This is a genomic window from Amycolatopsis sp. NPDC004368, assembly GCF_053602515.1.
The window spans coordinates 72,776-180,791 of record NZ_JBSGDT010000005.1 but is presented as its reverse complement, the minus strand read 5'-3'; the positions used below and the strand labels follow the sequence as shown (position 1 = coordinate 180,791).

The 108,016-nt window shown below is 69.8% G+C and carries 128 protein-coding genes and 2 pseudogenes (1 of these 130 only partly in view); 23 read left to right on the top strand and 107 right to left on the bottom strand.

Features of this window, described 5'->3' with window-relative positions; genetic code table 11:
* From ACWEOE_RS10920 to ACWEOE_RS10645, 56 genes are all read right to left on the bottom strand, one after another.
* Window positions 1–314 carry the 5' end (the start) of a hypothetical protein gene (locus ACWEOE_RS10920; RefSeq protein WP_452006981.1) on the bottom strand. The gene continues 613 nt to the left of window position 1, outside the view, so 314 of the gene's 927 nt are visible here — the first part of the coding sequence; its start codon is at window positions 312–314; its stop codon lies beyond the left edge, outside the window.
* Window positions 315–370: 56 nt separating this feature from the next.
* Window positions 371–955, bottom strand: a complete 585-nt coding sequence (locus ACWEOE_RS10915; RefSeq protein ID WP_452007240.1) for an aggregation-promoting factor C-terminal-like domain-containing protein — start codon at window positions 953–955, stop codon at window positions 371–373.
* Window positions 956–5,177: 4,222 nt separating this feature from the next.
* Window positions 5,178–5,813, bottom strand: a complete 636-nt coding sequence (locus ACWEOE_RS10910; RefSeq protein WP_452006979.1) for a hypothetical protein — start codon at window positions 5,811–5,813, stop codon at window positions 5,178–5,180.
* Window positions 5,814–5,826: 13 nt separating this feature from the next.
* Entirely contained in the window at window positions 5,827–6,129 is a 303-nt protein-coding gene (locus tag ACWEOE_RS10905; protein WP_452006977.1) for a hypothetical protein, read from the bottom strand.
* Window positions 6,130–6,221: 92 nt separating this feature from the next.
* Complete coding sequence (locus tag ACWEOE_RS10900; protein ID WP_452006975.1) at window positions 6,222–6,467, bottom strand: hypothetical protein; 246 nt, start codon at window positions 6,465–6,467, stop codon at window positions 6,222–6,224.
* Between the two features lie 89 nt (window positions 6,468–6,556).
* Window positions 6,557–7,216 carry a hypothetical protein gene (locus tag ACWEOE_RS10895; protein WP_452006973.1) on the bottom strand — a complete coding sequence of 220 codons (660 nt, stop codon included), beginning with the start codon at window positions 7,214–7,216 and terminating at the stop codon, window positions 6,557–6,559.
* Window positions 7,217–7,286: 70 nt separating this feature from the next.
* Window positions 7,287–7,712, bottom strand: a complete 426-nt coding sequence (locus ACWEOE_RS10890; protein ID WP_452006971.1) for a hypothetical protein — start codon at window positions 7,710–7,712, stop codon at window positions 7,287–7,289.
* Window positions 7,709–8,002: a hypothetical protein gene (locus ACWEOE_RS10885; RefSeq protein WP_452006969.1), complete on the bottom strand. Its 294-nt coding sequence runs from the start codon at window positions 8,000–8,002 to the stop codon at window positions 7,709–7,711. The genes ACWEOE_RS10890 and ACWEOE_RS10885 overlap by 4 nt, the downstream gene beginning before the upstream one ends.
* Window positions 8,003–8,347 carry a hypothetical protein gene (locus tag ACWEOE_RS10880; protein ID WP_452006967.1) on the bottom strand — a complete coding sequence of 115 codons (345 nt, stop codon included), beginning with the start codon at window positions 8,345–8,347 and terminating at the stop codon, window positions 8,003–8,005.
* A 4-nt stretch (window positions 8,348–8,351) separates the two neighbouring features.
* A complete protein-coding gene (locus tag ACWEOE_RS10875; protein WP_452006965.1) occupies window positions 8,352–8,831 on the bottom strand; it encodes a hypothetical protein in 480 nt (159 codons plus the stop codon).
* Between the two features lie 21 nt (window positions 8,832–8,852).
* Entirely contained in the window at window positions 8,853–9,785 is a 933-nt protein-coding gene (locus ACWEOE_RS10870) for a hypothetical protein (RefSeq protein WP_452006963.1), read from the bottom strand.
* A gap of 102 nt (window positions 9,786–9,887) precedes the next feature.
* Window positions 9,888–10,466, bottom strand: coding sequence for a hypothetical protein (locus tag ACWEOE_RS10865; protein ID WP_452006961.1), 579 nt, complete (start codon window positions 10,464–10,466; stop codon window positions 9,888–9,890).
* A 57-nt stretch (window positions 10,467–10,523) separates the two neighbouring features.
* Window positions 10,524–11,306: a VG15 protein gene (locus tag ACWEOE_RS10860; RefSeq protein WP_452006959.1), complete on the bottom strand. Its 783-nt coding sequence runs from the start codon at window positions 11,304–11,306 to the stop codon at window positions 10,524–10,526.
* Window positions 11,296–12,672 (bottom strand): phage portal protein, encoded by a 1,377-nt coding sequence (locus ACWEOE_RS10855; RefSeq protein WP_452006957.1) that lies wholly within the window; start codon window positions 12,670–12,672, stop codon window positions 11,296–11,298. Before ACWEOE_RS10855 ends, ACWEOE_RS10860 begins: the two co-directional genes overlap by 11 nt.
* A gap of 12 nt (window positions 12,673–12,684) precedes the next feature.
* Window positions 12,685–14,439 (bottom strand): hypothetical protein, encoded by a 1,755-nt coding sequence (locus ACWEOE_RS10850; RefSeq protein ID WP_452006955.1) that lies wholly within the window; start codon window positions 14,437–14,439, stop codon window positions 12,685–12,687.
* Window positions 14,440–14,442: 3 nt separating this feature from the next.
* Window positions 14,443–14,718 (bottom strand): hypothetical protein, encoded by a 276-nt coding sequence (locus tag ACWEOE_RS10845; RefSeq protein ID WP_452006954.1) that lies wholly within the window; start codon window positions 14,716–14,718, stop codon window positions 14,443–14,445.
* 149 nt (window positions 14,719–14,867) lie between these two features.
* Window positions 14,868–15,113, bottom strand: a complete 246-nt coding sequence (locus ACWEOE_RS10840; RefSeq protein ID WP_452006952.1) for a hypothetical protein — start codon at window positions 15,111–15,113, stop codon at window positions 14,868–14,870.
* Entirely contained in the window at window positions 15,110–15,547 is a 438-nt protein-coding gene (locus tag ACWEOE_RS10835; protein WP_452006950.1) for a phage terminase small subunit, read from the bottom strand. The genes ACWEOE_RS10840 and ACWEOE_RS10835 overlap by 4 nt, the downstream gene beginning before the upstream one ends.
* 212 nt (window positions 15,548–15,759) lie before the next feature.
* Window positions 15,760–16,221 carry an SAP domain-containing protein gene (locus ACWEOE_RS10830; RefSeq protein ID WP_452006948.1) on the bottom strand — a complete coding sequence of 154 codons (462 nt, stop codon included), beginning with the start codon at window positions 16,219–16,221 and terminating at the stop codon, window positions 15,760–15,762.
* Window positions 16,222–16,223: 2 nt separating this feature from the next.
* Window positions 16,224–16,571 (bottom strand): HNH endonuclease, encoded by a 348-nt coding sequence (locus tag ACWEOE_RS10825; protein WP_452006947.1) that lies wholly within the window; start codon window positions 16,569–16,571, stop codon window positions 16,224–16,226.
* Window positions 16,571–17,281 (bottom strand): hypothetical protein, encoded by a 711-nt coding sequence (locus tag ACWEOE_RS10820; protein WP_452006945.1) that lies wholly within the window; start codon window positions 17,279–17,281, stop codon window positions 16,571–16,573. Before ACWEOE_RS10820 ends, ACWEOE_RS10825 begins: the two co-directional genes overlap by 1 nt.
* Window positions 17,282–17,545: 264 nt before the next feature.
* Entirely contained in the window at window positions 17,546–17,794 is a 249-nt protein-coding gene (locus ACWEOE_RS10815) for a hypothetical protein (protein WP_452006943.1), read from the bottom strand.
* Window positions 17,791–18,210, bottom strand: coding sequence for a DUF6221 family protein (locus ACWEOE_RS10810; RefSeq protein WP_452006941.1), 420 nt, complete (start codon window positions 18,208–18,210; stop codon window positions 17,791–17,793). The genes ACWEOE_RS10815 and ACWEOE_RS10810 overlap by 4 nt, the downstream gene beginning before the upstream one ends.
* Window positions 18,211–18,215: 5 nt before the next feature.
* Complete coding sequence (locus ACWEOE_RS10805; protein WP_452006939.1) at window positions 18,216–19,103, bottom strand: hypothetical protein; 888 nt, start codon at window positions 19,101–19,103, stop codon at window positions 18,216–18,218.
* Window positions 19,100–19,240: a hypothetical protein gene (locus ACWEOE_RS10800; RefSeq protein ID WP_452006937.1), complete on the bottom strand. Its 141-nt coding sequence runs from the start codon at window positions 19,238–19,240 to the stop codon at window positions 19,100–19,102. Before ACWEOE_RS10800 ends, ACWEOE_RS10805 begins: the two co-directional genes overlap by 4 nt.
* Before the next feature lie 78 nt (window positions 19,241–19,318).
* Window positions 19,319–19,594, bottom strand: coding sequence for a hypothetical protein (locus ACWEOE_RS10795; RefSeq protein WP_452006936.1), 276 nt, complete (start codon window positions 19,592–19,594; stop codon window positions 19,319–19,321).
* A complete protein-coding gene (locus ACWEOE_RS10790; protein ID WP_452006934.1) occupies window positions 19,591–19,836 on the bottom strand; it encodes a hypothetical protein in 246 nt (81 codons plus the stop codon). Before ACWEOE_RS10790 ends, ACWEOE_RS10795 begins: the two co-directional genes overlap by 4 nt.
* Complete coding sequence (locus tag ACWEOE_RS10785) at window positions 19,829–21,376, bottom strand: hypothetical protein (protein WP_452006932.1); 1,548 nt, start codon at window positions 21,374–21,376, stop codon at window positions 19,829–19,831. The genes ACWEOE_RS10790 and ACWEOE_RS10785 overlap by 8 nt, the downstream gene beginning before the upstream one ends.
* The gene (locus tag ACWEOE_RS10780) at window positions 21,373–21,603 is read right to left on the bottom strand and encodes a hypothetical protein (RefSeq protein ID WP_452006931.1); all 231 of its coding nucleotides are present in this window, start codon (window positions 21,601–21,603) and stop codon (window positions 21,373–21,375) included. Before ACWEOE_RS10780 ends, ACWEOE_RS10785 begins: the two co-directional genes overlap by 4 nt.
* A gap of 133 nt (window positions 21,604–21,736) precedes the next feature.
* Window positions 21,737–22,072, bottom strand: coding sequence for a hypothetical protein (locus ACWEOE_RS10775; protein WP_452006929.1), 336 nt, complete (start codon window positions 22,070–22,072; stop codon window positions 21,737–21,739).
* Window positions 22,065–22,964, bottom strand: coding sequence for a hypothetical protein (locus tag ACWEOE_RS10770; RefSeq protein ID WP_452006927.1), 900 nt, complete (start codon window positions 22,962–22,964; stop codon window positions 22,065–22,067). The genes ACWEOE_RS10775 and ACWEOE_RS10770 overlap by 8 nt, the downstream gene beginning before the upstream one ends.
* Window positions 22,957–23,505, bottom strand: a complete 549-nt coding sequence (locus tag ACWEOE_RS10765; protein ID WP_452006925.1) for a hypothetical protein — start codon at window positions 23,503–23,505, stop codon at window positions 22,957–22,959. Before ACWEOE_RS10765 ends, ACWEOE_RS10770 begins: the two co-directional genes overlap by 8 nt.
* Window positions 23,505–24,302: a hypothetical protein gene (locus ACWEOE_RS10760; protein ID WP_452006923.1), complete on the bottom strand. Its 798-nt coding sequence runs from the start codon at window positions 24,300–24,302 to the stop codon at window positions 23,505–23,507. Before ACWEOE_RS10760 ends, ACWEOE_RS10765 begins: the two co-directional genes overlap by 1 nt.
* On the bottom strand, window positions 24,302–24,676 hold the full coding sequence (locus ACWEOE_RS10755) for a hypothetical protein (protein ID WP_452006921.1): 375 nt from the start codon (window positions 24,674–24,676) through the stop codon (window positions 24,302–24,304). The genes ACWEOE_RS10760 and ACWEOE_RS10755 overlap by 1 nt, the downstream gene beginning before the upstream one ends.
* A 76-nt stretch (window positions 24,677–24,752) precedes the next feature.
* Window positions 24,753–25,196, bottom strand: coding sequence for a hypothetical protein (locus ACWEOE_RS10750; RefSeq protein ID WP_452006919.1), 444 nt, complete (start codon window positions 25,194–25,196; stop codon window positions 24,753–24,755).
* 1 nt (window position 25,197) lies between these two features.
* Window positions 25,198–25,419, bottom strand: a complete 222-nt coding sequence (locus tag ACWEOE_RS10745; RefSeq protein WP_452006917.1) for a DUF6011 domain-containing protein — start codon at window positions 25,417–25,419, stop codon at window positions 25,198–25,200.
* On the bottom strand, window positions 25,416–25,736 hold the full coding sequence (locus ACWEOE_RS10740) for a hypothetical protein (RefSeq protein ID WP_452006915.1): 321 nt from the start codon (window positions 25,734–25,736) through the stop codon (window positions 25,416–25,418). The genes ACWEOE_RS10745 and ACWEOE_RS10740 overlap by 4 nt, the downstream gene beginning before the upstream one ends.
* The gene (locus ACWEOE_RS10735; RefSeq protein WP_452006913.1) at window positions 25,733–25,963 is read right to left on the bottom strand and encodes a WhiB family transcriptional regulator; all 231 of its coding nucleotides are present in this window, start codon (window positions 25,961–25,963) and stop codon (window positions 25,733–25,735) included. Before ACWEOE_RS10735 ends, ACWEOE_RS10740 begins: the two co-directional genes overlap by 4 nt.
* Window positions 25,960–26,232, bottom strand: a complete 273-nt coding sequence (locus ACWEOE_RS10730; RefSeq protein ID WP_452006911.1) for a hypothetical protein — start codon at window positions 26,230–26,232, stop codon at window positions 25,960–25,962. Before ACWEOE_RS10730 ends, ACWEOE_RS10735 begins: the two co-directional genes overlap by 4 nt.
* The gene (locus tag ACWEOE_RS10725; RefSeq protein WP_452006909.1) at window positions 26,229–26,477 is read right to left on the bottom strand and encodes a hypothetical protein; all 249 of its coding nucleotides are present in this window, start codon (window positions 26,475–26,477) and stop codon (window positions 26,229–26,231) included. Before ACWEOE_RS10725 ends, ACWEOE_RS10730 begins: the two co-directional genes overlap by 4 nt.
* The gene (locus tag ACWEOE_RS10720) at window positions 26,474–27,469 is read right to left on the bottom strand and encodes an HNH endonuclease (protein WP_452006908.1); all 996 of its coding nucleotides are present in this window, start codon (window positions 27,467–27,469) and stop codon (window positions 26,474–26,476) included. The genes ACWEOE_RS10725 and ACWEOE_RS10720 overlap by 4 nt, the downstream gene beginning before the upstream one ends.
* A 10-nt stretch (window positions 27,470–27,479) precedes the next feature.
* Window positions 27,480–28,169: a hypothetical protein gene (locus ACWEOE_RS10715; RefSeq protein WP_452006906.1), complete on the bottom strand. Its 690-nt coding sequence runs from the start codon at window positions 28,167–28,169 to the stop codon at window positions 27,480–27,482.
* On the bottom strand, window positions 28,166–28,732 hold the full coding sequence (locus ACWEOE_RS10710; RefSeq protein WP_452006904.1) for a hypothetical protein: 567 nt from the start codon (window positions 28,730–28,732) through the stop codon (window positions 28,166–28,168). Before ACWEOE_RS10710 ends, ACWEOE_RS10715 begins: the two co-directional genes overlap by 4 nt.
* Window positions 28,729–29,043, bottom strand: a complete 315-nt coding sequence (locus ACWEOE_RS10705) for a hypothetical protein (RefSeq protein ID WP_452006902.1) — start codon at window positions 29,041–29,043, stop codon at window positions 28,729–28,731. The genes ACWEOE_RS10710 and ACWEOE_RS10705 overlap by 4 nt, the downstream gene beginning before the upstream one ends.
* Window positions 29,040–29,291 carry a hypothetical protein gene (locus ACWEOE_RS10700; protein ID WP_452006900.1) on the bottom strand — a complete coding sequence of 84 codons (252 nt, stop codon included), beginning with the start codon at window positions 29,289–29,291 and terminating at the stop codon, window positions 29,040–29,042. The genes ACWEOE_RS10705 and ACWEOE_RS10700 overlap by 4 nt, the downstream gene beginning before the upstream one ends.
* The gene (locus ACWEOE_RS10695) at window positions 29,288–29,701 is read right to left on the bottom strand and encodes a hypothetical protein (protein ID WP_452006897.1); all 414 of its coding nucleotides are present in this window, start codon (window positions 29,699–29,701) and stop codon (window positions 29,288–29,290) included. The genes ACWEOE_RS10700 and ACWEOE_RS10695 overlap by 4 nt, the downstream gene beginning before the upstream one ends.
* On the bottom strand, window positions 29,698–29,880 hold the full coding sequence (locus ACWEOE_RS10690) for a hypothetical protein (RefSeq protein WP_452006894.1): 183 nt from the start codon (window positions 29,878–29,880) through the stop codon (window positions 29,698–29,700). Before ACWEOE_RS10690 ends, ACWEOE_RS10695 begins: the two co-directional genes overlap by 4 nt.
* Window positions 29,880–30,551, bottom strand: coding sequence for a hypothetical protein (locus tag ACWEOE_RS10685; protein WP_452006891.1), 672 nt, complete (start codon window positions 30,549–30,551; stop codon window positions 29,880–29,882). Before ACWEOE_RS10685 ends, ACWEOE_RS10690 begins: the two co-directional genes overlap by 1 nt.
* Window positions 30,551–30,874 (bottom strand): hypothetical protein, encoded by a 324-nt coding sequence (locus tag ACWEOE_RS10680; protein WP_452006889.1) that lies wholly within the window; start codon window positions 30,872–30,874, stop codon window positions 30,551–30,553. Before ACWEOE_RS10680 ends, ACWEOE_RS10685 begins: the two co-directional genes overlap by 1 nt.
* On the bottom strand, window positions 30,871–31,095 hold the full coding sequence (locus ACWEOE_RS10675) for a hypothetical protein (protein ID WP_452006886.1): 225 nt from the start codon (window positions 31,093–31,095) through the stop codon (window positions 30,871–30,873). Before ACWEOE_RS10675 ends, ACWEOE_RS10680 begins: the two co-directional genes overlap by 4 nt.
* Entirely contained in the window at window positions 31,095–31,457 is a 363-nt protein-coding gene (locus tag ACWEOE_RS10670; RefSeq protein WP_452006884.1) for a hypothetical protein, read from the bottom strand. The genes ACWEOE_RS10675 and ACWEOE_RS10670 overlap by 1 nt, the downstream gene beginning before the upstream one ends.
* A complete protein-coding gene (locus ACWEOE_RS10665) occupies window positions 31,454–31,711 on the bottom strand; it encodes a hypothetical protein (protein WP_452006881.1) in 258 nt (85 codons plus the stop codon). The genes ACWEOE_RS10670 and ACWEOE_RS10665 overlap by 4 nt, the downstream gene beginning before the upstream one ends.
* 47 nt (window positions 31,712–31,758) lie before the next feature.
* Window positions 31,759–32,475 (bottom strand): hypothetical protein, encoded by a 717-nt coding sequence (locus ACWEOE_RS10660; protein ID WP_452006879.1) that lies wholly within the window; start codon window positions 32,473–32,475, stop codon window positions 31,759–31,761.
* A 32-nt stretch (window positions 32,476–32,507) separates the two neighbouring features.
* Window positions 32,508–32,696, bottom strand: a complete 189-nt coding sequence (locus ACWEOE_RS10655; protein WP_452006876.1) for a hypothetical protein — start codon at window positions 32,694–32,696, stop codon at window positions 32,508–32,510.
* Between the two features lie 30 nt (window positions 32,697–32,726).
* Window positions 32,727–32,876, bottom strand: a complete 150-nt coding sequence (locus ACWEOE_RS10650; RefSeq protein ID WP_452006873.1) for a hypothetical protein — start codon at window positions 32,874–32,876, stop codon at window positions 32,727–32,729.
* Window positions 32,873–33,199 carry a helix-turn-helix domain-containing protein gene (locus tag ACWEOE_RS10645; protein ID WP_452006871.1) on the bottom strand — a complete coding sequence of 109 codons (327 nt, stop codon included), beginning with the start codon at window positions 33,197–33,199 and terminating at the stop codon, window positions 32,873–32,875. Before ACWEOE_RS10645 ends, ACWEOE_RS10650 begins: the two co-directional genes overlap by 4 nt.
* A gap of 180 nt (window positions 33,200–33,379) precedes the next feature.
* On the opposite strand from ACWEOE_RS10645, the gene ACWEOE_RS10640 reads away from it, so the two are divergent.
* Together ACWEOE_RS10640 and ACWEOE_RS10635 are read left to right on the top strand one after the other, a co-directional pair.
* Window positions 33,380–33,838: a hypothetical protein gene (locus tag ACWEOE_RS10640; protein WP_452006868.1), complete on the top strand. Its 459-nt coding sequence runs from the start codon at window positions 33,380–33,382 to the stop codon at window positions 33,836–33,838.
* Between the two features lie 150 nt (window positions 33,839–33,988).
* Window positions 33,989–34,249, top strand: coding sequence for a hypothetical protein (locus ACWEOE_RS10635; RefSeq protein WP_452006865.1), 261 nt, complete (start codon window positions 33,989–33,991; stop codon window positions 34,247–34,249).
* Between the two features lie 51 nt (window positions 34,250–34,300).
* On the opposite strand, the gene ACWEOE_RS10630 is transcribed toward ACWEOE_RS10635, so the two are convergent.
* The 13 genes from ACWEOE_RS10630 to ffh form a co-directional block, all read right to left on the bottom strand.
* Entirely contained in the window at window positions 34,301–35,713 is a 1,413-nt protein-coding gene (locus tag ACWEOE_RS10630; RefSeq protein WP_452006862.1) for a recombinase family protein, read from the bottom strand.
* Window positions 35,714–35,774: 61 nt separating this feature from the next.
* Window positions 35,775–36,155: a YraN family protein gene (locus tag ACWEOE_RS10625; protein ID WP_452006860.1), complete on the bottom strand. Its 381-nt coding sequence runs from the start codon at window positions 36,153–36,155 to the stop codon at window positions 35,775–35,777.
* 261 nt (window positions 36,156–36,416) lie between these two features.
* Window positions 36,417–36,740 (bottom strand): DUF2469 domain-containing protein, encoded by a 324-nt coding sequence (locus tag ACWEOE_RS10620; RefSeq protein WP_003096226.1) that lies wholly within the window; start codon window positions 36,738–36,740, stop codon window positions 36,417–36,419.
* Window positions 36,737–37,585 carry a ribonuclease HII gene (locus ACWEOE_RS10615; protein ID WP_452006857.1) on the bottom strand — a complete coding sequence of 283 codons (849 nt, stop codon included), beginning with the start codon at window positions 37,583–37,585 and terminating at the stop codon, window positions 36,737–36,739. The genes ACWEOE_RS10620 and ACWEOE_RS10615 overlap by 4 nt, the downstream gene beginning before the upstream one ends.
* A 12-nt stretch (window positions 37,586–37,597) precedes the next feature.
* Window positions 37,598–38,509, bottom strand: a complete 912-nt coding sequence (gene lepB, locus ACWEOE_RS10610; protein WP_452006854.1) for a signal peptidase I — start codon at window positions 38,507–38,509, stop codon at window positions 37,598–37,600.
* A 31-nt stretch (window positions 38,510–38,540) separates the two neighbouring features.
* Window positions 38,541–38,909, bottom strand: coding sequence for a 50S ribosomal protein L19 (rplS, locus tag ACWEOE_RS10605; protein ID WP_326569341.1), 369 nt, complete (start codon window positions 38,907–38,909; stop codon window positions 38,541–38,543).
* A 169-nt stretch (window positions 38,910–39,078) separates the two neighbouring features.
* Window positions 39,079–39,825, bottom strand: a complete 747-nt coding sequence (trmD, locus tag ACWEOE_RS10600; protein ID WP_452006851.1) for a tRNA (guanosine(37)-N1)-methyltransferase TrmD — start codon at window positions 39,823–39,825, stop codon at window positions 39,079–39,081.
* Entirely contained in the window at window positions 39,826–40,338 is a 513-nt protein-coding gene (gene rimM, locus ACWEOE_RS10595; RefSeq protein WP_452006848.1) for a ribosome maturation factor RimM, read from the bottom strand.
* Between the two features lie 24 nt (window positions 40,339–40,362).
* Entirely contained in the window at window positions 40,363–40,602 is a 240-nt protein-coding gene (locus ACWEOE_RS10590; protein WP_003103110.1) for an RNA-binding protein, read from the bottom strand.
* Entirely contained in the window at window positions 40,599–41,042 is a 444-nt protein-coding gene (rpsP, locus tag ACWEOE_RS10585; RefSeq protein ID WP_452006846.1) for a 30S ribosomal protein S16, read from the bottom strand. Before rpsP ends, ACWEOE_RS10590 begins: the two co-directional genes overlap by 4 nt.
* A gap of 166 nt (window positions 41,043–41,208) precedes the next feature.
* Window positions 41,209–42,006 carry a CPBP family intramembrane glutamic endopeptidase gene (locus tag ACWEOE_RS10580; RefSeq protein WP_452006843.1) on the bottom strand — a complete coding sequence of 266 codons (798 nt, stop codon included), beginning with the start codon at window positions 42,004–42,006 and terminating at the stop codon, window positions 41,209–41,211.
* 186 nt (window positions 42,007–42,192) lie between these two features.
* Window positions 42,193–43,263, bottom strand: a complete 1,071-nt coding sequence (locus ACWEOE_RS10575) for an amidohydrolase family protein (protein WP_452006840.1) — start codon at window positions 43,261–43,263, stop codon at window positions 42,193–42,195.
* Entirely contained in the window at window positions 43,260–44,804 is a 1,545-nt protein-coding gene (gene ffh, locus ACWEOE_RS10570) for a signal recognition particle protein (protein WP_452006837.1), read from the bottom strand. The genes ACWEOE_RS10575 and ffh overlap by 4 nt, the downstream gene beginning before the upstream one ends.
* 218 nt (window positions 44,805–45,022) lie before the next feature.
* On the opposite strand from ffh, the gene ACWEOE_RS10565 reads away from it, so the two are divergent.
* Window positions 45,023–46,816: an ABC transporter ATP-binding protein gene (locus ACWEOE_RS10565; RefSeq protein ID WP_452006835.1), complete on the top strand. Its 1,794-nt coding sequence runs from the start codon at window positions 45,023–45,025 to the stop codon at window positions 46,814–46,816.
* 123 nt (window positions 46,817–46,939) lie between these two features.
* On the opposite strand, the gene ACWEOE_RS10560 is transcribed toward ACWEOE_RS10565, so the two are convergent.
* Window positions 46,940–47,557 (bottom strand): helix-turn-helix domain-containing protein, encoded by a 618-nt coding sequence (locus tag ACWEOE_RS10560; RefSeq protein WP_452006832.1) that lies wholly within the window; start codon window positions 47,555–47,557, stop codon window positions 46,940–46,942.
* 117 nt (window positions 47,558–47,674) lie between these two features.
* Here ACWEOE_RS10560 and ACWEOE_RS10555 point away from each other — a divergent pair, with 117 nt between their 5' ends.
* The 3 genes from ACWEOE_RS10555 (at window position 47,675) to ACWEOE_RS10545 (ending at window position 49,243) form a co-directional block, all read left to right on the top strand.
* The gene (locus ACWEOE_RS10555) at window positions 47,675–48,538 is read left to right on the top strand and encodes a helix-turn-helix domain-containing protein (protein ID WP_452006829.1); all 864 of its coding nucleotides are present in this window, start codon (window positions 47,675–47,677) and stop codon (window positions 48,536–48,538) included.
* Entirely contained in the window at window positions 48,528–48,719 is a 192-nt protein-coding gene (locus tag ACWEOE_RS10550; RefSeq protein ID WP_452006827.1) for a DUF397 domain-containing protein, read from the top strand. The genes ACWEOE_RS10555 and ACWEOE_RS10550 overlap by 11 nt, the downstream gene beginning before the upstream one ends.
* Window positions 48,720–48,790: 71 nt before the next feature.
* Window positions 48,791–49,243: a MarR family winged helix-turn-helix transcriptional regulator gene (locus tag ACWEOE_RS10545; RefSeq protein WP_452006824.1), complete on the top strand. Its 453-nt coding sequence runs from the start codon at window positions 48,791–48,793 to the stop codon at window positions 49,241–49,243.
* Window positions 49,244–49,565: 322 nt separating this feature from the next.
* On the opposite strand, the gene ACWEOE_RS10540 is transcribed toward ACWEOE_RS10545, so the two are convergent.
* From ACWEOE_RS10540 to ACWEOE_RS10520, 5 genes are all read right to left on the bottom strand, one after another.
* Complete coding sequence (locus tag ACWEOE_RS10540) at window positions 49,566–49,946, bottom strand: hypothetical protein (RefSeq protein ID WP_452006821.1); 381 nt, start codon at window positions 49,944–49,946, stop codon at window positions 49,566–49,568.
* 543 nt (window positions 49,947–50,489) lie between these two features.
* Window positions 50,490–50,981 (bottom strand): HAD domain-containing protein, encoded by a 492-nt coding sequence (locus tag ACWEOE_RS10535; RefSeq protein WP_452006818.1) that lies wholly within the window; start codon window positions 50,979–50,981, stop codon window positions 50,490–50,492.
* Window positions 50,982–51,012: 31 nt separating this feature from the next.
* Complete coding sequence (locus ACWEOE_RS10530) at window positions 51,013–53,310, bottom strand: [protein-PII] uridylyltransferase (RefSeq protein ID WP_452006815.1); 2,298 nt, start codon at window positions 53,308–53,310, stop codon at window positions 51,013–51,015.
* Entirely contained in the window at window positions 53,311–53,649 is a 339-nt protein-coding gene (locus ACWEOE_RS10525; protein WP_452006812.1) for a P-II family nitrogen regulator, read from the bottom strand.
* Window positions 53,646–55,034 (bottom strand): ammonium transporter, encoded by a 1,389-nt coding sequence (locus ACWEOE_RS10520; protein ID WP_452006809.1) that lies wholly within the window; start codon window positions 55,032–55,034, stop codon window positions 53,646–53,648. Before ACWEOE_RS10520 ends, ACWEOE_RS10525 begins: the two co-directional genes overlap by 4 nt.
* Before the next feature lie 203 nt (window positions 55,035–55,237).
* On the opposite strand from ACWEOE_RS10520, the gene ACWEOE_RS10515 reads away from it, so the two are divergent.
* A complete protein-coding gene (locus ACWEOE_RS10515) occupies window positions 55,238–56,059 on the top strand; it encodes a putative RNA methyltransferase (protein WP_452007238.1) in 822 nt (273 codons plus the stop codon).
* Complete coding sequence (locus tag ACWEOE_RS10510; RefSeq protein WP_452006807.1) at window positions 56,041–56,652, top strand: (2Fe-2S)-binding protein; 612 nt, start codon at window positions 56,041–56,043, stop codon at window positions 56,650–56,652. Before ACWEOE_RS10515 ends, ACWEOE_RS10510 begins: the two co-directional genes overlap by 19 nt.
* Before the next feature lie 198 nt (window positions 56,653–56,850).
* On the opposite strand, the pseudogene ACWEOE_RS10505 reads toward ACWEOE_RS10510, so the two are convergent.
* Together ACWEOE_RS10505 and ACWEOE_RS10500 are read right to left on the bottom strand one after the other, a co-directional pair.
* Window positions 56,851–57,135 (bottom strand): annotated as a pseudogene (locus ACWEOE_RS10505) (hypothetical protein); the annotation flags it as partial.
* Between the two features lie 5 nt (window positions 57,136–57,140).
* Window positions 57,141–57,971: pseudogene (locus ACWEOE_RS10500) on the bottom strand (carboxylesterase family protein); the annotation flags it as partial.
* Between the two features lie 182 nt (window positions 57,972–58,153).
* Between ACWEOE_RS10500 and ACWEOE_RS10495 the strand changes: the two are divergent.
* Both ACWEOE_RS10495 and ACWEOE_RS10490 read left to right on the top strand, forming a co-directional pair.
* Window positions 58,154–59,440 (top strand): O-acetylhomoserine aminocarboxypropyltransferase/cysteine synthase family protein, encoded by a 1,287-nt coding sequence (locus ACWEOE_RS10495; protein WP_452006804.1) that lies wholly within the window; start codon window positions 58,154–58,156, stop codon window positions 59,438–59,440.
* 8 nt (window positions 59,441–59,448) lie between these two features.
* Window positions 59,449–59,925 carry a CoA-binding protein gene (locus ACWEOE_RS10490; RefSeq protein WP_452007236.1) on the top strand — a complete coding sequence of 159 codons (477 nt, stop codon included), beginning with the start codon at window positions 59,449–59,451 and terminating at the stop codon, window positions 59,923–59,925.
* On the opposite strand, the gene ACWEOE_RS10485 is transcribed toward ACWEOE_RS10490, so the two are convergent.
* From ACWEOE_RS10485 to ACWEOE_RS10470, 4 genes are read right to left on the bottom strand one after another with little or no spacing between them, the layout of a single operon-like run.
* Window positions 59,922–61,007, bottom strand: coding sequence for a DUF1648 domain-containing protein (locus ACWEOE_RS10485; RefSeq protein WP_452006802.1), 1,086 nt, complete (start codon window positions 61,005–61,007; stop codon window positions 59,922–59,924). The two genes, ACWEOE_RS10490 and ACWEOE_RS10485, sit on opposite strands and share 4 nt — an antisense overlap.
* On the bottom strand, window positions 61,004–61,375 hold the full coding sequence (locus ACWEOE_RS10480) for a GntR family transcriptional regulator (protein WP_452006799.1): 372 nt from the start codon (window positions 61,373–61,375) through the stop codon (window positions 61,004–61,006). The genes ACWEOE_RS10485 and ACWEOE_RS10480 overlap by 4 nt, the downstream gene beginning before the upstream one ends.
* A complete protein-coding gene (locus ACWEOE_RS10475; protein WP_452006797.1) occupies window positions 61,372–62,334 on the bottom strand; it encodes an alpha/beta fold hydrolase in 963 nt (320 codons plus the stop codon). The genes ACWEOE_RS10480 and ACWEOE_RS10475 overlap by 4 nt, the downstream gene beginning before the upstream one ends.
* A 37-nt stretch (window positions 62,335–62,371) precedes the next feature.
* Window positions 62,372–63,025, bottom strand: coding sequence for a DNA alkylation repair protein (locus tag ACWEOE_RS10470; RefSeq protein ID WP_452006794.1), 654 nt, complete (start codon window positions 63,023–63,025; stop codon window positions 62,372–62,374).
* Window positions 63,026–63,105: 80 nt separating this feature from the next.
* On the opposite strand from ACWEOE_RS10470, the gene ACWEOE_RS10465 reads away from it, so the two are divergent.
* Window positions 63,106–63,282, top strand: coding sequence for a hypothetical protein (locus ACWEOE_RS10465; RefSeq protein WP_452006792.1), 177 nt, complete (start codon window positions 63,106–63,108; stop codon window positions 63,280–63,282).
* A gap of 23 nt (window positions 63,283–63,305) precedes the next feature.
* Here ACWEOE_RS10465 and alc read toward each other — a convergent pair whose 3' ends face one another.
* Together alc and allB are read right to left on the bottom strand one after the other, a co-directional pair.
* Window positions 63,306–64,325 (bottom strand): allantoicase, encoded by a 1,020-nt coding sequence (alc, locus tag ACWEOE_RS10460; protein ID WP_452006789.1) that lies wholly within the window; start codon window positions 64,323–64,325, stop codon window positions 63,306–63,308.
* A 2-nt stretch (window positions 64,326–64,327) separates the two neighbouring features.
* Complete coding sequence (gene allB / locus ACWEOE_RS10455) at window positions 64,328–65,656, bottom strand: allantoinase AllB (RefSeq protein ID WP_452006786.1); 1,329 nt, start codon at window positions 65,654–65,656, stop codon at window positions 64,328–64,330.
* A gap of 135 nt (window positions 65,657–65,791) precedes the next feature.
* Between allB and ACWEOE_RS10450 the strand changes: the two genes are divergently transcribed.
* The 6 genes from ACWEOE_RS10450 to ACWEOE_RS10425 all read left to right on the top strand — a co-directional run bounded on the left by ACWEOE_RS10450 (window position 65,792) and on the right by ACWEOE_RS10425 (window position 70,006).
* Window positions 65,792–66,268 carry a helix-turn-helix domain-containing protein gene (locus tag ACWEOE_RS10450; protein ID WP_452006783.1) on the top strand — a complete coding sequence of 159 codons (477 nt, stop codon included), beginning with the start codon at window positions 65,792–65,794 and terminating at the stop codon, window positions 66,266–66,268.
* Window positions 66,269–66,353: 85 nt separating this feature from the next.
* A complete protein-coding gene (gene uraD, locus ACWEOE_RS10445) occupies window positions 66,354–66,839 on the top strand; it encodes a 2-oxo-4-hydroxy-4-carboxy-5-ureidoimidazoline decarboxylase (RefSeq protein ID WP_452006780.1) in 486 nt (161 codons plus the stop codon).
* On the top strand, window positions 66,836–67,153 hold the full coding sequence (uraH, locus tag ACWEOE_RS10440; protein ID WP_452006778.1) for a hydroxyisourate hydrolase: 318 nt from the start codon (window positions 66,836–66,838) through the stop codon (window positions 67,151–67,153). The genes uraD and uraH overlap by 4 nt, the downstream gene beginning before the upstream one ends.
* Before the next feature lies 1 nt (window position 67,154).
* The gene (gene pucL, locus ACWEOE_RS10435) at window positions 67,155–68,054 is read left to right on the top strand and encodes a factor-independent urate hydroxylase (protein WP_452006775.1); all 900 of its coding nucleotides are present in this window, start codon (window positions 67,155–67,157) and stop codon (window positions 68,052–68,054) included.
* Between the two features lie 24 nt (window positions 68,055–68,078).
* The gene (locus tag ACWEOE_RS10430; protein ID WP_452006772.1) at window positions 68,079–69,413 is read left to right on the top strand and encodes a nucleobase:cation symporter-2 family protein; all 1,335 of its coding nucleotides are present in this window, start codon (window positions 68,079–68,081) and stop codon (window positions 69,411–69,413) included.
* Window positions 69,410–70,006 carry a TetR/AcrR family transcriptional regulator gene (locus ACWEOE_RS10425; protein ID WP_452006770.1) on the top strand — a complete coding sequence of 199 codons (597 nt, stop codon included), beginning with the start codon at window positions 69,410–69,412 and terminating at the stop codon, window positions 70,004–70,006. The genes ACWEOE_RS10430 and ACWEOE_RS10425 overlap by 4 nt, the downstream gene beginning before the upstream one ends.
* Before the next feature lie 53 nt (window positions 70,007–70,059).
* On the opposite strand, the gene ACWEOE_RS10420 is transcribed toward ACWEOE_RS10425, so the two are convergent.
* From ACWEOE_RS10420 to ACWEOE_RS10400, 5 genes are all read right to left on the bottom strand, one after another.
* Window positions 70,060–71,682: an NAD-dependent malic enzyme gene (locus tag ACWEOE_RS10420; RefSeq protein WP_452006767.1), complete on the bottom strand. Its 1,623-nt coding sequence runs from the start codon at window positions 71,680–71,682 to the stop codon at window positions 70,060–70,062.
* Between the two features lie 108 nt (window positions 71,683–71,790).
* Window positions 71,791–74,073: a xanthine dehydrogenase subunit D gene (gene pucD, locus ACWEOE_RS10415; RefSeq protein WP_452006765.1), complete on the bottom strand. Its 2,283-nt coding sequence runs from the start codon at window positions 74,071–74,073 to the stop codon at window positions 71,791–71,793.
* On the bottom strand, window positions 74,070–75,410 hold the full coding sequence (locus tag ACWEOE_RS10410) for an 8-oxoguanine deaminase (protein ID WP_452006762.1): 1,341 nt from the start codon (window positions 75,408–75,410) through the stop codon (window positions 74,070–74,072). Before ACWEOE_RS10410 ends, pucD begins: the two co-directional genes overlap by 4 nt.
* Window positions 75,407–75,880, bottom strand: coding sequence for a (2Fe-2S)-binding protein (locus ACWEOE_RS10405; protein WP_452006759.1), 474 nt, complete (start codon window positions 75,878–75,880; stop codon window positions 75,407–75,409). The genes ACWEOE_RS10410 and ACWEOE_RS10405 overlap by 4 nt, the downstream gene beginning before the upstream one ends.
* Entirely contained in the window at window positions 75,871–76,740 is an 870-nt protein-coding gene (locus ACWEOE_RS10400; protein ID WP_452006756.1) for an FAD binding domain-containing protein, read from the bottom strand. The genes ACWEOE_RS10405 and ACWEOE_RS10400 overlap by 10 nt, the downstream gene beginning before the upstream one ends.
* Window positions 76,741–76,865: 125 nt before the next feature.
* On the opposite strand from ACWEOE_RS10400, the gene ACWEOE_RS10395 reads away from it, so the two are divergent.
* On the top strand, window positions 76,866–78,260 hold the full coding sequence (locus tag ACWEOE_RS10395; RefSeq protein WP_452006754.1) for a helix-turn-helix domain-containing protein: 1,395 nt from the start codon (window positions 76,866–76,868) through the stop codon (window positions 78,258–78,260).
* Window positions 78,261–78,481: 221 nt separating this feature from the next.
* On the opposite strand, the gene htpG is transcribed toward ACWEOE_RS10395, so the two are convergent.
* The 3 genes from htpG to aceB form a co-directional block, all read right to left on the bottom strand.
* The gene (htpG, locus tag ACWEOE_RS10390; RefSeq protein WP_452006751.1) at window positions 78,482–80,389 is read right to left on the bottom strand and encodes a molecular chaperone HtpG; all 1,908 of its coding nucleotides are present in this window, start codon (window positions 80,387–80,389) and stop codon (window positions 78,482–78,484) included.
* Between the two features lie 681 nt (window positions 80,390–81,070).
* Window positions 81,071–82,267, bottom strand: a complete 1,197-nt coding sequence (locus tag ACWEOE_RS10385) for a DUF6986 family protein (protein ID WP_452006748.1) — start codon at window positions 82,265–82,267, stop codon at window positions 81,071–81,073.
* Window positions 82,267–83,841 carry a malate synthase A gene (aceB, locus tag ACWEOE_RS10380; protein ID WP_452006745.1) on the bottom strand — a complete coding sequence of 525 codons (1,575 nt, stop codon included), beginning with the start codon at window positions 83,839–83,841 and terminating at the stop codon, window positions 82,267–82,269. The genes ACWEOE_RS10385 and aceB overlap by 1 nt, the downstream gene beginning before the upstream one ends.
* A gap of 107 nt (window positions 83,842–83,948) precedes the next feature.
* Between aceB and ACWEOE_RS10375 the strand changes: the two genes are divergently transcribed.
* On the top strand, window positions 83,949–84,713 hold the full coding sequence (locus tag ACWEOE_RS10375; protein WP_452006742.1) for an IclR family transcriptional regulator: 765 nt from the start codon (window positions 83,949–83,951) through the stop codon (window positions 84,711–84,713).
* Here ACWEOE_RS10375 and ACWEOE_RS10370 read toward each other — a convergent pair.
* The 8 genes from ACWEOE_RS10370 to ftsY all read right to left on the bottom strand — a co-directional run bounded on the left by ACWEOE_RS10370 (window position 84,706) and on the right by ftsY (window position 90,864).
* Window positions 84,706–85,203 carry a GNAT family N-acetyltransferase gene (locus tag ACWEOE_RS10370; RefSeq protein ID WP_452006739.1) on the bottom strand — a complete coding sequence of 166 codons (498 nt, stop codon included), beginning with the start codon at window positions 85,201–85,203 and terminating at the stop codon, window positions 84,706–84,708. The two genes, ACWEOE_RS10375 and ACWEOE_RS10370, sit on opposite strands and share 8 nt — an antisense overlap.
* A 109-nt stretch (window positions 85,204–85,312) precedes the next feature.
* Entirely contained in the window at window positions 85,313–85,627 is a 315-nt protein-coding gene (locus ACWEOE_RS10365; RefSeq protein WP_452006737.1) for a DUF4333 domain-containing protein, read from the bottom strand.
* 12 nt (window positions 85,628–85,639) lie between these two features.
* Complete coding sequence (locus ACWEOE_RS10360) at window positions 85,640–86,380, bottom strand: hypothetical protein (RefSeq protein WP_452006735.1); 741 nt, start codon at window positions 86,378–86,380, stop codon at window positions 85,640–85,642.
* The gene (locus tag ACWEOE_RS10355; RefSeq protein ID WP_452006732.1) at window positions 86,377–86,862 is read right to left on the bottom strand and encodes a YbaB/EbfC family nucleoid-associated protein; all 486 of its coding nucleotides are present in this window, start codon (window positions 86,860–86,862) and stop codon (window positions 86,377–86,379) included. Before ACWEOE_RS10355 ends, ACWEOE_RS10360 begins: the two co-directional genes overlap by 4 nt.
* On the bottom strand, window positions 86,859–87,359 hold the full coding sequence (locus tag ACWEOE_RS10350; protein ID WP_452006730.1) for a hypothetical protein: 501 nt from the start codon (window positions 87,357–87,359) through the stop codon (window positions 86,859–86,861). The genes ACWEOE_RS10355 and ACWEOE_RS10350 overlap by 4 nt, the downstream gene beginning before the upstream one ends.
* A gap of 32 nt (window positions 87,360–87,391) precedes the next feature.
* On the bottom strand, window positions 87,392–88,819 hold the full coding sequence (locus ACWEOE_RS10345) for a putative T7SS-secreted protein (RefSeq protein WP_452006728.1): 1,428 nt from the start codon (window positions 88,817–88,819) through the stop codon (window positions 87,392–87,394).
* Entirely contained in the window at window positions 88,819–89,379 is a 561-nt protein-coding gene (locus ACWEOE_RS10340; protein ID WP_452006726.1) for a hypothetical protein, read from the bottom strand. Before ACWEOE_RS10340 ends, ACWEOE_RS10345 begins: the two co-directional genes overlap by 1 nt.
* Window positions 89,380–89,487: 108 nt before the next feature.
* Entirely contained in the window at window positions 89,488–90,864 is a 1,377-nt protein-coding gene (ftsY, locus tag ACWEOE_RS10335) for a signal recognition particle-docking protein FtsY (RefSeq protein WP_452006723.1), read from the bottom strand.
* A gap of 150 nt (window positions 90,865–91,014) precedes the next feature.
* Here ftsY and ACWEOE_RS10330 point away from each other — a divergent pair, with 150 nt between their 5' ends.
* From ACWEOE_RS10330 to ACWEOE_RS10320, 3 genes are all read left to right on the top strand, one after another.
* Window positions 91,015–92,220 (top strand): anhydro-N-acetylmuramic acid kinase, encoded by a 1,206-nt coding sequence (locus ACWEOE_RS10330; protein WP_452006720.1) that lies wholly within the window; start codon window positions 91,015–91,017, stop codon window positions 92,218–92,220.
* Window positions 92,221–92,230: 10 nt separating this feature from the next.
* Window positions 92,231–93,799, top strand: a complete 1,569-nt coding sequence (locus ACWEOE_RS10325; protein ID WP_452006718.1) for a sodium:solute symporter — start codon at window positions 92,231–92,233, stop codon at window positions 93,797–93,799.
* Window positions 93,800–93,908: 109 nt separating this feature from the next.
* Window positions 93,909–94,541 (top strand): DUF3455 domain-containing protein, encoded by a 633-nt coding sequence (locus ACWEOE_RS10320; RefSeq protein ID WP_452006715.1) that lies wholly within the window; start codon window positions 93,909–93,911, stop codon window positions 94,539–94,541.
* A 67-nt stretch (window positions 94,542–94,608) separates the two neighbouring features.
* On the opposite strand, the gene smc is transcribed toward ACWEOE_RS10320, so the two are convergent.
* Together smc and ACWEOE_RS10310 are read right to left on the bottom strand one after the other, a co-directional pair.
* A complete protein-coding gene (gene smc / locus ACWEOE_RS10315; protein WP_452006713.1) occupies window positions 94,609–98,226 on the bottom strand; it encodes a chromosome segregation protein SMC in 3,618 nt (1,205 codons plus the stop codon).
* Window positions 98,227–98,403: 177 nt separating this feature from the next.
* Window positions 98,404–98,709, bottom strand: a complete 306-nt coding sequence (locus ACWEOE_RS10310) for an acylphosphatase (RefSeq protein WP_452006710.1) — start codon at window positions 98,707–98,709, stop codon at window positions 98,404–98,406.
* Window positions 98,710–99,023: 314 nt separating this feature from the next.
* Here ACWEOE_RS10310 and ACWEOE_RS10305 point away from each other — a divergent pair, with 314 nt between their 5' ends.
* Window positions 99,024–99,695: a hypothetical protein gene (locus tag ACWEOE_RS10305; RefSeq protein WP_452006707.1), complete on the top strand. Its 672-nt coding sequence runs from the start codon at window positions 99,024–99,026 to the stop codon at window positions 99,693–99,695.
* A gap of 41 nt (window positions 99,696–99,736) precedes the next feature.
* Here ACWEOE_RS10305 and ACWEOE_RS10300 read toward each other — a convergent pair whose 3' ends face one another.
* The 6 genes from ACWEOE_RS10300 to kdpF are packed head-to-tail and all read right to left on the bottom strand — an operon-like array spanning window position 99,737 to window position 107,491.
* The gene (locus ACWEOE_RS10300) at window positions 99,737–100,435 is read right to left on the bottom strand and encodes a response regulator (RefSeq protein WP_452006706.1); all 699 of its coding nucleotides are present in this window, start codon (window positions 100,433–100,435) and stop codon (window positions 99,737–99,739) included.
* Window positions 100,432–103,014, bottom strand: a complete 2,583-nt coding sequence (locus ACWEOE_RS10295) for a DUF4118 domain-containing protein (RefSeq protein ID WP_452006705.1) — start codon at window positions 103,012–103,014, stop codon at window positions 100,432–100,434. Before ACWEOE_RS10295 ends, ACWEOE_RS10300 begins: the two co-directional genes overlap by 4 nt.
* A 4-nt stretch (window positions 103,015–103,018) precedes the next feature.
* The gene (locus tag ACWEOE_RS10290; protein ID WP_452006703.1) at window positions 103,019–103,630 is read right to left on the bottom strand and encodes a potassium-transporting ATPase subunit C; all 612 of its coding nucleotides are present in this window, start codon (window positions 103,628–103,630) and stop codon (window positions 103,019–103,021) included.
* Window positions 103,631–103,635: 5 nt separating this feature from the next.
* Window positions 103,636–105,732 (bottom strand): potassium-transporting ATPase subunit KdpB, encoded by a 2,097-nt coding sequence (kdpB, locus tag ACWEOE_RS10285; RefSeq protein WP_452006701.1) that lies wholly within the window; start codon window positions 105,730–105,732, stop codon window positions 103,636–103,638.
* Window positions 105,729–107,390 (bottom strand): potassium-transporting ATPase subunit KdpA, encoded by a 1,662-nt coding sequence (gene kdpA / locus ACWEOE_RS10280; protein ID WP_452006699.1) that lies wholly within the window; start codon window positions 107,388–107,390, stop codon window positions 105,729–105,731. The genes kdpB and kdpA overlap by 4 nt, the downstream gene beginning before the upstream one ends.
* On the bottom strand, window positions 107,390–107,491 hold the full coding sequence (gene kdpF / locus ACWEOE_RS10275; RefSeq protein ID WP_452006696.1) for a K(+)-transporting ATPase subunit F: 102 nt from the start codon (window positions 107,489–107,491) through the stop codon (window positions 107,390–107,392). Before kdpF ends, kdpA begins: the two co-directional genes overlap by 1 nt.
* Window positions 107,492–108,016: the final 525 nt, after the last annotated feature.

Below are 108,016 nucleotides of genomic sequence, written 5' to 3'. Positions count from 1 at the left end.
ACCTTGGTGGCGTCCGACAGCAGCGCCATCGCCCGCAGCATCGCCCGGGTTTTCCCCGCCCAGTCACCGTGTTGGGCGTAGCCGCGGATGACGAGGGTGCCGCCGGTTTTCTTCTGCTGACCAGGGATCCAGTTCGAGCCGATCCGCTGGAACTTGTCGACGTACTGGTTGGTGTTCTCCGCCGAGGTGATCGGGTCCGAATCAGGGGTGAGGATCCACTGGATACCTTCGCTGTCCCGGATCCCGCCGGTGTCGGTGGCGGAGTTGAGGGTCAGGCCGTCGAGCTCCCACGTGGGGGGCAGGTGACCGGCCACGGGCCCGCCTCCCTTCAGGTCGGGCCCGCACCCCACGCTGGGTGGGGTGCGGGCGGTCAGATCTTGCGGAGCGAATGCACGACGAACCGGCCGGCGGCGCGGCCAACGTCGGTTTCGTCCATCCCCGGCGACGGGTTGATGGTCTGGTGCACCACCGTCGGAGCCGTGGTGCCGTCCAGGTCGGCCCGTTCGTAGCCGGTGCGCCCGATTCGCGCCATCGCCGCCTCGAACGCCCTCGTCTGGGGCGGGGAGAGGACCCGCTCCGGTTCGATCACGTTCTTCGGCATCAACCCGACCCCGTTGGCCAGCCCGCCGGCGTCGTACCAGTGCGGGTTGCGCGACTGCCACGCCGACCACGCCGCCAGCGGGGTGCCGTAGCGGCCAGCGATGTAGTTCAGGCCCCACTGGGTTTGGCCCTGGATCGTGGGTTCGATCGGGCCGTTGACACTGGTGAGCTTCTGGAACAAGCCCCGCGCCGAACTGGTGGGGTTGGCGGCGTTGGGGTTGAACCCGGATTCGTGGCTCACCAGCTGCTGCAGCGCATCCCACTGCGCCCCGTCGCCCCATCCGAAGGTGCGGGCGACCGCGCGCACCGCGGCGATGACCTCGGGGCTGCCGGCCACCCCGGATGTGAACAGCATCGAGGTGAGCTGGTCCGTCCCGATCTTCGTGAGCGACGCGATGGACTGGCGCATCATGCCCTCCGCGGCCGCGGCGGCGTGGTTGCCTGGCCACATGTCGGCGATGGTGTCGACCTGCTGCAGCGTCTGCGCGAACGCCGACGCCAGAATCGACGCCGGATCCGCCCCCGGCCCACCGCCGGGCACGAACCGCCCGCCCACGATCGGCAGCGACGCGGTCCCAGTGAACTGGGCACTGTCGGCCCCCGAGGCCCGGGGGCCGACGAGCACCGGCACCCCGAAGGTCTGCGCCTCACCGTTCAGTCCACCGAGGGTGAGCGCGGTGTGGTGGCCGTTGAACCCGGTGGCGAAGCTCGAGGAGAGGCCGCGCACGAACCCCGCCCACGGCTGCGACGCCGCGACACCCAACCGCCGGTACGGGGTGGACTCGCCGCGCAGCACGTTCGCGACCGCCGACACCAGCCCAGAGCAGTCGTAGCCGTCCGGGCCGACACCACCCCACACGTAGGGCTTGCCGGCCTGGGCGCGCAGGAACTGCTGACCCCGCAGCACGGTCGCGTTGAGCCCCGAGCCGGTGTCCGCGACGACGGCGCCGCCGGTGGCGTACCGGCGGACACCCGCGGCCTCGAGCGCCTCACCCTGCCCGCTGTTGAGCGCCTCGAGGAACGGGCGGGTCCGTCGCGCGATGTCCTCCCGGATGACGAACTCGCCGTTGGACAGCCGGGCGAGGATGTCGTCCGACGTCCCGGTACCGGGGCCCCACACCGACCCGCCGGCGGCGAACGCGAGCGGGATCGGCGCGACCGGCTTCCCCAACGCGAAGTCGGTGTTGAGCTGGTTCCACGCGGTGATCAGGCCCTGGTTGAACGGGAACTGCAGCACCCAGCGGATCGGGTCCGCCGCCGCCGCCGACACGCGTCCGAACTGGGTGACGGCCCAGTCGGCGGTGTTCGACATCGCCGACCTCAGCTGACCCAGCCCGGTCATCAGGTTGGTGATCGCCGCGATCTGCCCAGTGGTCGATGCCCACACCGCCGTTTGCATCGTGGCCCAGCTGTAGACGGTCTGCTGCTGCAGCAGGGTCTGCCGGGCCGAGATCGCGTTGTCCGCCGTCGTGATCGAGGAGACCAGCTGCAGCCAGTACCCGGCCGTGTCCGCCACCAAGGTGGCGAGTTCGGCGTTGAGCTCAGCGACGAGCTCGGTCACCGTCTCGGCTACGTCTCCGAGGTTGGCGAGCGCACCGACATCGATCGTGAGCGACGTCGCCCCGCCGGCCACAGTGGACGCGGTGCCGCCGCCGATGACCCCACCGTTGGCGAACTTCCCGGCGTTGATCCATTCCAGCAGGCCACGGTTCGCCGACGTTGCTGCGGCGTTTACCACGAACTCGCCGTTGGACGCCCAGATGGGCACGGAGTCCGACCGCGGGCCGCCCGGACCAACGACCGGTCCGCCGTCGGCGCGGCCCATCGGGTTCGCGAACCCGGGAAGGAACAGGTACGGGTTGGTGATCGCCGGGTGGCTCTCCCCGAACAGGCCGGACAAGAACTTCCCGACCGGGCTGTCGCGGATGGCCTTGCCGATCGCCCCGAGTGTGTTGTTCAGGCCGGCCAGGATCGCCTTCGTGATCACGTCCCAGTTGAGGTGGAACATGCCCTCCAGCAGGGACTTGACTGGGGCCGGGATGATCGAGCTGAAGATCGTGGTCAGGATCTGGCCGGTGCCGCTGCGGAACTTGTCCCAGATCGCGCTCCAGTCGACATCGAAAAGCTTGTCGAACAGGCCGAAGATGCCGCCGCCGAAGATCGCGGTCTTGATGGCCTCCATGATGCTGCCGACACCAGAACCGTACTTCGTCGACAGGTCACCGAAGTCCAGATTGAAGATGTCCTTCACGACGTCGAAGGTTTGCTGCAGTGTCTTGACGAAATCGATCACAACCCCGAGCGCCCCGGTGATCATGCTGGCCATGATCCCGATCGCGAGACCGATCTCGTAGAAGAACTCCTGGCCCTCCTTCGAGTTGGTGAAGTCGATGAACTTCTGCAGCGTGTCGCCCAGGGTGTCGAAGAACCCCGACTGCTTCACGCCGGCCGACAGTGACCCGATGATGTGCACGAACGCGTCCCCGAGCTTGAACGCCCAGCCCACCATGTCCCGGATGACCCCGACCGCGCCGGACATCCACGTCTTCAGGTCGCCGGAGTCCTTCATCCCCTTGACCCACTTGGCGAACCCGTCAGCCGTCTCCTGGATCGCCGGCAGCACGTCTTCCTCGAAGACCTCGGCGCCAACCTCAGACAGGTCGAGGAACGCGTTGATAAGCGGCGAAACCACTTTCCCGATCTGTCGGACAATGTCCTCTGTGGTCTTGAGAACGTCGTTTACCTGCCCCGCATGCCCAGGGTCCGTGAGTAGGTCGACGATGTCGATCGCGGCATCGTGCGCGGCGTCCGAGATCCCCGTGAGACGGGTGTGTAGGAGCGGCAGGTAGGTGCCAGACAGCTTGATGATCTGGTCGTCCATGCCGGCGAACAGGGCATCCTGGACCGACGTTTTCACGGCGTCCCAAGCGGGTTTGAGAGCCCACACGGTGTCGACGAACTTCTGCGCGTTCGGCGACAGCGCGCCCATCGCGTCGGCCACGGCCTGCTCGGAGCTGGACAGCTCTGACAGGGTGTCGGCGGCGTTCTGGTGAGCCTGCTCGAGCGAACGTTCGGCATCCGCGATCGACCGGGCGGCCTGGATCGCGGCCTGGTCCCGCGACCGCTCGGCATCAGCCACGGCCTCGACCGCGTCCTGCACCCGCTGAGCACTCTGCTCGCGCGTGTAGTCGGCCTGCTCGCGCGCATCGGACAGCTGCTGCTCCGCCCGCTGCACCGCTTCCGTCGCTGAGGCCACCGCGTCGTTCGCGGCGACACCCTTTTTGGCGTAGTCGTCCTGCTGCTCGGTGAGGTCTTTGTTGGACGCTGTGGTCTCGTCGACCCGCAGTTTCGCCCGTTCGTAGGCGATCTGCAGCCGCGCGAGGTCTTCGCCGGCAACACCCTGCTTCTGGGCGTCGTTCAGCTCGGTCTGCGCGTCGGCGAGGTCCAGGGCGGCTTCCTGCGCGTCCAGGGCGCCGCCGCGCAGCTGCAGGTTCAGATCACGCTGAGCCTTGACCGCATCCTCAGTGGCGCGTGTGAGGTCATCGCGAGCTTGATTCAGCGACTTTTCCGCGTCAAGCACGGCGCGGTCGGCCTGCACGATGTCGCGTGCGGCGTCGACCTCGGCGCGGCGTTCCTGCTTGACCGCGTCCGCGACCTGCCGGGCTGAGTTCTCCCGCGAGGTAGCCGCGTCGGCCTGCGCCCGCGACAAACTCAGCTCAGCGGATTCGACCTGGTCGGCCGCGCTCCGCTGTGCCTTCGCCGACGCCTGGGCGTCCTTGGCGCTGTTCTGCTGCGCCTTGCCGAGCGCGTCGAACGCGTCCGACAGGCCCATGGTTCCAATGAACAGGGTCCCGATCCCCGCTCCGGCGATCGACAGCCCCGCGGGGATGAGGAACAGCGCACCGGAAGCGGTGACCGCGGCATCGGCGACACCGATCAGGCTTGCGGCGGCGACGGTGCCGACGGTGCCGATGATCGCGATGGTCGCGCCTGCCGCCGCCAACGCGACGATCGGGCCACCGGCGGACTCCGCGGCACCGGCCATATTCCCGAGCGCTGAGGCGCCCTGGCTGGCGCCTTTCGCGACCGAGCCGCCGGCGTCGCTGCCGATCTCGGCCAGCGACGCGATGTTCTTGATCACGCCGCCGATTTCGTCGGCCATGCTGGACAGGAACTTGATGGCCGTGCCGGCGTCGGCGGCGAAACCACCGCCATTGGAGCCGTTCCCGCCGCCGATGCCAAAGAACCCCGGCTGGTTGGTTTTCTGCCGTGCTGCGGAGAGTTTCGCTTCGGCGTTGCGGACGTCGTTTACCGCCGCTGCCGACGCACGGTGAGCCTGGGACAGCTTCAGCTCGGCCGCGGCTGCTTTCGAACTGTTCGCGCCCGACTTCGTGCGGGTCTCGGCCAGGGCCTTTTCGGCGATCTCGACGCGCTTGCCCGCGTCCTCGGAGTTGCCGCGGGCGTTGGTCAACGCCTCCTCGGCCTGCGCCACCTCCCGCAGCGCACGTTCGGCCGCGGCCTTGTCGGCTTTGACCTGGACCTGCACCGTCGGGGACTGCCGGCCCACAGCGGCGATGTCACGGATGGCCTGGCGGGTGTTGGCCGTGACCCCGATCTCCGCCGGGCCGATCGTCTTGATGTCCGCCGCGATCTTGCGGTGGAAGTCCCGCATCGACGGGACGACGTCGAGCGTCGCGGTTCCCGCGGTGTACGTCGAGCCCATCGAGCCTCACCACCTGTTCCCCGTGCTCGCGCAGGTTGCGCTCGAATTCCTCGTTGGACACGAACTTGAACGACGCCTCGAGCCGCTGGAACGACTCCCGTGTGTTCTTCCTGATCCACTTGTCGCGGGCTGTTTCCGGCCGCGGCATCCGCCGGACCTTCGCCGCGCCCTTGCGTTTCGTGAGCAGGTGGATAACAACCTGGTTCTGCTCGATGAGCGTCTTCAGCGCGGACAGCTCCGGGCTTTCCTCAACCTGCTCCGGCGGCGCCGGTGGCCTCTCCGGTTCGTCGGCGTGCTGCTCGTAGAGCTCGACGTCGGCGATCATCGCCGCAGCGGTGCGAGAGGTGCTGTAGAGGCGGAACCCCTCGACGAGGTTCAGCAGCGTTTCCCACGACTCCTCACCACCGATGAACATGGAGAGCCGGTAGGTGGTCCTGGTCGCCACGTCGAACTCGATCTCGTCGCCGTAGCGATCCAGGTACCACCGCAACCGGCCGCGGGCTTCAGCTCGTGCGCGACTCGTGCTGCTCGCGAAAGTGGTCCTTGACCTCGTTCAGCAGCTTCCCGACCTGCTCACCGGGCAGCTTCCCGAGCACCGACCACGCGCGCTTGAACTCGTCGTCGTCGCCGATGTACTGCTTCACCGCGGCGCTGAACCGGTTGTTGTCCTGCAGGTCTTCCGCGTCTTCGGCAGCCCAGGTGAACTGGCTGTGCCGGAACAGGACCGGGTTTCCGCCGTCTTCGAGGTCGAGCTCCCAGGGTTCGTAGTCCTCGTCGGTCTTGACGAAATCGCTGAGCTTGCGCATGAGGTGGTGCTCCTTGCTGTGTTTCCGGGTTGGGCCTGCGGTTCGGTGCAGACTGGTGACCGCCCGGATGTCCACTCCGGACGGTCAACGGCTCACGCCGGCTCGGTGCTCGTGTCCTGCTTCTCGTTCTTCTTCGCCACGCGCGGTTTCGCGCTGGCCGGCTTCGTCTCCTCCGGCTGAGGCTGCACCTCGACGACCGTGGGCGGCACGGCGGGCGGTTCGGGCTCCGGCTCGCGGAACCCCTTCGCCTTGAGCCGGGCGGCCTCGGCTGGGTTTCCCACGACGAGGGTCTGCCCGGTTTCGGGGCTGACGAGTTCCTGCCGGTAGTTGTTGTCCATGATGGACCTTCCTGGTTTCCGGGTGGGGTGAAAGCCAGCGGGCGAGGTCGCCACCCGGAAACGAAAGCGACCCCGGCCCGCTGACGGATTCAGGACTCGACGGTGTAGCCCATGTCCTCGGCGTACTTCAGGGCTCCGGGGCCGAAGATGAAGTTCGTGCCCAGCGTGCCGGTGACGTCGTCGGGGACCGCGTTGAGCGTGATCTGCCGGGTGATGGGGTCGTCGCCGTTGGCCTCGACCAGGTCGCCGGTCTCGCCGACGACGGCCTTGTGGTAGACGGTGGCCAGGTAGATCAGGTCGTCGCCGTCGTTGTCCGAGACGATTTCCACCGCGCGCCAGTACATGACCGCGGGGCGGTCGGGGATGTCGTACTTGAGCTCGCCGTCGGCCGACATCGTGACGCCGGACAGGTCGATGCCTTCGTACATCTCCCGAACGACGCGGCGGTCTTCGATCGCGGAGAACTGCAGCGACTTCTCGTCGGCGGTGATGTCCTGCCGGAGAACGCTGGTGGAGCCCCAGCCGTTGATCGCGGACAGGGTGCGGTTCTGGCTCTTCGTGGCGCCGTCGGTGGACAGCCAGCCGGCCGACTCGTAGGTCGCGGGCAGCTCGATCTGACCACCGGTGGCGACCAGGCTGGTGATGAGCGGTGCGACGTCGTACTTGCCGGCGAGCACGGCGCCCTTGATCCCCTTGCGGATGAGCTGCTGCTTGCGGTCAGCGATGCTCTCGAACGTGGCGGGGGCCATGATTTCCTCCACTTGATGGATGGGTCCCCGAACCGGGGAACAGGTGATGCCGCGACCGTCAACGGACGGTTCACGATTCGGTGTCGAGGTCCTGCTGCCGTGACGTGAGCGCCCAGGTGGACACGTCACGACGGACGTCTTCCTGCGCGTACGGGACTTCGTTGGGCAGTTGCGCTACCCGTACCTGGTCGAAGTAGCCGGCCGCGGTGCGGACCCCTTCAGGGCGGGTAAGGACAGCCTCGACGTCGCGCGCGAGCTGCTTCGCGGTGACGCGGGTCTTGGAGAACTGCTGGACCTCGACAACCTCGGTGCGTTCCCAGCCCTGATCGTTGCCGGCGCCGTCGAGGCGGCGGATCACCACGAACGGCACGTGCGCCTCGTACTGGGCTTCGTCGGTGATGCTGAAGTCCGGGGTCCGGAAGTACAGCTCGAGCCCCTGGATCTGCTCGAGCAGCGCAGCTACACCGTCTTCGCCGTCGGGGAAACCACGGCTCATTCGATCATCGCCCGGGTCATGAACCGGTCCGGCTGGACGCGGGCGTTACCGAACTGGCGCTCGACCGCGGCGCCGCTGAACTGGATGGAAACGCCCATGCGGTCGCGTCGGCCGCCGGCGCGCTGCTGGTGCACCAGGCGCCCGGTGGCGGCTGTCTCGCCGCTGTCCTTGTGCGCGAGGACCCGCATTCGGGCCAGTTTCGCCGCCGAGGCGCGGGTGAGCGCGAACCGCAGCGTGGAGCTGGTGCGCAGGAATCTCGCGGTCTCGCGGCTGTTGCGCTGGTACCGCATCTACCCCACCACCTTCTTCAAACGCTGCTCGTATCCGGCGATGTCGCCGTCGAGGGCCTGCCAGATCGCGGGCCGGCCGTCGCATTCCCAGGTTTCGCCGAGGATCTTGATCCGGTCGCCGGCCTGCGGAACCGGGCTGCTGGGTGGGGCGTAGAGGGTTCCTTGGCTGATGACCTGGTCCGTGGCCCCGGCCGCACCAACCGAGGACTGGGCGCCGCCGACTCCGCTGGACGGGGTGAACACGCAGTTCTCGATGACCGCGACCGTGCCGGTAACAAGGTCCTGGTCCCGGCCAACGCGTTGCGTGCGGATGATCTCGACCCGGTCGGGTCCGTCTTCGATCACGGCTCTACTCCGGGAACAGCTCGTAGGAACCGGGCTCGTCGGCGTACGGGATCCGCATGATCGAACCGGTGTAGCCGTCGCCCATGTAGATCACGTCGCGGGCGACGACGTCGGGCCGGGTCACCTCGACGGACTGGAGCCCGCCGCGGCCGGGCGCAACGTACGGGGCGAGCTGGGCGACCTCGGCTGTGGTGAGCGCCAGCCCCGCGGCCTGCTCGCGGGTCATCGACTCCGCGAGCGGGCCGACGTTGCGGGACAACCGGCCCTTGGGGTTGTCGAACTTCCGGCCGGCGACCTCGTAGATGATCGTCTGGGCGACCCGCGGCAGATCCTCGGGTTCGGTCCAGTCGTCCTCGTGGTTGGCGGCCGACAGCACGAGCCCTTCGGCACTGTTGAGCGCGTACTCGGCCCGCTTGTAGTCGGTGGTGCCCGGTTCGAAGACGCGGCCGATCGAGTCCCCGAACACGTCGATGTTGACCAGCACGGCCGCGCCTCCTTCCCGTGATCAGCTGGTGGCGAGCGTGCCGCGCGCGGCGCGGCGCATCGACTTCGCGCCCGAGCGCGACAGGTCGGTGATCGCGTAGTCCGTGATGCTGGTGGACCCGGTGTAGACGTTCACGATCGACCGGTCACGCTGGAAGTCCGCGTCGTAGTCCATGATCCAGCGCATCGCCAGGCCCTGGTAGGACTGCGACGAGCCGAACGAGGCACCACGCGGCACCTTCGGCGCGTGCATCGAGAACGCGTACGCCGTGCGGTGGAACCAGAACACGTTGTCGCCCGGGATGGCGTAGGACTCGGTGATGTTCCAGCCCGCGAGCCGGCCGAGCTGCGCCTCCCGGAACGCGGTCTCGGCGTTGGCGCCGGACTCGTCGTAGCGCTTGAAGTGGTCCGACTTCAGGATCCACGTCGCCACCTCGGACCCGACCACGCAGAACCGATCCGTGAGCGGGATGTGCTCGTCGTTCAGCGCCTGCTTGGCGTCGACGAACACGTCGTACGGGTCGTACGAGGTGTCGAAGGTGAAGTCGTGCAGGTAGGTGGTCGCGACCATGTTCGCGGCGACACCGTCCTCCAGCCCCTCGGCGATCGCGCGAGTCTGCGGGTCGAGGATCTGCACGGAGAAGTCCGTGACGTCGAGTTCCATCTGCTCGTCGTCGATCGACGTGCCATGGTAGACGTCCGTGGTGAGCTGCAGCGGCACGCTGCCCTCGGCCAGGTCGTCCATCACGATCTGCCGACCGGAGCCCTGCACGCGCAGCGCCTTCGTGCGGGCCTTTGCGACCGCCGGCACCCGGATGTTCACGGTGTCGTTGACCGCGCCCGCGAAGTTGTCGACGGCGTCGCGCCACACGAGGTTCGGCAGGATGATGTCGCGCTGCAGCAGCCCCAGGGCCGTGGCCGCGATCTTGGTTGCCTTGACGGCGGTGAATGCCATGGTGGCGTTTTCCCTTCACTCAGAACGGGTGTGCTGTACCGGGCGGCACGGCCTGCCCGTCGATTTGCCGGTGTTAGGAGCCCGCCACACGGCAAGCGGGGGTCAGCGGACGTACATGCGGCCGGAGCGCTCGCGCACCTTCGCGGCCAGCTTCGCCGGGTCGATCGCGCCCTCGTCGTCCTCGGGGGCGCCGCCGCCGCGCAGCGCTTCCGGCTTCTTCTTGATCCGGTCGGCCGCGGTGGAGAACGTCTCGCGCAGGTCGTCTGCGTCGGCCTCGAGCTCCTCGCGGGTGTTGCCGACCAGTCGCAGCGCCTGCTTCTTGGTGAGGCCCTTGTCGAGTGCGACCTCGAGCTGCAGCACCGTGCGCTCGGCGACGGTGAGCTTTTCCTTCGTCTCGCCGAAGTCCTTGCTCAGCTTGTCCTCCTTGGACAGCTTCGCGTCTTCGATCTCCTGCAGCTTCTTCTTCAGGGACTCGTTCTCGTCCTTCACGCGGCGCAGCGCGCGCTCGCCCTCCGGGCGCAGAGGCTTGTCGGCGTCGTCCTTGCCGGACTCCGGGGCGTTGCCACCCGTCTCGGCGCCGCCATCCCCGCCCTCATCGGTCGGCGCTCCGCCGCCGCCGGCGGCGGGCTCCTCCGGGTCGACGTCGCGAGCGGCGCGGATCCAGCGGTTCTTCCTGTACATTTCCAGCTCCCCACGGGGGTGTTGGTCGGCCTGCCACGGGCTGGCCTGGTTTCCGGGTTAGTGCTCCGCGCCCACGTAGGCGCGGAAGGCTGCGAGGGCTTCCTTGCCGGACAGCCCTGACGTGCTGGCGGCCCACGCGTCGGCCATCTGCTGGTTCAGCTCCGGCAGGCCTTGGTCACCGCTGAACACCGGCACGGCGAAGCACCGGCAGTCCGGGTGGTAGGTGTTGCCGAGGTCCTGGGGGCCGCGCGGGCGGCCGCGTTGACCGCCGGTGACCTTCGTGGCGTCCGCTTCGGAGTGGTACACCGCGCCTCGGCTGGCCAGCGCGAGACACCAGCCGCATGCCTTCGGTCGCGTCACCCGCGCCCAGCCCACAGCCTCGGAGTCATCGCGGGTGGCCTGCTCGACCGCGTCACGGCCGGCGTCGAGGGTCTGCTTCGTGACCACACCGGACAGCAGCGGGAACGCGTCCCGGTGGGCCTGCTCAGGCGCGTAGCCCTGCTTCAACAGCTGCCGCATCCGCCCGGGCCCGGTCGCAAGCACCGAGGAGAGCATCCCCGCGTCCGGGGTGTAGGCGACGTCCGGCAGCGCGTAGGTGACGAGCTGGCTCGTCTGCTGCCGGCGCAGCTCGTTGTACCCGGCCTGCGCGGTCTGCACCGACAGCCGCCGGGTGCGGTCGATCAGCCGCGCCATCTGCTGCAGCCACGCAAGGAACTGGTCGAACGGGGTCAGCGGGTTGACCAGGTCCCACAGGTCCTTCGCCTCGAGCACCGCCTGCGCCGCCACGGCCAGCTGCGCGTGCCGCATCGATTGCGCCGCGGCGGCGCCGCTAGCCGGCATTGGGCAGCGCCCGCGGCCCGGTCAGGCCACGCGCGGTCTCGTCGAGCCGCTGCAGGGCCTGCTGCATCGGGTCCTGCTCGGCCTGCTTCTTCTGCAGGAGCTGCGCGTAGTTGGTGTCCTGCTTCGTCCACCCGGGGATCCGGCTCCACAGCGCCTCGCCGGGGATCTTCAGGTCGTTGTCCTCCGCCAGTTTGGTCAGCGCATCGGCTGCCTGCGCGAGCGAGCGGGATCCGACGTCGGCCCAGATCACCTGCGACTGTTCGTCGCTACCGCCGACCGGCGCGGTGCCGGCGATCGCGTCCGCGAGGCGCAGGTGCTGTTCGGCCTGCTCGCCGAAGCTGTGCTGGTAGGACAGCTTCTTGCCCTGCTCGCCGGACTCGGCCGCGGTGATCGCATCGGCGGCGAGGTTGACCATGTTCACCACGAGGTGGTGCGGCGCGGTGCGCGTCGTCATCGCGAATTCCTGGATGGCGTCGCGCTTGGAGGCGAGGTATCCGTCGAGCGGTGTCGGGTCGAACTGCCAGCCCTTCATGTCCGTCTCCGGCGACGTGAGCAGCCGGTTGGCGGCGAGCTCGACGGCCTTCGGCTTGCCGGTCGTCGGGTCCTTCGGCTGCTCGATACCGGCGATGCCGCGCACGATGAACGCGCCGTAGGTCTGCGCGATCAGCAGGTCGAACGCAGTCTGGTTGATCCGGTCCTGCAGGCGCCGCGCCGGCCACACGTCGCCGAAGGTGTAGCCGTCGAGGTCCATGTGCGGGAAGTACCGCACCACCGGGCACAGCCCGGCGCCGTGCTCGACGTAGTTGAGGATGGACAGCTGCGTCTCACCCTTCTTCACGCCGAGCGTGTACTCGCCCATGTCGTCGAGCAGACCGACGACGTCGCCGCTTCGATCCAGCCGCAGTGCGACCACCGGCCACTCATCCTCGACGGGGTCCTCGTAGAGGGCGAACATCCGCCGAGCCGACACCCCGCGCATCAGCACGGTGCCGCGCTGCTTGCCGGGCAGCGCAGTGCCGTAGGCGAGACCGTCCCGGACCGCGCTGTAGAAGATCTGGCCCTGCCGGCTGTCGAACTTGTTGTCCTGCCAGTAGGTCCACGCGCGGGCGCTCTCGGTGGCGTCCTTCGCGCGGTAATCCTCGATGTAGAGCAAGTCCGTGATGGACTGCAGCATCATCCGCATGACGTTCGTCTCGGACCGCTCCATCAGCAGCTTGTACTCTTCGGTCACCTTGTCCGGCTTGTACGGGCCCGGCTGCGGGCCCTTTTCATACGTGCGGACCTCGTCGAGGCGTTCCCGCTGCTCACCACGCGCGGACTCGGTCTGCCGGATGAATCCCTTGATCGTCGCGATGTCGAGCGTCACGTTTCACCTCGCTCACTGGACGAACACCACACCAGACCGCTTCTTCTTGATCTTTCCGCTCCGGATCGCGTCCGTGCGGGCCAAACGAGCCATCACCATCGCCACCGCCAGGTCCACCAGGTCCTTCGAGTCGCGGGTGCGCTTGCCGAGGGAGAACCCGAACTGGTTCGTCCTCCGGTGCGCGCGCAACACGTGCATCTGCAGCGCCGGGTCGCCATCGTGCGTCAGCGATTGGTCCTCGTCGACCGCCTGCACCGTCGCCATCGCTTCTTCCGTGAAGCGCCGGATCCGGTCCAGACCGCCGGGGGTGGAGAGCCGCATGTCGAACTCGCACGCGTTGCGCGAGCTCGCCTTGACCGCGTAGTCCTCGGCGAAGTCCCGATGCCACGCATCGAAGTAGGCCTTCCAGTACGACTTCTCGGTCTCGTCCTCGCGCACCGGCGACGGGTCGCCGTAGAACGCGACCACGTCGAAGTTCTGGTGCGCCCACCGCACCTTCGCGTCCACCTCGGCCCGGTTCACCGACCACCGGCGGGCGTTGGGGCCCTTCGTCGGCCAGCCGATCGGGCGCGCCCACACGCCGAGCGTGATCACGTGCCCGTCGCTGATCCGCACCGCCACGAGAGCGGTCGCGTCCTCGTTCTTCGAGCAGTCCAGCGCGAGCGCGATCTGCGTCCCGAACTCCACGACGTCCATCGGCCGCGCGCACGTGCGCCACGCGTTCGGATCGACCCAGCCGGTTTCGTTCGCCGCCGTGGCGTTGAAGTAGTACCGGATGGCGTCCGCCATCGTGGTGTCGGTGTCGTAGATGTCAGCCTCGATTCGCTCGGGGTCGATCCACGGCGCGTCCGCGTACGCCGCGCGGATCCCCGCGCGCACCTCTTCCGGCTCGTGCAGCGACAGGTAGGCCGGGGCCTCGCACGAGTCGTACAGGATGTCCTGCGCCGGCGCGTTGCCCATCACCTGGTTCTGCCAGGAGTTGAACGTGTCCTCCGCGACCGAGTCGCCGGCTTCCTCGTGCGCGTTCGTGAACTCGCAGATCCGCGCCTGCCCGCCGGGGCTCTTGGCCACGTTACGGCGGCACACCGCCGCCATCGCCTTACCGCCCGAGCTGGTGGTGGCGTGGTGCGGTTCGTCGAACACGATCGCGGTCGCCGGGTCACCCTCGGCCGACTTCACTGACTGCGTCAGGATCTGCAGCCGGCCGCCGGACTTCGCCGCGGACCCGTTCTTTCCGGCGTCGAAACCGACCGCGGCCTTGAGCCGCTTGCTCACCATCGCATTCGCGACCGCGAGCACGTCCTTGGCCTGGTTCTCCGAGTTCGCCGCGATCTGCACCAGCGGCCACCGGTGCGGCTTCCCGATCGGGTTGCCCAGCTCGTCGAAGTGGTCGAACACCACCGGGCCGAACATCTCGATCAGGCACACCGCGGCCGCGAGCGGGCTCTTTCCGTTGCCCTTCGCGCGCCGGTTCACACCGCGCCGGTACAGCCACTTCCCGTCCGGCCGCACGGCGTACCAGAGGACGAGAAAACGCTTCTGCGCCTTGGTGAACCGCCACGGCTCGCCGGTGATGTGGTGTACGAGCCACTGCTCGGCCCACTCGATGATGTCCCAGCCAAGTGACGGCGGAAGGTCCTCGAGGTCGTCGGGCCAGGGCAGTGAGCGCCACGCCCCGCAGGTGAAGTCCCGCCAATATCCGGCCGGTGGTGCGGTAGCGAAGAACCGGGGGTCGAGCCCGCGCGGCTTCGCCGGGCTCGACAGCACGGGTCAGCCCTGTGACTGCTCGATCAGGAACTCACCCAGCGCGCGCGCGTCGTCCGCGGACAGTCTCACTACGCCGCGGTAAGCAGGCTTTCCGTCACCTGCCGAACCGAGGTCGCCGATGGCCAGCGCTGCGGCCATTTCCTGGTCTGGCTCTTGCGAGTTGAGCGCGCCGACGAACCAACGGCCTTGCACGTCCGGGAAGTTGATCTGAACTTCATGCTCCACCGGACCTACCCGGATGGGCTCGCGGAACTTGATCGGTTCTCCGGTGATGGCCACGGGCCGTCTCCTCAGGGTTTGGCCCCGGCACGGCCGGGGCGGGAAAAGCGAACCGGCCGGTGGCCGGGGGAACTCCACAGGGGAGAGGAGCGCGCACCCACCGGCCGGCCCCGTCCCCACGGCGGTCGGGCGAGCAACTCCGTGGGGGGTCAGTTTTCGAGCGAAGGTTGCGCGTCGGCCGTGACCACAACCATGTCGGCATATCGGCCGTTCGGGTCGATAGCCACCGTCGGCGGCTTCTCGGTCAGCAGCGTCAGCGTGACCGTGTAGAGGCCTTCCTCGAGACGGTCGATAGTGATCGGCTGCACTGCGACCCACAGCGGCAGGTGCTCGCCGTCGACGAACACCCCGCGGTCGTTGATCTCGACCTGGCGATCCAGGCTTCGGCCGGTCACAGCGCGGCCGCTCTCGCGCGGTCGAGCGGAGCCACCGCGGCCAACGGCGCGACGGTCTCCTCATTGCGCTGCACCTCGATCTTCAGCCGCCGGCGCGCCGACTCCAGCACCATCAGGTCGCCGAGCGCGGCACGCATCTCCGCGGCCTTCATCGACGACAGCTCGCCGTTGTTCTTCAGCATCGACCGGATGTTGCCGTCGATCACCATCATCTGCGTGATCGCGGCCTCCCAGTCCGCCTGCGTGTAGTACTCGTGGAACCCGCTGACAGCCATCGACTCCCACAGCCGCTGCACCGGCGCCGTCGGCACCCACGGGGAACCATCAGCGAACTCCGGGAACCTCAGCTCCGGCTGCTCCACCGGACCCGCCGACGGCTTGTCGACGTTATCCGGATGATCCGGGCTGTCCTTGCCGACCGTCGGCCGGCCCAACTTCTGATCACTGCGCTTGCGGTTCGATCCGCCAGAGCGACCGGGAACACCAGGCACGGCCTGATCCCTCCATCGAAGACCGTCACGGACGGTCATTTCCTAAGCACGGTCTCAGGCCCTATGCACACCGACAGTGATCAGATTCGCGAGGGGGTACCCCCCACCCCTACCAGGTCGGAGCGCGGAGATCAATGGGCCGTTCGGAGTATCTTTCAGTCCTCTGTGGACTGCTCGTCGGCGCTTACGATGCGCGCCTTCAGGTCGTCCTTCGTGCCGGAGGTCGCGAGACCCTTGGCCTCGGCGAGGCTGCGGAGCTCCCGCGCGCTGAGGCCATCGAGGTCTTCACCCTGCTCGGCTTCGGTCTCGTCCTCGTCGGGCACGATGTCGCCGCGTTTCGCGATGTGCACGGGCTCGACATCGTCGGGCAGCGCAGTGCTGCCCATGCCCGAGTGGCGGTCGGCCCTGGCCTCACGGTCCACGGTGGTGGTACGACCATCGGGTCCGAAGGTGATGGCCGTGTCCTCGTCGGCCGGCTCCTCGTCGGGTGTGGTGTCCTCGCCGGTGTCCTCGACCACGTAGCCCTGATCGATGAGGCGCAGCGCGTCGCGGTCGCGCATCTCGTCGACGTCGCCCACAGTGTGGCCGCCGATGGCGTGCAGGTAGCGCACTCGCATGGTCAGAAGTCCTCTCGGTTGCGTAGGCCCGGGTGTCTGGTGGTGGGGCGGCGAGCCATGGACCTTCGGAGTGCTCTGCCGTGTGTCGCCTCGGCTGTGGTCTTGGCCTTGTGGTGCGGGGTGCAGATGTCCTGCAGGTTGTCCAGGGCGTCCGTGCCGCCCTGGGACTGGGGGTGGATGTGGTCGCAGGAGGTGGCTGGTTGAGTGCAGCGGGCGCCGTGACGTTCCGCGGGGAGTGCGGTGGGGTTGTCGCCGTGGACCTCGCAGATCCCACCTGAGCGCCGGCGCACGAGCACGCGGTTGCGGTGGAACTCGCGGGAGTACTCGCGTCGGCCGGCCCAGCCGGGCATCAGGCCTTCTCGAACCGGCAGGGCTCGGGGAACTGGGCGCGCAGCCACTTGCCGATGTGGCCGCGGAGGAAGCTGTTGTCCGAGGTGGACAGGAACGTCGAGTCCTTCATCCACGGCTGCACGGTCTCGTAGGTGGAGTACACCTTGACGTCGCGGTCGTAACGTTCCCCGCCCAACCCGTACACGTTGCCATAGATCGTGGAGTGCTGGATCCAGCAGTCGGTGCGGTTGTAGGCGTCCATCGCCTCGAGGTACGGCTGCTTGTGCGTCACCAGCGGGGTGTGCAGCGCGTAGCTGATGGGCTTGTCGAAGCCCTGGGTGTGGAGGTAGTCGCGGGTCGCGACCATCGAGCGGTGGTAGCTCGAGCCCAGTCGGGTGCGGCCCTCGCGCTTGAGGACGTCGTCGACGTAGCCCCAGTTCGTTACCGGCACGTCGTCGAGGGGCTTCATGACGAAGAAGTCGTCGTTGAAGAACGCGAACGGGTCCGACAGCTCTGTGCAGGCGAGGGCGGCGCGCTGGTTGCGGATGCTGTTCGGGTGCTTCTGGCTCGGCAGCTGCTTCACGTCGATGTGGTCAACGTTCGTGACCCATGAGGGCTTGTAGCCGGCGATCCACACGCGCGCGCCCGGGAGGTTGCGGGCGACGGAGCGCAGCGAGTGACGCAGCTCCTCGTTCCGTTCCTCGGCTTTGAGCACGTAGCAGATGTCCATCAGCCCCCCATGATCGTTCTTACCCGTCGGTGGAGGACGGAGACTTTCCGCAGGTCACAGCGTTGAGTTAGATGGGCGTCTTGCGAGGTGTTCCGTTTGGCCTCACTCCGGTTCTGACGGGCGCCGCGCCAGCTTTTGGTGGGGTGCAGACAGCCCCCGGGAGCGGGGCTCACCGGGGGCTGCATGGGTCTGTCCGTTGGGGACACTGCACCAACATGATCGAAGATACGTTCGGTGCAGGTCAGGGTCAAACCCGGGGGTGGGTTACGGCGTGTCGGGGTACCAGGACGCGGTGGACACCTCGAGCTCCAGCATGTCGGGGTGCCGCTGCAGCTCGTCGAACGCCGCCGACGCAACCTGTTGAGCCGCCCGGAAGAAGCTCCGCATGGAGACCGTGGCCTCGACCATCGCCGCGCTGAGGCTCAGCATCGCAGCAGCGTGACGCATGTGCATGGCGTTGATGCGGTCCTGCATGTCGCGGAGCTCTTCAGGCGTTGGCTGGTGGTCGCTCACGGCCGCCACTCCTCTCGGTAGTCCGGGTGATCGGCGAACGGGAGGGCGAGCCAGTCGAGCACATCCGACAGGGCCTGAGCACGGGCGTACTCGCCAGCGGTCTGCAGCGCAGCGTCACCAGCCTCGTCCGCGCGAACGGCTGCGTCGATGATCTGCCGCTTGGCGGCCACCTCGGCGAGCACGCGGGCCGGGTCGTGTCGGGCGATGTGACGCCGGTAGGCGTCGCCCTGCGGCGAGACGTCGGCGCTCACGACGAACCCCAAGTGGCCGTACGCGAGCGTGTTCTCACGGATGGCCGCTGGGTCGACGTGCACGCTGCCGGGCACGGGGGTTACCCACCGGACGCCGGCTGAATCTCGCGCAGCCTGTTCGTCCTCGTCGAGGCGGGCGCGGAGGAACGCGATCAGGTCGTCCATGGTGGTCATCCTGCCTGTTCGAGGGTTGCGTTCGGGCGGCGGCGGGCGAGCGAGGCGAGCGCGTCCGCGCGCGCGATGAGCGGGCGGCCGGGCCGGTTGGTGCGCTGCCAGCTGTCCTCGTGTGCCCACCGGCGCAGCGTGCCCACCGGAACGCCAAGGTCGGCCGAGAGGCTGGCGTAGTCGGTCCACGGGTCGCCGAGCTCGTGCCAGCGGTCGCGGGGCCAGGTGGTGCCGCAGTTGCGGCAGCGGACCTCGGTGTCGCCGGCGCGGACCTTCAGGGTGGCGCCGCAGTCGAGGGTGACCGCGTCGCCGTCGGGCAGGTCGAGGCCGATGAGGGCGGTGGGGCACTTCCCGATCCGCAGGGCGGGCGCGAACTCGCGGCGCACCGAGCGGAGCGCGTCGAGGACGCGGCGGAGCTCGGCAGCGAAGTCGTCGACCCACGGCTGCGCCATGATCCAGTCCCAGTTGAATCGGAGCGTGGCGCACTCGCGGCGCATCGTGATCCGCCCGGCCGGGACGGTCGCACGCAGCTGTTCGCGTGGGACGTCGATGCTGCGGTCCTCGCGCACCGTGCGGGCGAACTCGGCCATCGAGGCCAGCGCCGCCGGCGACTCGTGCACGCCGGTCACGGAGCGGGGGTCGCGGTGGACGAGCAGCGCGTCGACCGCGGGCGAGCGCGACCCGGCGACCTGCCGCACGCCGGCGCCGTCCGGTGAGCCGTGCGGGGTGAGCTCGTCGACGTCGTCGAGGGCGTAGAACGTGCGCTCGAGGTCGTCGAGGACGCCGCGGAGTTTCTCGCTGCAGGCAGGGCAGACGAGCAGGCCCGGGGCGGCGCGGAACGGTACGCCGTCGCGGTCGCGGCAGCCGAGGACGCATGAGCGGGGCTGGTTCACGGCGCGGCTCCTTCGCGGTTGGGGAATCCGATGTAGACGTAGGCGCCGATGGCGTCGCAGTAGCGCAGGATCGTGGAGATGCGGAGGTCTTTGCCCTGGTTCTCCAGGTGGTTCACCAAGGAGGGGACAGCGTTCATGCGTTCGGGCGACCTCGCGTTGGGTGAGGCCGGTCTGCTCGCGCAGGGACCGGAGGTGCCGGCCGATCGCCGCGGTGGTCACGACAGCACCCACTGCACTGCGCGAGCCAGCCAACCGGCAGGCGCGACCGGTGGTGGCGTGTAGGCGCGGGCGGGTCGGGCCGCGGGGATGGACTCGATGCCGGCCACATCCGAGGGGTCGGGGTGTGGGGCGGGGCACTGGTCGTGGCCGTCCAGCCCGCCGAGCTGGACGCGTGCGCCGCGTTCGGTGTGGCGCAGACAGGTCTCCACCCCAGCCAGAGGGGTGTACGGGCACGGGCCGTCCTCGACGGAGGAACAGGTGGGGTGGATCACCGCTGCACCCCCTGGACGGAGGCGATCTCGCCGAGCGCGATCGTCACGGGCTCCCGGCCAGTTGAGTAAGGCGGCTGATCGTGGTCCACGACGGTGACGAGCATGTCCGTGTCGCCGAGCTTCTTGACGACGTTGCCCCGATAGGCGTCGCCCGACTTCAGGAGGACCCTGACCCGCTGGCTGTGGTCCCAGGCGTCGTTCAGCACCGGCACCCAAGCGCGAATGGTCGAGATGTCAGGCATCGCCCGTCTCCTTGGCCACAGGGGAGGCAGACACGGCGTCGTCGCGTGCGTTGCGGGCCCGATCCACGATGGCGTCGAACTCGTCGGGAGACGGGCGCAGCAGCTCGACTGAGATGTGCGTCGCACGCCACGGCCAGCCTGCTTCGTGCATCACGAACACGTGGCGTCCCTCGCCGTCCATGCGCTCGCCTACAACGGCCGTCGCAACCTCGGCGGGCACGGTGTCGCCGGGGAAGAACACGCGCGGTTCGCTGTCCTGTGCCGGCTGGTGCTCCACCACGTGGCCGTGAGCGAGGCGGCGCTGAACCTCGACGGCGCTGACGACGGGGTAGTGGTTCATGAGGTCGTTGGGCATGCGCTGTAGCCCCGCCTCGTGGTTGACGGCAACCCAGGGATGCGTCTCGTCGAGGTCTAACGGCGGCGCCCACTTCACGAAGTAGCGGTTCACGTGGGCCAGCGGGTTCGACTCATCGAAGGTCGAAGCGTTTCCGGTGTCGCGGAATGTGCCAACCGGATCGGTGGCTGCGGAGAACGCGACCGCTTTGGGTCGCGTGAGCGCGGCCAGCTCCTCGTCCGTCTCCTCGGATTCGTCTCGGCACGGGCCGCCGCAGGTGTCGCAGTGGCTCGGGTCCGGCTCGTGCTCCACCACGTGACCGGCGAGCAGCGCGTCGTTCGCTGCGATGTGCGCTTCCGGGTCGGCCTCGAACTCGGCTTCCGGCCCGCAGACGGCGCAGCCGCCGAAGCTGGTGCACCCGTCGGCGCCGCAGCCCTCGTCCTCGCGGTGCTCCACCACGTGGCCGTGAGCCCGGAGCCAGATGCCGAGGCGTTCCGAGTCCTCCGGGGTAGCGACCCCTACGACCAGGCCCGGATAGCCGATCTCGTCGTGACTGGCGTGGCGGCAGATGACGCTGCCGTTCGGGTACGTGTCCACGTGATCCGGGATTTCCCAGCCGAGCAGCTCGCGCACCGGCTCCTCGCGGCCCGGCTCGCCCAGGGTCCGCAGCCTGAACTGGATGGTGTGCCGCGCACCCTCCGCGTCGGTGAAGATGCCCTCTCGCCACTCGCTCGTCTGGCTCTCGCGGCTCTGCTCCTGAACCACGCCCGGCCAGTAGTACTTCCCCCGGCACGAGTCGCACACCGAGTAACCCTTGGCACAGGTGCACGCCGACTCCTCGCGGCCCGGCTCGCGGTCGAGGAGATCTTCCACTTGCTGCAAGATCTGGACGAGGATCTGTCGGCGGATCATCGGAACCTGCCGCCACTTCGCCAGCACGGCGCGGATGTCCGCGCGCAGGGCGTCACGCTCGGCCTCAGCATCCCGGGCGCAGGCGTACTCACGCGCCAGACAGCCACGAACCTCTTCCAGCTCCGCGCGCAGGGCCTCGACGTCTCCGAGCTCCACGGCGTCGGCGGGCAGCGCGTGCAGCGCGGTGTCCTGCATCCGGATGTAGTGGGGGGCGGCTCCCTCACGATCGACGTAAACGGAGCAGCCCTCCGGGCTCCACCACAGTGGTACGCGCAGGGCGTCAGCACCGGTCATTGCGAATCGTCCTCTCGGGGGAAGTGCCGGAACGTGTGGGCGACGGATTCGAAGTCTTCCCAACCGGATTCGTCTTCGGGGTCCTCGACCATCGCGAACTTCAGACGACGGTCTTCGTCGTCAATCTCGGTCACCTCGTAACGCAAGCCGGACAGGTGTGACACGAGTCGGTCGCCTACGGCGTAGGCCAGTTCGCCGGCTTCCTGGCGGGGGTTCTCGATGCTCACTGGTCCTCGTCCTCTCCGCCGCACTCAGGGCAGCTCGGGTTGCCTGTGCAGTTCTCGCAGTTGCAGTTCTCGGGGTCGTTCTCCCCCATGCAGTCCCAGTTGTCGCCGCCGCCACGGCAGCCCTCGCACACGCTCACCGGGCCACCGCCCACTCGCGCATGGCGGCCTCAACGAACAGGGCTGCCTCAACCGACCACGACTCGCCGTCGCCGCACCGGTGGAACCGCGTGGTGGCGTACGGAAACAGGGTGTCGGCGTCCCGGAGTTCCCCGAGAGTGAGCCAGCGAGGTTGCTCCCAGCCGCGAGCGAGGAACAGGAACACCTTCTGGCCGCACTGGTCGCATGGCTCGACCGGTGACGTCACTCGGTGGCCTCGCAGCTCCCAGAACTCGGGGCTCAGCTCATGGCCCATCGAGTCTTTGCAGTGCTGGTCGAACAGCTCGAACAGTCGGGCATCGGTGTCAGCCACGGGTGGCCCCCGGGTTGACGATCTTGCGGACGTTGGCCAGCGCGCAGGCGGGGCATCCTTCGATGCAGTCGTCGTTGTCCTGGTAGTGGTCGCCCGCGTCGACGAGGACCTCGGCGACGGCGTCGCGGATCTCGTCGAGCTTCGCCAGGGCCTCGTCACGCTCGCGCTTCCACGCGACCACGTCATGCTGGTAGGCGGTCAGCAGACGGTTCGTCTCGGCGAGCTCCGCCTCCGCGGCCTGAGCGCGGCGCGCCTGGTCGTTCTCCATCAGCGTCCACTCTTCGAGCTTCGCCTCCGCAGCGTCGGCGCGAGAGTTCGCTTCGTCGATCAGGCGCAGCTGTCGGTGGGTGACGCGTCGGAGGTACTTCGCTGCTTCCCACCACGATGCGGCACGCTGCTCGGCGGCGTTAGCGGCGAGGCCGTTGCGGACTTCGCGAGCGTTGGCTTCGAGTTCGAGCCGGCGCCAGAATTCCAGCGCGGGGGCGACGATCCGGTTCACGATCTCGGCCGCTGTGATCGATGGAGAATCGACCTCGTCGAACTCAACGAGCAGGTTCGTGATCTCGTCGGTCAGCGTGGCGTCTTCCTGGCCCGCGTTTGGCCGCTCGCTGGCGGACACGAGCCCGACTGCCTCCAGGTTCCGGCGGAGGTTCTTGCCCGCCTCGGCCATACCCGCGGCGAGACTGCCGATCGTCGCATTGAGAGCGGCGCGAGCAGACGCCGTTTCGCCCGGCTGGTTTGGCCGCTCGCTGGCGTCCCCGTCCTCCGCGGGCATCGGGGCAGTCGAGGTGGTTTCGTCAGGGGTTTCGTCGGCGACACAGCCCAGCAACTCCCAGGCGCTGGGTCCGGGGTCGATCGCCGTCCGCTCGCGCGGACTGGTCTGGTCACTCATCTCGGTTCTCCTCGGTGGGTTGGGGTTCGGCGCGGAGCTGGTCGGCGTCGAGGGCTGCCTGTGTGCGACTGGCGTGGTAGCCGCTGATCGCGTGCCACTCGCCTTTGTGGACGCCACGGGTGAGGCGGTAGCCGCACGGCCGGCGTTTGCCGGCGCGGCAGCGTTCATGCGGGCACACGTGGTCGAGCTCGGGGTCGTTGACAGTGGCGGTGCGTTCGGGCCAGCCGAGTTGTTGCGCGATCTCGGCGACCGCGGCGCGGACCCGTTCCGGCTCGGCAGGCGGCGCGACGGGCAACTGCCGCTCAGCCGGGAGCGGCGCGTGCCGGCGATCCGCCTTCAGCCGCTGCGTGATGTGCGCGGGCATCAGGAACTCGGTCGACGTGGCGTAGTGCTCGTGGACCGCGTTCACCGCTTCCCCGAACGTCCACCGGCCGCGGTCGGACGCTTCGCGCCAGGCGGCGAGGTTCAGCTCACCGGGGCGGCGGTTGTCGTAGCCCATCGCCGCGGCCAGCAGGGCGCGGATCTGGTCATCGGTCAGCATCAGGACGCACCTCCGGGAAGCGCCTTCAGTTCGGGTGGTCGGTGGCCGGCGGCGAGGAACTGCTCGGCGAACAGGTCCGTCGGCGACTGGGGCTGCCGCTGCTGCTGCATGCGGGGTGCGCGTTCCTCGGCGTTCAACATCCAGTTGCGCCACGTCGCGGCCCAGTCCCGCTTCACGGCCTTCTGCCCGGAGGCGGCCTGCCAGTAGTTGATGAACTTCTCCGTCTCCCGACGGCCGTCGACGTGAGGGGTCTTCTCGCGAGCCCACGCGACCATGTCGGCGGAGACAGCGAAGTCGTCGGGAATTCGCGTGCCGCGCTTGGCGCGGGAAGAAGAAGACGAAGTCTTCTTCTCTTCTTTTGAGGGGAGGTGAGGTGAGGGGGTCTGGACTCCCCCTGTGACTCCACCTGGGACTCCGCCCGGAGTCCCCCTGGGACGGTCGCCGCTGACCTGCGCGTCTTCGGAATTCGGGTAGATTTTCGCGCGCTGCTTAGCTTTTCTCTCGGCGTCGCGCGAGCGGCGCGCCAACACCTCGGCGCGGGTAGGATTTCTTCCCTCGGTGCTCCACTGGTGGAACTGGTACCCGCCCTCGACCTTCGTCCACAGGCCGGATGTGACGAGCCGCTCGGCCTGCTTCGTGGTGCCCAGCGTGGTGACCATCTCGTCTTCGACGAACCCGTCCGTCAACTGCTGAGCGCAGTGCGAACCCGCGCGCACCCACAGCCCCATCGCGGTGTTGCCGGCCTTCAGTGCCTTGCGGTGGAATGCGAGGTTGTCGTCGACGAAGAACCAGACCATCAGGCGGCCCCCACTTCCGTGGCCGCCGACGTCTTCTGACGTGCTCGCTGGCGCGCCTTCTTCAGCCGCTGATACTCGCGCTCACCCTTCACAGCCCACGGCGAGCGCGAGCCGCCCGCGTAGGCGGCGTGCGCGCGGCGCAGCTCGGCGATGAGCGGCGGCACACCCGGCACCAGCCGCTCCGCTCCGATCGCCGCAGTGTCCGGCGCGAGCTCGGCGATCGTCTCGGCCAGCACGGTCAGCAACTCGACCGCGCGCACCGGGTTGTTCTGCACCTGCGCGACGAGCCCGCGGCGGTGCTGCTCCAGCTTCCCGTCCGCCGCAAGGCCAACAAGCCCGGCGGCTTGCCTGCGGGCCGCGATGCTGGCGATCACGTAGTGCTCCTGTCGTTCGTTCGTAGTCGGTTGGGGTGCTGGGGCCGATCCCCCCTGTGGACCGGCCCCAGCGGGATCAGGCGGTCGGGTTCGTCGGCATGGACACGACGATCAGGCCGGAGCGCGACATCACGTCGTCGTAGCTGCCGCGACGACTGGTCATGTCCGGGAAGACGGCGTCCTTCGGCGTGTCCTCCTCCGGCTCGCCGCAGTTCTCGGCGCTCAGGTCCACCTCGAACCAGCTGTGCCCGAAGCTGCTCGCGTAGACGACGCCGTCCTCGAACGCGTAGGCGTAGTCCGTCGTCGCCGAGGTCTCCCAAGGCCACGGCCAGAACTCGGTCGGCCGCGTCACGTCGTCGCGCTTCACGAAGAAGGCGTCCACGGCGCGCCGGTACGAGTCCTCGGTGTCCGACTCGAACACGTTGCCGTCGATGCCGTCGGGGTAGCCGTCCCAGGTGATCGAGCCGATCCACTCGGCGCTCTCGCCTCGGCCAACGTAGAAGTCTGCGCGGGTTCCCATGTCAGTTCTGTCCTTCCTGGACGTCGATCGGTAGCGGGATCTGGTCGGGGTCGACCGGGTGGTCGGGGGTGACGTGCGCCGGCACGGACACCTGGGTGCGGCCGGGAGCGGGCGGCGGGGCGCCGAACTTGCGGCGGTAGCAGACCGGGCCGTACCCGCGGCGCCGCGACTCCTCGGTGCGGAGCTCGCGGTTGCAGGTCGGGGCCTGGCAGCGGGCGCTCACGCGATCCCTCGCTTCAGCACGCACCGGGACGGCTCGGCCGGCTCGACACCATCCCGCAGGATCACGAACGCTGTCCCGGTGTGCCCACATGCCGAGTAGTGCAGGTGCCGCAGAGCGAGCACGATGCGGCGGTCGAGCTCGGCCCGTGGGATGTCCTCGGGCACGGCGTCGAACAACAGCTGCTCGCTGGCCTCCGTCCGCTTGGCCACGAGACCACGGACGAGGTTGAGCACGTCGTCGGCCGGGAGGTTGCCCGGCACACCCAGGATGTCCAGCAGGGCAGCCCAGGTGTCGGGGTTGACGTTGTGGTCGGTCACGCCGCGCCCCGCTCCAGGACGCGACGCTGTCGCTCCGACAGGCCACCCCACACCCCGAACCGCTCATGGTTGTCCAAGGCGTACTGCAGGCACTCGGCACGGACCGGGCACTGACTACACATCTGCTTCGCGTGGCGCATGTGCCAGTTCTCGCCCTTCTCCGGGAAGAACAGCTCCACCCCGATCTCGGCGCACACGGCGTCCTGCTGCCATCCCAGGTCAGTCACGACGCACCCCGCACGAACGGCAGGAACGGCGCGGCGCCGTCAAGGATCGCCGACGCCCCGAGAACCTTGTCGGCGTCCGCGATCGTCGGGTTCGCCAGCAGCGCACGGACCCGGCCGATCTGGGTGCGCAGCGCCGCGGCCTCCACAGCGGCCAGGAACATCCCGCCATGCTCGGCTTCCATCCGTTCCGCGTGCTCGTTCATCAGCTTCGCGGTCCGCTCCCGTACCTCGGGGTTCGGCAGCAGCGGGGGGTGTCGGTTGATGGTCATGCCACACCTGGCCGGAGAACAGCCCAGGACGCCACGTCCTGGGGCAGCAGCGACATCTGCGGGTAGTGCTTCCGGTGCCCGGGCGGAACCCACAGCACCGACCACGGCCGCCCCGCCCCGCCGAACAGCCGTTCGTCGTGGACAGCGACCACACCGGCGGGCGACACCCGGAACTCGGCCGGCATCGCCGGAACGTCGGCCAGCCGCTCGCAGATCGCGTTCAGCTGCTTCACGGTCATCGTCATGCTGCTGCGCCTTTCTGGTGGTAGTCGGAGGTCTCGTCGTTGACGAGGACGGGGCCCAGCTGCCAGTGCTCGAACGGCACCTCGGAAGGTGTCTGCCACTCCTTCACGCACCAGCCGCGTTCGTAGAACTCCGGTCGGGTGTCGGTGATCTCGATGTGGCACGGTCGGCACAGTCGAAGACCGTTGGAGGGCTGCCAGGTGCCGCCCTGGGAACGGTTCTTGCGGTGGTGCCAGTCGAGCGGGCCGCCGTTGCCGCACCTCTCGCAGCAGGACGAGCGGCGTTCGAGAGCGTCCTTGCCATCCTTCTCGGTCCAGGTGGCCGACTTCGGCACGCGGCCTGTCTTACGCAGCTTCACGCCGGCGGCCTTGAGGATCTGCTTCACGCGGTCGTAGCTGATGTGCATCTCCCGCGCGATGGCCGCACCGCCGCGGCCGGCCTCGTACTGCGACACGACCGACTGCGCGTCGACGGGGTCGGCGTACTCGGACGCCGACCGCATGCGCACACCGGCGGCCTTCAGGCGGCGGAACACGTTCGACCCGTCGATGCCGAGCTCGGTGCCGACCTCGTTGGTCGACATGCCGGACAAGTACAGCTCCCGCATTCGTGCGGTCTCGGCCTGCTTCGCCGCCTCGCGCTCCGGCCTCTTCTGCGCCCGTCGGTAGTCCCGCTCGTTGCGATACGGGTGCCACCGGCCGACGCCTCCGCGCCGCTCGCGCTCGATCCCGGCGTGGATTCGACGGTGATCCTCCGGAGTCACCACCTGAAGGTTCTCCGGACGGTTGTCGTCCTTGACCCCGTTGAGGTGGTGTACGTGCAGATGCGCGGCTGGCCGGCCCGCCGCGATCCGGTGCTCAAACGCCTCGACGTACTGGTTCGGCGCGACGAGCCAACGAAGCCGTACGTAGCCGCTGGCGTTGCGGTAGCGCTTCGGCGTGCCGGTCGGCACTGGCTCGTCGTTGCGGAGCTGGCGAATCGCGACCCGCTTCATCGGCGTGCGCCTAAGCACGGTCGGCCTGCTTCCCCTGGATGTGGGCGAGGTACTCGGCGAGCACCGCGAACGAGGCCTGCCCGATCTCGGAACCCTGCGACCACTCGTAGAAGTCGGTGGCGACCTGGTCGACCGTCTTACCGGCGCGCTTGCCCGCGGCGGCGATGGCCTTTCGGAGCTCGGTTGCGCGCTGCTCGGGGGTGAGCGGCGCGGCCGGCTTCTCCTCGCGCTGCTCGGGCGCCGCCTCGGGGGCTTCCTTCTTCCACAGGTCCAGGGCGACACCGAAGCGCATGGCGGCGTTGCGGATGGCGTCGCCGATGGCTTCCTTCACCGCGTTGCCGCCGCGCTTGCCGGGGGCGTCACCGAACCCGATCATCGTCTTGCCGCCGATGGTGAGCTTGATCCACAGGCCGTATCCGTCGTCGAGGAACGGCAGGCCGTTGCTGGTGAAGGACAGCGGTTCCCACGACCAGTCGGGGTCGACGTCGAGGAGGCGTTCGGTGACGTGAGCGTGGCCGACGTAGTCGAGGTGGATGTGCTGGGTCGAGATATAGGCCTTGCAGACCCGGCACGTCCTCTTCTGGTGCTTGCTGCACTGCCGGTCCTTGGCGGTGCAGTCGGTGCAGTTGACCTTCGGGAGCTTCCCGACAGCGTCGCCCTGGAACGGGGCGCGCAGCTTCGCCAGCGTCTCCGGATTCACGCCTCACCCCCAGCGATCTCCTTCGGGGCCAGCGACTCCAGCGACAGACGCCCGTCACGGAACAGCTGGATCACGTGGCCGAGCGCGTCGTCGTCCGGCCGGCACGACACCACACCCGCCGGATGCTCGACCTCGATACCGGGGACGTCGGCCTCTCCGCCCGGTCCGGTCGGTACGCCGAGCCGTGCGGAGTTGGTGAGCGTCAGCTTCAGCACCGCATCCGACGACTGCACCGGACGCAGCAGCTCCGGGGCGTGCTCGAACAGCACGTCCACGACTTCCTTCGTCGAGCCCGCGATCTCGTATCCGCGAGACATCTTCTCCGGGTATGTCTTGGCTGCCCACTGCTCGAACGCGGCCCTGTCGACCACCTTCGCCTTCGCGTCCGGGTCGGACTTCGACACCGCCGCCAGCTTCACGCCGTCGGTGCGCACGATCCGCCGGTCGCCCTTGGCCATGTGGCCGTCCATCTCGGCACGGGCGATGTCGTAGCAGGTCTTCGTGTAGTCCGACACCACCTTGAGTGCGGCCACGCGCAGGCCGGCGTCGTCGAGCTCGCTCACGCAGTCACCGCCGTGTTGTCGACGGTCTTGCCGGTCGCCTTCTCGTAGTCCTCGGTGTAGCACTGCAGGTGCAACACCAGCGGCCCCAACGTGGTTTCGGCGAACATGAACCGAGTTCCGTTGGCGTGGTCGCGGTAGTTCATGGGCGCCTCGAACACCTCGACAAACCCGTCGAGGTCTGCAGCCTCATCGGCGGTGAGGTGCTCCCCGAAGTACGGGTGGCGGAACCACCCGGCGATCTTGGGGTGCTCGTCGATCAGGTTGGCCAGCACACGAAACGCGGCGGCCAGCTCCTTCGGGTCGGTGCTCACAGGGTTCCTCCGATGTGTCCGGCGCCGGCCAGCTTGTCGGCGCGCAGGGTGCGGTAGATCTCGGCGATCTCGGGGACGGTCGTGACACCCGAGGTGGTGACGGCCTGCTCAAACTCCCGGCCGGTGACGACCGGGTCGACCTCCCACAAGGTGGCGCCCGCGTACACGGCGTCGATGCGGTCGATCAGGCGGGAGCGGAGGTTCTCGCTCTCAATGAGCGCGTGCACCGCCTCTTCGTCGGTGGTCATCGCTCACCTCTGGCGGCAGCGCACTTGGCGTCGTACTCATCCCACTCCGGACCAAATTTGCCGTCCTGCACCGGCATCGGGATGTCCCGCACCGGGCAGTCGGCATCGTGGGACTCGGGTCCGGTGGCCACGCCGACAAGGCAGGCGTAGCACTCTTTGGGCCAGATGTCGTCGTGCGTCTCGTCGTCTCGGTATTCGAGGGGCGGCTTCATCTCGTGTGGGATGTACTGCGAAACGTAGAGATCACCGCAGCAACGGCACCGGTACTCGGTGCACGTCCCCTTCTCGTCGGACTTCTCGACCTTGGTCGGGTCACACACGTGCCCCGCCCGGTAGCAGGCCACGTAGCCTTCCGGCGGCGCGTCTTCCGGCTGGGGCAGCAACAGCCCCGGACAGGTGAACTCGCTCATCTGGTTGCCTCCGTGCAGTTGCCGTACTGCGGGCGGCAGACGGTCAGCGTTGGGTGGTCAGGGATGGCGCCGGCCGCGGCGTGCAACGCGCCCAACGCGATCGCGACAATCACGGCGAGCAGGCCGAGTACGGCCACCACGGCGGCGATCGTGTCCTTCTGCTTCTCCGAGAGGGCCATCACGCCACCGCCGCGGGCAGCTCGACGGAGACCTCTCGCGGCGCGTGTCCTGGCGCCGGGCGGCCGGCCTTCACCGCGTCGTACTGGCGGATGCCCCACACGATCGCGTGGCAGGCCCACACGAACCACCAGTCGTAGTCCCGGAAGCTCCACTCCCACGTGTCGTAGAAGCGGAACCCCTTGTGCTCGAACTCGTCGAGCATCGCGCGGGCCTGCACCTCGAACGACAGGTCGTAGTCCTCGGCGTGAGCGAGCAGCGCCTTGCTCGTGCCGGACGGCACCTGACCGTCTCGGATCTGCTCGACGTAGTGCTCGCGCACAGTCCGGACGAACAGGTCCTCGTCGTACTTCTCCAGCACGCTCCGTGCGCTGGTGACCTTCTCTGCCCAGTAGCCGAGGTTCGGCCGCCCGTTCCACGCCGAGCGGCGGAAGAACTCGAACATGTCCTCGGTGCGCCGGAAGGTGAAGCTCTCACCGTCGCCCTGGAAAATCAGCGCGCCCGGAACGGTGATGAGGTCGAACCAGTAGATCGACGACAGCCGCGGCTTCACCAATGGCGGCCGCCACACCTCCTGCTGGAACCGCAGGTGCCGGTACAGCCCGTCGTCGTGCAGCACGCTCATCGCGTGATCGGCGGTGTTGCGCGCGAACCGCGCAGCGATCTCCCGCATCACGCCACCTCCCAGCGGAAGGGCACGCTGTCGATGTCCGCACGCCATGCCGCGAACATCGCGTCGAGCTTGTCTGCGGGCGGCCGCGGTGCGCGCGCCGGCTCCGGCGGCCCGGACGGCAACGCGCCCTCGGCACACCCAGCCAGGGCGGAAAGCGCTGTCACGACTACCAGGCCGAGGAACCCCAGCCGCTGCCCGAGACGCTCCACGAACCGCACCGGGTCCTTCTTCTCCGTGTTGCGCCCGTTCTTCCCGCCGCGCGGGGACGGATCCAAGTCCTCCGGGTCGAGCTCGTCCCGCAGGATGTCGTCGGCCTTGCTCATCGGGTCCCCTTCGGGAGTCGGGCACCAGTGGTCCACGCGGCGATGAACGTGGCCCACCAGGCGATCAGGGCACCAACGGCCGGAAGGACCGTGGCGGGGTCGTGCGGCCCGTAGGCGAACCAGCGCACGGGCGCGACGAGGACGAGGAACACCGCGAGCGCGACGTTCAGCACCAGCCACCGGCGGTACACGGCGAGACGCTGCTTCGGGGTGCGCGGCATCAGTACCACCGGCCGTTCGGGAACAGGACCTCGATCGTGATGTCGTGGTCGTCGCCCTCGGCCTGCTCACTGCGCAGCCGGTGCAGCAACCCACGCTCGGGCTTCCCGCACGGGCCGAACGCGCAGCACGAGCACACCTGCTTCAGCTCGTCGATCGCCTCCGGACGGCGCCCATCCGGCCGCGGGTACAGCCGGACGTCCGCGAAGTGCCCTTCCTCGTTGCACTCCTCGCACGGCGGCACACCGCGCGCCGCCATCGACGCCGCCGCCCACTCGGCGTGCCCGGCCACGGTCTTCACCAACGGCAGCAGCACCGGGTCGCCGCCGAGCACCACGTGCTCGCGCTCCACCACGGTGGTCACCGGCCCTCACCCGCCGACGGGTCCTCGCCGAACACGCCGTTCGTCGCGAGCAACAGCTGGTGCAACGCCACCGTGTAGGCGTTCCGCTGCTCGTCGGCCATCACGTAGCCGATGGCGTCGCTCTCGGCCCGGTACTTGTCGCGCCGCACCACTGCCGCAGCACGCAGGCTCCGCAGCTCTGCCTCGAACCGCTCCATCTGCTCCGGTTCGATACGCTTCTTCTCGATCACGAGAGGGTCCTTCTCTCTGGTCATGGCCCGTTCCGCGTTCCCGCGCGGGGCGGGCCCCTTTTGTTGGTTGGTCAGGCCGCGTCGTCAGTGAGCTCGGCGAGCGCAGCGTCCAAGGCCCAGGTCGGATACACGTTGATCAGCCCGAACGTGGCGTCCTGCCGCCTCCGCGGCTCCTCCCCCGCCGCCCGCATCACCCTCGCGGCGCGCTTACCCAGCTGCGCCAACGAAGGCCGGTCCGTCGGGAGGTCGTTCAACTTCGCGTAGCCCAGCGCCGTGAACTCGCCGTAGTTCCCCTCCAGCGAGTCGACCCGCGCCTCGGTGGCCTTCGCGCCCTGCTGCAGCGCGAGCACGTCCGACTGGGTCGCCTCGATCACGTCGAGCATCGCCCGGATCGCCGAGATCCCCTGCAGCTGCTGCGCGGGCGCCTCGGCCTGCATCGTGCGGACGGCGAAGTACGCCTGAGCCGCCGCCACCTCCGGCTTGTTCGGATCGCCGTTCATCGCGACGAGGTACGCGGCCTGGCGCGAGAGCTCGAAGTCGGCCTTCGAGTCGGAAGGGTTCCGGGATCCCGTAAGCATTTCGACCTGCGCGAACTCGCGCGGCACGTCCATGCCGGTGTTGCTGGCGGCCTGCTGTGCGCGGGCGATGGCCGGCGACAGGTTGGCCCAGCGGGCGTAGCCCATGAGGCCCTGCAGTTGGCGCGCGGACCAGAACTCCGACCCGTCCGGGCGGGTCTGCTTGATCCGGTCGAACGGGCTACCACCCGACGCGGGAACGAGCTCAGACACTGGGGCTCCTGTGATGTGTGCTTTGTGGACGGTCAGAGGAAGGTGCCGAGCCCGGCACGCTCGTACGTGCGGACCGCCTCGCGGCTGGCCAGCGGACCGGCCTCGCGGTCCGGCCGCTCGAACTTCGCCATCTCGACGAGCAGGTCGACCACCCCGTCGCTGATCTCGGGGCCGGCCTCACGGTCACGGCCGATGAGCTTCGAGAAGAGTCGAGCGAGCATGGGTTCCTCCTGGGGAAGTGGTGGGGGTGATCAGGCAGCCTTCGCGGCGGTCGGTCTGGCGGGCGCGGAGTCCCGGAGAAGAAGCGAGATCTTGTCGAGCTGCTCATTCGTCAGCGGCGGCCATCCGGCTGCGACCTTCGCCGCGGCCGCGCGGATGGCGGCGCGCTGCTGCTCGTTCACGCAGCCCGCTTCGGGCCGGTCTGCGTTTCCTTGTCCTGCCGCCGTGCGGGACCGACGGGCTCGCGGGTGGGCTGGCGCGGAGGCTCGGACGGGTCACCCTGGGGAGTCCGCTTGCCGCACCAGAACTCCTGGATGGGGAGGTCCAGCTCCCGAGAGAAGCGGTAGATCACGCGTCGGGACGGCTTCGCGGTCCCGTTGAGGATGTTGTTGAGGTGGCCCCGCGAGATGCGCATGCGCTCGGCGAGTGCGGAGCGGGAGAAGTCGAGTTCGTCCTGGCGTTCCTTGAGGCGGTCCAGGTCGAGCTCCTCGTCAGCTGCTGTCATGCACACAGATTTACATAGTTTGACCCAGTCAGTCAACGGTGAGATACCGGTAACTCAGCTCAACTGTGTACTTTTGTGTTCCCAGTGTGTACGTTAGTGGACGTGTACGGAGAGCGAGTGCTGAAAAGACCCCCTGGTCGAGCCGCTGGCGTGTGTAAATCTGTGAGTTATCGTGTACGTGTGAGTGATCGTCGGAAAAAAGTCGGTGAGCTGATCAAGCGCGGACGCCGCGCGGCCGGGTACAAGAGCGCGAAGGCTTACGCGCAGCACCTCGGCATCAGCCCAACCAGCGTCACGCGCGCCGAGAACGGCTGGGACACCACTGGCGCCGGCGTCTACTCCGACATCGAGCGCGATCTTGGCTGGGCGCCGAACTCGATCATGGACTACGTCGAAGAGCGCACCGACGCGCTGCCCGCCGGCGGCCAAGTCGACGAGGCTCCGCGGCAAGAGGGTGGCCCGCTCGTGTTCACACCCACCCCGAAGGACATCGAGCGGTGGCGACGGATGACTCCGGAACAGATCACCGAAGAGGGCGAGATGATCGGCCGCACGATCAGTGCCGACATGCGCGTGCTGTACCTGCAGGCGGCCTTCGCCGCGACAAGGGCAGGCAGCGTAAACGCCGAGCGGCTGTAAGCCAAGCCTGTGACACATCTGCAACCAGACGTCTCACACTGACAGACCAACTTTCTGCGAAGTTTCTAACGTTCTGCGACCGGCCGCCGAATGTACCCATGCGAATGGACCAGCCTGGCTCATCCGCATTGGGGAAAGGAGCGTCACAGAATGACTACGCAGCGAACGGGAGACTCCTCCATCCCGAAAGCTGATGCACGCACCGCAGCGCTGTTCGGCACCGCGGCCGGCCTCACGGTCGTCTGCGGCATTCTCGTGCCGATCACCGTCTCCTGGGGCATGTCACCGGCACTGCTGAACTACCTGCTCGCGATCATGCTGGTGAGCTGGATCGCCGGGTTTGAGCGCCGCCGGATCGTACTCCAGCGCAGACAGATCAACGAGCTCGAACGGCACCTCTGGAACCGTTGAGCTGCGGATGTGGCCGCTTCCCCCGGTCACATCCCCGATCCCCAGCCCACGCTACTTCGGGATGATCACCACGGAGTCTGTCGAGAAGTACGCGCCACCTGGCAGGCGTCCTCGCTGCCCCGGCTTCAACGTCACCGTCGCGAGCGCATCCACGATGGCGCGCTTCCTGCCCAGGGTCGCCGCCCCCCAGGCTGCCTCGACGTCATCAGCGTCAGCGACGCCTGACAGCGGCGATCTGGCGGCCGACGCGGCGAGCTTGGCCTCGACCTTCTCGAGGTCAGCGTTCATGCCCCCGGACGCGACGGTGAAGTCCCGAAGCGTGATCTGCCTCGCGCCGAGCGCATGGCGGAGACCTTCGAGATCCTCGCGGATCGCGTTGGCCTCGGCCTGTAGCGCTGCGATGTCCTCCTCTGGAACGTCGTAGATCCGCAACCTGGTGTGCGGCTTCTGCAGGATCTCCACCATCACGTCAGACACGTACTGGTCGACTGGGGCGAGGGCGCGTGAGCAATGGTTGAACGCGCGGCACTTGTAGGTACCCGGGTAGGGCTTGCCGTAGCTGCCGCCGCTGCCGCCGCGAATCATCGTCGTCCCATCGAGGCATACCCCGCACTGGTACAAGCCGGTCCCGAGGTGGACGCGGCCGCCACGGTAGTCACCGTTCAACTTCCGCGCCGGGTCCGCGAGCAGCGCGCGGACGGCGGACAGTTCGTGCTCAGACACGATGGCCGGCCACACCGCATTGCTGATGAACTTGCCGTCCCGACCGCCTACCATCCCCGCGTTCCGCGCGCGGACGATCATGTGACCGAACGAACGCCGGTTCCACTTCCCACCGCGCGACGTGACGATCCCGGAACGGTTCCAGTCCAACACGATCGACCCGGTGCCCTCGCCCGCGAGAAGCCGTCGGGTTGCGTCCGCGATCGCAGCGGCCTCGTCCGGCCGGACCGTGACACCGTCAGCCTCGAACCCGAACGGCCGAGGACCACCGCGCCAGACGCCCTCGGCGGCGGCCTCCGATTTCGCGGCCCTCATTCGCTCGATGCCGTGCTCGACTTCGTGCCCGGACCACACCGCCGCGGTGCGGGCCATCGCGCGGCCTGTGGGCGTGGACAGGTCCATCTCCCCAGCCTTCACGGTGCGCACCGCGATGTGGTGGGTGTTGACGATGTCGATGAATTCCTCGAGCTCGACGAGGCGCCGGTACAGCCGGTCGGGGTGCCACGCCAGGACGGCGTCCGCGCGGCCCGCCTTCAGCTCCTCGAGCATCAGCCGGTACTGCGGTCGGCGCTTCCCGGAGTACGCGCTGATGTCGTTGTCCGGCGCCAGCACGCCCTCGACGACCGTCCACCCGAGATGCTCCGCAAGCTCGCGACACTCCTTCTCTTGGCGAGAGACGCCAGCCGCCCTACCCGTCGGGTCTGCGGAAATGCGGCAGTAGATGAGCACACGCGTGGTCATGGCGAAGCACGCTACCTAAATACCCTTAACCTGACAATGGACCAGGCTTTCGCGATGGGCATCAGAAAGCCCCTGCGATGTGGTGCACCTGCGGCTGCTCCCCAGTGGGCGCCAGGACGGTCACCACGTCGTAGCGGGTGCGGCACCAGCCGATGCGGTGGGCGCGCAGCCAGCGTTGCGCGGCGCGGTGGACGCGGTCGATCTTCTCTGGCGTGACGGACTCCGCGGGGGAACCGTAGGCGGTGCTCGTGCGGGTTTTGACCTCGCAGAAGACCACCTTGTCGCCATCGGAGAGGACGAGGTCGAGTTCGCCCTCGCGGCAGAGCCAGTTGCGGCTGAGGACGACGAGGCCCGCATTTTCCAGGTGGCGGGCCGCGAGGTCTTCGCCCCAGCGGCCGAAGGCGCGGCGCCACCGGGCGGCTGGGTCCGGGCTGTCGTTCATTGCTCCCCCTCAAACCGTGGCGGTCACGGTGCGTGTGAGGACCACCGTCGCAGCGTGACGAGGTGGGGCGCCAGAGGGGAAAGTGCAGGCTGTGGACAAGCGGGGGGTTGTGGACAAACGAGGGGCCGAACCAGAGGCACGAGTGAAAATGTCGGTGGCGGGTGCTACCGCGACGCCGGACGCGAGCCCAGGAACGCACGAGGCCACCCGGGCGAACCCGGGTGGCCGGCGAAAAAGCGAAAAAGGCGAAAACCAGGAAACTCAGCCCGAGAACGGGCCGTCCTCCGGAAGCCGCAGATCCGGCTTGTCGAGCTCCTCCACGTTGACGTCCTTGAAGGTGATGACACGAACGTGCTTCACGAAGCGAGCGGGCCGGTACATGTCCCACACCCACGCGTCGGACATGCGGACTTCGAAATACACCTCACCGCCGCCGTCGCGGACCTGCACGTCGACGGCGTTGGCCAGGTAGAAACGCCGCTCGGTCTCCACCACGTACGAGAACTGGCCGACTATGTCGCGGTACTCGCGGTACAGCGAGAGCTCCATCTCGGTCTCGTACTTCTCGAGATCCTCTGCGCTCATGAAATCCGCGCCCCTCCTCGCGATCGTGTGGGTGCTCCGGCGGCGGAGCGTTCATTCTTACCCACCGAGCGAGCCAGGGCACGGACCGGCACGCTCGGGTTTTCCTGTAATGCGTTCTCCAGGGCAGCGTAGGTGAGGACCACCGGATGCGGTGGGGTGAGTCCGTGTGCGAGGGCCGCGGTGGCGACATTCGTGTACGACCAGCGGTGCGCGGGGCTCGGGCCGTGCGCGGTGAGTGCCGCCAGGTGGTCCGCGGTGCTGTAGCCCTTGTGCACGTCGAAGCCGTAGTGCGGGTGCTCGTCGTGCAGGCCGGCCATGATGCGGTCGCGCGTCACCTTCGCGAGGACCGATGCCGCGGCGATGCTGGCCACGCTGCGGTCGCCCTTGATGACGGCAACGTTGGGCGCCGGGATGCCCGGCACGGGGAAACCGTCGGTGAGGACATACCCGGGATGGTCGCGCAGGGCGGCCACCGCGCGCCGCATGCCCTCGAGGTTCATCACCCGGATGCCGAGCAGGTCGACCTGTTCGGACGGGATCACGATCACCGCGTAGTCGAGCGCGCGCTTGAGCACCAGGTCGTAGACGCGGTCGCGGGCCTTCGCGGTGAGCAGCTTCGAGTCCGTGAGCTCCGGCAGACGGACGCCGTCACCAGGACGCAGGACACACGACGCCACCACGAGCGGTCCCGCGCACGCACCGGCGCCGGCCTCGTCGACGCCGGCGACGGGGCCGAGGCCACGGCGTTCGAGAGCACCCTGCAGACCCCAGAACAGCTCGCCACGCACGACTGCGCGCGGCGGCCGCAGGGGTACGGCCGGGGTTCGAGGAGAAGGAACGGTCACAACCGGGACACCCTAACGGCGCGCCTTGCGCAAGCCCGCCTTCAACCGCTTGCCGACGAACAGCGTGGGCACGGCGGCGGCGAACCCGAGCCCGAGCGGCAGGCCTTCCTGCCACGCCGGGGCACCGAGCGCCACCGGCTGCGCAGTCGCCTGCGGGTCGTGATCGGAGACCCCGCCCCAGCGACTCGGCGGGAACACGATGATCCGCGCCTTGCCGATCACGTCGTCCACGGGCACGGCACCGCTGGCACCACCGTTGCCCTGGTACCGCGAGTCGGCCGAGTTGTTGCGGTTGTCGCCCATCACCCACAGGGCGCCTTGGGGCACCTTGACCGGCGGGAACGGGTCCTGCATCGCGTGGTCGGGGTTCTCCCAGTGGATGTACGGCTCGTCGAGGGCCTTGCCGTCGACGATCACGCGGTTCTGGGAATCGCAGCACTGCACGGTCTGCCCGCCGACGGCAATCACGCGCTTCACGAAGTCGCGCTCGTCCGGTGGGGCGAAGCCCACCAGCGAACCGAGACCTCGCAGGCCGCGGACGATGATGTTGCTGGACTCCTGCGGCGCGATCTCAGCCTCGGTCCACGCGGGCGGACCCTTGAACACGACCACGTCACCCGGCGAGGGATCCTTGAAGTCGTAGACGACGCGGTCGACCAGGATGCGGTCGCCCGTGCAGCCGGGGCAGCCGTGAAGCGTGGCCTCCATGGATCCCGAGGGGATCATGAAGACCTTCGCCAGGAAGGCCTGGATCAGGATCGTGAGCACCAAGGCGATCGCGATCAGGATCGGCAGTTCCTTCCAGAACGACCGCTTCTTCTGGGGCTTGCCCCGCCGGTGGGAGCCCCGACGCTCCTCGGAACGTGGCTGTTCCGAGTCGTCGGGGTCGTCCTCAGCGGCGTTCTGGGGCACGGGGTCGACCACGTCGCCAGGCTACCGGCTACCGCCCTGCCCCTCAGGAGGCAGAGGTGGTCTCGCGGTTCTCGCGGCGCTCCTTGATCTTCGCCTTCTTGCCGCGCAGGTCGCGCAGGTAGTAGAGCTTCGCGCGCCGCACGTCGCCGCGCTTGAAGACCTCGACCTCGGCCAGGTTCGGCGAGTGCACCGGGAAGGTGCGCTCGACGCCCACGCCGAAGGAGACCTTGCGGACGGTGAAGGTCTCCCGGATGCCGCCGCCCTGACGGCGGATCACGACGCCCTGGAAGACCTGGTTGCGCTCGCGGTTGCCCTCGATGACGCGGACGTGGACCTTGAGCGTGTCGCCCGGCCGGAAGTCCGGGATGTCGGAACGCAGGGAGTGCGCGTCCAGCGCGTCCAGGGTGTTCATCGGTGGTCCGTCCTCGTCGATTCGTGTAACTCGGGTACTTCTCCCCCGGGCGCGCAACAGTGCTGCTACGACCGAACCAGGGGCTGATGGCGGGCTCGTGAACGAGGCGGTCCACTCACGCCAACCTGTCGATTATGGCAGAGGCGCGGGTGCTCACTTCGCACGGGGTCTAGCCGAGGTCCTCGCCGAGCCGGTCGAGTACCTCGTGATCTCGGCTGTTCAGACTACCCTCCGGCAGCCGGGCCAGGAGATCCGGGCGGCGCAGCGCGGTGCGTTCCAGCGCCTGGTCGCGCCGCCAGCGCTCCACGAGCGCGTGGTTTCCCGAGCGCAGCACGTCCGGTACAGCCAGGTCGCGCCACACTTCCGGGCGGGTGTAGCTGGGGCCTTCGAGCAGCCCGTCGGAGAACGAGTCCTCCGCGGCCGAGCGCGCGTTGCCGAGCACACCCGGCAGCAGCCGCACCACGGCCTCCACGATCACCAGCACCGCGGCCTCGCCGCCGACCAGCACGTAGTCGCCGATCGACACCTCGTCCACGGGCATGCGGCGCGCGGCGTCGTCGACCACGCGCTGGTCGATGCCTTCGTAACGCCCGCACGCGAAGACCAGGTGCTTCTCCTCGGCGTACGCGTGGGCCAGCTCCTGCGTGAACGGCTTGCCCGCCGGCGTCGGCACCACGAGCCGGGTCTCCGGCCGGCAGATCTCGTCGAGCGCCGGGCCCCAGATCTGGGGCTTCATGACCATGCCGGGGCCGCCGCCGTAGGGCGCGTCGTCGACCGCGCGGTGGACGTCGTGGGTCCACTCACGCAGGTCGTGCACGCCGACCTCGATGAGGCCACGGTCGATCGCCCGGCCCAGCAGCGCGGCGCGCAGCGGGTCGAGGTACTCCGGGAAGATCGTGACGACGTCGATGCGCATCTAGGCGTCCAGCAGTCCTTCGGGCGGGTCCAGCACCACTCGCCCGCCCGCGACGTCGACCGTCGGCACGATCGCGCGCACGAACGGCACGAGCACCTCACGACCGTCGACGTCGAGCTCCAGCAGCTCACCCGCCGGCGAGTGCACGACCTCCACGACCTTGCCCACGACCGTGCCGTCGGCCAGCTCGGCGCTCAGGCCGGCCAGCTCGTGGTCGTAGAACTCGTCGGGGTCGCCCGTCGGCGGCAGGGTGGCGGTGTCGGCCAGCAGCAACGCGCCACGCAGCGTCTCCGCGACGTCGCGCGTGAGGACCTCGTCGAAACGCACCAGCAGCCGCCCGCTGTGGTCGCGGGCGGCTGCGATGGTGAGATCCCTCTTGCTGCCGTCACGCAGCTGCGTCGTGACGACCGCACCGACGGCGAACCGCTCTTCCGGCGAGTCCGTGCGCACGTCCACCGCGAGCTCGCCGCGGATTCCGTGGGCCTTCGCGATACGGCCGACTACGACGTCCATTCCTGACCGTCCGGGTGCCGCGGGTCAGCGATCGGTGTCGACGACGTCCACCCGGACGCCGCGACCGCCGATGCCACCCATCACGGTGCGCAGGGCGGTCGCCGTGCGACCGCCCCGGCCGATCACCTTGCCGAGGTCGTCGGGGTGCACGTGCACCTCGAGCGTGCGGCCACGGCGCGTGGTCAGCAGCTCGACCCGGACCTCGTCCGGGTTGTCGACGATCCCGCGCACCAGGTGCTCGAGGGAGTCAGCGAGAAAACTCACTCGGACTTCTCGCCCTCAGCGGCTTCCGCCTTCTCGGCTTCGGCCTTCTTCGGCGTGGACTTCTTCTTCGGCGTGGTGGCCTCGGTGGTGGGCTCCTCGCCGGCCGCGGCCAGCGCCGCGTTGAACAGGTCCTGCTTCGACGGCTTCGGCTCGGCCACCTTCAGGGTGCCCTCGGCGCCCGGCAGACCCTTGAACTTCTGCCAGTCACCGGTGATCTCGAGGATGCGCTGAACCGGCTCGGTCGGCTGGGCGCCGACGGACAGCCAGTGCTGAGCGCGCTCGGTGTCGACCTCGATCAGGCTCGGCTCTTCCTTCGGGTGGTACTTGCCGATCGTCTCGATGGCCTTGCCGTCCCGGCGGGTGCGCGCGTCGGCAACGATGATGCGGTAGTACGGCGCACGGATCTTGCCGAGGCGCTGCAGCTTGATCTTGACGGCCACGGGTGTGGGTACTCCTCAGTGCTGGTGCAGGGTGGGCGCTCGTCGACCGCGTGGGGACACGATCACAGGCGCCCGAAACAGGAGCCCCCGAACGGCGAGAGGGTCCGGACGGAAGCGGGCAAGCGAACATTCTGCCAGATGGCTCGAAACGCCTGCGCAGGTGGCCTCAGATCGACGCCACCCCGAGCGAGCTCAGCAGGATCGCGACCGAGGGCAGGAAGTTGTTCATCGAGTGCGCGACCACGCTCGCCGGCAGCCGGCCGGTGGCGAAGCGCGCGAGCCCGATCGGCACGGCGATGACCAGCAGCAGCGTGGTCCGCAGCGGTTCGAGGTGGCTCGCGGCGAACACGGCCGTGGACAGCAGGAACGCCGCCAGCCGCCCCCAGCGTTCGCTGCGCCACTGCATCCGCTCCACCGCGCCCCAGAGCAGGCCGCGGTAGATGATCTCCTCGCAGATCGGCCCGAGCAGCCAGAGGTAAACGAACGTCACGACGGCCGCGGACACCGACATCTTCCGGTCGTCCACCAGCGCGCTGATCGCCGACGTCGCGTTGTCCGAGCCCACGATCTCGGTCCACACCCAGGCGCTCAACGACGTGAGGACGAGCCCGAGCAGGCCGAACTTGAGCCCCACCTTCACGTCGGCCCAGCGCCACTCGAAGCGCAGGTCGAGTTTGGGCCCGTTGCCACGCACCACCGTGGCCAGCAGCGCGACGCCCGCGGCGATCATCGCGGGCAGCATCGTGCCCAGCAGCACCGTGCGGATCGGCAGGGGCTGCCCCGCCGGCGGATCGCCCAGCACGGCGCTCACGAACGCGGCCGACGCGATGAGCACGGCCTCCACGAGCAGGAACGCCCCGAAACCCCACCGGTGCGGCGGGAACTCGCGCGGCGCGCTCACCAGATCTTCCGGACGAAGGGGCGCGGCGCCCGGAATCGGTTCCCGGGGCTGGGATGTGGTCACGCCCGCCCTCCGGTGATCGCTCGGCTCACCGGTCGAGCCTAACCGTCGGGACGGCTTCGCACAGTACTCGATCGATCACCGGTGATGATCGGTTCCGCAGGAATCGGGGTGGTGCAGGCCGATGTGCGACGGGCGGCTCGGCACCGCCAAAACTTCACGGCGCCGCCGGTGCACACACCCCGCCGCTCAGGCGAAGACCGTGCCGCGCAGGACGATGTGCGACGGGTGGCGCAGCACCGCCAAGTCCTCGCGCGGGTCGGCCGGGTACACGACGAAGTCGGCCGGCGCGCCGTCCTCGATGATCGGGTGGCCGAGCCACTCGCGGGCTGCCCAGGAAGCGCTCGCGAGGGCCTGCTCGCGGGTCATGCCGGCGCGGTGGAGGGCCTCGACCTCGTCGGCGATGAGGCCGTGGGCGACCATGCCGCCGGCGTCGGTGCCGGCGAACACGCGCACGCCCGCCTCGACGGCGGCGGAGACCATGTCGGCGACGCCCGCGTGCAGGGCGCGCATGTGGGCCGCGTAGGCCGGGTACTTGGTGGCCTTGTCCGCGATGCCCGGGAAGTTCTCGATGTTGATCAGCGTGGGCACGAGCGCGACGTCGCGCCGGGCGAGTTCGGCCAACTGGTCGGGGTTCAGCGCGGTGCCGTGTTCGAGGCAGTCGATGCCGGACGCGATGAGGCCCGGCAGAGCTGCCTCGCCGAACACGTGGGCGGTCACGCGGGCACCCAGCGAGTGCGCGACGCCGACGGCCTCGGCCAGCACGTCGTCGGGCCACAGCGGTGCGAGGTCACCCTCGCCGCGGTCGATCCAGTCGCCGACGAGCTTCACCCAGCCGTCGCCGTCGCGGGCCTGCGCGGCGACGGCCTCGGGCAGGAGCGCCACGTCGTCGAGCTCGATGGCGAAGCCCGGGACGTAGCGCTTCGGCAGCGCGAGGTGCCGGCCGCAGCGGATGATCGTGGGCAGGTCGGCGCGGGCCTGGAGCGGCCGCACGTCGAGCGGCAGGCCGCAGTCACGGATCAGCAGCGTGCCCGCGTCGCGGTCGGTGGCCGCCTGCTCGGAAGCCTCCTCGATCGGCACGGCGCCGTGCGGGCCGAGGCCCGGGTGGCAGTGGGCGTCGACGAGACCGGGCACGACGAAGCCGGCCGACAGCGTGTCCGCGCCGGGTACCGGCTCGAACGAGATCCGTCCGTCGGCGACCCAGAACTCGGACACGGCACTGTCGGGCAGGACGGTGCCGGAGACGTGCAGTGCACTCAATTGTTGCCCGGGTTCTTGGGCAGCTTGAACTTCGACGGGTCGAAGCCCGGCACGTCGTTCATGCCGCCGAGCTGCGAGAGGTCGGGCATCCCGCCGCCCGTGGGCATGCCACCCGGGGGCAGCATCGGCATGCCGCCGGGGAAGCCGCCGCGGACCTTGGGCTGTGTGGGCCCGCGCCCCTTGCCCTTCTTCCCTTTCTTGCCCTTGCGCGTCTTGCTGCCGCCTCCGCCGCCGAAGCCGAAGCGCCCGGCCATCTGCGCCATCATCTTGCGGGCTTCGAAAAAGCGGTTGACCAGGTCGTTGACCTCGCGGACGGTGACACCCGAGCCGTTGGCGATGCGCAGGCGGCGCGAGCCGTTGATCAGCTTCGGGTCGTCGCGCTCGGCGGGTGTCATGCCGCGGATGATCGCCTGCAGCTTGTCGAGGTGCTTGTCGTCGACCTGCGCGAGCTGGTCCTTCATCTGCCCCGCGCCCGGCAGCATGCCGAGCAGGTTGCCGATCGGGCCCATCTTGCGCACGGCGAGCATCTGCTCCAGGAAGTCCTCCAGCGTGAGCTGCCCGCTGGTGAGCTTCTGGGCCGCCTGCTCGGCCTGTTCCTGGTCGAAGTGCTGCTCGGCCTGCTCGATGAGCGTGAGCACGTCGCCCATCCCGAGGATGCGCGAGGCCATCCGGTCGGGGTGGAAGGTGTCGAAGTCCTCGAGCTTCTCGCCGTTGGACGCGAAGAGGATCGGCTGACCGGTGACTTCGCGGACCGACAGGGCGGCACCACCGCGGGCGTCGCCGTCGAGCTTGGTGAGCACCACGCCGGTGAAGCCGACGCCGTCGCGGAACGCCTCGGCCGTGGTCACGGCGTCCTGGCCGATCATCGCGTCGACGACGAACAGGATCTCGTCGGGCTGCACGGCGTCGCGGATGTCCGCGGCCTGCTTCATCAGCTCTTCGTCGACACCCAGGCGGCCCGCGGTGTCGACCACCACGATGTCGTGCTGCGCGTGCTTGGCCTCGGCGATGGCGCGGCGGGCGACGTCGACCGGGTCACCGACGCCGTTGCCGGGCTCCGGCGCGAACGTGACCACCCCGGCGCGCTCGCCGACGACCTGCAGCTGCGTGACGGCGTTCGGGCGCTGGAGGTCACAGGCCACCAGCATCGGCGCGTGGCCCTGCTTCTTCAGCCACATCGCGAGCTTGCCGGCGAGCGTCGTCTTACCGGCACCCTGCAGACCCGCGAGCATGATCACCGACGGCGGGTTCTTCGCGAGGTTCAGCCGGCGCGTCTCGCCGCCGAGGATGCCCACGAGCTCCTCGTTGACGATCTTGATGACCTGCTGCGCGGGGTTCAGCGCCTGCGAGACCTCGGCGCCCTTCGCCCGCTCCTTGATCCGGGCGATGAACTCCTTGACCACCGGCAGCGCGACGTCGGCCTCCAGCAACGCGATGCGGATCTCGCGCGCGGTGGCGTCGATGTCGGCGTCGGACAGCCGGCCCTTGCGAGACAGCGTCTGCAGGGCGGCGGTGAGCCGATCGGAGAGGGTGTCGAACACGGGTGTGCACGCTCCAGCTGGGTCGTCGTTCGCGTACCGGGCATCGCGCGGCGACCCCGGCAACCTCCCAGGGTAGCGGTCCTGGCCCGGCGGCCTCGCGGGTGCGCGAACCTTCTTCTGGAGGTTAGTACGCATATGCGTATTACCTCATCGCAGCGTCCTCCACCAGCGGAAGAAAAACACTCGACTCGGCTACCAGAATCGGTAAACATCTGCGTATGACTTCAGCGACGACGCCCCGCCCGACGCTGGCCGAACCGGAGGCGGACACCGACGAGAAAGTGCCGTTCAGCCGCATCGCCGCGCTGTTCCGGCCACACCGGGGACGGATGGCCGCGCTGTTCGTGCTGCTGGTGGTGCAGGCGGGCCTCGGGGTCACCTCGCCGTTCCTGCTGCGCGAGATCCTCGACACCGCGCTCCCCCACCGCGACGCGCTGCTGGTGTCCCTGCTCGCGATGGGGATGATCGTCGCGGCGCTGGGCTCGGGCGCCCTGGGCGTGGCGACGACCGGGCTGTCCAACACGATCGGGCAGCGCGTGATGAACGAGCTGCGCGTTTCGGTCTACGGCCACCTGCAGCGCATGTCGCTCGGCTTCTTCACCCGCACCAAGACCGGCGAGATCCTGTCGCGGGTCTTCAACGACATCGGCGGCGTGGACAACGTGGTCACGACCACCGCCGCGTCGATCGTGCAGAACGGCACCACGGCGCTCGCGATCACCGTCGCCATCCTGATCATGGACTGGCAGCTGGCGTTGCTCTCGCTCGTGGTCGTGCCACTGTTCCTGCTGTTCACGCTGCGGCTGGGCGGCAAGCAGCGCAAGCTCGCCCGCGGCCGGACCCGGCGGATGGCGCGGCTCACGACGATCGTCGAGGAGTCGTTGTCGGTCACCGGTGTGCTGCTGGCCAAGACCATGGGCAACGAGCGGCGGATGCGTGAGCGCTTCGCCGAGGAGTCGCGCGAGGTCGCGGCCCTCGAACGCAGCGCGGCGCTGGCCGGGCGCTGGCAGCGGGCGTCGCGGGTGATGAGCCTGACGATCATCCCGGCCCTCGTGTACTGGGTCGCCGGGCTGGAGCTGGCGGGCGGGTCGGCGCCGGTTTCGCTGGGCACGGTGGTGGCGTTCACCAGCATGCTCAACCGGCTGCTCGGGCCGGCCACGGCGATGCAGACGGTGAGCCAGAGCGTGGGCGCGGCGAAGGCGCTGTTCGGGCGGATCTTCGAGGTGCTCGACCTGCGCGTGGAGATCGACGACCGGCCCTCGGCGGGCGAGCTGACCGTGCGCGAGGGCACGGTGTCGATGCGCTCGGTGTCCTTCCGCTACGACGACGACGGCCCGTGGACCCTGCGTGACATCGACCTCGAAGTGGCCCCCGGCACGACCACCGCGCTCGTCGGCTCGACGGGTTCGGGCAAGACCACGCTCGCCTACCTCGTGGCCCGGCTGTACGAGGTGACGGAAGGCCGCGTGACCATCGACGGCACTGACATCCGCGACGTCACGCTCGCCTCACTGGCCGCGGGCGTCGGCTTCGTGTCGCAGGAGACGTACCTGTTCCACGCGTCGGTGCGGGAGAACCTGCGCTTCGCGAAACCGGACGCGACCGACGCCGAGATCGAAGAAGCCGCGAAGGCCGCGCACATCCACGACTCGCTCGCCAAGCTCCCCGAGGGCTACGACACCGTGGTCGGCCAGCGCGGTTACCGGTTCTCCGGCGGGGAGAAGCAGCGCATCGCCATCGCGCGGATCCTGCTGCGCAACCCGCCCGTGCTCATCCTCGACGAAGCCACGAGCGCGCTGGACAACCGCACCGAACGCTCCGTGCAGGCCGAGCTCGACCGCCTCGCCGCGGGGCGCACCACGCTCACCATCGCGCACCGGCTGTCCACTGTGGAGCACGCGGATCAGATCGTGGTGCTCGACGCCGGGCGCATCGTCGAACGCGGGACGCACGAGGAACTGCTCGCGCTGGACGGCCGCTACGCCCGGCTGGTGCGGGGAGAAAACGTCTGAACACCGGATCCCCGGCTTCGTGAAGGGCCGGGGATCCGGGCCTCCGGCCCGCGGAGGTCTGGTGCCCGGCCGCCGCGCCCGGTCGGGGTCAGGACGCGGCGGCCGGGGTCTCGGTCGCGGGTCTCACTCGCCCGCGATGATCTCGCCGGTGTCGGGATCGGTCACGATTTCCGTGCCGTCGTCGCTGATCCACCAGCCCGTGGTGATCACCGCCGACGGATCGACGAGGCGCAGCTGCACGGTGTAGCCGTAGAAGCGGGCGTACAGCAGGATGTTGGTGAGGGCCGCGTCGGCCGAACCCGGGTGGTTTTCCAGGCGCCACAAGGTGAGCGGAGTGATGCCGAGGGTTTCGGCCACTTCGTCGCGGGACAGGCCGGCCTGTTGGCGGAGCTGGTACAGGCGCTGCAGCAGCTGCCACAGCTCGGACATGGCCTGGGCGTCGCCGGCGTTGTCGCCGTGGGGCATGCGTTCGCGCCAGGGTGGGCGGCGCGCGCCGGGGTCGTCCTCGACGAGGACCACGTGCAGGCGATAGCCCAGGAGGCGGGCGTAGCCCTCGAGGGCCGGCAGCGTCTGGCCGGCGCGGGCCCGGGAGCGCAGGCCGTGGATGTTGCCGGCCAGCATGCCCAGGATCTTGCCCGCTTCCCGCAAAGTGAGGCCCTCGGCGACGCGGATCTCTTCGAGCCGCGCGGCGACGACGTCGAGTTGCTCGAGAGCGGATAACTGCCCTAACGCGGTCCCCATCTGGCACCCCCATGTCCGGCTGACGTCGATGCAGATGACGATAAGAGTCGCAATGCGAGTTATCAACGACCTAATGGAGTGAACTGTGTCTGCTGATTTAAGGGGTAAGTTCTCGCCATGACTGCCGCCAAGAGTCCGACCGCCTACCGCGTGCTGCTGGGCCGCGAGCTGAGGGCGCTGCGCACCGACTCCGGCCTGGACCGGCCCGAGATCATCAAGACCCTGGGCTGGGACGGGTCGAAGCTGTCCCGGTTCGAGGCCGGTACCGCGATCCCGCGGGTGACCGAGCTCGACGAGCTGCTGAAGCTCTACAACGCGAGCCCGGAAGCAGCCGAGAGGATTCGCGAAGTGGGTGTTCACGCCCGTAAACGCGGTCGGCACGGGAAGGTGCCCGACTGGTCTCGGCAGTACTTCGGGCTGGAATCCGACGCGGTCGAACTCGCCATCCACCAGGGCGAACTGATTCCTGGGCTGTTCCAGACCGAGGCTTACGCCCGCGCGCTGATCTCCACGTCGGTGACGGTCAGCCCGGTCGACGTCGAGAGTATGGTCCAGACCCGGATCCGCCGCCAATCATTGCTCACCGAGTCCAACGCGCCCAAGGTGCATCTGGTGCTCGGTGAAGCGGCGATCCACCGGGAGGTCGGTGGAAAAGATGCGCTGATCGAGCAGCTCGACCGGCTCATCGAGGCCGCGAAGCTTCCCAATGTCGTGTTGCAGGTCCTGCCTTTCACAACCGGGGCGCACGCGGCCATCGGCCCGGGCTTCACCCTGCTGACACTCGAACTCGAAGGTTCCCCAGCGCGCTGGGTCTACCTGGAGGATCTCAGCCGGGGCGAGTGCCGATCGGATGATCAGCCGGTGAGGACCTACGCCATGACCTTCGACTCGTTGGTCATCAACGCGCTTGGCGAGGCTGAGACACTGAACGTGCTCAAGCGCAGGAAATCCGAGCTCAAAGGTAGGCGAGATGGAACCTGAGATCAGCGGCTGGCGGAAATCCAGCTATTCATCGGGCGGTGCCGACAACTGCGTTGAGGTCGGCTTCGATGCTCGTGTCACCGGGGTTCGGGACACGAAGGACCGTGCGGCGGGCAATCTGACAGTCGCGCCCGTGGCCTGGTCGGCGTTCCTGGAGAGCGTGGCCAAGATCGAACTGTGACGGCACAGTGTCAAGGTGCCCCGGTGATTCGTGAACACCGGGGCACCGTTCTGTCCGGATAGTGTGGCCCCATGGAGACCGAAGCCGACACTCGCCAGGCCGAGGAGATGGCCGAGCTGGCGCGTCACGTGCGGGAGGGCGTGGGGCGGCTGAACTGGCGGATGCGGTCGGAGGCGGGGGCGCCGTCGCCCGGGCCGACGGTGCTGGCGGTGCTGTCGCGGCTCTACCGGGCGGGCACGCAGACGCCGGGTGAGCTGGCGGAGTCGGAGCGGATCCATCCGCAGTCGTTGACGCGGGTGCTGGCTTCGCTCGTGGAGCGGGGGCTGGTCACCCGGACGGCGGACCCGTCGGACGGGCGCCGCTCGCTGATCGACATCACGCACGCCGGTCGGATCGTGTTGCGGGACTTCTCGATCTCGCGGGAGCAGTGGCTCGCGGCGGCGATGGAGCGGGCGCTGAGCCCGACCGAGCAGCAGCTGCTGCGCATGGCGGCCGACCTGATGCTGCGGATGGCCGACTCGTAGAAGCGTTGTCCCCCAGGGGTTCCGGGACGCGGCCGCTCCCCACGGCCGGCCCCGGAACCGTGGCGGAAGGGCTCACCTCCCCGGGAGCCTTCCGCCGCGTGCACGCCAGACGAGATCCCCGTCCCCCGCTCGCCGGACCCCCAGTACCGGGCGAACGCGTTCCGCCTTGCGTTGGGGAGAAGTCTGCCGGGCCGGGATGGGGCCGGGGAGCGTGAAGACCCCCAACCCGAGTCGCGTAGAACTACTCAAGCGCGTCGATTTGCGGAGTCTCACCACCACGGTCCTCCCGAGCGGCGGTTTCGGCAACCCGGTGAACGGACCGTTACAAGCGGGTGTCGGGACCGGCGGACTCGCTGACGCACTCGAACGACGGCTCCGCCTCGGCCAGCGCTTCGGCCGAGCAGCCCACCGCGCACGCCGCCGCCTGGAGCACCTCGGTGACCACCTCGACGTCCACGGACGGCGCGGCCGCCAGGGCTCCGTTGCGCACGTCGACGCGGCCCGCAAGGCCCGCCAGCGCATGGGCGAGCGCGTGCTGCCCCGCAACCAGCTGGGTGACGACCTCGGTGAGCTCGCCGAGCGTCGCCGCTTCGCCGTCGGTGCGCAGCGAGCCGGCCAGCTCCTCGGCACACGACCGCAAGTGCGCCGCGACCACCGTGGGCGGCAACGAGATCCTCGGCAGGTTCTGCTCGTGATCCAACACCCCAGCCCCCCGCCCTCCGCACAGCCGCTCCGGACCCGCGCCATATTGCCACCGGTAAACGTCCCTGCGACCACGACACCCCGATCGTGTGACAGGCGGGCTGGGGAATGGGGCTGGTCAGCCCAGTGATGTGGGGCTGTTCGGGCAGTCGGGGGTGTTTACGGGTGGGGACAGTTCAGTGGTCGGGTGCTTCGGTGTGTGTGGGTCCTCGCAGGGCGGCTTGCGTTGCGCGTGCACCCCGAAGCTGGAGTGTCTCGACGGCCGGTGAGCTGTTGTCAAGGCGGAAAAGAGTGCCTTGACAACAGCTCGCCGGCCGCGAAGAGGCTTCGGATCGGGGTGCCGGGGAGGGCCTGGGTTCACGCGGACCTGCCATTCGCAGTGGCCGTTGCGTTGGCGAGGGGCAATCACTTGCGTTCGCAGGGTGGAGGCCCCCCGCGTTGGTGAGGTGGCAGGTAGTTGCGTTGGCAGGGTTGGGTCTCCTGCGTTGGCGAGGCAGGCGGGCGGTGGGTGGGGTCAGAGCGCCCCAACGTGGTGTTGGTGTGTTTACGGGTGGGGACGGTAGGCGAAGTTTTCGCACCAGTCCGCGAGGGTGGTGAAGTCCGGTTCGGTGAGGCCGGTGCGCGGGTCGACGCGGTGCAGTAGCGCGGGCCCGGGGTGGTGCGCGGACACCCAGGCGCGGTCCGCGGCGGAGATTTCGTCGTCGACCCAGGCGAAGGGCCGGCCGGCGGCCCATGTGAGCACCGGCCGGGTTTTCCAGTGCAGGCGGCCGGAATCGTCGTCGTCCGGTTCGTTGAGCACCGGGAGCGGGGGCAGGCCGAGGCGAGGGGCAAGGACGGCGTTGGCGTCGGTGAACCAGGTCGTGGCCCAGATGAGCTTGCACGGCAGCGCGGCGAGCCGGGCGCCGTGGGCCGGGTCCAGGCGCGCGAGCAGCGGGTGGTCGCCGGGGCCGGGCAGCGGTGGGAACTGCGGGTAGTCGGTGGCGCCGAACGGGATGAGTGGGCCGTCGACGTCGAGGAAGAGGAGGGGGCGGGCCACGGGGAAACCGTAGCCCGCCCCGCCCGCAAGATCACGACGCCGCCGTGAGCACGGCGTCCTCGACTTTCGCGCGCCAAGGCGCGTCGACGTGGCCCATGGTCGGGCTGATGGCGAAGGAGTCCACCACCGCGCCGCCCAGGGTGGTGGCCTTGGCCCAGTGCACGGAGGCGCCCGAGCGGGTCAGGGCGCGGGCCACGCGGTAGAGCAGGGCGATGCGGTCGGTGGCGCGCAGTTCCATGACCACGGCGTCGGGGCCGCTGGTTTCGTCGTCGAACCACAGGACCTTGGGGGCGACGGCCGGGCCGACAGTGCTCGCGTAGTCGCGTTCCTTGGCGGCCAGGCGCTGGGTCAGGGGCAGCGTGCCGGCGACGGCGCGGGAGAACTGCTCGCGCAGCAGCGTCGGGTCGGGTAACGAGCCGAACTTGGGTGAGGCGGTGAAGACGGCGACGCGGTCGCGCAGCACGGCGGCGTGGACTTCGAGCGAGTTCAACGCCAGGACGCCCGCGGCGGGGGCCAGCAAGTCAGCGCGGGAGGGCACGGCGAGGGTGACAGTGACGACCTTGCCGTGCGCTTCAATACGGACTTCGCCGATGCCGGACCTGACGGCGTCGGCCATGAGTTCGCGTTGGGTCTCGTCGAGGGGGTCAGGGGCGGCGAAACCCTTGCCGTGCAAGGCTTCCTGGCCGGCGCGGACGAGGTCGGCGAGCAGGCGGTCCTTCCAGTCGGTCCAGACGCCCGGGCCGGTGGCCAGTGAGTCGGCGCGCGCCAACGCGTGGAGCAGGTCCAGCAGGACCGCGTCGCCGTCCAGGGTTTTGATCACGCGGGCGACGGTGGCGGGGTCGGCGATGTCGCGGCGGGTGGCGGTGTGCGGGAGCAACAGGTGGTGGCGGACCATCGACGACACCGTCCGGACGTCGGCGGGCGGGAGGCCCAGGCGCGCCGACACCTGGGCGGCGAGGTCGGCGCCCAGTTCGGAGTGGTCGGCGTCGCGGCCCTTGCCGAGGTCGTGCAGCAGCGCGCCGATGAGCAGCAGGTCGGGGCGGGAGACGGTGGTCGTGAGCCGGGACGCCTCCACGCACGCCTGCACGAGGTGCCGATCGACGGTCCACTGGTGCACGGGCGAGCGCGGCGGCAGGTCGCGCACCGCGCCCCACTCCGGGAACAGCCGGGCCCACAACCCCGTGCGGTCCAGCGCTTCCACGGCGTCGACCAGGCCCTCGCCCGCGCCGAGGAGCTCCACCAAGGCGTTGCGGGCCTCGTCCGGCCACGGCTCGCGCAGCTCGGGCGCCGAGTCGGCCAGCGTGCGCAGCGTGCCGAGCGCGACGGGTTTGCCGGTGCGCGCCGAGGCGGCCGCGACGCGCAGCAGCAGCGCGGGATCCTTGGCCGGCACGACGTCGCGGGCCAGCGACACCTCGTCGCCGTGCAGGACAACGCCTTCGGCCAGCGGCGTCCGCGAGGGGCGGCGGCCGAAGCGGGAGCGGGCGGGCTCCACTGTGGACCGGAGGGCGACGTCCAAGGCGTAGGCGATCGTGCGTCCGGCGCCGGAAAGCTTGCGGGCCAAGGCGAACCGGTCCTCGTACCCGAGTTCGGCGGCCACGACCTCGGCCTCGGGCGCACTCAGGATGTCCCGTTCACGGCGCAGCTCGCGCCGCAGTTCTGTGCGCACGTCGAGCAGCAACGCCTTGGCCGCCAGCAACTCCTCGCCCGGGCGCGCGGTGAGCTGCGCCAGCGCCAGGCCCTCCAGCACGGCGAAATCCCGCAGTCCCCCGCGGCCGTGTTTCAGGTCCGGCTCCGCCGACTGCGCGATCTCGCCGCTGCGCCGCCAGCGCGTGTGGACGCCGTCGGCCAGCTCGTCGAGCCGCTTGCGGGCCGTGCGGCGCCACTGGTCGCGGGCGGCGGAGGCGAGGCGGGCGGTGAGCTCGGCGTCGCCCGCGAGGTGGCGGGCGTCGAGCAGACCGAGCTGCGTGCGCAGGTCCTCCGAAGCGACCTTCAGCGCTTCGCCCGGCGTGCGCACCGAGTGGTCGAGCCCGAGCTTCGCGTCCCACAGCGGGTACCACAGCGCGTCGGCGAGCTCGCCGACGCGCGGGTTCCCGTTGTGCAGCAACACCAAGTCGAGGTCGGAGTACGGCACCAGCTCACGCCGCCCCAGGCCGCCGACGGCGACCAGCGCAACACCGGGATCAGCGGTATCCACGCCGGCCGCCACTGCGGCTTTGGCAAGCCAGAACTCGTACAGGTCGACCAGGGCCGCTCGCAGCGCGGCCGGACCGTGGCGGCTCGTGAGCAGCTGCTCCCGCGCCCGAACCAGTTCACCCCCGTGAGTGGTCACCTAGAGCGCGTCCGCTCCGCGCTCGCCGGTGCGCACCCGGATCACGGTCTCGACCGGCGTCACCCACACCTTGCCGTCGCCGATCTTGCCCGTGTGCGCGGCCGAGGTGATGGCGTCGAGGACCTTTTCGACAGCCGTGTCGTCGGTGACGACCTCGATCTTCAGCTTCGCCACGAAGTCCACGGAGTACTCGGCGCCGCGGTAGACCTCCGTGTGGCCCTTCTGGCGGCCGTAACCCTGGACCTCGCTCACGGTCATGCCGAGCACACCCAGCTGCTCCAGCCCGGAACGGATGTCGTCGAGCGTGAACGGCTTCACGATGGCGGTGATGAGCTTCATGCCTTGGTCTCCTCGAGCTTCGCGGGGGCGGGGGCGGACTTGACCGGGATCGTGGTCGGCTGGCCGAGGCCGCCGCCCATGCCGGTGAAGTCGTAGGCGCTCTCCGCGTGCTGCGCCTCGTCGATGCCGCTGACCTCGTCCTCGGTGCTGACGCGGAACCCGCCGGCCTTCTTGATGACGAAACCGATGATGAGGGTCAGGATGAACGAATACCCGAGCACCGCGCCCGCCGCGGCGGCCTGACGACCCAGCTGGGTGAAACCGCCGCCGTAGAAGAGGCCGTCGGCGCCGAGCGAGTTCACGCTCGTGGTGGCGAAGAAGCCGATGAGCAGCGTGCCGACGATGCCGCCGACGAGGTGCACGCCCACGACGTCGAGCGAGTCGTCGAACCCGAAGCGGTACTTCAGCGACACGGCCAGCGCACACAGCACGCCGGCGATCACGCCGATCGCGATCGACCCGAGCGGGCTCACGAAACCGCACGCAGGGGTGATCGCGACCAGGCCCGCGACGGCGCCGGAAGCGGCACCGAGGGTGGTCGGCTTGCCGAACTTCAGCTGCTCCACCAGCAGCCAGCCGAGCACGGCGGCCGCGGTGGCCACGGTCGTGTTGGTGAACGCGACGGCCGCGAGATCGTTGGCGGCGAGGGAAGAACCGGCGTTGAAGCCGTACCAGCCGAACCAGAGCAACGACGCGCCCAGCAGCACGAACGGCACGTTGTGCGGGCGTCCGGTGTCCTTCGGCCAGCCCTTGCGCTTGCCCAGCACGATCGCGAGCGCGAGACCCGCGGCGCCGGCGTTGATGTGGACCGCGGTGCCGCCGGCGAAGTCGAGGGCCTTGAGGTTGTTGGCGATCCAGCCGCCGACCGAGTCCGCGCCGAGGAAACCGTTGAAGGAGAACACCCAGTGCGCCACCGGGAAGTACACGACGGACACCCAGATCACCACGAACAGCGTCCAGCCCCAGAACTTCGCGCGGTCCGCGATCGCGCCGGAGATCAACGCGGGCGTGATGATCGCGAACATCAGCTGGAACATGCAGAACGCCAGCAACGGCAAGGCATCCGGGCCCGGCCACGGCACCGCCGGCGCCGAATCCGTGGCGGCCGCGGCGAATCCGACCAGCTTGCCGATGGTGTCCGACAGCCCGGCGAGGTCGAAGTTGCCGACCAGGCCGCCGAAAGCGTCATTGCCGAAGGACATCGAGAAGCCGAAGAGGACCCACAGCACCCCCACCACGGCGAGGGCGATGAAGTTCATCATCAGCATGTTCAAGACGCTCTTCGCGCGGACCATGCCGCCGTAGAAGAACGCCAGTCCGGGTGTCATGAGCATGACCAGCGCGGCGCCGGCCAGCACCCATGCGGTGTCTCCTGCGTTCAGCACATCGTCCTCCCGTGCCCTGGGTAGATGACCGGGAAGTCTTGGTTCCGGGTGTTTCACCGGGCGGCGCTTCACGTTTCATCAGCGTGAACTCCCCCGTCGCGAGTGTTACGGGAAGGTTTCCCGCCACGCGGGGTGGGGTGTCCGGTTGCGAAACGTCGTGGTCGAATAGCCGCATGACGTCGGCCGGACCCGGAAATGACCCACTGCCACGGCGGGTCGTGGAGGCACTCCGCTGTTCGGTGTGCGTTGCCCCGGTCGGGTTGACGGGCCGCACAGTGCGTTGCGAAAACGGTCACTCGTTCGACCTGGCCCGCCAGGGTTACGTCAACCTGTTGCACGCACGTGTGCCCGCCGGTACGGCCGACACCGCGCCGATGGTCGAGGCGCGCTCGGCGTTGCTCGCTTCGGGCGCGTATGCGCCGCTGGCCGACGCGCTGGCGGGTGCCGTGTCGTCTTGTCCCGGCTTGGTGATCGACGCGGGCGCCGGACCGGGTTACTACCTCGCGCGGGTGCTGGACGAAGCACCGCAGGCGACGGGCCTCGCCTTGGATGTCTCGGCCGTCGCGCTGCGCCGGGCCGCCCGCGCGCACGAACGGCTCGGTGCGGTGGTGTGGAACCTGTGGGAGCCGTGGCCCGTCGGCGACGGCGTGGCGTCCGTGGTGCTCGACGTGTTCTCCCCGCGCAACCCCGCGGAGTTCCACCGCGTGCTGGCGCCCGGCGGGACGCTCGTGGTGGCCACGCCGCTGCCCGGGCACCTCGCCGAGCTGGGTGATCTCGTGCTGTCGGTGGACTCGCGCAAGGAAGAGCGCCTCGACACGGCGCTGGGTTCGCGGTTCAGCCGGGTGTCGCGAGTGGACGTGGTGCGCACGGCGCCGTTCACCGCCCGCCAGGTGCACGACGTGGTCGCCATGGGCCCGGCCGGCTTCCACCTCGACCGCGACGGCCGCCGGGAGCGCCTGCTCGCGGCCCCGGCACGGGACGTGACGGTGGCGGTGGGGGTGAGCGTGTGGCGGAGGCAACCGTGACGCCGGCGTCGCTGCTCACCGACGCTTCCTGGGTGCGGGCGCGAATCGACGGGGCGGCTTCGGTTTACGGCCGCGCGCCGGCCGAGGTGCTGGGCACGATCTGGTGGTACTCGCTGTCGTCCGTGCTCGTGGCGCCGACGATGGAGTCGCTCGCCGACGGTGGTGCCGTGCTGGATCCTTCACTGGACGCCGTTTCGCTGGACATCGTGGCGGATGGGCGATTCCTGGGGGCTCGTTCTTCGCGGGTTCTCTCCGAGCCCCTCGGCCCCGCGCTGGGCGCTGCTTTGAGCGCGGCCATCACGACCATCGCCGCGGTGACGGGCGCCCGGGAGCGGGCGTTGGGCGCCATCGCGACGGACTCCATCGCCAACCGCCTGCTGTGGGCTTCGGCGCCGGAGCTGGCAGCCGAGGTGGTGGCGTCCACCGGGCTGGGGCTGCCCGCGCCCCGGTACGTGACGATCGGGCGGACGAAGGCGGTGAAGCGGGCTTCGTGCTGCCTGATCTACGAAGTGGGCAACCCGAAGTGCGTGAGCTGTCCACGGCAGACGCCGCAGGAGCGTGACGCCCGGTTGCGGGCGGCCCTCGGCGGATAGGCCCCGGGGCTCACACCCCCACACCACGCCAGAGCGAGCACTTCGACTGTGTCTGCGGGTCGATCGGCCCGACCTGGTCTGGCCCGAGCCGCTGCACGCGGGCGCCGGCGGAGAACTTCGGCCACGCGGGCAAGCCGGCGCCGTTGGGGTCGCCGTGCGCGCGAAGTTCGTCCAGTAGCCGATCATCGTGCGCGAGAGCTGTTGCTGGGCCGCGGTGCCCTTGGGCTCCCAGAACAGGTAGCCCGCCTCCAGGCCGTGCGCCGTGCCCAGCGGGAAGCCCGGCGGCACGGCGTAGCCCGGCATCTGTGGGGCGTTCTCGTCGGCGAAGAAGTAGGTGAACACGGGAGGGCCGGCGGAAGCGAGGGCTGGGGCGTCCGCGGCGGTCGGGCAGCCCCAGCCGTCGTCGGTGGTCGCGGCGGCCCAGGCCAGGGAGGTGGCGAAGGGGCCGGTGCCCTGCGCGGGGTGTAACCACCGTCGAGCCACTGCCGCACGGGCACGCGGCGCAGGCACGCGAGCACGTCCGGATCCTTTTCGCAGCCGAACTTCGCGGCGGCGGCCGTGCCCGCGGCCTGCGCGTCCTTCAGCGGCGTGAACAGCGTGTGGCGGCCCAGGCCCGGGGCCAGCGCGTTCTTCCCGAAGTAGGCCGAGCACGAGCTGCTGGTCTCCATTATCTGGCGCTGCACGAGCCCCTTCGCCTGCGGCGAGGAGATCAGCGCACAGGTCGCGAACGCGCCCGAGGACTCGCCGAACACCGTCACGTTGCCCGGGTCGCCCCCGAACGCCGCGGCGTTCTCGCGGACCCAGCGCAGCGCTTGGAGCTGGTCCTGCGTGCCGAAGCTCGCGTTGTCGCCGAGCCGTGGCAGCGCGAAGTTGCCCATCGCCCCGATCCGGTAGTTCACGGTGACGACCACGACGTCACCCTGCTCGGACATCCGGGCGGTGTCGTAGTCGGCGCCCGCGCCGGTGCCGTCGCCGCCGTGCAGCCACACCATCACCGGGCGGTTGGAGCCGGACTTCGCGGGCGTGGTGACGTTGAGGCAGAGGCAGTCCTCGTCGAGGCTCGGGTTGCCGCCGGGCGAGCCGGCCGCCTGCGGGCAGCGGTTGCCGGGCTTGTCGGCGGCGCGGGTGCCCTGCCACGGCCGCGGCGGCCGGGGCGAGGTCCAGCGCAGCGCGCCCACCGGCGGCTGGGCGTAGGGCCGGTCCTGGAACAGGTGCCCGGACCCGTTGGCCGTGCCCTGGCCCGAGCCCGACGCGGTCTGCACGCCGAGCGGGCTGTCCGGCGGTGACGCGGTGCTCGAACACCCGGCGGCGAGAAGCATCGCCACAACGGTCAGCACCTTGCGCACGGCCGTCCTCCTCGGTCGAAGGTCGTCACGAACGGTAAGAGTTCCATCGCCGTGCGGCGTCGGCGGGAAGAACGACCAGGGGTCGTCCGAAAGATCGATGACCACGCTCCGGGAGAGATGGCCCACCCCGGCGCGGCTGAGTAGCGTGACGGCTGATGAGTGAACGCACCTGGGGCTTTCGCACCCGCGCCCTGCACGCGGGTGGCACGCCCGACCCCGCCACCGGCGCGCGCGCCGTGCCGATCTACCAGACCACCAGCTTCGTGTTCGAGGACGCGGCCGACGCGGCCAACCTGTTCGCGCTGCAGAAGTACGGGAACATCTACAGCCGCATCGGCAACCCGACGGTGGCGGCGTTCGAGGAGCGCATCGCGAGCCTCGAAGGCGCCGTCGGCGGCGTGGCGACGGCCAGCGGCCAGGCCGCGGAGTTCCTCACCTTCTCCGCGCTCGCCGAGGCGGGTGAGCACATCGTGTCCGCCGGCGGGCTCTACGGCGGCACGATCACGCAGCTCACCGGCACGCTCAAGCGCTTCGGGGTCGAGACGACGTTCGTGACCGGCGAGGTCGAGGACTACGCGAAGGCCGTGACCGACAAGACACGGCTGATCTACACCGAGGTGATCGGCAACCCGTCGGGCGCCATCGCCGACCTGGCCGGGCTCGCGGACCTGGCGCACTCGCACGACATCCCGCTGGTGGTCGACGCGACGCTCGCCACGCCGTACCTGTGCCGCCCGATCGAGCACGGCGCGGACATCGTGCTGCACTCGGCCACGAAGTTCCTCGGCGGCCACGGCACCACGCTCGGCGGTGTGGTCGTGGAATCGGGCCGCTTCGACTGGGGCAACGGCAAGTTCCCGCGCATGACCGAGACCGTCGATTCCTACGGCGGCTTGAAGTACTGGGAGAACTTCGGCGAGTACGCGTTCTGCACGCGGCTGCGCGCCGAGCAGCTGCGCGACATCGGCGCGGTGCTGTCGCCGCACTCGGCGTTCCTGCTGCTGCAGGGCGTGGAGACGTTGCCGCAGCGGATGGACGCGCACGTGGCCAACGCTGCGGCCGTGGCGGAATTCCTGAACGCCGACCCGCGCGTGGCGTGGGTGTCGTACGCCGGGCTGCCGGATCACCGCGACCACGCGCTGGCTCGCAAGTACCTGCCGGCCGGGCCGGGCGCGGTGTTCTCGTTCGGTGTCCGCGGTGGCCGGGCGGCCGGGGAGAAGTTCGTGGAGTCGGTGGAGCTGCTGTCGCACCTGGCCAACGTCGGCGACGCGCGCACGCTCGTGATCCACCCGGCGTCGACCACCCACGCGCAGCTCTCGGACGACCAGCTCGCGGCGGCGGGCGTCGGCCCGGACCTGATCCGGCTTTCGGTGGGGCTGGAAGACGCCGAGGACATCCTGTGGGATCTCGATCAGGCGCTCGGTAAGGCGGTTTCGTTGTGAGCACGGCGGTGGGTTACGACGTTTCCGCGGTCGAACGGCGGCGCATCCTGGGCCGCACACGGTCGGTGACGGTGGTCGGCGCGTCGGCCAACCCGGCGCGGCCGAGCTTCTTCGTGGCGACGTACCTGCTCTCGTCCACGCGGTACGAGGTCAACTTCGTGAACCCGCGCCTCGACACGCTGCTGGGCAAGCCCGTGTACCCCACGCTGGCCGACGTGCCGGGCGAGATCGACCTGGTGAGCGTGTTCCGCAAGCACGACGACCTCCCGCAGGTGGCCGAGGACGTGATCGCCGCGGGCGCGCGCACGCTGTGGCTCCAACTGGGCCTCTGGCACGAACCGGTGGCCGACCGCGGCCGCGAAGCCGGGCTCGACGTGGTGATGAACCGCTGCGTGAAGATCGAGCACGCACGCTTCGCCGGCGGCCTGCACCTGGCGGGGTTCAACACGGGCGTGATCAGCTCACGGCGGCAGTCGGCTCCCTAGCCGACCACGATCGGCACCGCGATCACCGCGGCGAGCAGCACCACGAACCCGCCGATCGCCATGGGGTTGCCGAAGTTGAGGGTCCAGCCGAGGCCGACGCGTTTGGGCACGAAGACGGCGTGGTCGGCGCGGTTGACGTAGAGCAGGCCGCCCTTCCAGAAGCGGTCGTCGTCGCGTTCGACGGCGTCCCTGGGTTTTTCGTCCGGTGCCGGCAGGCGGCTGCCGCCCTGGCCGGTGCGGACGGCGAACGCCAGGAGGCCGGCCGCGCCCACGATTGTCGGCAGGATGATCGGCACGATCGCGACTTGCGTGCTGCCCGACCAGATCTGCCACGACGCGACGAGCATCGTGAGGTTCACACACGCGGCGAACAGCAGCAGGACCCGGGTCATGTTGTGCGTGAACCGGCGGTGCTGCGCGGCGCTGGTGCGAGGACGCGCCGGGTCGAGGTCGGGGCGGAAGCGCGGCGTGGCGTAGGCGATGCCGAGGAACAGGGCGGTGATCGCGGCCTGCACGAACACCACGCCGAACGCGCTGCCCACCGATTTCGCGGCCGTGCGGTCGGGCGTGCCGGACGCGTTGTAGTGCAGCGTCAGCGTCGCGGGCAGGTCCGGGTAGCGGACGATGCCGAGCACGACCGTCGCGGCGAGCACCGCGAGGGCCGGCAAGGCCCACGGCCAGGGAAATGGCGGGCGCACTGCCCGGGAGGTGTCGACGCTGACGGTCTGGCGCAGGCCGTGGTACCAGTCCTCGCGCTGTTTCGCGGAGCGGATCACGGCGCGCGCCCGCACGTAGCCGGGCGCGATGATCCCCAGCGCCACCACGCCCAGCAGCACCGGCACCAGCGCCTTCTGCACCAGCACGGACACCACCAGCCCTGCGAGCACCAGCGCGACACCCGCCGAGCCCACCCACCAGCGGTAGATCCGGCGTTGCTCGGTGATCAGCGGGTCGTCCGCGCGCTCGGCCGGCACCCGCACCCCGAACGGCAGGGTCGGCTTCGCCACCGACGGCATGATCCACGCGGCCGCCAGCAACAGCACCGGGGCGAGCAGGTCCCGGACCAGGATCCCGACGATCACGCGCGCACCTCCTCGAACGTCCGCAGGGTCCGTTCGCAGTGGCCGAGCACTTCCGGCTCGGTCATGCCGTGGGCGATCGCCTCGGCCAGCAGCGTTTTCAGCCGCGCCGGCCAATCACCCGGGGTGGTCTGGGCCCGCTGCACCACCGCGCCGCTTTTGCGGGTGATCAGCAGGAAACCCTCGCGGCGCAGCTGGTCGTAGGCCTTGTTCACGGTGTGGAAGTTGATGCCGAGGTCCACGGCGAGCTGGCGCGTGGACGGCAGTGCGTCGCCGTCGGACAGCTCCGCCGCCGCGATGGCCTCGAGCACGCGGTCGCGGATCTGCTGGTAGATCGGGACCTCGCTGGTGAGGTCGACGTCGAGGATCATCGGTGCTCCAGGAACTGGTCGATCGCGGTGACGACACTCGGATCGAGCACCTGGTCGTCGACCGCGGTGCCCGGAGCGTGCTGGAAGTGGTCCACGGGCAGGGGCCGCGGCCGTGTGTGCAGCTTCGCGGCCAGCCCTGCGGTGGTCCAGCACGGCACCTGGGTGTCGGCGGTGCCGCAGGTCAGCAGCACGCGCGGGCCGGGCCGGGCGACCGCGGGCGGGTAGACGGCGTCGTCGCTGCGGACGAACTTCAGGTTGGCGTGGCTGAAGATGGCCTGCTGCAAGAAACCGGCGAGCTGCGGGCTCATGCCGGTGTAGTCGAGTGTGCGGCCGGCGCGGAAGTCGGTGATCACGCGGGCGAGCGCGGCCTGGTCGGGCTGGGCTAGCTGAGCGTCGAGCTGGAGTTCCAGCAAGTCCAGCAGGCGCAGGTCCTGCGGGGCGAGCAGCACGAGGTTCGCGACGCGCTCGTGCCGCGCGACGAGCAGCGCCTGCAGCCCGCCTTCACTGTGTCCGACGATCGACACTTCGTGCTGGTCGATTTCGGGCTGCCGCGCGAGGGTCTCGAACGCCGCTGTGGCTTGGCGGGTGAAGGCCGGCAGGTCGAACGTGGCCGGGTCCAGACCGCCGAGACCGGTGCGGCCGGTGCCGTACTTGTCGAACCTCAGGGTGGCCACGCCGTCCTGGTCCAGTGTGGTGGCCAGCAGTTTCAGGGTCGCCGGGGTGACGGTGGGCGGCTCGTTGCCGTCGCGGTCGGTCGGGCCGCTGCCGGGAATCAGCAGCGCCGCCGGCAGGCGCTTGCCGGCGGCGTGCGCGGGGATGTGCAGGGTGCCGTACGCAGTGATGCCGTCGGAGACGAACTGCACGTCACGGTCGGTCGCGGGCACCGCCGGGCACGCTGCCGGGCCCGCGGTGCCGCTCACGGCCAGCGCTGCGGCGGTGAGGATCGCGGTAAGGCTCATGCAGCCTGTTCTACAACTCATAGAACAGGCGCACAAGCTAGGCCTTGCGGCGCACCATCTCGGTGATCCAGCTCGGCGCGTAGGGAGACGTGCAGTTCGGCGGCGTCGGGTAGTCCTTCAGGACTTCGAGGCGCTCCCCGATGTCGAGGGCGCGGGCGCGGTGCTCGGCGTGCTCGATGCCGATCTGCGCGAGGCAGTGGTTCATCGCCCACTGCAGCCGGTCGGGCGCGGTTTTCATGTCGGCTTCGATGAGGTCGAGCAGTTTGTCGAGGTCTTCGGTGTTCTTCGCCACGCGGTCGGTGGTCAGCGCCCAGCCGGCGCTCGCAACCACGGGATCCGGGTCGGTGAACCACGCTTTGCGCAGGTCGTCGGCGTGCGGGCTCTTCTTCACGACGTAGTTCACGAGCCAGTCGTGCACCTTGGGCGTGCGCGCGTCCCGCAGCATGGCGTCCAGCTCGGCTCGCTCGAACGCCTTGGGGCGGCAGATCAGGAGCGCGAGCAGGCGGGCCGCGGTGTCGCCGGTGGCCCAGAGCTCGTGGGCGAGGTCCTGCTGCGTCTTCAGCCGCTTCGCGACCGCGCGCAGCTTGGTGAGGTTCACGCCGTGGTCGTCGCCGTGGCGCTCGTTCACGGCGCGCACCTTGGGGTCGGCGAGTTCGGCGAGTTCGGCTCTCAGCTCGGCCACCGTCGTCACGTTCGGCTCCTCTCCCCGCGTGCGCCCAGCGTACGGGGGCGGCCGACCCGCGGCGACCAGGCGCGTGAGAGGCTGGTGCCATGGCCAAGCCGACCCCGCTGCAGATGCGCAACGCCCTCGCCGCCGTGCTGATGGCCGCGGGCTTCGTGTGGAACCTGTTCGTCGGCGGCCAGTGGTGGCTCGGCGCGATCTTCGCGGTCGGCACCCTGCTCTCGTGCGCTTCGATCTACCTGAACCGCCCGGGCGCCAGGTCCTGACCCGAAGCCCGGGTGGCAGGCTCCTACGCGTTCGTCTCCGTGAAGCGCGTCGTCACGGTTTCGCGGCCGCGCTTGGTGAGTTCGCCGTAGAGGCGGAGGCGGGCGAGGCCCCCGTCGGGGTAGATGTCCAGGCGGGCTTCGGTGATCTGGGGGCCGTCTTCGAGGGCGAAGCGGTGGCGGGTGTCGGGCTGGAGGCGGGTGCGGGGCAGCAACTCCCGCCAGTCGCCGTCGTCCAAACGGCCGGAGAGAGCGGCCCAGCCCGGGGCGTTGCCCTTGAGGTTGCTCGTGTCGATCTCGGCGAAGCGGACGATGCCGGCGCCGGCCAGGCGCACCGTCACCCAGTCGTTGCCGTCGTCGCGGCGGCGGGCGGTTTCCCAGCCCTCGGCCTGGTGGGCGGCGAGGCCGGGGGCGAACAGGTTGCTGGGCGACGAGTAGAACATGTTGCTGCAGCCCGTCACAGCGCCGCCGTTGACCAGGGCCGCCAGGTCGAGCGAGCGCGGGTCCAGCAGGGCCGGGTCCGGCACGGGTGAACCGTGCACGCGCAGGCGGGCCACGCCGCCGTCCGGGTGCTGGGTGAGGCGCACGTGGGTGAAGCGCCGAGGCGAGGACACCTCGAAGAAGTTCTCCGCGTCGCCGGACACGGGCTGGTGGTCGACCAGGACCTCCCAGTCCACTTCGGACAGTTCCGCCGCGCTCGGGTAACCCGGCACCGCGGCCGCTTCCACCGACACGAACGGCGGGTAGTTGCCCTTGAAGAACGCCGTGTCCACCACCACGCCCGACACCACACCGGCCACGCCGAGGCGCAGCACGGCCTGGTCGTCACCGGGTTCGCGGTGGCGCCGGGTCTCCCAGCCGTCGTAGACCTGACCCTTCGGCCCGAAGGTCTCGGCGCGGTGGGCCGGGCGCCACGGGTTGACGAGGTTCTCCTTCTCGGCGAACAGCTCGTCGGTCGCCCACATCACCGTGCCCCCGAACGCGCGGGAAGCGAGGTCCGGCTGGGCTGTCCACTCGGGACGGTCGTGCGACACGTGGTCCTCCATCTCTAGCAGTTCCCCCTGGTCAACAGCTCTCCCCGCGGTTCGTCACCGGTCACGGGCGCGCCACGCAGCCATGTGCCGCGCACGACACCGGCCAGCGGGCGCTGGTCGTAGGCGCTCACCGGGTTGCGGTGTTTCAGCGCCGCGACGTCGACGACAAACGCCTCGTCGGGCGCGAACACCGAAAAGTCGGCGTCGTAGCCGACGGCGAGGTGGCCCTTGCGGGTCATCCCGACCTGCGCGGCCGGGCGTTCGGCCATCCAGCGCACGATGTCACTCAGCGAGAAGCCTCGCTGCCGCGCCTGCGTCCACACCGCCGGCAATCCCAGCTGCAGGCTCGAAATCCCGCCCCAAGCGAGGCCGAAATCGCCGGTGTCGAAGCGTTTCAGCTCGGGTGTGCACGGCGAGTGGTCGCTCACGATCGTCTCGATCACGCCTTCGGCCAGGCCCTGCCACAGCAGTTCGCGGTTCGCGGCCTCGCGGATCGGCGGGCAGCACTTGAACTGCGTGGCGCCGTCGCGGATCTCCTCCGCGACGAAACTCAGGTAGTGCGGACACGTTTCCGCCGACAGCGCAACACCTTCCCGGCGCGCGCTCGCGATCAGCGCCACGGCGTCCGAAGAGGACAGATGCAGCACATGCGCGCGAGCCCCGGTGCGCCGGGCCGCTTCGATCACGTGTGTGATGGCCAGGTTCTCGGCGTTCCGCGGCCGTGAGCCGAGGAAATCGGTGTACTTCCCGCCGCGCGGATCGGGAGCGGCCTCGATGGCGTCGGAGTCCTCGGCGTGCACGATCATCATCGCGTCGAACAAGGCCAGCTCACTCATCGCGGCGTCGAGGCCCGCGGGGTCGAGTGGCGGGAACTCGTCGACACCCGAGTGCAGCAGGAAACACTTGAACCCGAACACCCCCGCGTCGTACAGCGGACGCAGATCGCCGATGTTGCCGGGAATCGCGCCGCCCCAGAAACCGACGTCCACGTGCATGCGTCCCGTTGCCGCCTTGCGCTTCACTTCCAGCGCGGCGACGTCGACCGTCGGCGGCAGGCTGTTGAGCGGCATGTCGACGATCGTCGTCACGCCACCGGCGGCCGCCGCACGCGTTGCGGTCTCGAAACCCTCCCACTCGGCGCGGCCGGGGTCGTTCACGTGCACGTGGGTGTCAACGAGCCCGGGCAGCAGCACCTCGTCGGCCGCGAGTTCGACCACGCGATCACCGGCCAGGTCGACGATTCCCGGCTCCAGGGCGACGATCCGGCCACTGTGGATTCCCAGCGTTGCCGGACCTTCGCCGGACGCCGTCACCGCCCGTGCGGCGCGCACCACGAGATCCATCTGCGGGCACACTCCTTCTCCCGCCGGCAGTTCCGGCAGGTTGTTTCACAGTACGGAAACTTCGTTTCGCCAACCGAGATTAACCACGACGCTCTCGCCTCGTCAACGCCTCTCCCCCCACGTTACGGTCAGCGGGTGGAGCTAGAAGCCGAGTTCACCAGCGAACCCTTCCAGGGCGAGGGCGCCCCGCCGGAGCACGCCGTGCGCGCACGCGACGCGGCCCGCGACGCCGGCCTCGACACCGACTTCGGCCCACTCGGCACACTCGCCCGCGGCCCGGCCGAGCAGCTCATGAACTCCCTGCCGGCCATCGCCCGGGCCGCCCTCGAAGGCGGCGCCACTCGCGTCACCGTGCAGCTGCGCCGCACCGACGAACCCGCCCCGACGCCGCCCGTCGAGCTCAACACCGCGCTGTCGCGGCTCATCGCCGACGTCGAGCGCGAGCTGGGCGCGAAGCTCGCCGACCTCGACCGCCCGGACAAGCAGCGAGCCGTGCGCCTGCTGCGTGAACGCGGGGCGTTCAGCCTGCGGAAATCGGTGTCCGCGGTAGCCGAGGCGCTGGGCGTCACGCGCTTCACGGTCTACAACTACCTCAACCGAGAGGTCGACTGACCAGCGATTTCAACAAAATGTTGACGGTGGCGCTAGGGCGCCGTACCGTCGGCAGGCACCAGCTCTCCCGCAGCGAGGAGATTCCGTGCCACTCGCTCTGCCCGACTTCAACACCGCCGGCGCCGCCGAGGTCCGGCCCGTGCTCACGGCCTGCCTGGCCGTGCCGCGCTGGGTCGACGCGGTGCTCTCCGGCCGGCCGTACGCGGACTTCGCGGCGCTCGCCGACGCCGCACGAGCAGCCACTCCCCTGCACCGCCACGAGGTGCGCGAAGCCATCGCCGCCCACCCGCGGATCGGCGAGAAGCCCACGAACACGGGCGCCGACGCCGAGTGGTCGCGCTCCGAACAGTCCGGTGTGGACAACGCCGACGAGTTCGCCGCCGCGAACGCCGAGTACGAAGCACACTTCGGCCACGTGTTCCTCGTGTGCGCCGGCGGCCGCAGCGGGACGGAACTGCTCGCGAACCTGCGGTCGCGGCTGGGCAACGACCCCGAGACCGAACTCGACGTGGCGGGCGCGGAGCTGGCGAAGATCGCCGTGCTGCGCCTGCGGAAGGTGATAGACGCATGAGCTTGGTGACCACGCACGTGCTCGACACCGCGGCCGGAAAACCCGCTGCCGGTATCACCGTGCGCTTCGAACGCGGTGACGGCACGCCGATCGCCGAAGGCGTGACCGACGACGACGGCCGCGTCCGCGATCTCGGCCCCGACGCGCTCGAACCCGGCGTCTACCGGTTGGTCTTCGACACCGGTACCTATCTCGGGCCCGAAGCGTTTTTCCCCGACGTGACCATCGCGTTCCGCATCACCGACGGCACTTCACACCACCACGTGCCGGTCCTGCTGAGCCCGTTCGCCTATTCCACCTACCGCGGGAGCTGATGTGGGAATCTCTCTGGGCCCGAACCAGTACGGCAAGGCGGAGGTCCGCCTGGTCACCGTCCGGCGCGACGGACCGGTGCACCACCTGCGCGACCTCACCGTGTCCACGTCCCTGCGCGGGGAACTGGCGGCCACGCACCTGACCGGGGACAACGCCGACGTGCTGACCACCGACGCCCAGAAGAACACCGTCTACGCCTTCGCCAAGCAGCAGGACGTCGGCGAGATCGAGGACTTCGCGCTGCGCCTGGGCCGGCATTTCGTGGCCACGCAGGACGCGATCCACGGCGCCGTGGTCACGGTCGCCGAGCACGCGTGGGACCGCATCCCGGTCGACGGCGCGCCGCACGACCACGCGTTCAGCAGCTCCGGCGGCGAACGCCGCACCACCACCGTGACCGTGCACGCCGACCGCGCGTGGGTGGTGTCCGGTGTGGACGGTTTGACCGTGCTCAAGTCGGGCGGTTCGGAGTTCCACGGCTTTCCGCGCGACGAGTACACCACCCTGGCCGAAACCGACGACCGCATCCTGGCGACCGCCGTCACCGCGCGTTGGCGCTACGACGGGAACCCCGCGGCCGCGGACATCGATTGGGCCGAGAACCACCGGGAGATCCGGCGGACGCTGCTGCAGGCGTTCGCCACGAAACACAGTCTGTCGTTGCAGCAGACCCTGTACACGATGGGCGAGGCCGTGCTGCTCGCACGGCCCGAGGTCGCCGAGGTCCGGCTTTCGCTGCCGAACAAGCACCACTTCCTCGTCGACCTGAGCCCCTTCGGCCTCGAGAATCACAACGAGGTGTTCTACGCCGCCGACCGCCCGTACGGCCTCATCGAAGGCACCGCGGTCCGCGACGAAGCCGAGGAGCCCGGCCCGGCCTGGACCGTCGCCGTGCTCTAGCCCCGAATCCCACCGGGAGAGCACATGTCAGAACGACCCCACCGTCATCCCGTCGATGTGCGCCCGAAGTGGCCGCAGCTCGTGCTCGGCGGAATCCAGCACGTCGCCGCGATGTACGCCGGCGTGGTGGCCCCGCCCCTGGTGATCGGCGCGGCAGTCGGGCTTTCACCCGGACAGCTGAGCCTGCTCATCAGCGCCTCGCTGTTCACCGCGGGGCTCGCGACCCTGTTGCAGACACTCGGCGTGTGGCGCTTCGGTGCACGGCTGCCGCTGGTCAACGGCGTCACCTTCGCGTCAGTCGCGCCGATCCTGGCGATCGCGCAGCAGCACGCCGGCAACGCACTCGGTGTCGTCTACGGCGCGACGCTCGTGGGTGGCGTGTTCGTGGTGCTGGCCGCGCCGTTCTTCTCGAAGCTCACGCGGTTCTTCCCACCCGTGGTCACCGGGACCGTGATCACGTTGATCGGAGTTTCGCTGCTGCCTGTTGCCGTGCAGTGGATTTCCGCACAGCAACCGGCCGCGCGGCCCAACGGGTTGCTGCTGGCGGGCATCACGCTGGTCGCGGTGCTGGTGTTCACGCGGTTCCTGTCGGGGTTCTGGAGCCGGATCGCGCTGCTGCTCGGCCTGGTTGTCGGCACGCTGGTGGCGTGGCCACTCGGCGAAGTCGACACGTCGACTCTGCGGCAGGCGCCGGTGTTCGGCATCGCCACACCGTTCCACTTCGGCGCGCCGGTGTTCGACATCGCGGCGATCGTGTCGATGCTCATCGTGATGCTCGTGGTCATGGCCGAGAGCACGGCCGACCTGCTGGCGCTCGGCGAGATCGTCGGGCGGCCGACCACGAGCCGGACCCTGGCCGACGGACTGCGCGCCGACGGTCTCGCCACCGCCGTGAGCACGGTGTTCGGCGGGTTCGCGTGCACGGCGTTCGCGCAGAACATCGGGCTGGTGTCGCTGACGCGGATGGTCAGCCGGTACGTGGTCGCGGCGAGCGGCGTGGTGCTGGTGGTGCTCGGCGCCCTGCCGGTGACGGGCGGGATCGTGGCACTCGTGCCCCAGCCCGTGCTCGGCGGCGCCGGGCTGGTGCTGTTCGGCAGCGTGGCGGTGAGCGGCGTGCGGACGCTGGCGAAGGCGTCGTTCGAGCACCCCGGCAACATCGCGATCGTCGCTGCTTCGCTGGGCGTCGGGCTCATTCCCATCGCGATGCCGGGCTTCTACTCGGGGTTTCCGGCGGCGTTGCAGGTGGTGCTCAACTCCGGCATCAGCGCGGGCTGTCTCGCGGCGGTGGTGCTGAACCTGGTGTTCGGGGAACGATTGATAGAACGCTCTAGCGCCCCGGAGCTATCCTCGGTGCCGTGACTGGCACGAAGGACCGCATCCTGGCCGCGGGCGCGGAGCTCTTCCGCCGCGGCGGCTACACCGGCACGGGCGTGAAACAGATCGTCGAGAAGGCCGGCGCGCCCTTCGGCTCGCTGTACCACTTCTTCCCCGGCGGCAAGGAACAGCTCGCCGAAGAGGTCATCCGCACGTCGGGCATGGAGTACGGGCAGCTGTTCGACCTCTTCATCGCTCCGGCACCTGATGTGGTGACGGGCATCGAGGCGTTCTTCGCCGCCGGGGTGACGACGTTGCTGGAGACGGACTACGTCGAGGGCTGTCCGATCGCCACCGTGGCTCTGGAAGTGGCCACCACGAGCGAGCCCCTGCGCCAGGCGACGGCCGACGTCTTCAGCGCGTGGATCTCCGCGGGCACGGAGAAGTTCACGGCGTTCGGGCTGCCGGCGGAGCAGGGGCGGGTGTTGACGATCGCTTTGGTGACCAGCCTGGAGGGCGCTTTTGTGCTGGCGCGGTCGATGCGGTCACCGGAACCGATGGCCGTGGCGGGCGCCGCCGCGGTCGACGTGGCGCGGCGGCTGCTGGCGGAGCTCGGGCAGGACGGCAAGAAGCGGTAGTCGGTGTCCCGGGGGCACACGGCCCACCTCCGCCGACTGATATCGCGACCTCGCTAGCGGTAGTCAGGCGTCCAGCGGGCCTTGCGCACGGTCTCGGCAAGGTTGTCGTCGGGCGGTGCCACGCCGTCTTTCACGGCCTGCTCGGCGACGGCGACGGCGATGCGCGTGGCGATCTCGGGCACGTCCTCCCACGCCGGCAGCAGGGCCTCGTCCGGATCCCGGAGCGCGGGTGACGCTTCGCCGAGCGTCTTCGCCGCCACTCGCATCATGGCGTCGGTGACGCGGGTGGCGCGCGACGCCGTGACGGCCAGGCCGATGGCCGGGAAGATGTAGACGTTGTTGCACTGCGCGACGCGGTGCTGCTTGCCGTCGCGTTCGATCGGGGCGAAGGGTGAGCCGGTGGCGATGAGGGCGCGGCCGTCGGTCCACTCGTCGAGCTCGCGCGGGTGCGCCTCGGCGCGGCTGGTGGGGTTGGAGAGCGGGAAGATGATCGGCCGTTCGGTTTTGGCAGCCAGCTCGCGGACGATGTCCTCGGTGAACGCCCCCGTCGCGGTCGACAGGCCGAGCAGCACGCCCACGTCGACGTGGTGGACGACGTCGGCGAGCCCGGTGCCCTGCCAGCCTTCCACCCGCGCGGCCGGCTGCGCGAAGCGGCGTTGACCGTCCGACAAGTCGGTGCGGTCGTCGGTGAGCAGGCCGACGACGTCGACGACCCAGATGCGCTCGGCCGCCTCCGCGTCGGTCAGCCCCTGCGCCACCATCTCCTGGCGCACCATCTCCAGCACCCCGATGCCCGCCGACCCGGCCCCGAGCATCACCACCTGCTGTTGCGACAACGGCCGCCCGGCCACCTGCGCCGCCCCGTGCAACGCCCCCAATGCGACGGCGGCGGTGCCCTGGATGTCGTCGTTGAAGGTGAGGAGCTGGTCGCGGTACTTCGTGAGGATCGGCTGGGCGTGGGTGGTCGCGAAGTCTTCCCACTGCAGAAGAACCGTGGGCAGCTCTTCGCGGACGGCCGTGACGAAGTCGTCCACGAAGGCGTAGTACTCGTCGTCGGCGATGCGGCGGTGCCGCCAGCCGAGGTACTGCGGGTCTTCGAGGCGCTCGACGTTGTCGGTGCCCACGTCGAGCAGGATCGGCAACGTGCGCGCGGGGTCGATACCGCCGATCAGCGTGTACAGCGACAGCTTCCCGATCGGGATGCCCATGCCGCCGATGCCCTGGTCGCCCAGCCCGAGGATCCGCTGGCCGTCGGTGACGACGATGACGTCGATCTCCTGGTGGGGCCGGTTCCTGAGCACTTCGCGCAGGTGCTCGCGGTCGGGGTAGGACACGTAGAGGCCGCGCGGGCGGCGGTAGATCTCGCTGAAGCGCTGGCACGCCTCGCCGACCGTCGGTGTGTAGACGATGGGGAGGGTTTCCTCGAGGTGCTCGGCGAGGAGGCGGTAGAACAGCGTTTCGTTGCGGTCCTGCAGGCTGCGCAGGTACACGTGCTTGCTCAGGTCGGTCGGCTGGCGCTCCAGCTCGCCGTAGGTGTGCGCGACCTGCTCTTCGATCGTCTTCTCGGCCAGCGGCAACAGTCCGAGCAGCCCCAGCCGGCGGCGTTCGTCATGGGTGAAGGCGGTGCCTTTGGTGGTGAGTGGGTCGAAAAGGCGTTCTTGTCCACGTTCGGCCATGACCGGGTTTCCTCCACATCGGACGTTCGTCCCGTCGACTCAAGCACGGTGCCGGGCCGGCCGCCAGCATTACCCGTCACGATCGGACGGGGCTGGGCAAACTGCCCTTCACGTACCCGTCAGGTGTTCCGGCCGCACCGGCACCCGCGTCAGAGCCAACCCCGTCGCGGCGCGGATGGCGGCGACGATGGCCGGGGTGGAGGAGATGGTGGGGGGTTCGCCGACGCCGCGGAGGCCGTAGGGGGCGTGGGGGTCGGGGCGTTCGAGGACGTCGATGGTCATCGGGGGCATGTCGAGCACCGTGGGGATGAGGTAGTCGGTGAAGGACGGGTTGCGGACGCGGCCGTCGGTGACCTGGATTTCCTCCATGACCGCCAGACCCAGGCCCTGGGCCGAGCCGCCCTGGATCTGGCCGAGGACGGCCTGCGGGTTGAGGGCCCGGCCGACGTCCTGGGCGCAGTCGAGGGCCACGACCTTGACCAGGCCCAGCTCGACGTCGACGTCCACGACGGCGCGGTGGGCGGCGAAGGCGTACTGGACGTGGGCGGTGCCCTGGCCCGAGTCGTCCAAAGGGAACGTCGGGCGGTGGCGCCATTCGACCGTTTCGTCGAACGTCGAGGTGCCCAAGACGGACACGAGGTCACCCAAGATCGCGCCGTCGGACGCGACGAGCTTGCCGCCCGACACACGCGCGGACGCGGGCAGGCCGGCATGGGCCAAAACCCGCGAGCGGACGGCGGCGGACGCGGCCTGCACCGCGCCGCCGGTCACGTAGGTCTGGCGGGAGGCCGAGGTGGAGCCGCCGTTGCCGATGGAGGTGTCCATGGGCAGCACGGTGACCTGGTCGACGCCGAGTTCCGTGCGGACGATCTGCTGCACGACCGTGACCAGGCCCTGGCCGACCTCGCACGCCGCCGTGTGCACGGTGGCCGCGGGTTCGCCGCCGACGAGCTGGAGGCGGACGCGGGCGGTGGAGTAGTCGTCGAAGCCCTCGGAGAAGCAGACGTTCTTGACCCCCACCGCGTAGCCCACTCCGCGCACCACGCCCTCGCCGTGCGTGGTGTTGGAGACGCCGCCGGGCAGGTGCCGCAGGTCAGCCGAACGAGAACTCGGCAACGGACGTGCGCGCAGGCGGTCCAGGAGTTCCGCGACCGGGGCGGCCGAGTCCACGACCTGGCCGGTCGGCATCACCGCGCCCTCGGTCATCGCGTTGCGGATGCGCAGCTCCACGGGATCCAGGCCGCACGCGGCCGCGAGCTTGTCCATTTGCGACTCGTAGCCGAACGCGGCCTGCACCGCGCCGAAGCCACGCATGGCGCCGCACGGCGGGTTGTTCGTGTAGGCGCCCCAACAATCGATCGACACATTGTCCACTGTGTATGGTCCGATGCCGAGTGTCGCCGCGTTGGCCACCACCGCGGGGGTGGACGAGGTGTAGGCGCCGCCGTCGAGGTACAGGCGGGCGCGGACGAACACGAGCCGGCCGTCGGACGTCGCGCCGTGTTCGTAGTACATCTTCGCCGGGTGACGGTGCACGTGGCCGTAGAAGGACTCTTCGCGGTTGTACACCATCTTCACGGGCTTGCCGGTGTGCAGCGCGAGCAGGCACGCGTGCACCTGGATCGACAGGTCCTCACGGCCGCCGAACGCCCCGCCGACGCCGCTGAGCGTGAGCCGCACCTTGTCGACGGGCAGCCCGAGCGCCGCGACGATCTGCTGCTGGTCCACGTGGAGCCACTGCGTTGCCACGTAAAGGTCCACGCCGCCGACGGAATCGGGCACGGCGAGCCCCGACTCCGGGCCCAGGAACGCCTGGTCCTGCATCCCGACCTCGTACACGCCGGACACCACAACGTCGGCGCGAACATCCGAGGACCCACGCCGGATCCCCACGTGCCGCACCACGTTCCCGCCGTCGTGCAGCGAAGGGCCCTCACCCCGCACCGCCGCCTCGGAGTCGGTGACGGGTTCCAGCTCCTCGTACGTCACCTTGATGCGGTTCATCGCCCGCCGCGCCGTCTCCGGGTGGTCGGCGGCGACGAGCGCGACGGGCTCGCCCTGGTAGCGCACGACCGAGTCGGCGAGCACCGGCTGGTCGGGGTGCTCCAGGCCGTAGCGGTTGACGCCGGGCACGTCCTCGTGGGTCAGCACGGCGTGAACCCCGGGCACGGCAAGCGCTTGTGTGAGGTCGATGCCGGTGATCCGCGCGTACGGGTGCGGGCTGCGCAGGGTCGCGCCCCACAGCATGTCGTCGTGCCACAGGTCCGACGAGTACGCGAACTCGCCGCGCACCTTCACCGTGCCGTCGGGCCGGGGCGCGTTGGTGCCGACGCCGTTGCCGGTGGTCGTCGCGGTGCCGGCGGTCGTCGACGTGCTCGCGGTGGCCGTCATCGGTCCTCCCGCAGCCGGGCGCTCGCGGCGGCCAGGTCGCGGGCGATCACGGTCTCGTCCTCTTCGCGCAGCGCGCCGTGCTCGACGACGGTCCGCCCGCCCACCAGCAGCCGCGCCAACGGCGGCGTCGCACCCAGCACCAGCGCGGCCACCGGGTCGGTGATGCCCGCGTACTCCAGGCCCGAGAGGTCCCACACGGCCAGGTCGGCGACCTTGCCGGTCTCGACCGAGCCCAGCTCGGTTTCGCGCCCGAGGCAGCGCGCGCCACCCATCGTGGCGAGCCACAAGGCTTCCCGGGTGCTCAGTGCCTTCGGCCCGCCGCGCTGGCGTGCCTGCAGCAACGCCTGGTGCAGCTCCTCGCCGAGGCCGCCGGACTCGTTGGACGCGGCGCCGTCGACCCCGAGGCCCACGGGCGCACCGGCGTCGAGCAGGTCCCGCACCGGGGCGATGCCCGCGCCGAGCCGGCCGTTGGACGTCGGGCAGTGCGCCGAACCCGTGCCGGTGGCGGCGAAGCGGCGGATCGCGTCGGGCGCGAGGTGCACGGTGTGCGCGAGCCAGACGTCACGCGCCAGCCAGCCGAGCTTGTCCGCGTACTCGGCCGGCGTGCAGCCGACCTCGGCGAGGCACTGGCGTTCCTCGTCGAGCGTCTCGGCCAGGTGGGTGTGCAGCCGCACGCCCTTGCGCCGGGCCAGGTCCGCCGCGCCGATCATCAGCCGCTCGGTCACGGAGAACGGCGAGCACGGGCCGACGGCGATGCGCAGGTGCGCGTCGGGCGACGAATCGTGGAACCGGTCGATCACGGCCTCCGTGCCGACCAGCGCGGCATCGGTGCCCTCGACGAGGTTGTCGGGCGGCAGCCCGCCCTCGGACTCGCCGCGGTCCATCGAGCCGCGCACGAGGTGCAGCCGCACGCCGACGCGCTGACGGGCCGCGACGAGCGCCTCGACCTGGTCACCGCCGTCGCGCGGGAAGACGTAGTGGTGGTCGGCCACAGTCGTGCAGCCGGTGAGCGCGAGCCGAGCCATCCCGGCCACGCCCGCGGCGTGCGTGATCTCCGCGTCGAGCCGCCCCCACACCGGGTAGAGCGCCACGAGCCACTCGAACAGCGTGTGGTCGGCCACCATCCCGCGGGTGGCCCACTGGTAGAGGTGGTGGTGGGTGTTGACCAGCCCCGGCGTGACCAGACAACCGGACGCGTCGACGTGCTCCTCGGCTTCACCGGTGAAGGTGCCTTCGCCGACTTCGGCGATCACGCCGTTGTCGACGAGCACGTACCCGGATGCGTACTCGGGACCGGTGACCGTGGCGATCGCGGCGTTCTCGACGACCGTCCTCACGCGACACCTCCCTTGACCACGGCAGCGGCGCGCACCGCATCGAGGATCTTCTCGTACCCCGTGCACCGGCACAGGTTCCCCGCCAGCGCCTCGCGGATCTCCTCCTCGCTCGGGCGCGCCACGCGGTTGAGCAGGTCGTGGGCGGCCACGACCAGGCCCGGCGTGCAGAAACCGCACTGCACGGCGCCGTTGTCCACGAAGGACTGCTGCACCGGGTCGAGTGTGTCGCCCTCGGCCAGCCCCTCGACGGTGCGCACCTCGCGGCCCTCGACCTGACCCGCCGCGACGAGGCACGAGCACACCGGCACGTCGTCGAGGTACACCGTGCAGGATCCGCATTCGCCCTGTTCACAAGCGTTCTTCGAACCCGGCAGGCCGAGCCGCTCGCGCAGCACGTAGAGCAGGCTCTCGCCTTCCCACACGTCGTCGGCCTCGCGGGCCTCGCCGTTGACGGTCACGTTCACGCGCACGTGCGCTCGCTCCCCCGGTGTTCGTCCCAGGCCCAGGTCAGCGTGCGTCGGGCGAGCACGGCCAGGGCGTGTCTGCGGTAGTCCGCGCTGCCGCGGACGTCGTCGATCGGCGCGGTGGCCGCGGCCACCAGCTCACCGAAGCGCCGTTTCAGCGAGTCGGCCAGCGGCGCGGGCGCGTCCCACGGCAGCTCGGCCGCCAGGAACTGCTCGGCTTCCCGGGCCCGGCGTGGGGTGGGTGCGGCCGAGCCGACGGCGGCACCCACCTCGCGCGACGCAGGCCGCACGTTCACCGCGAACGAGCAGACGGCGATCACCATCGCGTTGCGCGTGCCGACCTTCGAGAACTGCTGCGGGCCCGCGTGCGCGGGCAGGTGGACGGCGGTGACCAGCTCGTCGGGCTCCAGCGCGTTGCGCTTCACGCCGAGGTAGAACTGCTGCGCGGGCAGCACGCGCGAGCCCCGCACGGACGCGACCTCGATCTGCGCGCCCAGCGCCAGCAGTACCGGGTGGGTGTCCCCGGCCGGCGACGCGGCGCCCAGGTTGCCACCGACCGTGGCGCGGTTGCGGATCTGCGGCGAACCGACCGTGCGTGACGCCATCGCCAGCGCGGGCAGAGGTTCACCCAGCTCGGTGATCACCCGCGAATAAGGCACCGTCGCCCCGAGCCGGATGACGCCGTCCGAAGTGGACCACTCCGCCAGCTCCGCGACCCCGGTGAGATCGAGCAACGCGGCCGGGCGGCGGTGGTCGAAATTGAGCTCCACCATGACATCCGTGCCGCCGGCGATCGGCACCGCGTCGGGGCGTTCGGCCTTCACGGCCAGCGCCTCGGCCAGGTCGACGGGTCGCAGGAAATCCACGCTCGAGCTCCTCCCCACGGGGCTGATGCCCCAGTACACGCCGAACGCGCCCGCGCGGCAACGGTGGCCCGCCATGAAAGCCGCACCAGCGCGAGCCCACCCGTTTGTGCTTTCCTACAAGCCTGATGACGACCGTGAGAACCCTGCTGGGCCTGCCCGGACTGCGCCCGCACCCGAGCACCGCCGAAGACCTGCTCGACCGCGCCGTCACGCGGATCTACGTGACCGAGCTGCCCGATCCGGGCCGCTACCTGACAGCGGGTGAGCTCGTGTTGTCCGGCCTGCTGTGGTGGCGCGCGCCGGGCGACGCCGAGCCGTTCGTGGCGGCGCTGGCCGCCGGCGGTGCGGCCGCACTGGCCGCCTCGGGTGCCGACGCCGGCGGCATCCCGGCCGACGTCGTCGACACGTGCGCCCGCCACGGCGTCCCGCTGCTCGAAGTGCCGCCCGACCTGTCGTTCGCCGTGGTCACCGAGAGGGTGGTGCTCGCGCTCGCCGCCGCCGCCGACGGGGCGCGCAAACGCTTGCTGACCGCCGCCGCGGAGGACGCGCCGCTGGCGGACCTGCTGGCCCGCGCAGCCGAGGAGCTCGGCACGGCGTGCTGGGTGCTCTCCGGTGTGCCCCGCGTGGTGGCCGGCACGGCGGCGCTGCCGGTGTCGGCGGCCGAGCCCGTGCGCCAGTTCGCCGCCGCCCGCGCCCGGCCGACGGCGGCGGCCGGCCTCACCGTGCTGCCGGTGGAGAGCCGGCACGCCGTGCCGTGGCTGCTGGCCGTGGACGGTCCCCTGAGCACCGCGCAGACCGAGCTCGCCGAGGAGCTGGCCGGGCTCGTGGGCCTGGCCCGCGCGCGCTCACGGCCGACGCCCGCGCCGCTGGGCGGGCTCGTGCGTGCGGTCGCGTTGCGCACCGAGGACAGCGCGGAAGCCGACGACGTGCTGGCAGAGCTGCTGGCCACCACAGGGCTTGCGGTGACCCCGACCGGCAGCCGCGACCACACGGAAGCCCTCGCCCTCGTCGCCGACGAGGGTTCGTGGCCCGGTGGCTGGGCCGCGCAGGCGGTGACCGCTCTGTCCACGGTGGAACCCCTGCTGCGGGCGACCCGGATCCTCGCGGGCGTGAGTGACACCGTGCCCGCGGCGGAGTCACGCGGTGCGTTCGAGGTGGCACGCCACGCGCTTTCCCTGGCGGCGAGCCGGGAAGGCGACGTGGTGGTCGTGCCCGCCGCCGAGGTCGGCGTGCACCAGCTGCTGCTCGCGGGCACGTCGACCGAGCTGCGGGCCGCGTTGCGCCGCCGGCTGCTCGGGCCGCTGCTCGACTACGACGCCGAACAGCATTCGGATCTCGTGCACACCGTGCGGGTGTTCCTCGAGTGCTCCGGCTCGCCCACGCGCGCGGCGAAAGCCCTGCACATCCACGTGAACACCCTGCGCTACCGCATCGGGCGGGCCGCGGAGCTGCTCGGCGTGGACCTCACGGACTTCGTCGCTCAGGTCGACGTGTACCTGGCTCTGGTGTCGGAGTCCTGAAAGTCGTGATGGGCCCCCAAGGAGTCTCCTCGGCGGCCCTTCCCGGACCCAACCGGCCAAAACCAGCCGGCCTTTGCCAACCACGGCGCGAGATCGCGCCGGTTTCTTCCCGGCCGATGTGGTCGGCCCCCGGGCCGACCATGTCGGCCGGGAAGAAACCGGCTCCAAGGCGATCTCGCACGCCCCGGCGGAGCCGGGGCCAAATCACAGCCGACGCCAAATTACAGCGCCTTCGCGGCCCGGTCGGCCACCAGCTTCAGGAACCGGCCCGGGTCGGCCAGCTCGCCGCCCTCGGCGAGCAGCGCCATGCCGTGCAGCAGTTCGGCGGTCTCGGCGAGCGAACCGTCCGAAGGGTTCTCCGCGAACGCCTTGCGCAGCCCGGTCACCAGCTCGTGGTCCGGGTTGAGCTCCAGGACCCGCTTGATCTGCGGCATCTCCTGGCCCATCGCGCGGTACATCTTCTCCAGCGTCGGCGTCATGTCACCCGAGTCGCCCACGATGCAGGAGGGCGACGTGGTCAGCCGCGTCGAGAGGCGGACCTCCTTGACGCTGTCGGTGAGCGTCGCGGACATCCACTTGAGCAGGTCTTCGAACTCGGCCTTCTGCTCGTCGGACGTCTCGTCGCCCCCGAGGTCGACCTCGCCCTTCGCCACGGACTGGAACGACTTCTCGTCGAACCCGCTCACGCCGTCGACCCACATCTCGTCGACCGGGTCGGTGAGGATGAGGACCTCGTAGCCCTTGGCGCGGAACGCTTCCAGGTGCGGCGAGTTCTCGATCACCGTGCGCGACTCGCCGGTGAGGTAGTAGATGTGCTCCTGGCCTTCCTTCATGCGCGAGACGTAGTCGCGCAGACTGGTCGGCTTCTCGGCGTGGTGCGTGGACGCGAACGACGAGATGTCGAGGATGGCCGGGCGGTTCTCCGGGTCGTCGAGCAGACCCTCCTTGATCGCGCGGCCGAACTCGCGCCAGAACGTGGCGTACTTCTCGGCGTCGTCGGTCATCATCGTCTTGATCGTGGAGAGGATCTTCTTCTCCAGGCGACGGCGGATCGCGCGGATCTGGCGGTCCTGCTGGAGGATCTCGCGCGAGACGTTGAGCGAGAGGTCCTGCGCGTCGACGACACCCTTGATGAAGCGCAGGTAGTTCGGCATGAGCGCTTCGCAGTCGTCCATGATGAACACGCGCTTCACGTACAGCTGCACGCCGCGCTTCGCGTCGCGCATGAACAGGTCGATCGGGGCCTGCGACGGGATGAAGAGCAGGGCCTGGTACTCGAACGTGCCCTCCGCCTGCATGCGGACGGTTTCGAGAGCGTTGTTCCAGTCGTGGCTGATGTGCTTGTAGAACTCCTGGTACTCCTCGTCGGAGACTTCCGAGGAGGGGCGGGCCCAGAGGGCCTTGCGGGAGTTGACGGTCTCGAGTTCCGGCTCGGTGCCTTCTTCGGTGCTGTCGGGGGTGCCCTGCTTGGCCATGCGGACCGGCCAGGTGATGAAGTCCGAGTAGCGCTTGACGATCTCGCGGACCTTCCACTCCGACGTGTAGTCGAAGAGGTGGTCCTCGTCGTCGGCCGGCTTGAGGTGCAGCGTGACGGCGGTGCCCTGCGGGGCGTCGGCGACCGGTTCGATCGTGTAGGTGCCTTCGCCTTCGGATTCCCAGCGGACGCCTTCGGTGGTGCCGGCTTTGCGCGTGGTGAGGGTGACCTTGTCGGCGACCATGAAGCTGGAGTAGAAGCCGACGCCGAACTGGCCGATGAGGTCCTGGGACCCGGCGGCGTCCTTCGATTCCTTGAGCTTGCGGAGGAACTCGGCGGTGCCCGACTTGGCGATGGTGCCGATGAGGTTCACGACGTCGTCGCGGGACATGCCGATGCCGTTGTCGCGGACGGTGAGGGTGCGGGCGTCCTTGTCCACGGTGAGCTCGATGTGGAGGTCGGAGGTGTCGGCTTCGAGGTCCTTGTCGCGGTAGGTCTCGAGGCGGAGTTTGTCGAGCGCGTCGGAGGCGTTGGAGATGAGCTCGCGGAGGAAGATGTCCTTGTTCGAGTAGATCGAGTGGATCATCAGTTGGAGGAGCTGGCGAGCTTCGGACTGGAACTCGAGAGTCTCGGCCTGCGTCGCTTGTTCGGACATGGTGTCGTTGTTCCTTTCCCACCCCACACCAGAAAGACGGCGGCGAGTTTACCTGGGGCGGGGGTGGGGGGTTTATGGGTGTTGGTGGGGTGTGCGTCTGGGGTAGTTGTCGTCCTCGTAGGGGCGGGGTGGGTTGGTTCGGGTGCGGGTCCTCGCAGGGCGACTTGAGTCGGTTCGGGTGCGTGTCCTCGCAGGGCGACTTACGTTGGGCGTGCACCCCGAAGCTGGAGTGTGCTGACGGCCGCTGAGCCGTTGTCAAGGCGGGAAAGCGTGCCTTGACAACGGCTCGGCGGCCGCAGTGCGGCTTCGGATCGGGGTGCGGGGAGGGGCCTGGGTGATACGGCCCTGCCGTGGTCAGGGGCCGTTGCGGTAGCTCGTGGGCTGTCTGTTGCGTTGGTGGGTGAGATCCCTCGCCCTGGCGAGCGAGAGCCCCGCACGGTGATCGGGTGGAGGTCCCTCGCCCTGGCAAGTGAGAGCCCCGCACGGTGATCGGGTGCGGGTCCCCCGCGCTGGCGAGCGGGAGCCCCTCGCGGTGATCGGGTGGGGGTCCCTCGCGTTGGTTCGGGGGTGGTCGTCGCGGTGGTGGGTGGGGGCTTCTCGCCGTGGTGCGGGGGTGGGGTGAGCATCCCGATGTGGCGTTGGTGCGTTGGCGCAGCGAACGAGCTTGGGGGCGGGTGTGGGTCAGGGGCGGCGATGGGCGTATCTGGTGAGGGTGTCCGCGTCGAAGGGGAGGTCGGCTGGGTCCAGGGCGCCGCAGTGGAGGCCGCCGAGGAGGTAGCGGGCGAGGGACTCGGCGGTGGCGGGTTCGTCCAAGGTGCTGGTGGAGGTTTGGGAGGCGTAGGCGGCCAGGCGTTTGGTTGCGGTGCGGAAGCCTTCGCGGTAGAAGGTGTAGGTGGCGGCGAAGCGGGTGGGCAGCTGGTTCGGGTGGAGGTCCCAGCCCTGGTAGAAGCCGTTTTCCAGGGAGCGGCGGACCAGGCGCAGGTGTTCGGCCCAGGCGCCGTGGAGGTCGTCGCCGAGGGGGAGGCGGTTGGTGGAGCCGTCGGATAGCCGTACGCCGGTGCCGGCGGCGGCGACCTGCATCAGTTGCTTCGCGAAGTCGGCGGCGGGGTGGGCCATGCTCTGGTACGCGGCGGCGATGCCGAGGCCGGCGCTGTAGTCGTAGGTGCCGTAGTGCAGGCCCGAGCAGCGGCCGGCGGCGGCCTGGATGATGCGGGCCACCGAGACGGTGCCGTCGTGGGCGAGGATGGATTGGGCGGTCTCGATCTGGACCTCGAAGCGGAGGCGGCCGTCGGGCAGGCCGTAGGCGGTTTCGAGGCGGGACAGGACGGCAGCGGCGGCTTCGACCTGTTCGATCGCGGTGACCTTCGGGAGGGTGACGACGAACCCCCCGGGCAACTCGCCGTTGGTCAGGAGCCCCTCGAGGAACAGGTCCAGCGTGCGGATGCCCCGGCGGCGGGTGGCGGCCTCGAAGCTCTTGAAGCGGATTCCCACAAACGGTGTGCCGCCGGTGGTGGCGAGGGTTTGGCCGGCGGCCAGGGCGGCGGCGTCCTCGGCTTCGTCGCCGGGGTGGCCGAAGCCGTCTTCGAAGTCGATGCGGAGGTCTTCGATGGGTTCGGTCAGGAGCTTGGTGCGGACGCGTTCGGCGACGTCTTCGTCGAGGTCGAGCGCGTCGCCGTGTTCGACGAAGACCCGCATGGCCTGCTTGCCCCAGTCGGCGACCAGGCGGGTGCGGTACTGCGACGCCGGCACGTACACGGTGTGCACGGGCCGACGGCCCGGCGGCTCACCGGGGTAGAGCGCCGCGACGCGTGCGTCGGCCTCGGCCAGGTGCGCGTCGGCGGCGGTGTAGGTCTCCTCGGTGAGCCGGCCGGCCGCCATTACTTGATGTGCTCGTAGGCCGGCAGCGTCAGGAAGTCGGGGAACTCGTCGGCGAGCGCGACCTGCTCGAACAGCTCGACGGCCGGGGTGAGCACGTCTTCCTTGACCTCGGCCGACAGCTCACCGCGGACCTCGGCGAGCACGCCGCGCACCAGCTCGGCCGTGACCTGGTCGCCGGTGTCGAGCGTGGTGCCGTTCTTGACCCACTGCCAGATCTGCGAGCGCGAGATCTCGGCGGTGGCCGCGTCCTCCATGAGGTTGTGGATGGCGGCCGCGCCGTTGCCGCTGAGCCAAGAGGCGATGTAGCGGATGCCGACCTCGACCGCGGCGCGCAGGCCGGCCGCGGTGGCGCTGCCGGGCGTCGAGGCGACGTCGAGCAGCTGGTCGGCCGTGACGCTGACGTCGTCGCGGGTGCGCTCCAGCTGGTTGGGCTTGTCGCCGAGGACCTTGTCGAACTCCTCCTTGCAGAGGGCGACCATGCCGGGGTGCGCGACCCAGGAACCGTCGAACCCGTCGGCGGCTTCGCGGGCCTTGTCGGCGTGGACCTTTTCGAACGCGCCCTCGTTGACCTTCGGGTCCTTGCTCGGGATGAACGCCGCCATGCCGCCGATCGCGAACGCGCCGCGGCTGTGGCAGGTGTGCACGAGCAGCTCGGTGTAGGCGCGCATGAACGGCGCGGTCATGGTCACCGAGTTGCGGTCCGGCAGCACGAACTTCTCACCGGCGTCGCGGAAGTACTTGATCACGCTGAACAGGTAGTCCCAGCGGCCGGCGTTGAGGCCCGAGGCGTGCTCGCGCAGCTCGTAGAGGATCTCCTCCATCTCGAACGCGGCGGGGATCGTCTCGATCAGCACGGTGGCGCGCACGGTGCCGTGCTCGATGCCGAGGGTCTTCTCGGCGTGGGTGAACACGTCGTTCCACAGCCGCGCCTCGAGGTGGCTTTCCATCTTCGGCAGGTAGAAGTACGGGCCCTTGCCGCGCTTGAGCAGTTCGGCGGCGTTGTGGAAGAAGTACAGCCCGAAGTCCACCAGCGCGCCGACGCCCTGGCGGCCGCCGAAGGTGAGATTGCGCTCGTCGAGGTGCCAGCCGCGCGGGCGGACCACGATGGTGGCGTGCTCGACGTCGTCCTTCAGGGCGTAGCTCTTGCCGCCGCTTTCCAGCGTGATGGTCTCGCGGATCGCGTCGGACAGGTTGACCTGGCCGGACACGACGTTGGCCCAGTGGGGCGTGTTGGCGTCCTCGAAGTCGGCGAGCCACACCTTGGCGCCGGAGTTGAGGGCGTTGATGGTCATCTTGCGGTCGGTGGGGCCGGTGATCTCCACGCGCCGGTCGCGCAGCGCGGCGGGCGCCTCGGCGACCTTCCAGTCACCTTCACGGATGGCCTTCGTCTCCGGCAGGAAGTCGAGCCGACCGGTCGTGCGGGCCTGTTCACGGCGCTTGCCGCGGGCCACGAGCAGCTCGTCCCGGCGCGCCGCGAAGGCGTCGTGCAGCCCCGCCAGGAAGGCGAGGGCTTCCGGCGTCAGGATCTCGTCGCCGCGCTCAACGGAGTCGCCGAGGACCTGGACTTCAGACATGCGAAACACCCCGAGTCGTTCTTAGGATAACGTCCCTACGGTTTTTACCTGACGGACTATAGTTTCTGCATAGCGGAAGCTCAAGGCGACCTGTGAGGAGGGCCACGGTGGCGGCTGAAAAAGGCGGACGGGACGGCGGCGTCCAGTCACTGCAGCGCGCGTTCGAGCTGCTGGAGCACCTCGCGGACACCGGCGGGGAGGCCAGCCTCTCGGAGCTCGCGACCCTGTCGGGCCTGCCGATGCCGACTATTCACCGGCTCATCCGCACGCTCGTGGACCTCGGGTACGTCCGGCAGAACACCAACCGCCGCTACGCGCTCGGCGCCCGGCTCATCCGCCTCGGCGAGAACGCCAGCATGCAGTTCGGCGCGTGGGCGCGGCCGCTGCTGGTCGAGCTCGTCGAGGAGGTCGGCGAGACCGCCAACCTCGCCGTGCTGGAACGCGACGAAGTCGTGTACGTCGCCCAGGTGCCCTCCAAGCACTCCATGCGCATGTTCACGGAGGTCGGCCGCCGCCTGCTGCCCCACGGCACCGGCGTCGGCAAGGCCATGCTGGCGCAACTGCCCCCCGACGACGTCGCGGCGCTGCTGACGCGCACCGGCATGCCCGCCTACACCGAACACACGTTCACGGACCCTGATTCGCTCGCCGACGAGCTCAAGCGCATCGCTTCGCAGGGTTACGCGCTGGACGAAGCCGAGCAGGAGCTCGGGGTGCGCTGCGTCGCCGTCGCCGTGCCCGGCATGCCGGTGCCCGCCGCGGTATCCGTGTCGGGCCCCTCGGGCCGGTTGACCGCCGAGGCGGTGGCGTCGATCGCGCCGGTGGTGCAGAAGGTGGCGGATCGGCTTTCGCAGCAGCTGCCGGTCACCTGAGGTCGCCTTTCAGCAGATCCATCAGCAGGCCGTCGCGGAAGGTGCCGTCGGGGCCGCGTTCGTATTGGCGCAGCACACCGACCGGGCGGAAGCCGAGCTTCGTGTAGACGTGCACGGCCTTTTCGTTGGCGGTGGCCGGGTCGATCGTGAGCCGGTGGTGGCCCTGGGCGAACAGGTGCTGCGCGAGCACGCGGATGGCTTCGGGGCCGAGGCCACGGCCGTGGTGGGCCGGGTGCACGACGATGTCGATGCCGGCGTGGCGGTACTGGGGGTCGAGCTCTTCGGAGCTCTGGATGAGGCCGATGAGCTCCCCGGCCAATTCGATGGCGTAGCTGGAGAAGCCCGGCTCCTCGTCGAGCAGGGTTTCGATTTCGGTCGCGGCGTCGCCCCACCAGAGGGCGACTTCGGGGGTGGCCAGGATTTCCCGGGCGCGCTCGCGGTCGTCCGGGGTGAGCGGACGCAGGTGGACGCGCGGGCCGTCGAGGGACATGGCTGGGTTCCTCTCGTCTGCGGATGGGTGGGCGACGAGAGGGCCAGGGGGTCCACGAGGGCGTCAATACACAGCGCGAGTGTGCGCCGGCGGAGACCGGTGTGTCACGTCAATTCGTGGAGACGTGGTCGTCGACCTTCACGGAGTAGCGGACGTCGCTGCCGTTCACGGTGTTGATGGTCGCCGTGAGGCCGGCCTTGGTGGTGCCGGCCACGAGCCGGCAGCGCATCTGCTGGCCGACCTTCGCGTCGATCGGGCCGGGGCACGAGATCGTGTCCGGGCGCTGGCCCACGGACTTCTCCAGCGCGTCGGCGATCCCGCGCTCCAGGTCGGCCTGCGACACCCGCCGCGTGACCTCCACGTGCGCGGAACACCCGGCCACCAACGCGATGCCACACACCGCGACAACAATCCGACGCAACACAGCCAGCCTCCTCTAGGCCCAGACGGAACGCGGAACCAAATCCAGCAGATCGCACCGCAGGTCCAGCGCGGCGACGAGTTCTTCGGGGTCACGGTGATCGACGAGGCGGTCGAAGACCGCGAAGTTCGCGCCGAACAAGGAGAAGCCCCTGAATACACGGCGGTCGGCCTTCAGGAAGTGAGTGACCTGCGGGACGAGCACCGCCATGGCGAAGCGCTCATCGCCGGTGAGCACCTGGTAGCGCTCATCGAACTCGGGATCGCCGATCTTGAGGTCGCCGCGCTTGATCGCGTCGTTCACGCGGCTCTCGAGCGCCACCACCGGCGTCACCTGCAGGGCCGGGCCGAGTTTCGGCGTGCGTACCCATACGACCCTCGTGTAGCGGGTGGTCTCTCCCGGCTGGCGGACTTTGAATCTGGCGCTGAGGAACGGACGGCCACGGTGCGTCCCGCTCACGATCCCGTGCGCCTCGAACGCCTCAGCCGGCCGCGCGAACGGATTGCTCGGCGAGAGCATCTCGTCCACGAAGGACCGAAGGATGGATTGATCGCCCTCGTTGAACAAGGCGCAGTAGGAGTCGTTGCGCTCCTCGTACCGCCAGCCCCGCCGCGGCGCTTCCTGGCTCAACCGCTGCAGCACAGCGGCCTCGGCCCGCTTCATTCCGCGGCTGTTCCACACCACGAACCACGTGACCGCGCCCGCGATCAGCAGCGTGCCTCCGATGACGATCACGAGGATCAGGGCGACGCTCACCGCCGGGGCTCCTGGTCGAACACGGTGAAGTCGTCGAACTCGCCCTCCGGTGATGCCTCGTGAACCGGCGGGCGTGCGGGCGGAGGCGGTGTCGTGGCGGTGCTCGGGCGAGGGGCCCCGAAGAGCTGCTCGTCGGAGTCGAGCACGCGGTCGAGGAACTCGGTGCTGCCGAGGCCGCGTCGCACGACCTCGGCCTGCATCCGCGCCGCCGCGGCCTGGGCCTCGCCGATCGCGCGCAGGACGTCCGAAGACAACACGGCGGGATCCGTTTCCCGGGCCCGTTCGCTGAAGGTGACCGACGTGATCGCCCCGCCGGGTCCGGCGACCACGGTGACGACGCCGTCGGGCGAGGTCGCGGTGCCCATCGCGTCCTTGAGCTCGTCGGCAACCCGCTGGTACGCCTCGGCCCGCAGCCGGTTGTCGGCCGCCGCCGAGTCGATCGCCTCGATGCGGGCCAGCAGCTGCCGCGCGGTGTCGTTCATGCCGCCTGCTCCGGTTTCACGGTCGTGAGGAACTTCTGGAAGTCGTCGATCACGTGCTCGAACTGGTTCTCCAACAGCGCGGACAGCACGACGTGCAGGACCGCGCGCCGCTGCGGCGCCTGCTGGTCGCGCATCACCATGAACACCTGGAACTGCACGAGGTCCACCTGCTTGCCCTTGAGCCCGACGGTCAGCTTCACCGCCTGCGTGAGACCCGGGTTCTCCGCGGAGCCGACCTCGTTGCGCCGCCCGAGCTGCACTCCCGCGGCGCCCGCGGTGCGCAGCTTTTCGACGGCCTCGTCACCGATCGCCGTGAGCGGTGCGTCGTCCTCGCGGACCTCGCCGGTGATCGTGATGTTCGCCGTGAAGCCGTCGCGCGTGCTGCCGGTGTTGAGGGCGACGAACGCCGCATCCGGCGTACCGATCTCTTCCGGTGGGACGGATCGCCAGCCGTCCGGCAGGTCGAACACGATCGGGACGGGGAGGGTGCCAGCCACTGTTGATACTCCGAATCTCCTGATGGGGATGGTCAGAAGCCGAGGAAGTCGCCCACGGCGCCCGCGGCGTTCGCGATGCCGTGGCCGACGTCGGACGCCACGTCGGACGCCACATCGGCAACGTCACCGGCCACGTCCTGCACGGTGTCGACGACCTCACCCGGATCGATGCTGACGTCGAACCCGACCTTGCCACCGATACCCAGGGCCGCACCGACCGAAGCGCCGATGTGGAACTTGCCGTCGTCGCCCATGCCGAACTGGCCACTGGCCTCGGCTCCGATGCCGGCCCACGCCTCGCCGTGCGCACCGGCGGTGACACCGGCGACCTCGGCGCTCACGTTGCCCTCGACCCGGCCACCCGCGAACCCCTCGACGCTGCCCTGCACGCCGGACAAGCCGATCGACCCCTGCGCGGACGCCTTGGCCCCCACCTCGGCCGAGGCGTCACCCTTCACCGAGACGTGGTCGCCGTAGTGCACCTCGCCCTGGGCGCTGCCCTTGGCCAGGTACGCCTCGGCCGACGCTCCCGCGGAGAGGCCCATCGGGCCCGCACCGGCATGGGCCTCCGCGCCCGCGCCGAGAGCCGCGCCCTCGATCTTGCCGCTTCCGCCGAAGGTTCCGTCGCCGAACTTGCCGGCCAGCGAACCGTCGATCAGATCGACTCCGGCGGACGCCGCCACCGTGCTCTCGGAGGTGTCGATGCCGAACTTTTCGAGCAGGCCACCGAGTTTGTCGGTGAGCATGCCGTCGGACTGCGACCCGAACTCGCGGGAGTAGTTCTTGCCGCCCTTGTGGTTCTGCCAGCCCCCGGGGTCCTCCTCGACCGTGACCCACTTCTTCTTCTCGCGGTCCCACTGCGTCGTCTTGACTTTGTCGCGCTCCGCGGCGCCGAACTCGTGGGTCTTCCCGAGATCCCTCTTGTAGGTGCCGTCCGATTCCTTCTTGAAGCCCAGCTTCTTCGCCGTGTCGCCGCCGATCTCTTCGAGCGCGGCGCGGGCCGCCCGCAGGATCCGCTCGGCCTCCTGCGTCGCACCCTGGCCGGGATCGACGAAACCCGGGATCGGCCGGTCGCCGGTGAGCGCCTGATGAGCCTGGGCGATCCACTGCGCCGACGCCGCCCGGGTGGCCGCCTGGCCCTGCGTGTACAGCTCGATCGCCCGCTGGGCTTCGGACTGGCTGCGCGTCAGGGCGTCGCCGTAGTCCGCCAGCGCGTTGGCACCGGTGCCGAGGACGCCGATGGTGTCGAACCACTTCTTCGGTTCCCGGCCGAAAGTCTCGCGGAACCGGTCGCTCGCTTCGCCGGTCCACTGCTTCGCGTCCACGCCGGAGAGGCCGTCGGAAATCGCGGCCATGCGCTGGATGTTGCGGACGACGTCCTTGAGGTCACCCGAGATGAACCGCGGCTCGCCGGGGACGAGCTCCTTCGGGTCGGTCGTCTCCCCCAGCTCGGCGGCCATCAGAACACCGGCCCTTCGCGGTCCGCCTCAGTGACCGGGTCGGGGCCCTCCACCTCGGACTTCGGACCGGGGAACAGCTCCCGGGAGCGCTCGGGGCTCATCACGTCCGGTGGGAGTTCGTCGATCGACCCGCTGATGCGGCCGGTCCCGCCGCCGGCCCACGCGGGACCGAGCTTCTCGCCGTCGGAACCAGCGGAGCCGATGGAACCGACGGAACTGCGCAGGATCTCCCCGAGCGGGCCGAAGATCCCCCCACCGGAAGAGCCGAACGCCTCCGCCGCGGTCTTCACGATCGCGTCGCTCGCGCTGTCGTCGGCGCCCGCGTAACGGACCGCGGCCGTGCGCAGGTCTTCACCGTGCCCGTGGGCCTTGCCGGTGAGCCCTTCGACGACGGACTCGAGGTCCGCGATGAAGCTGCCCCAGCCCGCCTGCACGCCGGGGTGCCCGTAGTCGCCGCTCGGACCCTGCCACAGCAGGCCCGCGGCACCCCCGACGACGTCTCCGATCGTGTCGGCGGCGCGTTCGAGCTCCTCCGTTACGGCATCGAACCCGCCTGTCATCCCCCGTGAACCCCTCGTCCGGCCAGCAGCGACGAGTCCACCGTGGCAGAACCCGGCGAGGGTTCCGCCCGCTTCGCCTGTTGATCACCTCAACGGGCGAATTCTGTCTCAGCCCAGCAGGGCGTCCACGAACGCGCCGGGCTCGAAGGGCGCCAGGTCGTCGGGGCCCTCGCCGAGGCCGACGAGCTTCACCGGCACCCCGAGCTCCTTCTGGACCTGGAAGACGATGCCGCCCTTGGCGGTGCCGTCGAGCTTGGTGAGGACGATGCCGGTGACGTCGATGACCTCGGAGAACACGCGCGCCTGGGCGAGGCCGTTCTGGCCGGTCGTGGCATCGAGGACCAGCAGCACCTCGTCGACCTTGGCCTGCTTCTCCACGACCCGCTTGACCTTGCCGAGCTCGTCCATGAGGCCGGTCTTGGTGTGCAGGCGCCCGGCGGTGTCGACGAGGACCGCGTCGGCACCTTCGTCGATGCCGCGCTTCACCGCGTCGAACGCGACGGCCGCGGGGTCGGCGCCTTCCTTGCCGCGCACGACCGACGCCCCGACACGTTCTGCCCAGGTCTGCAGCTGCTCGGCAGCGGCGGCGCGGAAGGTGTCGGCCGCGCCGAGGACCACGGTCGAGCCCTGCGAGACGAGCACGCGGGCGAGCTTGCCGGTGGTGGTGGTCTTGCCGGTGCCGTTCACGCCGGCGACGAGCACGACGGCGGGCTGCTTCCTGCCGTCCACCTCGTGCGGCAGCGCGCGCACGGCGCGGATCCCGTCCGTGGACAGCGAAGCGGTCAGGACTTCGCGCAGCACCTCGCGCGCTTCGTCGGGCGTGCGCACGGCACGGCGCGAAAGCTCGTCGCGCAGGCGCTCCACGATCTGGGTCGTGGTGGCCGCGCCGAGGTCGGCGATGAGCAGCGAGTCCTCGACGTCCTGCCACGAGTCCTCGTCGAGGTCACCGGCGCCGAGCAGGCCCAGCAGGCTCTGGCCGAACATCGAGCGCGACTTCGACAGCCGCCCGCGCAGGCGCTCCAGCCGCCCGGTGGCGGGGTCGATCTCCTCGACCGGCAGCACGGGCTCGATGGGCTCCACGGTGCCCTCGACCGGTGCGGCCGCGGGGCCCTCCGAAACCGCCTCGGTCTCCGGTTCGGGCAGCTTGACGTCGCGCACAGTGCGCTGCTCGGAGTCGCGCGGCACCGCGGCGTCGTCGCCGACGGCGGGCTGGCCGTCGACCTCCGGGCGGTCCGCAACGGGGTGCTCGGCGGGCTGTTCGGCGGGTTGTTCGGCGGGTTCAGCGGAAGGCGGCGCCTGTGTGCCGCCCGGCGCGAAAGTGATCCCGCCGGACGCGGTGTACCCGCCGCCCTTGGGCTTCTCCTCGACCTTGCGGCGCTGTTCGAGACTGATCCGCCGCCGACGTGCGATGAGCAGCCCGGACACCAGCACGGCGACCAGGACGACGACGGCGACGATGACGATCCAGAACCAGGTGCTCGACACACACCCATCCTGTCATCCGCTCCCCGGCTCATCCGGACACCCCACCGCGCTGGTGCCTTCAGGCCAACGCCTCACACGCAGGGTTCCGATTCGGCCAAGACTTCACGACGCGCCTTGCGTGACCGCTTCGTCCCGGCTAAACCACTCCGGATGAAATCTCACGGCTTCCGCGTCCTCGGCCTCCTTTCGGGGACTTCGGTCGACGGCATCGACGTCGCCGTCGCGGATCTGCACGCCGAAGACGGCACCGTGGTGCTCACCCCGCGCGGTGAGCTCGACGTGCCCTTCACCGAAGAAACCCGCGAGGCCGTGTTGCGCGCCCTGCCGCCCAACCCGAGCAGCGCCGAAGCGCTCACCGTGCTCGACACCCGCGTCGGGCAGGCCTTCGCCGAAGCCGCCGCCCGCGGCATCGCCGAGCACGGGCCCGTGGACGTGATCACGTCACTCGGCCAGACCGTCTACCACTGGGTGGAGCACGGTGTGGCGCTCGGCACACTTCAGCTGGGCCAGCCGGCGTGGATCGCCGAACGCACCGGCACGCCCGTCGTCGCCGACCTGCGCATCCGCGACATCACCGCGGGCGGCCAGGGCGCACCGCTGGCCAGCACGCTCGACGCGCTGTGGCTGCGCGGCCTCGCCGAGGAGACCGGGAAACCCGTGGCCGCCTTGAACCTCGGCGGCATCGCCAACATCACGGTGGTCGGCGAGACCGAGACCGTGCTCGCCTACGACACCGGTCCCGCCAACGCACTGCTCGACCTGGCCGCGGCCCGCGTGACCGGCGGCGAGCAGCACGCCGACGTCGACGGCAAGCTCGCGCTGGCCGGCCACGTCCGCGCCGACCTGCTCGACCGCCTGCTCGCCGACCCCTACTTCGCCGCCGCCCCGCCGAAATCCACCGGCAAGGAGCACTTCCACGGCGGCTACCTCGACGCGGCGCTCGCCGGGCTGCCGCCGCTGAGCCCCGAAGATCTCCTGACGACGTTGTCCGAGCTGACCGCCGCCACGGTCGCCACCGAATGCCGGCGCCACCACGTGGCCACGCTCGTCGTGTCGGGCGGCGGCATGCGCAATCCCGCCGTGATGGCCGCGCTGGCGAAGCAGCTGCCCGGCGTCGCCGTGCGCACCAGCGACGACCTGGGACTGCCCGGGGGCGGCAAAGAGGCGTACCTGACCGCACTGCTCGGCTGGCTGAGCTGGTGCGGTGTGCCGGCCACACTGCCGTCCGCGACGGGCGCGCGCGGCCCGCGGCTGCTCGGCGCGCTGACGCCGGGCGCGCACCCCCTGAACCTTCCGGCCCCACTGGGGGGCACAGTGACTCGCTTGCGGGTTTCGGAAATCGGCGCTCGAGGGTAGGAGAAACCGCATGAACCCAGTCGATCTGGTGATCGTCATCGTGTACCTGGCGGCGATGCCGATCATCGGCGTGCTGGTCGGTCGCAGACAGAAGTCCGCGAACGACTACTTCGTCGGCGAACGCAGCATGCCCTGGTGGGCCGTCACGCTCTCGGTCGTGGCCACCGAGACGTCCACCCTCACGGTGATCTCCACGCCCGGCCTGGTCTTCGGCAGTGAGTTCCTGTTCCTCGAGGTGGCGTTCGGCTACATCCTCGGGCGCATCGTCGCCGCGTTCGTCCTGTTGCCCCGGTACTTCCGGGGCAACTACGTGAGCGCGTACGAGTTCCTCGGCCGCCGCTTCGGGCGCGGGCTGCAGGGCACGGCGTCGGTCACGTTCGTGATCACGCGCCTGCTCGCCGAAGGCCTGCGCCTGTTCGCGGGCGCCATCCCGATCAAGGCGATCCTCGACCACTACGGCATCCACACGTCGTACTGGCACATCGTGGTGCTGCTGACCGCGCTCACGCTGATCTACGCGTTCGTCGGCGGCATCAAGTCGGTGATCTGGGTCGATGTGATCCAGTGGTCGCTCTACGTCCTCGGCGCGATCGGCGCGGTCGTCTTCCTCACGACCAAGCTGCCGGACGGCTGGACGTCGATCGCCGCGAGCCAGGGCCGCTTCCAGCTCACCGACTTCACCTCCAACATCCTCACCAGCCCGTACGCGTTCGTCGGCGCGGTCGTCGGCGGCGCGTTCCTCTCGATGGCCTCGCACGGCGCGGACCAGCTCATCGTCGGCCGGCTGCTGTCGACGAAGAGCCTGCGCGACGGCCAGCGCGCCTTGATCGGCTCGTCGATCGTGGTGTTCGTGCAGTTCGGGCTGTTCCTGGTCGTCGGCGCGATGCTGTGGGTCTACACGGGCGGCAAGACGGGCGCGACGGCCACCGCGGTGGCGGCCGGCAAGATGTCCGGCGACGACGTGTTCTCCAACTTCATCGTCAACGACCTGCCGGTGGGTCTGTCCGGGCTGCTGATCGCCGGCATCCTCGCGTCCACGATGGGCGCGCTGGCTTCGGCGCTCAACGCGCTGTCCACCTCGACCATCGCCGACCTCTACCAGCGCTTCACGCACCGGTCCGTCGAGGACTCGAAGCTGCTGCGCCACGGTCGCATGTGGACGCTGATCTGGGCCGTGGTGTTCGCGATCTTCGCGTCGCTGTTCACGAACTCGAAGGACCCGGTGATCCAGCAGGGCCTCGGGATCGTCGGCTACACCTACGGCGCGCTGCTCGGTTCCTTCTTCCTCGGTCTGATCGTGAAGAAGGCGCGCCAGTCCGACGCGATCGTCGCGTTCGCCTGCTCGGTGGTGGGCATGGCGTTCCTGATCCTCTTCGTGAAGTTCGACAAGGCGACCACGGCCGTGCACATCCAGTTCGGCGCGGCGACGAAGACCCTCGTGCCGCTGGCGACCTACTGGTACACGTTCGTCGGCGTGGTGATCACGCTCGTCGTCGGCGGCCTGCTCGCACTGCGCCACCGCGACGCCGACCCGCACGCCGTGGAGGCCGACGCCCCGCAGGAGGAAGTCACCGTCTGACCACCCGTTCGAGAAATTTTTCCCGATCGGGTGAACCGTCCCGGGGTGGGCGCTCGTGCACCTCACGAGCGCCCGCCACCGGACGGCGGGCCCGGATCGGGCGGGAACGATGAAGCGGATTTCTCTGGCACTGGCGGCGGGTTCGATGATCCTCCTGGGTGGTGCGACGGCGTGCTCCTCGGGCTCGTCCGACGGTGCCGGTGGCCCGGTGAACGCGGCCGGCGCGCAGGCGGCGCCGGCCTCGGCGGGAGCGCAGGACGGCACGCCGGGCGCGGCTGGTACCCAGGGCGGCGCGCAGGCCGGCACGCCCGAGATCATCGAGGCTCCCGCGGCGGTGCAGGTGCCGCCGGGCAACAAGCGCGTGGCCCAGTTCACGGGCACGGGCGTGCAGATCTACGGCTGCACCGACGGCGCGTGGAAGCTAATCAAGCCCTCGGCCGTGATGACCGAAGGCGAGAAGGCCGTGGCCATCCACGACAAGGGCCCACTGTGGACGTCCACTGTGGACGGCAGCACGGTGAACGCCACGGCCGTGCCGGGCAAGGCCGTGCAGCACACCGACGCGATCCCCGAGATCCTGCTCAAGACCGACACGACCGAGGGCAAGGGGATCTTCGGCAACGTGACCTACGTGCAGCGGCTGGCCACCAAGGGCGGCCTGGCTCCGAAGGGCTCCTGCACCGCGGGTGACGTGACCTCCACGCCTTACTCGGCCGAGTACGCGTTCTGGTCCGCGAACTGAAAGCAACGCTGTAGGCACGAAAAGGGGGAGCTTCCGCCCGGGAAGCTCCCCCTTTCACGTGCGCGGTTCAGATGGCGGGCACGGGCTCCTCGTCTTCGGCCCGCAGGCGCTGCGAAATCACCTTTGTGATGCCGTCGCCCTGCATGCTCACGCCGTAGAGCGCGTCGGCGATCTCCATGGTCGGCTTCTGGTGGGTGATGATGATCAGCTGCGAGGAGTCGCGCAGCTGCTCCAGCAGCCCGATCAGCCGGCGCATGTTGGTGTCGTCGAGCGCCGCCTCGACCTCGTCCATCACGTAGAAGGGTGAGGGGCGGGCGCGGAAGATGGCCACCAGCATGCCCACGGCCACCAGCGACTTCTCGCCACCCGAGAGCAGCGACAGCCGCTTCACCTTCTTGCCCGGCGGGCGCGCCTCGACGTCGACGCCGGTGGCGAGCAGGTCGTTGGGCTCGGTGAGGACCATGCGGCCCTCGCCACCCGGGAACAGCACGCCGAACACGGTTTCGAACTCACGGGCCACGTCGGCGTAGGCCGAGGCGAAGACCTCGAGGATCTTCTCGTCGACCTGCCGGATCACGGCTTCGAGGTCCTTGCGCGTGTCCTTGAGGTCTTCCAGCTGGGTCGAGAGGAACTTGTAGCGCTCCTCCAGCGCCGCGAACTCCTCCAGCGCCAACGGGTTGACCTTGCCCAGCAGCGTCAGGTCCTTCTCGGCGCGCTTGGCGCGGCGGGCCTGCGTGTCGCGGTCGTAGGGCATGGGCGGCGGCGGGGTCACGTCCTCGCCGCGCTCCTTGGCCGCCTCGTACTCGGCCATCTCGCCCGCGCTCGGCGGCACCGGCACGTCGGGGCCGTACTCCTGCACGAGGTCGGTGAGCCCGATGCCGAAGTCCTCGGCGATCTTGCCCTCGAGCGTCTCGAGCCGCAGCCGCTGCTCGGCGCGCAGCACCTCGTCGCGGTGCACGGCGTCGGTGAGCTTCTCCAGCTCACCCGAGAGCTCGCGGACCTTGGCGCGCACGGCGGTGAGCGCGGTTTCGCGGGTCTGGCGCTGGGCCTGGGCTTCGTCGCGCTCGACGGCCGCACGCTGCACCGAGTGCTCGATGCGTTCGAGGGCGAGCTCACCGGCGTTGACCACGGCGTTGGCGATCGCAGCACCCCGCTCACGCGCTTCCCGGGCCTTGGCCGCCCGTTCGCGGGCCTCCTGCTCGGCGCGAGCGGCGCGGCGCAGCGACTCGGCGCGCCCGGCGATGCTGCGTGCCCGCTCTTCGGAGGTGCGCTGCGCGAGCCGCGCTTCCATTTCCTCTTGGCGCACCACGGCGAGCTGTTCCACGGCCTCGTCGCGCTCGGCCGTGTCCGGGTCGTCCTCCACCGGCTGCTCGGCGACGGCGGCGAGCCGCTCCTCCAGCTCGGCCAGCTGTTCCAACGCCTGCTCACGACTCTGCTCGACCTTGGCGCGCTGCGCGGTGAGGCGTTCGACCTCGGCCTGCGCAGAGCGCGCGGCCTGCTGCAGCCGGTTGAGCCGCTCCGACGAGCGGGCCTTGCGGACCTTCGCGTCGCCGAGCGCGTCCTTGGCCTGGCTCACTTCCTCGCGCCGGGCCTGCTGTTCGGCGCGGGCGCCTTCCAGCTCGGCCGCGTGGCGTTCCAGCGCGCGCTCGGCCGTGCGCAGCCGCTCGCCCGCTTCGTCGACGGCGGCCTGGACCTCGATCACGCTCTCGCGCGCGGCGGAACCACCGGCGACCCAGCGGGCGCCGAACACGTCGCCTTCGCGGGTGACCGCGCGGACGTCCGGGTGGCTCGCCACCAGCTGACGCGCGGCTTCGAGGCCGTCGACCAACGCGAGCCTGTCGAGCGCCTGCTCCACCGCCGGACGCAGCTGCTCCGGGGCCGTGACGACCTCGCGGGCCCAGCGGGCGCCGTGAGGCAGCATCGGCCAGGAAGACGTGTCCACGCCTTGAACATCCACAGTGGACCCGTAGTCGGACAGCAGGATGCCGGCGCGGCCGGAATCGGTGTCCTTCAAGTACTTCAGCGCGGTCAGCGCCTGCTCGCCACCGGCCACGGCAACGGCGTCGGCCACCGGGCCGAGCGCGGCGGCCAGCGCCACCTCGTGGCCCGGCTGGACCGTGAGCAGCGCGGCGACCGAGCCCAGCAGGCCCGGCAGCTCGTGCGAAGCGCCCAGCAGCGCGCCGGCGCCGTCCTTGCGCTTGAGGCCCATCGACAGCGCCTCGACACGTGCCTTCTCCGACGCGATCTCGCGTTCCGCGGTGCGTTCGGCCTTCACCAGCTCTTCGACGCGGGCCTTGGCGGCGTTGTTGGCCTCGACCGCGCGGTCGTGGCGCTGCATCAGGTCGGCGTCGTCGGACTCCTCGGCGCCGCCCTCGGCCTTCGCCTCTTCGAGCTCCTCGAGCGCGATCTCCGCGCGCTCGGCGGATTCCTGCAGCGACACGGAGATGCGGTCGATCTCGTCGGCGGTGGCGCCGTTCTTGCTCCGCAGCGCCTCGACCTGCCCGGTCAGCTTCGCCATGCCCTCGCGGCGGTCGGCGATGGCCCGCACGGCGGCCCAGTGGGCGCGTTCGGCGGCCTGCACGCGCTGTTCGAGGTCCTCGCGCCGCAGCACGGTCTCGGCCAGCAGCTCGCGGGCCTCCATCACGGCTTCGTTGAGCTCCTGCTCGCGCTCGGCGACCTGCTCGGCCTCGGCCAGCAGCTCCTCCGGGTCGCGCCCGCCGGTCGGGGCCGACACGTCGGCCGACAGGTGGCGCTGGCGTTCCACGGCGAGGCGCACGGTGCCGCGCAGGCGTTCGGCCAGCGCGGAGAGCTTATACCAGGTCTCCTGGGCCGTCTGCAGCTTCGGCGCGTCCTCGGCGAGCGAGGCCTCCAGCTCGGTCTCCTCGGCGGCGACGATCTCCAGGGCCTGCTCCACCTCGGTGCGGCGCTGGCGGGCGGTGCGCTCGTCGGCCTCTTCCCTGGCGATGGCCTCGCGCTGGGTGACCAGGTCGTCGGCCAGCAGGCGCAGGCGCGAATCGCGCAGCTCCGACTGCACCGACTGCGCCTTGCGCGCGATCTCGGCCTGCTTGCCCAGCGGCTTGAGCTGGCGGCGCAGCTCCGTGGTGAGGTCGCCGAGGCGGTCGAGGTTGCCCTGCATGTTCGCGAGCTTGCGCAGGGTCTGTTCCTTGCGCTTGCGGTGCTTGAGGACACCCGCGGCCTCTTCGATGAAGGCGCGGCGCTCCTCGGGCTTCGACTCGAGGATGGCCGAGAGCTGCCCCTGACCCACGATGACGTGCATCTCGCGGCCGATACCCGAGTCCGACAGCAGCTCCTGCACGTCCATCAGGCGGCAGCGGTCGCCGTTGATCTCGTACTCGCTCGCGCCGTCGCGGAACATGCGGCGCGTGATGGAGACCTCGGAGTACTCGATGGGCAGCGCACCGTCGGCGTTGTCGATGGTGAGCGTGACCTCGGCGCGGCCCAGCGGCGCGCGGCCCGCGGTGCCGGCGAAGATGACGTCTTCCATCTTGCCGCCGCGCAGGTCCTTGGCGCCCTGGGTGCCCATGACCCAGCGCAGCGCGTCGAGCACGTTGGACTTGCCCGAACCGTTGGGGCCGACCACGCACGTGATCCCGGGTTCGAACCGCAGCGTGGTGGCCGAGGCGAAGGACTTGAAACCCTTCAGCGTCAAGCTTTTCAGGTGCACGTGGTGCTGACCCTTCCGGCCGCGGGTACTGGCTCTACAGTCCGCCAAGGCTACCCGGGCACCCGCCGTGATCGCGGGAGGCCGCCGTTCTCCGGCGCGCCTAGCACAGGTTGTCGCGCACCGGCAACCCCTTGTGTCCCAGCCGTCACAGGAGCCACTCGACCGGCGCAGCGCAGCTCAGCGCTCGAGGAACCCCGTCAGACCGCCCTTGGCCGGGCTCCAGCGCTCGACGACGTGATCCACACTTCCGGGTGATTCTCCCGACCTCAGGGCGGCCAACAACCGCTCACAGTGGTCTCGACCACCCTCCGCCACCACCTCGACACGGCCGTCGGGCAGGTTGCGGGCGAACCCGACCAGCCCCAGCTCCAGCGCACGGCTCCGGGTCCACCAGCGGAAACCGACGCCCTGCACCCGCCCGTGCACCCACGCCGCCAGCCGGATGTGTGTTTCTTCCTCACTCACGCGCCCATCCTGCCCCATGCGTTCCGCTGCGGACAGTGACGGGGCAGTCCCCGTACCTGCGCGAATGGGTCACGGCCGGTGATAACCTCCCCGCCGGGGTTCGCGTCCGGCCGCCCCGATCCCCCGCTTCGCCCCGGGGTGCCGGACCGGATTGCGCCACGAATTCCCGGCGTCGACCCGTGCCGAACCGCGAAGCGGCGCCCGGCGACACCGGCGTCGACCCGTACAGCACTGACCCGCAGTGCACTGACCCGCAGTGCACTGACCAGTGCAGCGTCGAACCGCTCGTAAGTCGAACCGCACGTAAGTCGAACCGCATGTAAGGAGCCTGCATGTCCCGTCCCGACGGGCCGGATCCGAGCTCACGCATCTCCGTCGCGCCGCCGAAGACCGCGAGCGGCCTCATGAACCGGGCCGGCTACGCCATCCTCGGCGTGAGCGGCCTGGTCGTCGCCACGGCCTTCGCCGCGGTCGCCGAGCTGGCGGGCCCGGGTGCCGCCACCGCGACGTCCCCGAATCTCCCCGGCGGCGGCCAGGGCACCCTGCCCGGCAGCTCGCAGGTCGTGCCGGGCAACGCCGTCCCGGGCGCCCCGATGACGGTCTCCGGCCAGCCCTCGGCCGGCGACACCCCGTCGACGCCGTCCACCCCGACCACGGTCGTCTCCACGGGCCGCGACGGCGTGCCGACGACCACCGTGGTCATCCCGCCGCCGCCGAACAACCCACCCGGCAAGCCAGGCGGCCAGAACCCTCCGCCCGGCGGCACCAGCAACACCGTCAAGCCGCCGACCACGCCTCGCAGCGACGACCCGCCGCCCGTGTCGTCCACCGGCTCGACGCCTCCGGACTCGACCAGCACCACGCCTCCCGCGGACTCCACCCCACCGCCGCCGGACAGCAGCAGCGGTGGCGGCGGTGGCTCCACCAGTGGCGAGCCGCCGAGCTCGCCGCCGGTTTCGTCCTCGGACGTCCAGACGACCAGCGCCACCGGCCCCACCAGCTGAACCGACGAGAGCCGCCCCGACCGGGGCGGCTCTCGTCACGTCTACACCTCGAAGCGGTAGCCCATCCCCGGTTCCGTCAACAGGTGCCGCGGGCGTGAGGGCTCCGGTTCCAGCTTCCGCCGCAGCTGCGCCAGGTACACGCGCAGGTAGTGCGACTCCGTCTCGTACGACGGCCCCCACACCTCGTGCAGCAGCTGCTTCTGGGCCACCAGCCGGCCGCGGTTGCGCACCAGCAGCTCCAGCACCCCCCACTCCGTTTTGGTCAGGTGCACCTCGTGGCCGTCGCGGCGGACCTTCTTCGCCGCCAGGTCGATGGTGAACGACCCGGTGTCCACCACGGCCTCCGCGCCGTCGGAGCCGGCGACCGTCGAGCGGCGCACCGCGGCGCGCAGGCGGGCGAGCAGCTCGTCCATGCCGAAGGGTTTGGTCACGTAGTCGTCGGCGCCCGCGTCGAGGGCGTGGACCTTGTCGGCCGAGTCCCCGCGCGCCGAGAGCACGATGATGGGCACCGTGGTCCAGCCGCGCAGACCGGCGATGACCTCGGTGCCGTCGAGGTCGGGCAGGCCGAGGTCGAGCACCACCACGTCGGGTTTGGTCTCGGCCACGGCCTTGAGCGCCGCGGTGCCGTCGTGCGCCGTGATCACCTTGTACCCGCGGGCGTTGAGGTTGATGCGCAGCGCGCGCACGATCTGCGGTTCGTCGTCGACCACCAGCACGGTGGCCGCCTTGTCGGGACTCACGAGCCCACTCCCTCCACGGTGTCGTCGGTGATCTCTTCGATCTTCAGCAAGTCCTTCTCCGGATTCTGCCCCGTGTACGCGGGCAGCGAGAGCACCACGGTGAGACCGCCACCCGGCGTGTCCTCGGCGCGGATGGTGCCGCCCATGGCCTCGATGAAGCCCTTCGCGACCGAGAGCCCCAGCCCCACGCCGGGGGTCGAGTCGCGGTCGCCGCCGAGGCGCTGGAACGGCGCGAACGCCGAGTCGGCCGTGCCCTTCTTCAAGCCCTTGCCGTGGTCGACGATCCGCAGCTCCACGTGCTCGGAGTGCGCGCTGGCCCGCGCCGACACCACGCCGCCGCCGTGGCGCAGGGCGTTGTCGAGCACGTTGGCGACCACGCGTTCCAGCAGACCCGGGTCGGCCAGCACCGAAGGCAGGCGCACGTCCACCGCCACCTTCACGTCCCGCGAGTTGTCCACATTGGATAAAGCGTGGGCCACCACCTCGTCATAGCCCACCGGCCGCAGGTGCGGGGTGACCGCGCCGGTGGCCAGCCGGGAGGAGTCGAGCAGGTTGTCGATGAGCCCGGCGAGCCGGTCGGCCGAGAGCTCGATGGTCTCCAGCAGCTCGCCCGTGTCCTCTTCGGACAGCGACAGGTCGGGCGCGCGCAGGCTGCCGATCGCGGCTTTGATGGACGTCAGCGGCGTGCGCAGGTCGTGGCCGACTGCCGAGAGCAGCGTGGTGCGCAGCTCCGTGGCCTCGGCCTTGCGCTCGGCCTCCGCCGCGGCCGCGGCCATCCGCTGCTGGCGCAGCGCGAGCAAGGCCTGCCCCGCCACGGCCTCCAGCACCCGCCGATCGGCCGCGGGCAGCGCGCGCCCGCGCAGCGTGAGGTGCACGTCGGCCGTCACAGCGATGTCCACATCGGCCTCGTCCGGGTCGGCGCACGGGAACTGCCCGGCGATCGCGACCTTCTGCCACGCGCCGTTCTTCTTCTCCAGCAACGTGACCGACGTCAAGCCGAAGTTCTCCCGCACCTTCTCCAGCAGCCGCTCGATCGGGTTGGGGTTCGTCAGCACCGTTCTCGCGTACGACGCCAGCAGCGCCGCTTCCGTGCGCGCCCGCGCGGCCTGGCTGCCCCGCCGCGCCGCGGAGGCGACAACCAGGGCCACCAGCACGGCGACCACGATCATCGCGACGAGGGTGACCACGTTCTGCGGGCTGTGCACGTTGAGCGTGTACAGCGGTGGTGTGAAGAAGAAATTGAGCAGCCCCGCGCCGAACACGGCCGCGACCACCGCCGGACCGAGGCCGCCCACCAGCGCGACGATCACCGTGGCGAGCACGTAGAGGATCACGTCGGTGGAGAACTCGACGGTGTCACGCAGCAGCACACCGAGTCCGGTCGCGAGGATCGGCAAGGCGAGGCTCAGCAGCCAGCCGAGCACCAGCCGCGACGGTGCCAGCGGGCTCGCGCCCAGCCGCGCGCGCAGCCGGCCGCCGGCGTAGGAGTGCGTGACCATGTGCACGTCGATCGAGCCGGACTGCTGCACCACGGCCGCGCCGATGCCCTCGTCGAACAACCGCGCGACCCGCGAACGGCGCGAGGTCCCGATCACGAGCTGCGTGGCGTTCACGCCGCGCGCGAAGTCGAGCAGAGCCGTCGGCACGTCGTCACCGACCACCGCGTGGAACGTCGCGCCGACCTCTTCGGCCAACGTGCGGCTCTTCGCCATGGCCGTGGGGCCGAGCCCGGACAACCCGTCGCCCCGCAGGATGTGCACGACCTGCAGCTCCGCACCCGCGCGCGTGGCGATGCGGCTCGCGCGCCGGATGAGCGTCTCGCTCTCGGGACCGCCGGTGATGGACACGACGACGCGTTCGCGGGCCTCCCACGTATCGGTGATCTTCTGCTCGGCGCGGTAGCGCTGCAGGGCGACGTCGACCTGGTCAGCCACCCACAGCAGCGCCAGCTCGCGCAGCGCGGTGAGGTTGCCGGGGCGGAAGTAGTTGCCCAGGGCCGCGTCGATGCGCTCGGCCGGGTACACGTTGCCGTGCGCGAGCCGGCGCCGCAGCGCCTCCGGCGTGATGTCCACGAGCTCGAGCTGCTCGGCACCGCGCACCACGTGGTCGGGCACCGTCTCCTGCTGCGTGGCGCCGGTGATGCGCTCGACGACGTCGTTGAGGCTCTGCAGGTGCTGCACGTTGACCGTGGACAGCACGTCGATCCCGGCCTCCAGCAGCTCCTCGACGTCCTGCCAGCGCTTGTCGTGGCGCGCGCCGGGCACGTTGGTGTGCGCCAGCTCGTCGATCACCACGACCTCGGGCGCGCGCTTCAGAACGGCGTCGAGATCCATCTCGGTGAACTCGTGCCCGCGGTGGCTGACGGTGCGCCGCGGCACGATCTCGAGGCCGTCGAGCAGGTCGGCCGTCTTCTGGCGGCCGTGGGTCTCCACGAGCCCCACCACCACGTCGGTCCCGCGTTCCAGCCGGCGGCGGGCCTCGCCCAGCATCGCGAACGTCTTGCCCACGCCCGGAGCCGCGCCGAGGTAGATCCGCAGTTCTCCTCGGCGCGGCTTCGGGGTCGTACCCGGTGTGCTCACGTTGTCAGTGTGCTCCCGGCGCGGCCGAACGCACGGCCAAGTTGAGCAGCAGCACGTTCACCCCCGGCACGCCGATCCCGGCACCCGTGGTGTTCGCCGCGACCAGCTGCCGCACCTTGTCCACGCTCAGCCCCGTGTTCTTCGCGACGCGCGGGACCTGCAGGTCGGCGTACGCAACACTGATCGAGGGGTCGAGGCCCGACCCGGAAGCGGTCACGGCGTCAGCCGGCACCTGCTCGGGTGACACACCTTCCCGCTTCGCGATGAGGTCCTTGCGCTCGGCGATGGTCTTCACGAGGTCTTCGTTGAACGGCCCCTTGTTCGACGCACCCGAAGTCGACGGGTCGCCCGGGCCGAGCGCGTCCTTGGACCCCGCCGAGGGCCGGTTGTGGAACCACGGGTCGTGCGCTGGGTCGACCGCGACCGGGTCGATGCCGATCAGCGACGACCCCACGGCCTGGTCGTGCTGCGTGACGACCGAGCCCTCGGCGTTGGACTGCAGGCCGGGGATCCGGGCGATCGCCCAGACGGCCAGCGGGTAGAGGATGCCGAGGATGATCGTCAGCGCGATGAGGACACGAAGGCCCGCCCAGGTCTGCTTGACGAGTGTGTTCATCAGATTCACCCGATTCCAGGGATGTGCCGCACGATCAGGTCAATGATCCAGATCCCGAGGAACGGGCTCACGATGCCGCCGAGGCCGTAGACGAGCAGGTTCCGGCGCAGCAGCGCGGAAGCCGACGAGGGCTTGTAGCGCACGCCGCGCAGGGCGAGCGGGATCAGGAACACGATGATCAGCGCGTTGAAGATGACGGCCGAGAGGATGGCCGACTCACGCGTGGCCAGGTGCATGATGTTCAGCGCGCCCAGCTGCGCGAAGATCGACGTGAACATGGCCGGCAGGATGGCGAAGTACTTCGCGAGGTCGTTGGCGACGCTGAACGTGGTGAGCGCACCGCGCGTGATGAGCAGCTGCTTGCCGATCTCCACGATCTCGATGAGCTTCGTCGGGTTCGAGTCGAGGTCGACCATGTTGCCGGCCTCCTTCGCGGCCGACGTGCCCGTGTTCATCGCGACGCCGACGTCCGACTGCGCCAGCGCGGGAGCGTCGTTCGTGCCGTCACCCGTCATCGCGACGAGCCGCCCGCCCTCCTGCTCGGCCTTGATGAGCGCCATCTTGTCCTCGGGCTTGGCCTCGGCGAGGTAGTCGTCGACGCCCGCGTCCTCGGCGATGGCCTTGGCGGTGAGCGGGTTGTCCCCGGTGATCATCACCGTCTTGATGCCCATCGACCGCAGTTCCTCGAAGCGCTCCTTCATGCCCGGCTTCACGACGTCCGAGAGCCGGATGACCCCGCGCACGAACGCGCGCCCGCCGGCCGACTCCGCGACCACCAGCGGCGTGCCGCCCTGCTGGCTGATCTCGTCGACGATCCGCTCGGTCTCGTCCGGCATGTCACCGCCGCGCTCACGCACCCACGCCCGCACGGCCGAGGTGGCGCCCTTGCGGACCTCGCGGTCGCCGAGGTCCACTCCGCTCATGCGGGTCTGCGCCGTGAACGGCACGAACTCGGCGAGCTTCTCGCCGTCGTCGGCCTTTTCGGCCAGGCCGTGGTTCGCCGCGATCAGCTCGACGATGCTGCGACCCTCGGGCGTGCCGTCGGCGAGGCTGGAGAGCCGGGCCGCGCGGGCCAGTTCGTCCACAGTGGACCCGGCGACGGGGATCAGCTCGGTGGCCTTGCGGTTGCCGAAGGTGATCGTGCCCGTCTTGTCGAGCAGCAGCGTCGAGACGTCGCCCGCGGCCTCCACCGCGCGCCCCGACGTGGCGAGCACGTTGCGCTGCACCAGCCGGTCCATGCCCGCGATGCCGATGGCGCTCAGCAGCGCGCCGATCGTGGTCGGGATGAGGCAGACCAGCAGGGCGGTCAGCACGATCACCGACTGCTGCGCGCCCGAATACCCGGCCATCGGCTGCAACGCCACCACGGCGAGCACGAAGATGATCGTGAGCGTGGAGAGCAGGATCGTCAGCGCGATCTCGTTGGGCGTCTTCTGCCGGGAAGCGCCTTCCACCAACGCGATCATGCGGTCCACAAAAGACTCACCGGGCTTGGTCGTGATCTTCACGACGATCCGGTCCGACAGCACCGTGGTGCCGCCGGTCACGGCCGAGCGGTCGCCGCCCGACTCGCGGATCACCGGCGCCGACTCGCCCGTGATGGCCGACTCGTCGACGGTCGCGATGCCCTCGACGACGTCGCCGTCACCGGGGATGACCTGTCCGGCCTCGACGACCACCAGGTCACCGACCCGCAGGTCGACCCCGGGCACGCTCTCCTCGGACCCGTCCTCGGTGAGCCGGCGCGCGACCGTTTCCTTCTTGGACCGGCGCAGCGACTCGGCCTGGGCCTTGCCGCGCCCTTCGGCGACGGCCTCGGCCAGGTTCGCGAACAGCACCGTGAGCCACAGCCAGATCGCGACCAGGATCGCGAACACGCTCGGGTCGACGATCGCGAACACCGTGGTCAGGGCCGAACCGACCCAGACCACGAACATCACGGGGTTCTTCAGCTGGTGCTTCGGGTTGAGCTTGCGCAGCGCCTCGGGCAACGAGAGCCACAGCTGGCGCGCGTTGAACGCACCCGCCCCGACCCGGCCCGCGTTCTCCGCGTGGTGCTGCTGGTCTTCCAACGGACTTCGAGGAGTTTCGGTGACGGTCATGCCAGCGCCTCCGTGACAGGCCCGAGCGCGAGCGCCGGGACGAAAGTGAGGGCCGCGACGAGCACGATGGTGCCGGTGAGCATCGTGGCGAACAGCGGTCCGGTGGTGGGCAGGGTGCCCGCGGTCTCCGGGACCTTCTTCTGCTTGGCCAGCGAACCGGCCAGGCACAGGACCGCGATGATCGGGATGAACCGGCCCAGCAGCATCGCGACGCCGAACGAGGACTGGAACCAGTTGCTCGTGGCGGTCAGGCCGCCGAAGGCGCTGCCGTTGTTGTTGCCCGTCGACGCGTAGGCGTAGAGAACCTCCGACAGGCCGTGTGCCCCGGAGTTGCCCAGTGCGCCCGAGGTGTCGGGCATCGCCAGAGCGATCCCGGCGCCCACGAGAACGACGGTCGGCATCGCGAGCATCGAGATGGCCGCGGTCGTGACCTCGCGTTTGCCGAGCTTCTTGCCCAGGTACTCAGGTGTCCGCCCGACCATCAGGCCGGCGAGGAACATGGCGATGATGGCCATCACGAGGATGCCGTAGAGGCCGGTCCCCACCCCGCCGGGCGAGATCTCGCCGAACAGCATGTTGAGCAGCGGCCCACCGCCGCCGAGTCCCGACAGGCTGTCGTGCGCGCCGTTGACCGCGCCCGTGGAGGTACCCGTTGTCGTGTCGGCGAAAATCGACGTGAGGCTCAGCCCGAAGCGTTGTTCCTTGCCCTCCATGTTGGCCCCGGCGGCCAGGGCGGCCGGGCTGTTGGTGAAGGACTCAGCGGTCCAGATCAGGGCGAGCATCGCGCCCCAAAGAAGGCCCATGACCGACAGCAAGACGTAGCCCTGCTTCTTGTTGCCGACCAGCTGGCCGAAGGTGCGGGTGAGGCTCACCGGGATCACGAGGATCAGGAACAACTCGATGAGGTTGGTCCACGCGTTGGGGTTCTCGAACGGGTGCGCGGAGTTCGCGTTGAGGATGCCGCCACCGTTGGTGCCGAGTTCCTTGATCGCCTCCTGGCTCGCGGCCGGGGCCAGCGCGATGGTGCTCCGGCTGCCGTCGGGGTTCGTCACCGCGACGCCGGAGTGCAGGCTCTGCACCACGCCCAGCGCGATGAGCACGATCGCGAAGACGAACGCCATCGGCAGCAGCACGCGGATCGTGCCGCGGGTGAGGTCGACCCAGAAGTTGCCGAGGCGATCGGTCTTCGAGCGGATGAACCCGCGCGTCACCGCGATCGCGACGGCCAGGCCCACACCCGCCGACACGAAGTTCTGCACGGTGAGACCGGTCATCTGCACGAAGTGGCCCATGGTCGTCTCGGGGACGTAGGACTGCCAGTTCGTGTTGGTCACGAAGCTCACGGCCGTGTTGAACGCGACCGAGGGCGACACCGCGCCGCGGCCGAAGTTCCACGGCAGCACCGACTGCAGGCGCTGCAGCAGGTAGAGCAGGACGATCGAGGCGAAGGAGAACCCGAGCACCCCGGACGCGTAGGTCTTCCAGTGCTGCTCGGAATCGGGGTTGACGCGGACGAGTTTGTAGAAGACCTTCTCGACCCGCCAGTGCTTCCCGTTCGAGAAGACCCGGGCCATGTAGTCGCCGAGCGGTTTGTAGACCACCGCCAGGGCGACCAGCAGCAGGCCGACCTGGACGAGGCCGGCACCGACATCACTCATCAGAACTTCTCCGGCCTCACCAGTGCGATGAACAGGTAGACGATCAGACCCAGCGCCAGCAGTCCGCCGACGATGTTGGCCACCCCCGAGGCGCCGCTCACAGCTTCTCCATCCCGCGCAACGCCAAGGCGAGGACCACGAACACGCCGATCGTCAGCAAGACGTACAACAAGTCGGCCACAAGGCACCTCTCAAGACAGGTCACCCGGCTCGGGTGACCGTTGGACGAGGCAACTGTGCGGTCGTGGCACTGCGTGATCGAGGCCGTCTGACGTCTCCTTGACGCGCCGTCCCGGGCCGTTTACGCCTTCTTGACGCCGGGTGACCCCCGCCACCGCCGTTCGTCCGGCAGCCGATGACGCTCGGTTGATCTTGGGCGATGACGCCAAGTAGTTGGTTAGTGACTGCCATCACAAAACGTAGTGGATCTACGACGGAGCGTGCAATTCGGGCAGACACGCCGCCCTTTCGCGTGTTAGAACGGAGGTCTCGATTAGTTGTATTGCCTAAGCAAAGTCACGGAGGCACGCTGATGTGCGGAATCGCGGGCTGGGTTTCCTACGACTCTGACCTGTCGCAACGGCAGGAAGTCGTCGACGCCATGACCGAGACGATGGCCTGCCGCG

Excerpts from the sequence above, each read along its gene's own strand:
- ACWEOE_RS10900 (WP_452006975.1), bottom strand. The coding sequence starts at position 6,467 with ATGGACAACAACTACCGGCAGGAACTCGTCAGCCCCGAAACCGGGCAG.
- ACWEOE_RS10625 (WP_452006860.1), bottom strand. The coding sequence starts at position 36,155 with ATGAACGACAGCCCGGACCCAGCCGCCCGGTGGCGCCGCGCCTTCGGC.
- ACWEOE_RS10720 (WP_452006908.1), bottom strand. The coding sequence starts at position 27,469 with ATGAAGCGGGTCGCGATTCGCCAGCTCCGCAACGACGAGCCAGTGCCG.
- ACWEOE_RS10830 (WP_452006948.1), bottom strand. The coding sequence starts at position 16,221 with ATGCGAGTGCGCTACCTGCACGCCATCGGCGGCCACACTGTGGGCGAC.
- rimM (WP_452006848.1), bottom strand. The coding sequence starts at position 40,338 with ATGGACGTCGTAGTCGGCCGTATCGCGAAGGCCCACGGAATCCGCGGC.
- ACWEOE_RS10340 (WP_452006726.1), bottom strand. The coding sequence starts at position 89,379 with ATGACAGGCGGGTTCGATGCCGTAACGGAGGAGCTCGAACGCGCCGCC.
- ACWEOE_RS10700 (WP_452006900.1), bottom strand. The coding sequence starts at position 29,291 with ATGACCACCGACGAAGAGGCGGTGCACGCGCTCATTGAGAGCGAGAAC.
- ACWEOE_RS10675 (WP_452006886.1), bottom strand. The coding sequence starts at position 31,095 with ATGCCGCGCACCCCGAAGCAGCGTCTCGCCGTGTACCGCCGGTGGCTG.
- ACWEOE_RS10420 (WP_452006767.1), bottom strand. The coding sequence starts at position 71,682 with ATGGCCGAACGTGGACAAGAACGCCTTTTCGACCCACTCACCACCAAA.
- ACWEOE_RS10800 (WP_452006937.1), bottom strand. The coding sequence starts at position 19,240 with ATGAACGCTGTCCCCTCCTTGGTGAACCACCTGGAGAACCAGGGCAAA.
- ACWEOE_RS10525 (WP_452006812.1), bottom strand. The coding sequence starts at position 53,649 with ATGAAGCTCATCACCGCCATCGTGAAGCCGTTCACGCTCGACGACATC.
- ACWEOE_RS10565 (WP_452006835.1), top strand. The coding sequence starts at position 45,023 with ATGACTTCAGCGACGACGCCCCGCCCGACGCTGGCCGAACCGGAGGCG.
- ACWEOE_RS10790 (WP_452006934.1), bottom strand. The coding sequence starts at position 19,836 with ATGCCTGACATCTCGACCATTCGCGCTTGGGTGCCGGTGCTGAACGAC.
- ACWEOE_RS10475 (WP_452006797.1), bottom strand. The coding sequence starts at position 62,334 with ATGAGCCTTACCGCGATCCTCACCGCCGCAGCGCTGGCCGTGAGCGGC.
- rplS (WP_326569341.1), bottom strand. The coding sequence starts at position 38,909 with ATGAACACCCTGGACGCGCTGGACGCGCACTCCCTGCGTTCCGACATC.
- ACWEOE_RS10890 (WP_452006971.1), bottom strand. The coding sequence starts at position 7,712 with ATGAGCCGTGGTTTCCCCGACGGCGAAGACGGTGTAGCTGCGCTGCTC.
- ACWEOE_RS10465 (WP_452006792.1), top strand. The coding sequence starts at position 63,106 with ATGGCCAAGCCGACCCCGCTGCAGATGCGCAACGCCCTCGCCGCCGTG.
- uraH (WP_452006778.1), top strand. The coding sequence starts at position 66,836 with ATGAGCTTGGTGACCACGCACGTGCTCGACACCGCGGCCGGAAAACCC.
- ACWEOE_RS10725 (WP_452006909.1), bottom strand. The coding sequence starts at position 26,477 with ATGACGATGACCGTGAAGCAGCTGAACGCGATCTGCGAGCGGCTGGCC.
- ACWEOE_RS10480 (WP_452006799.1), bottom strand. The coding sequence starts at position 61,375 with ATGATCCTCGACGTCGACCTCACCAGCGAGGTCCCGATCTACCAGCAG.
- trmD (WP_452006851.1), bottom strand. The coding sequence starts at position 39,825 with ATGCGCATCGACGTCGTCACGATCTTCCCGGAGTACCTCGACCCGCTG.
- ACWEOE_RS10730 (WP_452006911.1), bottom strand. The coding sequence starts at position 26,232 with ATGACCATCAACCGACACCCCCCGCTGCTGCCGAACCCCGAGGTACGG.
- kdpB (WP_452006701.1), bottom strand. The coding sequence starts at position 105,732 with ATGACCGTCACCGAAACTCCTCGAAGTCCGTTGGAAGACCAGCAGCAC.
- ACWEOE_RS10810 (WP_452006941.1), bottom strand. The coding sequence starts at position 18,210 with ATGGACGACCTGATCGCGTTCCTCCGCGCCCGCCTCGACGAGGACGAA.
- ACWEOE_RS10355 (WP_452006732.1), bottom strand. The coding sequence starts at position 86,862 with ATGAACGACACCGCGCGGCAGCTGCTGGCCCGCATCGAGGCGATCGAC.
- ACWEOE_RS10865 (WP_452006961.1), bottom strand. The coding sequence starts at position 10,466 with ATGTACAGGAAGAACCGCTGGATCCGCGCCGCTCGCGACGTCGACCCG.
- ACWEOE_RS10325 (WP_452006718.1), top strand. The coding sequence starts at position 92,231 with ATGAACCCAGTCGATCTGGTGATCGTCATCGTGTACCTGGCGGCGATG.
- ACWEOE_RS10330 (WP_452006720.1), top strand. The coding sequence starts at position 91,015 with ATGAAATCTCACGGCTTCCGCGTCCTCGGCCTCCTTTCGGGGACTTCG.
- ACWEOE_RS10630 (WP_452006862.1), bottom strand. The coding sequence starts at position 35,713 with ATGACCACGCGTGTGCTCATCTACTGCCGCATTTCCGCAGACCCGACG.
- htpG (WP_452006751.1), bottom strand. The coding sequence starts at position 80,389 with ATGTCCGAACAAGCGACGCAGGCCGAGACTCTCGAGTTCCAGTCCGAA.
- pucD (WP_452006765.1), bottom strand. The coding sequence starts at position 74,073 with ATGACGGCCACCGCGAGCACGTCGACGACCGCCGGCACCGCGACGACC.
- ACWEOE_RS10690 (WP_452006894.1), bottom strand. The coding sequence starts at position 29,880 with ATGGCCCTCTCGGAGAAGCAGAAGGACACGATCGCCGCCGTGGTGGCC.
- ACWEOE_RS10680 (WP_452006889.1), bottom strand. The coding sequence starts at position 30,874 with ATGAGCAAGGCCGACGACATCCTGCGGGACGAGCTCGACCCGGAGGAC.
- ACWEOE_RS10555 (WP_452006829.1), top strand. The coding sequence starts at position 47,675 with ATGACTGCCGCCAAGAGTCCGACCGCCTACCGCGTGCTGCTGGGCCGC.
- ACWEOE_RS10620 (WP_003096226.1), bottom strand. The coding sequence starts at position 36,740 with ATGAGCGCAGAGGATCTCGAGAAGTACGAGACCGAGATGGAGCTCTCG.
- ACWEOE_RS10905 (WP_452006977.1), bottom strand. The coding sequence starts at position 6,129 with ATGCGCAAGCTCAGCGATTTCGTCAAGACCGACGAGGACTACGAACCC.
- ACWEOE_RS10820 (WP_452006945.1), bottom strand. The coding sequence starts at position 17,281 with ATGGACATCTGCTACGTGCTCAAAGCCGAGGAACGGAACGAGGAGCTG.
- ACWEOE_RS10345 (WP_452006728.1), bottom strand. The coding sequence starts at position 88,819 with ATGGCCGCCGAGCTGGGGGAGACGACCGACCCGAAGGAGCTCGTCCCC.
- kdpA (WP_452006699.1), bottom strand. The coding sequence starts at position 107,390 with ATGAGTGATGTCGGTGCCGGCCTCGTCCAGGTCGGCCTGCTGCTGGTC.
- allB (WP_452006786.1), bottom strand. The coding sequence starts at position 65,656 with ATGGATCTCGTGGTGCGCGCCGCACGGGCGGTGACGGCGTCCGGCGAA.
- ACWEOE_RS10550 (WP_452006827.1), top strand. The coding sequence starts at position 48,528 with ATGGAACCTGAGATCAGCGGCTGGCGGAAATCCAGCTATTCATCGGGC.
- ACWEOE_RS10665 (WP_452006881.1), bottom strand. The coding sequence starts at position 31,711 with ATGACCAGAGAGAAGGACCCTCTCGTGATCGAGAAGAAGCGTATCGAA.
- ACWEOE_RS10370 (WP_452006739.1), bottom strand. The coding sequence starts at position 85,203 with ATGTCCCTCGACGGCCCGCGCGTCCACCTGCGTCCGCTCACCCCGGAC.
- ACWEOE_RS10895 (WP_452006973.1), bottom strand. The coding sequence starts at position 7,216 with ATGGCCCCCGCCACGTTCGAGAGCATCGCTGACCGCAAGCAGCAGCTC.
- ACWEOE_RS10395 (WP_452006754.1), top strand. The coding sequence starts at position 76,866 with ATGACGACCGTGAGAACCCTGCTGGGCCTGCCCGGACTGCGCCCGCAC.
- ACWEOE_RS10750 (WP_452006919.1), bottom strand. The coding sequence starts at position 25,196 with ATGGGAACCCGCGCAGACTTCTACGTTGGCCGAGGCGAGAGCGCCGAG.
- ACWEOE_RS10765 (WP_452006925.1), bottom strand. The coding sequence starts at position 23,505 with ATGCTGACCGATGACCAGATCCGCGCCCTGCTGGCCGCGGCGATGGGC.
- ACWEOE_RS10655 (WP_452006876.1), bottom strand. The coding sequence starts at position 32,696 with ATGCTCGCTCGACTCTTCTCGAAGCTCATCGGCCGTGACCGTGAGGCC.
- ACWEOE_RS10320 (WP_452006715.1), top strand. The coding sequence starts at position 93,909 with ATGAAGCGGATTTCTCTGGCACTGGCGGCGGGTTCGATGATCCTCCTG.
- ACWEOE_RS10385 (WP_452006748.1), bottom strand. The coding sequence starts at position 82,267 with ATGGCGGCCGGCCGGCTCACCGAGGAGACCTACACCGCCGCCGACGCG.
- ACWEOE_RS10645 (WP_452006871.1), bottom strand. The coding sequence starts at position 33,199 with ATGACAGCAGCTGACGAGGAGCTCGACCTGGACCGCCTCAAGGAACGC.
- ACWEOE_RS10885 (WP_452006969.1), bottom strand. The coding sequence starts at position 8,002 with ATGCGGTACCAGCGCAACAGCCGCGAGACCGCGAGATTCCTGCGCACC.
- ACWEOE_RS10825 (WP_452006947.1), bottom strand. The coding sequence starts at position 16,571 with ATGCCCGGCTGGGCCGGCCGACGCGAGTACTCCCGCGAGTTCCACCGC.
- ACWEOE_RS10290 (WP_452006703.1), bottom strand. The coding sequence starts at position 103,630 with ATGAACACACTCGTCAAGCAGACCTGGGCGGGCCTTCGTGTCCTCATC.
- ACWEOE_RS10635 (WP_452006865.1), top strand. The coding sequence starts at position 33,989 with ATGACTACGCAGCGAACGGGAGACTCCTCCATCCCGAAAGCTGATGCA.
- ACWEOE_RS10770 (WP_452006927.1), bottom strand. The coding sequence starts at position 22,964 with ATGAGTGACCAGACCAGTCCGCGCGAGCGGACGGCGATCGACCCCGGA.
- ACWEOE_RS10545 (WP_452006824.1), top strand. The coding sequence starts at position 48,791 with ATGGAGACCGAAGCCGACACTCGCCAGGCCGAGGAGATGGCCGAGCTG.
- ACWEOE_RS10560 (WP_452006832.1), bottom strand. The coding sequence starts at position 47,557 with ATGGGGACCGCGTTAGGGCAGTTATCCGCTCTCGAGCAACTCGACGTC.
- ACWEOE_RS10785 (WP_452006932.1), bottom strand. The coding sequence starts at position 21,376 with ATGACCGGTGCTGACGCCCTGCGCGTACCACTGTGGTGGAGCCCGGAG.
- ACWEOE_RS10430 (WP_452006772.1), top strand. The coding sequence starts at position 68,079 with ATGTCAGAACGACCCCACCGTCATCCCGTCGATGTGCGCCCGAAGTGG.
- ACWEOE_RS10695 (WP_452006897.1), bottom strand. The coding sequence starts at position 29,701 with ATGAGCGAGTTCACCTGTCCGGGGCTGTTGCTGCCCCAGCCGGAAGAC.
- ACWEOE_RS10305 (WP_452006707.1), top strand. The coding sequence starts at position 99,024 with ATGTCCCGTCCCGACGGGCCGGATCCGAGCTCACGCATCTCCGTCGCG.
- alc (WP_452006789.1), bottom strand. The coding sequence starts at position 64,325 with ATGGAGGACCACGTGTCGCACGACCGTCCCGAGTGGACAGCCCAGCCG.
- ACWEOE_RS10915 (WP_452007240.1), bottom strand. The coding sequence starts at position 955 with ATGCTGTTCACATCCGGGGTGGCCGGCAGCCCCGAGGTCATCGCCGCG.
- ACWEOE_RS10685 (WP_452006891.1), bottom strand. The coding sequence starts at position 30,551 with ATGCGGGAGATCGCTGCGCGGTTCGCGCGCAACACCGCCGATCACGCG.
- ACWEOE_RS10860 (WP_452006959.1), bottom strand. The coding sequence starts at position 11,306 with ATGCCGGCTAGCGGCGCCGCCGCGGCGCAATCGATGCGGCACGCGCAG.
- ACWEOE_RS10760 (WP_452006923.1), bottom strand. The coding sequence starts at position 24,302 with ATGGTCTGGTTCTTCGTCGACGACAACCTCGCATTCCACCGCAAGGCA.
- ACWEOE_RS10870 (WP_452006963.1), bottom strand. The coding sequence starts at position 9,785 with ATGGCATTCACCGCCGTCAAGGCAACCAAGATCGCGGCCACGGCCCTG.
- ACWEOE_RS10495 (WP_452006804.1), top strand. The coding sequence starts at position 58,154 with ATGAGTGAACGCACCTGGGGCTTTCGCACCCGCGCCCTGCACGCGGGT.
- aceB (WP_452006745.1), bottom strand. The coding sequence starts at position 83,841 with ATGTCTGAAGTCCAGGTCCTCGGCGACTCCGTTGAGCGCGGCGACGAG.
- ACWEOE_RS10310 (WP_452006710.1), bottom strand. The coding sequence starts at position 98,709 with ATGGGGCAGGATGGGCGCGTGAGTGAGGAAGAAACACACATCCGGCTG.